This window comes from Phaeovulum veldkampii DSM 11550 (assembly GCF_003034995.1).
GTDB classification, from domain to species: Bacteria; Pseudomonadota; Alphaproteobacteria; order Rhodobacterales; family Rhodobacteraceae; genus Phaeovulum; species Phaeovulum veldkampii.
On sequence record NZ_PZKF01000006.1, the window covers coordinates 1 to 112,593 of the forward strand.

At 65.1% G+C, this 112,593-nt stretch carries 105 protein-coding genes, 1 tRNA gene and 2 pseudogenes (1 of these 108 only partly in view); 71 read left to right on the top strand and 37 right to left on the bottom strand.

The genetic code is table 11. The annotated features are described in order from the left end of the window. The 5 genes from C5F46_RS03710 to C5F46_RS03730 all read left to right on the top strand — a co-directional run. On the top strand, positions 1–651 hold a 651-nt coding region (locus tag C5F46_RS03710), incomplete at its 5' end, for an SPOR domain-containing protein (RefSeq protein ID WP_146160213.1). Further along, complete coding sequence (locus C5F46_RS03715) at positions 648–1,661, top strand: glycoside hydrolase family 3 protein (protein WP_168796829.1); 1,014 nt, start codon at positions 648–650, stop codon at positions 1,659–1,661. The genes C5F46_RS03710 and C5F46_RS03715, both read left to right, overlap by 4 nt. Continuing rightward, positions 1,648–2,430 carry a segregation and condensation protein A gene (locus C5F46_RS03720; protein WP_107324024.1) on the top strand — a complete coding sequence of 261 codons (783 nt, stop codon included), beginning with the start codon at positions 1,648–1,650 and terminating at the stop codon, positions 2,428–2,430. Before C5F46_RS03715 ends, C5F46_RS03720 begins: the two co-directional genes overlap by 14 nt. Beyond that, positions 2,427–3,059, top strand: coding sequence for an SMC-Scp complex subunit ScpB (gene scpB / locus C5F46_RS03725; RefSeq protein ID WP_107324025.1), 633 nt, complete (start codon positions 2,427–2,429; stop codon positions 3,057–3,059). The genes C5F46_RS03720 and scpB overlap by 4 nt, the downstream gene beginning before the upstream one ends. Positions 3,060–3,067: 8 nt before the next feature. Beyond that, positions 3,068–3,280 (top strand): hypothetical protein, encoded by a 213-nt coding sequence (locus C5F46_RS03730; protein ID WP_107324026.1) that lies wholly within the window; start codon positions 3,068–3,070, stop codon positions 3,278–3,280. A gap of 7 nt (positions 3,281–3,287) precedes the next feature. Here C5F46_RS03730 and C5F46_RS03735 read toward each other — a convergent pair whose 3' ends face one another. The 8 genes from C5F46_RS03735 to C5F46_RS03770 form a co-directional block, all read right to left on the bottom strand. Continuing rightward, entirely contained in the window at positions 3,288–4,367 is a 1,080-nt protein-coding gene (locus C5F46_RS03735) for a 2'-deoxycytidine 5'-triphosphate deaminase (RefSeq protein WP_107324027.1), read from the bottom strand. Between the two features lie 58 nt (positions 4,368–4,425). Then, a tRNA-Pro gene (locus C5F46_RS03740) sits at positions 4,426–4,503 on the bottom strand. Between the two features lie 84 nt (positions 4,504–4,587). Further along, positions 4,588–5,232, bottom strand: a complete 645-nt coding sequence (locus C5F46_RS03745; RefSeq protein WP_107324028.1) for a MerR family transcriptional regulator — start codon at positions 5,230–5,232, stop codon at positions 4,588–4,590. A gap of 7 nt (positions 5,233–5,239) precedes the next feature. Then, positions 5,240–5,542 carry an integration host factor subunit alpha gene (gene ihfA, locus C5F46_RS03750; protein WP_107324112.1) on the bottom strand — a complete coding sequence of 101 codons (303 nt, stop codon included), beginning with the start codon at positions 5,540–5,542 and terminating at the stop codon, positions 5,240–5,242. Between the two features lie 93 nt (positions 5,543–5,635). Continuing rightward, positions 5,636–6,610, bottom strand: coding sequence for a beta-ketoacyl-ACP synthase III (locus tag C5F46_RS03755; RefSeq protein WP_107324029.1), 975 nt, complete (start codon positions 6,608–6,610; stop codon positions 5,636–5,638). Then, positions 6,607–7,722: a phosphate acyltransferase PlsX gene (plsX, locus tag C5F46_RS03760; protein WP_107324030.1), complete on the bottom strand. Its 1,116-nt coding sequence runs from the start codon at positions 7,720–7,722 to the stop codon at positions 6,607–6,609. The genes C5F46_RS03755 and plsX overlap by 4 nt, the downstream gene beginning before the upstream one ends. 26 nt (positions 7,723–7,748) lie before the next feature. Continuing rightward, on the bottom strand, positions 7,749–7,955 hold the full coding sequence (rpmF, locus tag C5F46_RS03765) for a 50S ribosomal protein L32 (protein WP_107324031.1): 207 nt from the start codon (positions 7,953–7,955) through the stop codon (positions 7,749–7,751). Between the two features lie 174 nt (positions 7,956–8,129). Continuing rightward, positions 8,130–8,693 carry a YceD family protein gene (locus tag C5F46_RS03770; RefSeq protein ID WP_107324113.1) on the bottom strand — a complete coding sequence of 188 codons (564 nt, stop codon included), beginning with the start codon at positions 8,691–8,693 and terminating at the stop codon, positions 8,130–8,132. A 141-nt stretch (positions 8,694–8,834) separates the two neighbouring features. On the opposite strand from C5F46_RS03770, the gene C5F46_RS03775 reads away from it, so the two are divergent. Continuing rightward, on the top strand, positions 8,835–9,296 hold the full coding sequence (locus C5F46_RS03775; RefSeq protein WP_328588552.1) for an outer membrane protein assembly factor BamE: 462 nt from the start codon (positions 8,835–8,837) through the stop codon (positions 9,294–9,296). Positions 9,297–9,307: 11 nt separating this feature from the next. On the opposite strand, the gene msrB is transcribed toward C5F46_RS03775, so the two are convergent. Continuing rightward, positions 9,308–9,706 carry a peptide-methionine (R)-S-oxide reductase MsrB gene (gene msrB / locus C5F46_RS03780; protein ID WP_107324115.1) on the bottom strand — a complete coding sequence of 133 codons (399 nt, stop codon included), beginning with the start codon at positions 9,704–9,706 and terminating at the stop codon, positions 9,308–9,310. A gap of 107 nt (positions 9,707–9,813) precedes the next feature. Here msrB and C5F46_RS03785 point away from each other — a divergent pair, with 107 nt between their 5' ends. The 10 genes from C5F46_RS03785 to proB all read left to right on the top strand — a co-directional run bounded on the left by C5F46_RS03785 (position 9,814) and on the right by proB (position 19,856). Continuing rightward, positions 9,814–10,569 carry a GNAT family N-acetyltransferase gene (locus C5F46_RS03785; RefSeq protein WP_107324032.1) on the top strand — a complete coding sequence of 252 codons (756 nt, stop codon included), beginning with the start codon at positions 9,814–9,816 and terminating at the stop codon, positions 10,567–10,569. A gap of 143 nt (positions 10,570–10,712) precedes the next feature. Continuing rightward, complete coding sequence (locus tag C5F46_RS03790) at positions 10,713–12,527, top strand: ABC-F family ATP-binding cassette domain-containing protein (protein ID WP_107324033.1); 1,815 nt, start codon at positions 10,713–10,715, stop codon at positions 12,525–12,527. 90 nt (positions 12,528–12,617) lie between these two features. Further along, the gene (locus C5F46_RS03795) at positions 12,618–13,715 is read left to right on the top strand and encodes a CaiB/BaiF CoA transferase family protein (protein ID WP_107324034.1); all 1,098 of its coding nucleotides are present in this window, start codon (positions 12,618–12,620) and stop codon (positions 13,713–13,715) included. A gap of 390 nt (positions 13,716–14,105) precedes the next feature. Beyond that, positions 14,106–14,435, top strand: coding sequence for a cation transporter (locus tag C5F46_RS17040; RefSeq protein ID WP_235820075.1), 330 nt, complete (start codon positions 14,106–14,108; stop codon positions 14,433–14,435). 238 nt (positions 14,436–14,673) lie between these two features. Continuing rightward, the gene (gene rplU / locus C5F46_RS03805; RefSeq protein WP_107324035.1) at positions 14,674–15,126 is read left to right on the top strand and encodes a 50S ribosomal protein L21; all 453 of its coding nucleotides are present in this window, start codon (positions 14,674–14,676) and stop codon (positions 15,124–15,126) included. Between the two features lie 6 nt (positions 15,127–15,132). Beyond that, on the top strand, positions 15,133–15,402 hold the full coding sequence (rpmA, locus tag C5F46_RS03810; RefSeq protein ID WP_107324036.1) for a 50S ribosomal protein L27: 270 nt from the start codon (positions 15,133–15,135) through the stop codon (positions 15,400–15,402). A gap of 165 nt (positions 15,403–15,567) precedes the next feature. After that, positions 15,568–16,107, top strand: coding sequence for a GNAT family N-acetyltransferase (locus C5F46_RS03815; protein WP_107324037.1), 540 nt, complete (start codon positions 15,568–15,570; stop codon positions 16,105–16,107). Between the two features lie 79 nt (positions 16,108–16,186). Next, positions 16,187–17,638, top strand: a complete 1,452-nt coding sequence (creD, locus tag C5F46_RS03820; protein ID WP_107324038.1) for a cell envelope integrity protein CreD — start codon at positions 16,187–16,189, stop codon at positions 17,636–17,638. A gap of 92 nt (positions 17,639–17,730) precedes the next feature. Continuing rightward, positions 17,731–18,756, top strand: coding sequence for a GTPase ObgE (gene obgE, locus C5F46_RS03825; protein WP_107324039.1), 1,026 nt, complete (start codon positions 17,731–17,733; stop codon positions 18,754–18,756). Beyond that, entirely contained in the window at positions 18,744–19,856 is a 1,113-nt protein-coding gene (gene proB, locus C5F46_RS03830) for a glutamate 5-kinase (RefSeq protein WP_107324040.1), read from the top strand. Before obgE ends, proB begins: the two co-directional genes overlap by 13 nt. 139 nt (positions 19,857–19,995) lie before the next feature. Here proB and C5F46_RS03835 read toward each other — a convergent pair whose 3' ends face one another. Then, positions 19,996–21,369 (bottom strand): M20/M25/M40 family metallo-hydrolase, encoded by a 1,374-nt coding sequence (locus tag C5F46_RS03835; RefSeq protein ID WP_107324041.1) that lies wholly within the window; start codon positions 21,367–21,369, stop codon positions 19,996–19,998. Between the two features lie 232 nt (positions 21,370–21,601). On the opposite strand from C5F46_RS03835, the gene hemA reads away from it, so the two are divergent. The 3 genes from hemA (at position 21,602) to ispG (ending at position 25,392) form a co-directional block, all read left to right on the top strand. Beyond that, complete coding sequence (hemA, locus tag C5F46_RS03840) at positions 21,602–22,831, top strand: 5-aminolevulinate synthase (RefSeq protein ID WP_107324042.1); 1,230 nt, start codon at positions 21,602–21,604, stop codon at positions 22,829–22,831. A gap of 111 nt (positions 22,832–22,942) precedes the next feature. Further along, complete coding sequence (locus tag C5F46_RS03845; RefSeq protein WP_107324043.1) at positions 22,943–24,190, top strand: helix-turn-helix domain-containing protein; 1,248 nt, start codon at positions 22,943–22,945, stop codon at positions 24,188–24,190. Between the two features lie 80 nt (positions 24,191–24,270). After that, on the top strand, positions 24,271–25,392 hold the full coding sequence (ispG, locus tag C5F46_RS03850) for a flavodoxin-dependent (E)-4-hydroxy-3-methylbut-2-enyl-diphosphate synthase (RefSeq protein WP_107324044.1): 1,122 nt from the start codon (positions 24,271–24,273) through the stop codon (positions 25,390–25,392). A 55-nt stretch (positions 25,393–25,447) separates the two neighbouring features. Here the strand turns inward: ispG and C5F46_RS03855 are convergent, their stop codons facing one another. After that, the gene (locus C5F46_RS03855) at positions 25,448–26,197 is read right to left on the bottom strand and encodes a DsbA family protein (protein ID WP_107324045.1); all 750 of its coding nucleotides are present in this window, start codon (positions 26,195–26,197) and stop codon (positions 25,448–25,450) included. 128 nt (positions 26,198–26,325) lie between these two features. On the opposite strand from C5F46_RS03855, the gene C5F46_RS03860 reads away from it, so the two are divergent. The 4 genes from C5F46_RS03860 to prfB all read left to right on the top strand — a co-directional run bounded on the left by C5F46_RS03860 (position 26,326) and on the right by prfB (position 32,540). Then, positions 26,326–27,471, top strand: coding sequence for a pyridoxal phosphate-dependent aminotransferase (locus tag C5F46_RS03860; protein ID WP_107324046.1), 1,146 nt, complete (start codon positions 26,326–26,328; stop codon positions 27,469–27,471). Then, positions 27,468–28,688 (top strand): N-acetylmuramoyl-L-alanine amidase, encoded by a 1,221-nt coding sequence (locus C5F46_RS03865; protein WP_107324047.1) that lies wholly within the window; start codon positions 27,468–27,470, stop codon positions 28,686–28,688. Before C5F46_RS03860 ends, C5F46_RS03865 begins: the two co-directional genes overlap by 4 nt. An 86-nt stretch (positions 28,689–28,774) precedes the next feature. Then, positions 28,775–31,321, top strand: coding sequence for a penicillin-binding protein 1A (locus C5F46_RS03870; RefSeq protein WP_107324116.1), 2,547 nt, complete (start codon positions 28,775–28,777; stop codon positions 31,319–31,321). 94 nt (positions 31,322–31,415) lie between these two features. Then, positions 31,416–32,540 (top strand): peptide chain release factor 2, encoded by a 1,125-nt coding sequence (prfB, locus tag C5F46_RS03875; RefSeq protein WP_107324048.1) that lies wholly within the window; start codon positions 31,416–31,418, stop codon positions 32,538–32,540. Positions 32,541–32,622: 82 nt separating this feature from the next. Here prfB and C5F46_RS03880 read toward each other — a convergent pair whose 3' ends face one another. The 3 genes from C5F46_RS03880 to C5F46_RS03890 all read right to left on the bottom strand — a co-directional run bounded on the left by C5F46_RS03880 (position 32,623) and on the right by C5F46_RS03890 (position 35,072). Next, entirely contained in the window at positions 32,623–33,120 is a 498-nt protein-coding gene (locus C5F46_RS03880; protein ID WP_107324049.1) for a bactofilin family protein, read from the bottom strand. Then, on the bottom strand, positions 33,110–34,435 hold the full coding sequence (locus C5F46_RS03885; RefSeq protein WP_107324050.1) for a M23 family metallopeptidase: 1,326 nt from the start codon (positions 34,433–34,435) through the stop codon (positions 33,110–33,112). The genes C5F46_RS03880 and C5F46_RS03885 overlap by 11 nt, the downstream gene beginning before the upstream one ends. 175 nt (positions 34,436–34,610) lie before the next feature. After that, positions 34,611–35,072, bottom strand: coding sequence for a peroxiredoxin (locus C5F46_RS03890; RefSeq protein ID WP_107324051.1), 462 nt, complete (start codon positions 35,070–35,072; stop codon positions 34,611–34,613). Between the two features lie 122 nt (positions 35,073–35,194). Here C5F46_RS03890 and C5F46_RS03895 point away from each other — a divergent pair, with 122 nt between their 5' ends. From C5F46_RS03895 to lpdA, 4 genes are all read left to right on the top strand, one after another. Next, complete coding sequence (locus tag C5F46_RS03895; protein ID WP_107324052.1) at positions 35,195–38,512, top strand: hypothetical protein; 3,318 nt, start codon at positions 35,195–35,197, stop codon at positions 38,510–38,512. Next, positions 38,512–39,561, top strand: a complete 1,050-nt coding sequence (gene queA / locus C5F46_RS03900) for a tRNA preQ1(34) S-adenosylmethionine ribosyltransferase-isomerase QueA (RefSeq protein ID WP_107324053.1) — start codon at positions 38,512–38,514, stop codon at positions 39,559–39,561. Before C5F46_RS03895 ends, queA begins: the two co-directional genes overlap by 1 nt. 70 nt (positions 39,562–39,631) lie before the next feature. Then, on the top strand, positions 39,632–40,915 hold the full coding sequence (locus C5F46_RS03905; RefSeq protein WP_107324054.1) for an MFS transporter: 1,284 nt from the start codon (positions 39,632–39,634) through the stop codon (positions 40,913–40,915). A 34-nt stretch (positions 40,916–40,949) separates the two neighbouring features. Continuing rightward, positions 40,950–42,344, top strand: coding sequence for a dihydrolipoyl dehydrogenase (gene lpdA, locus C5F46_RS03910; RefSeq protein WP_107324055.1), 1,395 nt, complete (start codon positions 40,950–40,952; stop codon positions 42,342–42,344). Positions 42,345–42,411: 67 nt separating this feature from the next. Here lpdA and C5F46_RS03915 read toward each other — a convergent pair whose 3' ends face one another. Beyond that, positions 42,412–42,786 carry a rhodanese-like domain-containing protein gene (locus C5F46_RS03915; RefSeq protein WP_107324117.1) on the bottom strand — a complete coding sequence of 125 codons (375 nt, stop codon included), beginning with the start codon at positions 42,784–42,786 and terminating at the stop codon, positions 42,412–42,414. A 222-nt stretch (positions 42,787–43,008) separates the two neighbouring features. Between C5F46_RS03915 and uvrA the strand changes: the two genes are divergently transcribed. Then, a complete protein-coding gene (uvrA, locus tag C5F46_RS03920; protein ID WP_107324056.1) occupies positions 43,009–45,858 on the top strand; it encodes an excinuclease ABC subunit UvrA in 2,850 nt (949 codons plus the stop codon). Positions 45,859–45,908: 50 nt separating this feature from the next. Here the strand turns inward: uvrA and C5F46_RS03925 are convergent, their stop codons facing one another. The 6 genes from C5F46_RS03925 to C5F46_RS03950 all read right to left on the bottom strand — a co-directional run bounded on the left by C5F46_RS03925 (position 45,909) and on the right by C5F46_RS03950 (position 51,259). Next, positions 45,909–46,106 carry a YgaP family membrane protein gene (locus tag C5F46_RS03925; protein WP_107324057.1) on the bottom strand — a complete coding sequence of 66 codons (198 nt, stop codon included), beginning with the start codon at positions 46,104–46,106 and terminating at the stop codon, positions 45,909–45,911. Positions 46,107–46,270: 164 nt separating this feature from the next. Beyond that, positions 46,271–46,489: a YgaP family membrane protein gene (locus C5F46_RS03930; protein ID WP_107324058.1), complete on the bottom strand. Its 219-nt coding sequence runs from the start codon at positions 46,487–46,489 to the stop codon at positions 46,271–46,273. A gap of 94 nt (positions 46,490–46,583) precedes the next feature. Continuing rightward, positions 46,584–47,456: a 3-hydroxyisobutyrate dehydrogenase gene (mmsB, locus tag C5F46_RS03935; protein ID WP_235820076.1), complete on the bottom strand. Its 873-nt coding sequence runs from the start codon at positions 47,454–47,456 to the stop codon at positions 46,584–46,586. 4 nt (positions 47,457–47,460) lie between these two features. Next, the gene (locus C5F46_RS03940; RefSeq protein WP_107324060.1) at positions 47,461–48,489 is read right to left on the bottom strand and encodes an enoyl-CoA hydratase/isomerase family protein; all 1,029 of its coding nucleotides are present in this window, start codon (positions 48,487–48,489) and stop codon (positions 47,461–47,463) included. Then, the gene (locus C5F46_RS03945) at positions 48,486–49,631 is read right to left on the bottom strand and encodes an acyl-CoA dehydrogenase family protein (protein ID WP_107324061.1); all 1,146 of its coding nucleotides are present in this window, start codon (positions 49,629–49,631) and stop codon (positions 48,486–48,488) included. Before C5F46_RS03945 ends, C5F46_RS03940 begins: the two co-directional genes overlap by 4 nt. Positions 49,632–49,759: 128 nt before the next feature. Continuing rightward, entirely contained in the window at positions 49,760–51,259 is a 1,500-nt protein-coding gene (locus tag C5F46_RS03950; protein ID WP_107324062.1) for a CoA-acylating methylmalonate-semialdehyde dehydrogenase, read from the bottom strand. Positions 51,260–51,361: 102 nt separating this feature from the next. On the opposite strand from C5F46_RS03950, the gene C5F46_RS03955 reads away from it, so the two are divergent. Then, the gene (locus C5F46_RS03955; protein ID WP_107324063.1) at positions 51,362–52,255 is read left to right on the top strand and encodes a LysR family transcriptional regulator; all 894 of its coding nucleotides are present in this window, start codon (positions 51,362–51,364) and stop codon (positions 52,253–52,255) included. Positions 52,256–52,348: 93 nt separating this feature from the next. After that, entirely contained in the window at positions 52,349–52,840 is a 492-nt protein-coding gene (coaD, locus tag C5F46_RS03960) for a pantetheine-phosphate adenylyltransferase (RefSeq protein WP_107324064.1), read from the top strand. Between the two features lie 21 nt (positions 52,841–52,861). On the opposite strand, the gene C5F46_RS16575 is transcribed toward coaD, so the two are convergent. The 4 genes from C5F46_RS16575 to purB form a co-directional block, all read right to left on the bottom strand. After that, positions 52,862–53,005, bottom strand: coding sequence for a hypothetical protein (locus C5F46_RS16575; RefSeq protein WP_168796828.1), 144 nt, complete (start codon positions 53,003–53,005; stop codon positions 52,862–52,864). Between the two features lie 216 nt (positions 53,006–53,221). Continuing rightward, positions 53,222–54,277: a flagellar motor switch protein FliG gene (locus tag C5F46_RS03965; protein WP_168796827.1), complete on the bottom strand. Its 1,056-nt coding sequence runs from the start codon at positions 54,275–54,277 to the stop codon at positions 53,222–53,224. 66 nt (positions 54,278–54,343) lie between these two features. Then, a complete protein-coding gene (locus C5F46_RS16580; protein WP_168796826.1) occupies positions 54,344–54,499 on the bottom strand; it encodes a hypothetical protein in 156 nt (51 codons plus the stop codon). A gap of 75 nt (positions 54,500–54,574) precedes the next feature. Next, positions 54,575–55,879, bottom strand: a complete 1,305-nt coding sequence (gene purB / locus C5F46_RS03970; protein ID WP_107324065.1) for an adenylosuccinate lyase — start codon at positions 55,877–55,879, stop codon at positions 54,575–54,577. Positions 55,880–56,070: 191 nt separating this feature from the next. Here purB and C5F46_RS03975 point away from each other — a divergent pair, with 191 nt between their 5' ends. From C5F46_RS03975 to C5F46_RS04105, 27 genes are all read left to right on the top strand, one after another. Continuing rightward, a complete protein-coding gene (locus tag C5F46_RS03975; protein WP_107324066.1) occupies positions 56,071–57,234 on the top strand; it encodes an isovaleryl-CoA dehydrogenase in 1,164 nt (387 codons plus the stop codon). Between the two features lie 38 nt (positions 57,235–57,272). After that, positions 57,273–57,785 carry a lysozyme inhibitor LprI family protein gene (locus C5F46_RS03980; protein ID WP_168796825.1) on the top strand — a complete coding sequence of 171 codons (513 nt, stop codon included), beginning with the start codon at positions 57,273–57,275 and terminating at the stop codon, positions 57,783–57,785. A gap of 112 nt (positions 57,786–57,897) precedes the next feature. Then, a complete protein-coding gene (locus C5F46_RS03985) occupies positions 57,898–59,502 on the top strand; it encodes a carboxyl transferase domain-containing protein (RefSeq protein WP_107324068.1) in 1,605 nt (534 codons plus the stop codon). A 129-nt stretch (positions 59,503–59,631) separates the two neighbouring features. Further along, complete coding sequence (locus C5F46_RS03990; RefSeq protein WP_107324069.1) at positions 59,632–61,551, top strand: acetyl-CoA carboxylase biotin carboxylase subunit; 1,920 nt, start codon at positions 59,632–59,634, stop codon at positions 61,549–61,551. After that, on the top strand, positions 61,548–62,192 hold the full coding sequence (locus tag C5F46_RS03995) for a glutathione S-transferase family protein (protein ID WP_107324070.1): 645 nt from the start codon (positions 61,548–61,550) through the stop codon (positions 62,190–62,192). Before C5F46_RS03990 ends, C5F46_RS03995 begins: the two co-directional genes overlap by 4 nt. 1 nt (position 62,193) lies before the next feature. Further along, entirely contained in the window at positions 62,194–63,045 is an 852-nt protein-coding gene (locus C5F46_RS04000) for a hydroxymethylglutaryl-CoA lyase (protein WP_107324071.1), read from the top strand. Further along, on the top strand, positions 63,045–63,827 hold the full coding sequence (locus C5F46_RS04005) for a crotonase/enoyl-CoA hydratase family protein (RefSeq protein ID WP_107324119.1): 783 nt from the start codon (positions 63,045–63,047) through the stop codon (positions 63,825–63,827). The genes C5F46_RS04000 and C5F46_RS04005 overlap by 1 nt, the downstream gene beginning before the upstream one ends. Before the next feature lie 241 nt (positions 63,828–64,068). Further along, positions 64,069–64,434, top strand: a complete 366-nt coding sequence (locus C5F46_RS04010) for an NADH-quinone oxidoreductase subunit A (RefSeq protein WP_107324072.1) — start codon at positions 64,069–64,071, stop codon at positions 64,432–64,434. Continuing rightward, positions 64,425–64,958, top strand: coding sequence for a NuoB/complex I 20 kDa subunit family protein (locus tag C5F46_RS04015; protein WP_275955487.1), 534 nt, complete (start codon positions 64,425–64,427; stop codon positions 64,956–64,958). Before C5F46_RS04010 ends, C5F46_RS04015 begins: the two co-directional genes overlap by 10 nt. Positions 64,959–64,970: 12 nt before the next feature. Continuing rightward, the gene (locus C5F46_RS04020; protein ID WP_107324121.1) at positions 64,971–65,570 is read left to right on the top strand and encodes an NADH-quinone oxidoreductase subunit C; all 600 of its coding nucleotides are present in this window, start codon (positions 64,971–64,973) and stop codon (positions 65,568–65,570) included. A 51-nt stretch (positions 65,571–65,621) separates the two neighbouring features. Beyond that, the gene (locus C5F46_RS04025) at positions 65,622–66,830 is read left to right on the top strand and encodes an NADH-quinone oxidoreductase subunit D (RefSeq protein ID WP_107324122.1); all 1,209 of its coding nucleotides are present in this window, start codon (positions 65,622–65,624) and stop codon (positions 66,828–66,830) included. Then, positions 66,830–67,936: an NADH-quinone oxidoreductase subunit NuoE gene (gene nuoE / locus C5F46_RS04030; protein ID WP_107324073.1), complete on the top strand. Its 1,107-nt coding sequence runs from the start codon at positions 66,830–66,832 to the stop codon at positions 67,934–67,936. Before C5F46_RS04025 ends, nuoE begins: the two co-directional genes overlap by 1 nt. Positions 67,937–67,961: 25 nt before the next feature. Beyond that, positions 67,962–68,471 carry a hypothetical protein gene (locus tag C5F46_RS04035; protein WP_107324074.1) on the top strand — a complete coding sequence of 170 codons (510 nt, stop codon included), beginning with the start codon at positions 67,962–67,964 and terminating at the stop codon, positions 68,469–68,471. 250 nt (positions 68,472–68,721) lie between these two features. Continuing rightward, a complete protein-coding gene (nuoF, locus tag C5F46_RS04040; protein WP_107324123.1) occupies positions 68,722–70,017 on the top strand; it encodes an NADH-quinone oxidoreductase subunit NuoF in 1,296 nt (431 codons plus the stop codon). Positions 70,018–70,020: 3 nt separating this feature from the next. Then, positions 70,021–72,045, top strand: coding sequence for an NADH-quinone oxidoreductase subunit NuoG (gene nuoG / locus C5F46_RS04045; RefSeq protein ID WP_107324075.1), 2,025 nt, complete (start codon positions 70,021–70,023; stop codon positions 72,043–72,045). After that, on the top strand, positions 72,042–72,440 hold the full coding sequence (locus C5F46_RS04050; RefSeq protein WP_235820077.1) for a hypothetical protein: 399 nt from the start codon (positions 72,042–72,044) through the stop codon (positions 72,438–72,440). The genes nuoG and C5F46_RS04050 overlap by 4 nt, the downstream gene beginning before the upstream one ends. A 12-nt stretch (positions 72,441–72,452) precedes the next feature. Continuing rightward, complete coding sequence (gene nuoH, locus C5F46_RS04055) at positions 72,453–73,490, top strand: NADH-quinone oxidoreductase subunit NuoH (protein WP_107324077.1); 1,038 nt, start codon at positions 72,453–72,455, stop codon at positions 73,488–73,490. 11 nt (positions 73,491–73,501) lie between these two features. Then, the gene (gene nuoI / locus C5F46_RS04060) at positions 73,502–73,993 is read left to right on the top strand and encodes an NADH-quinone oxidoreductase subunit NuoI (RefSeq protein WP_107324078.1); all 492 of its coding nucleotides are present in this window, start codon (positions 73,502–73,504) and stop codon (positions 73,991–73,993) included. After that, entirely contained in the window at positions 73,990–74,397 is a 408-nt protein-coding gene (locus C5F46_RS04065) for a carboxymuconolactone decarboxylase family protein (protein ID WP_107324079.1), read from the top strand. Before nuoI ends, C5F46_RS04065 begins: the two co-directional genes overlap by 4 nt. Beyond that, positions 74,394–75,002, top strand: coding sequence for an NADH-quinone oxidoreductase subunit J (locus C5F46_RS04070; protein WP_107324080.1), 609 nt, complete (start codon positions 74,394–74,396; stop codon positions 75,000–75,002). The genes C5F46_RS04065 and C5F46_RS04070 overlap by 4 nt, the downstream gene beginning before the upstream one ends. An 85-nt stretch (positions 75,003–75,087) precedes the next feature. Further along, positions 75,088–75,393 (top strand): NADH-quinone oxidoreductase subunit NuoK, encoded by a 306-nt coding sequence (nuoK, locus tag C5F46_RS04075; protein ID WP_107324081.1) that lies wholly within the window; start codon positions 75,088–75,090, stop codon positions 75,391–75,393. A 6-nt stretch (positions 75,394–75,399) separates the two neighbouring features. Further along, positions 75,400–77,508, top strand: a complete 2,109-nt coding sequence (gene nuoL / locus C5F46_RS04080; protein ID WP_107324082.1) for an NADH-quinone oxidoreductase subunit L — start codon at positions 75,400–75,402, stop codon at positions 77,506–77,508. Further along, the gene (locus tag C5F46_RS04085) at positions 77,508–79,043 is read left to right on the top strand and encodes an NADH-quinone oxidoreductase subunit M (RefSeq protein ID WP_107324083.1); all 1,536 of its coding nucleotides are present in this window, start codon (positions 77,508–77,510) and stop codon (positions 79,041–79,043) included. Before nuoL ends, C5F46_RS04085 begins: the two co-directional genes overlap by 1 nt. Before the next feature lie 15 nt (positions 79,044–79,058). Continuing rightward, positions 79,059–80,498, top strand: coding sequence for an NADH-quinone oxidoreductase subunit NuoN (gene nuoN, locus C5F46_RS04090; protein ID WP_107324084.1), 1,440 nt, complete (start codon positions 79,059–79,061; stop codon positions 80,496–80,498). Next, a complete protein-coding gene (locus C5F46_RS04095; protein WP_268935651.1) occupies positions 80,488–81,252 on the top strand; it encodes a biotin--[acetyl-CoA-carboxylase] ligase in 765 nt (254 codons plus the stop codon). Before nuoN ends, C5F46_RS04095 begins: the two co-directional genes overlap by 11 nt. A gap of 14 nt (positions 81,253–81,266) precedes the next feature. Further along, complete coding sequence (locus tag C5F46_RS04100; RefSeq protein ID WP_107324086.1) at positions 81,267–82,046, top strand: type III pantothenate kinase; 780 nt, start codon at positions 81,267–81,269, stop codon at positions 82,044–82,046. Next, a complete protein-coding gene (locus C5F46_RS04105; RefSeq protein WP_107324087.1) occupies positions 82,043–83,719 on the top strand; it encodes a ribonuclease J in 1,677 nt (558 codons plus the stop codon). Before C5F46_RS04100 ends, C5F46_RS04105 begins: the two co-directional genes overlap by 4 nt. Positions 83,720–83,725: 6 nt before the next feature. Here the strand turns inward: C5F46_RS04105 and C5F46_RS04110 are convergent, their stop codons facing one another. Further along, positions 83,726–84,556, bottom strand: a complete 831-nt coding sequence (locus C5F46_RS04110) for an alpha/beta fold hydrolase (protein ID WP_107324124.1) — start codon at positions 84,554–84,556, stop codon at positions 83,726–83,728. A 111-nt stretch (positions 84,557–84,667) separates the two neighbouring features. Between C5F46_RS04110 and C5F46_RS04115 the strand changes: the two genes are divergently transcribed. Next, positions 84,668–85,270: a hypothetical protein gene (locus tag C5F46_RS04115; RefSeq protein ID WP_107324088.1), complete on the top strand. Its 603-nt coding sequence runs from the start codon at positions 84,668–84,670 to the stop codon at positions 85,268–85,270. Between the two features lie 36 nt (positions 85,271–85,306). Here C5F46_RS04115 and C5F46_RS04120 read toward each other — a convergent pair whose 3' ends face one another. From C5F46_RS04120 to fabA, 3 genes are read right to left on the bottom strand one after another with little or no spacing between them, the layout of a single operon-like run. Next, complete coding sequence (locus C5F46_RS04120) at positions 85,307–86,095, bottom strand: enoyl-ACP reductase FabI (protein WP_107324089.1); 789 nt, start codon at positions 86,093–86,095, stop codon at positions 85,307–85,309. A gap of 6 nt (positions 86,096–86,101) precedes the next feature. Beyond that, a complete protein-coding gene (gene fabB / locus C5F46_RS04125; RefSeq protein WP_107324090.1) occupies positions 86,102–87,331 on the bottom strand; it encodes a beta-ketoacyl-ACP synthase I in 1,230 nt (409 codons plus the stop codon). A 23-nt stretch (positions 87,332–87,354) separates the two neighbouring features. Then, positions 87,355–87,864 carry a bifunctional 3-hydroxydecanoyl-ACP dehydratase/trans-2-decenoyl-ACP isomerase gene (gene fabA / locus C5F46_RS04130; protein WP_107324091.1) on the bottom strand — a complete coding sequence of 170 codons (510 nt, stop codon included), beginning with the start codon at positions 87,862–87,864 and terminating at the stop codon, positions 87,355–87,357. Positions 87,865–88,035: 171 nt separating this feature from the next. Between fabA and irrA the strand changes: the two genes are divergently transcribed. Then, positions 88,036–88,455, top strand: a complete 420-nt coding sequence (gene irrA / locus C5F46_RS04135) for an iron response transcriptional regulator IrrA (RefSeq protein ID WP_107324092.1) — start codon at positions 88,036–88,038, stop codon at positions 88,453–88,455. Positions 88,456–88,518: 63 nt separating this feature from the next. Here irrA and C5F46_RS04140 read toward each other — a convergent pair whose 3' ends face one another. Next, on the bottom strand, positions 88,519–89,622 hold the full coding sequence (locus C5F46_RS04140; RefSeq protein WP_107324093.1) for a Hint domain-containing protein: 1,104 nt from the start codon (positions 89,620–89,622) through the stop codon (positions 88,519–88,521). 77 nt (positions 89,623–89,699) lie between these two features. Continuing rightward, a complete protein-coding gene (locus tag C5F46_RS04145) occupies positions 89,700–90,098 on the bottom strand; it encodes a DUF2237 family protein (protein WP_107324094.1) in 399 nt (132 codons plus the stop codon). Between the two features lie 200 nt (positions 90,099–90,298). Here C5F46_RS04145 and C5F46_RS04150 point away from each other — a divergent pair, with 200 nt between their 5' ends. Then, positions 90,299–91,822, top strand: coding sequence for an alpha/beta hydrolase (locus C5F46_RS04150; RefSeq protein WP_107324125.1), 1,524 nt, complete (start codon positions 90,299–90,301; stop codon positions 91,820–91,822). Between the two features lie 21 nt (positions 91,823–91,843). Here C5F46_RS04150 and C5F46_RS04155 read toward each other — a convergent pair whose 3' ends face one another. Then, positions 91,844–92,050 (bottom strand): SlyX family protein, encoded by a 207-nt coding sequence (locus C5F46_RS04155; protein ID WP_235820078.1) that lies wholly within the window; start codon positions 92,048–92,050, stop codon positions 91,844–91,846. Between the two features lie 74 nt (positions 92,051–92,124). Here C5F46_RS04155 and hisS point away from each other — a divergent pair, with 74 nt between their 5' ends. The 3 genes from hisS to hisG are packed head-to-tail and all read left to right on the top strand — an operon-like array spanning position 92,125 to position 95,395. Next, on the top strand, positions 92,125–93,615 hold the full coding sequence (hisS, locus tag C5F46_RS04160; protein ID WP_107324095.1) for a histidine--tRNA ligase: 1,491 nt from the start codon (positions 92,125–92,127) through the stop codon (positions 93,613–93,615). Further along, positions 93,615–94,691: an ATP phosphoribosyltransferase regulatory subunit gene (locus C5F46_RS04165; RefSeq protein ID WP_107324096.1), complete on the top strand. Its 1,077-nt coding sequence runs from the start codon at positions 93,615–93,617 to the stop codon at positions 94,689–94,691. The genes hisS and C5F46_RS04165 overlap by 1 nt, the downstream gene beginning before the upstream one ends. After that, entirely contained in the window at positions 94,688–95,395 is a 708-nt protein-coding gene (gene hisG, locus C5F46_RS04170) for an ATP phosphoribosyltransferase (RefSeq protein ID WP_107324097.1), read from the top strand. The genes C5F46_RS04165 and hisG overlap by 4 nt, the downstream gene beginning before the upstream one ends. Before the next feature lie 48 nt (positions 95,396–95,443). Here hisG and C5F46_RS04175 read toward each other — a convergent pair whose 3' ends face one another. Continuing rightward, entirely contained in the window at positions 95,444–95,866 is a 423-nt protein-coding gene (locus C5F46_RS04175) for a DUF1489 family protein (protein WP_107324098.1), read from the bottom strand. A gap of 101 nt (positions 95,867–95,967) precedes the next feature. On the opposite strand from C5F46_RS04175, the gene C5F46_RS04180 reads away from it, so the two are divergent. Both C5F46_RS04180 and C5F46_RS04185 read left to right on the top strand, forming a co-directional pair. Further along, positions 95,968–98,226 carry an adenosylcobalamin-dependent ribonucleoside-diphosphate reductase gene (locus C5F46_RS04180; RefSeq protein WP_107324099.1) on the top strand — a complete coding sequence of 753 codons (2,259 nt, stop codon included), beginning with the start codon at positions 95,968–95,970 and terminating at the stop codon, positions 98,224–98,226. A gap of 724 nt (positions 98,227–98,950) precedes the next feature. Then, positions 98,951–99,877 (top strand): HEPN domain-containing protein, encoded by a 927-nt coding sequence (locus tag C5F46_RS04185; protein ID WP_168796824.1) that lies wholly within the window; start codon positions 98,951–98,953, stop codon positions 99,875–99,877. A gap of 1,445 nt (positions 99,878–101,322) precedes the next feature. On the opposite strand, the gene C5F46_RS16420 is transcribed toward C5F46_RS04185, so the two are convergent. Further along, on the bottom strand, positions 101,323–101,787 hold the full coding sequence (locus tag C5F46_RS16420; RefSeq protein ID WP_133618382.1) for a hypothetical protein: 465 nt from the start codon (positions 101,785–101,787) through the stop codon (positions 101,323–101,325). Here C5F46_RS16420 and C5F46_RS04190 point away from each other — a divergent pair. Continuing rightward, positions 101,768–102,280, top strand: a complete 513-nt coding sequence (locus C5F46_RS04190; protein WP_328588553.1) for an ATP-binding protein — start codon at positions 101,768–101,770, stop codon at positions 102,278–102,280. The two genes, C5F46_RS16420 and C5F46_RS04190, sit on opposite strands and share 20 nt — an antisense overlap. On the opposite strand, the gene C5F46_RS04195 is transcribed toward C5F46_RS04190, so the two are convergent. Both C5F46_RS04195 and hslO read right to left on the bottom strand, forming a co-directional pair. Then, the gene (locus tag C5F46_RS04195) at positions 102,277–102,924 is read right to left on the bottom strand and encodes an NUDIX hydrolase (RefSeq protein WP_107324101.1); all 648 of its coding nucleotides are present in this window, start codon (positions 102,922–102,924) and stop codon (positions 102,277–102,279) included. The genes C5F46_RS04190 and C5F46_RS04195 overlap by 4 nt on opposite strands. Then, positions 102,917–103,954 (bottom strand): annotated as a pseudogene (gene hslO / locus C5F46_RS04200) (Hsp33 family molecular chaperone HslO). The gene C5F46_RS04195 and the pseudogene hslO overlap by 8 nt, the downstream one beginning before the upstream one ends. 93 nt (positions 103,955–104,047) lie before the next feature. Here hslO and C5F46_RS04205 point away from each other — a divergent pair. The 5 genes and pseudogenes from C5F46_RS04205 to C5F46_RS04225 all read left to right on the top strand — a co-directional run bounded on the left by C5F46_RS04205 (position 104,048) and on the right by C5F46_RS04225 (position 112,319). After that, positions 104,048–104,491: an NUDIX hydrolase gene (locus tag C5F46_RS04205; protein WP_107324102.1), complete on the top strand. Its 444-nt coding sequence runs from the start codon at positions 104,048–104,050 to the stop codon at positions 104,489–104,491. Between the two features lie 309 nt (positions 104,492–104,800). Continuing rightward, complete coding sequence (locus C5F46_RS04210; RefSeq protein WP_107324103.1) at positions 104,801–107,548, top strand: Ig-like domain-containing protein; 2,748 nt, start codon at positions 104,801–104,803, stop codon at positions 107,546–107,548. 11 nt (positions 107,549–107,559) lie between these two features. After that, positions 107,560–108,885, top strand: coding sequence for a TolC family protein (locus C5F46_RS04215; protein WP_107324104.1), 1,326 nt, complete (start codon positions 107,560–107,562; stop codon positions 108,883–108,885). 82 nt (positions 108,886–108,967) lie between these two features. After that, positions 108,968–111,142: pseudogene (locus C5F46_RS04220) on the top strand (ATP-binding cassette domain-containing protein); the annotation flags it as partial. A 4-nt stretch (positions 111,143–111,146) separates the two neighbouring features. Further along, positions 111,147–112,319: an HlyD family type I secretion periplasmic adaptor subunit gene (locus C5F46_RS04225; RefSeq protein WP_107324105.1), complete on the top strand. Its 1,173-nt coding sequence runs from the start codon at positions 111,147–111,149 to the stop codon at positions 112,317–112,319. On the opposite strand, the gene C5F46_RS04230 is transcribed toward C5F46_RS04225, so the two are convergent. Next, positions 112,316–112,593 carry the final stretch of a PP2C family protein-serine/threonine phosphatase gene (locus C5F46_RS04230; protein WP_412779344.1) on the bottom strand. 1,033 nt of this gene lie beyond the right edge of the window, so only the last 278 of its 1,311 coding nucleotides appear in the window; its start codon lies beyond the right edge, outside the window; it ends in the stop codon at positions 112,316–112,318. The two genes, C5F46_RS04225 and C5F46_RS04230, sit on opposite strands and share 4 nt — an antisense overlap.

Genomic DNA, 112,593 nt, shown 5'->3' on the forward strand with positions numbered 1-112,593 from the left:
CCCGCGCCCGAAGCCGTGGCGCCCGCGCCCCTTGATCTGCAACCGCGCCCCGCCGCGCTGCCGGTGCCCGATGCCGCCACCCGCGCCGCCGCCACCGCGGCCCGTCAGGCCGAAGCAACCGCGCTGGCGCTGGCCGAGGCCATGGCCGAAGACCCCGAGCCCGCGCCCGAAGCTGACGAGGAACCGCTTGTCGCGACGCTCGCTCCGGCAGCGGCCGCGCCGGAAACGCCAGCGGCCCCTGCCGCAGGCGTGATCCCGGCCAGCGTGCCGGGCGTCGCGCGCTCGCCGCGCCCGGCGGTCAAACCTGCGGCCCCGCGCATCGTGGCGCAGGCCTCTGCCTCTGCCTCCACTGCCAGTGTCGCGCCGGGCGCGCTGGACCTTGACCCCGACAGCCTGGCGCCCGGCACAAGGCTGGTGCAACTGGGCGCCTTCGACGATCCTGCCACCGCCAAGGCGGAATGGGACCGTGTGGCGGGGCGGTTTGGCGGGCTGATGGCGGGCAAGCGCCGTGTGATTCAGCAGGCGGTTGCGGGCGGTCGCACCTTCTATCGGCTGCGGGTCGAGGGCTTTGCCGATGTCTCTGACGCCCGCGGCTTTTGCGCGGCGCTGCTTGCCGAACAGCAAAGCTGCATCCCCGCGCAGGCGCGGTGATGGCCGCAGGGGCCACGATCCTCGGCTGTGCCGGTGCGGTGCTGACCCCCGATGAGACCGCGTTTTTCCGCGCGGCTGATCCTTGGGGGTTCATCCTCTTTGCCCGCAACGTCGAGACGCCCGATCAGTTGCGGCGTCTGACCGGCGATCTGCGCGCAGGGGTGGGCCGCGCGGCGCCGATCCTGATTGATCAGGAGGGCGGGCGGGTCGCGCGTCTGCGCCCGCCACACTGGCGCGACTGGCTGCCGCCGCTCGATCAGGTCGCCCGCGCCGGAGCCGCGGCTCCGCGCAGCCTGTGGCTGCGTGCGCGCCTGATGGCGGCCGAATTGCGCGCCGTGGGCATCGACGCCAACTGCGCGCCCTGCGCCGATATCGCAGGCCCCCGCACCCACCCGTTTCTGCGCAACCGCTGCCTTGGGGAAACCGCCGCCGAGGTCGCGCGCAATGCCCGCGCGCTGGCCGAGGGGCTGCTGGCGGGGGGCGTGCTGCCGGTGGTCAAGCATATCCCCGGCCATGGCCGGGCCGAGGCCGACAGCCACCTGCACCTGCCCACCGTCACCGCCACGCCCGAGGATCTGAGCGCCACCGACTTTGCCGCCTTTGCGGCGTTGGCCGATCTGCCGCTGGGCATGACCGCCCATATCCGCTTTCCGGCCTTTGACGATGCGCCCGCCACCGCCTCGGCCCGGATGATCGGGTTGATCCGCGATGTGATCGGCTTTCAGGGGCTGCTGATGACCGACGATATCTCGATGCAGGCGCTGGCAGGGCCGGTGGGCACCCGCGCGGCGGCGGCGATCGCGGCGGGCTGCGATCTGGTGCTGCATTGCAACGGCGAGATGCCCGAGATGGCGGCGGTGGTGGCCGCCGCGGGCCGTCTGTCCCCCGCAGCCGAGGCCCGCGCCACCGCGGCGCTGGCCTGCCGCCACGCCCCTGAACCGGCCGACGAATGCGCGCTGACGGCAGAATTGACCGCCCTTCTAGCCGGGGGCGGCGATGGCCGAGCCTGACCTGTTCGAGGCTGCGAGCGTATCAGACCGGCTTCAGGCCGAGGCGCTGATCGTCGATGTGGACGGGTTTGAAGGCCCGCTTGACCTGCTGCTGACGCTGTCGCGCAGCCAGAAGGTCGATCTGCGCCGAATTTCAGTTTTGCAACTGGCCGAGCAGTATTTGCGCTTTGTCGAACAGGCCAAAGCGCTGAGAATCGAACTTGCAGCCGATTATCTGGTGATGGCGGCCTGGCTGGCGTTTCTGAAATCGCGGCTGCTGCTGCCGCCCGATCCGACCGAGGCCGGACCCTCGGCCGAGGACATGGCCGCGCATCTGGCGTTTCAACTGGAGCGGCTTCAGGCCATGCGCGAGGCTGCCGCGCGGCTGATGGCGCGCGACCGGCTGGGGCGCGACATCTTTGCCCGCGGCGTGTCGGAAGAGGTGATGCGGGTGCGCCGCGTGACGTGGACCGCCTCGCTGCTGGATCTGATGCAGGCCTATGCCCGCATCCGCACCCGTGACGAATTTCGCCCCTATGCCTTTGATCGCGTGAACGTCTACACGATGGAACAGGCGCTGGAGCGGTTGCGCGACCTGATCGGCTTTGCCGGCGACTGGTCTGATATCGCCAGCTTTCTGCCCGAGGGCTGGTGCGCCGATCCGGCGCGGCGCCGCTCGGCCACCGCCGCTACCTTTGCGGCGGCCCTGGAACTGGCCAAACAGGGCCAGATCGAATTGCGCCAGTCGGAAACCTTCGCCCCCATCGCTCTGCGCCGGAGAGACGGATGACCGCCGAAAAGTCGCTGTTCGAAGCCCCGCCGATTGCCGAACAGGAACGCATGGTCGAGGCCATTCTGTTTGCCAGCGCCGAGCCGGTGACGGTGGCCCAACTGGCCGAGCGGATGCCGCATGGCTGCGACCCCGCCGAGGCGCTGGCCTATCTGCGCCGCCGCTATGAGGGGCGGGGGGTGCGGCTGGTCAGGGTGGGCGATGCCTGGGCCTTCCGCACCGCGCCCGATCTGGGCTTTTTGATGCAAAAGGAAACGGTCGAGCAGCGCAAACTGTCGCGCGCCGCGATCGAGACGCTGGCGATCGTGGCCTATCACCAGCCGGTGACCCGCGCCGAGATCGAGGAGATTCGCGGTGTGGCGCTGTCGCGCGGCACCATCGACAAGTTGCTGGAGCTGGAGTGGGTCCGCTTTGGCCGCCGCCGGATGACGCCGGGTCGCCCGGTGACCTATGTGGTCACGCAGGCGTTCCTGGATCATTTCGGGCTGGAAAGCGCGCGCGATCTGCCCGGCCTGAAAGACCTGCGCGCGGCGGGTCTGCTGGACAGCCGCCCCTTGCCGGGGGGGCTTGCCGGGGCCGACGAAGAGGGCGAGGATGCGCCCGGACAAACCGAGCTTTTCGAGGATTGAGGGCAGCAATGGACTTGGGCAAACTGTTTTCGCAACTGTTCCGGGTGTTCGGGCGGCGGGCGATGAATGCCGGTATCAACAAGGGCATCGACATGGCCGCAGGCAAGGGCAAGGGCCGCGACCAGATGACCCCCGCCGAACGCCAGGCCGCCCGCACCGCGCGCGAGGCGGTCAAGCGCGCCCGTCAGGCCGCCCGCATCACCCGCCGCATCGGGCGCTGAGGCCGGATCACCCGGCGCGGAAATGCTTGGCCAGTTTCAGGCCCTGGCCCTGATAATTCGAGGCAATCCCCGCGCCGTAAAGCCGCTCGGGCGCGGCGGCCATGCGTTCATAGACCAGCCGCCCCACCACCTGCGCATGTTCCAGCACAAAGGGTGCCTCGTGGCAGCGCACCTCCAGCACCCCGCGCGAGCCGGCGCCGCCCGCCGCGCCATGGCCAAAGCCGGGGTCAAAAAAGCCCGCGTAATGCACCCGGAATTCGCCCACCATCGCCAGATAGGGCGCCATTTCGGCGGCATGATCGGGCGGGATCGTCACCGCCTCGCGGCTGACGAGGATGTAGAAGGCGCCGGGGTCAAGGATGATGCGGCCGTCGCGGGTGTGCAACTCTTCCCAGAACTCCGACGACGGGTAATGCGCGATCCGGTCGAGGTCGATCACGCCGGTATGCGGCTTGGCGCGGTAGCCGACCAGATCGCCCGCCTCGGGGCAAAGATCGACCGAAAAGCCAAGGCCACCGTCGATCACTGCCAGCCCGTCCACCAGTGGTTCCTCGCTGTGCAGGCGCATCAGTTCGGCGTCGGTCAGCACCGCATGGCCCTGCCGGAACCGGATCTGGTTCAGCCGCATCCCCGGCCGCACCAGCACCGAAAACGACCGAGGGCAGATTTCAGCGTAAAGCGGGCCGTCGTACCCTTCGGGAATACGGTCGAATTCGGCGCCGCCATCGGTGATGACACGGGTCAGCAAGTCTAACCGCCCGGTCGAGCTTTTGGCATTGGCCACCGCCGTCACGCCTGCGGGCAGGGCAAGGCGTTCCATCAGCGGCACCAGATAGACGCAGCCCTTTTCCAGCACGGCGCCGTCGGACAGGTCCATCCGGTGCATCTCGAATTCTGCAAGGCGGCTTTCGACGCGGCGTCCCTTGCCTGCCAGAAACGACGCGCGCACCCGGTAGGCCACATGTCCAAGCCGCAGATCGAGGCTGGCGGGCTGCACCTGCTCGGCAGTCACCGGCAGATCGGCGGCAATTGCACCCGCGGCAATCATCGCCCGGATCATGTGGTCGGGAATAACGCCGGTGGTCATCGGGCAAGCTCCGGATAAGCGAACGCCCACCCCCGCGAGGAGGTGGGCGTTTCGGTTTTGGTCGGGCCGGCGAGATTCGAACTCGCGGCCTTCCGCCCCCCAGACGGACGCGCTAACCAGGCTGCGCCACGGCCCGACGAGGGGCATATAGAGCGATTGCGGGGCCGGGGGCAAGCGACAAAACGCATCTTTTTCGCCCTTCTTGCACGGCGCCCGCAGCTTAGCCCTGCCGGGTGGGATCGGCGCTGGCAAGCCGCGCCCGCAGCGCCTGCCCGCGCGCCCGCAGTGCGCGCGCCGCGGGCCGCTGCGCGGTGGCTAACCGCCCGCCCGTGATCAGCCGCACATGAATCGAGGGTGCTGGGGCCGGTGCCCGCGGGAGGGCCACGACGGCGGCCTCGGCCTCGGGCTCGGGGACGACATCCAGCGCCATCGGCGCCTCGGCGTCATCGGGCGGGGCGGCGAACAGGTCAAGCGTTGGTTGCTGCGTTTCGGGCGGAGGCAGGCGGCGGCGGATCACCCGCTGAGGTGCCGGGTCGGGGGCGACGGGGGCCGGGGCTGGATCGGGGGCGGCGGCCTCGGTCTCGGCCAGCAGGCCAAGCCCCGAAATCTCCAGCAATTTCCGCGCACCCTGTTCGCGCAGGATCTTTTGCACGCCGCGAATGGTCATGCCCTGATCGTGCAGCAACTGCTTGATTGCCTGCAACAAAACCACGTCGGCAGGGCGATAGTAGCGTCGCCCGCCCGCCCGCTTGACCGGCTTCACCTGCGGAAACTTGCTTTCCCAGAACCGCAGCACATGAGCCGGGGTTGCCAGAATCTCGGCCACTTCGCTGATCGTGCGGAAGGCGTCGGCCGATTTGGACATCGGCGGATCAGCCTTTGTTGCCCGCGGCCACGCGATCCTTCATCAGATGCGAGGGGCGGAACGACAGCACCCGGCGCGGCGAGATCGGCACCTCCTCGCCGGTTTTCGGATTGCGCCCCATGCGAGAGGACTTTTCGCGCACCGAGAACGTGCCGAAGGATGATATCTTGACCGTCTCACCGCGCACCAGCGCATCAGAGATATGGCCCAGCACCGATTCCACCAGCTGCGCAGATTCATTGCGCGACAACCCCACCTCGCGGAAGACGGCTTCGCTCAGGTCCATACGGGTCAGGGTCTTTTCGCTCATCATCGTCCCCCGGTCATTTTCCGCAGGATGGGCGCTTTGAAATCCCGAGTCAATATCAATGGCTTGCAACGCAAGGATCAGGTCGCAGCACGCCTACCAGCGCAGCACCACCGCGCCCCAGGTCAGGCCGCCGCCGATCGCCTCGGTCACGATCAGATCGCCGGGTTTGATCTGCCCGCGGGCCTTGCCCACCGACAGTGCCAGCGGGATCGAGGCGGCCGAGGTATTGCCATGGTCCTGCACCGTCAGCACGACGTGATCCATCGGCACCTGCATCCGCGCAGCCGTGGCGCTGATGATCCGCAGGTTGGCCTGATGCGGCACCAGCCAATCCACATCGCCACCGGAAAAGCCCACCTTGTCCAGCGCCTTGTGGGCGGTTTCCGTCAGTTTTTCAACGGCTTGACGGAATACGGCATTGCCTTGCATCCGCAATTTCCCGGCGGTGCCGGTGGTCGAGACACCGCCATCGACATAAAGAATGTCGCGTTGGCGCCCGTCGCTGTTCAGATCGGTGGACAGTATGCCGCGGTCGGCATTGGTGCCGGTGCCGCGCGCCGCCTCAAGGATCAGGGCACCCGCACCGTCGCCAAACAGCACACAGGTCCCGCGGTCGGTCCAGTCCATGATGCGACTGAAGGTTTCGGCACCCACCACCATCACCCGTTCGGCCTGCCCCGACAGGATCAGCGCATTGGCATTGGCCAACGCAAAGACAAAGCCCGCGCAGACCGCCTGCACGTCATAGGCAAAGGCGCGGTCGGCCCCGATGCCCGCCTGCACCATCGTTCCGACCGAGGGGAAGGTGTAATCCGGGGTAGAGGTGGCAACGATGATCGCGTCCAGTGCCTCGGGCTCCATCCCGGCGTCAGTCAGCGCAGCCTTTGCCGCGTGAATGGCCAGGTCAGAGGTGGTCTCACCCTCGGCGGCGAAATGTCGCCGTTCGATTCCGCTGCGTGAGCGAATCCATTCGTCGCTGGTGTCGAGGCTGGCCTCAAACTCGGCATTTTCCACGACACGCGTTGGCAGGAAATGACCAACGCCGCGCACCACGGCCCGAAGTGTCATGAATGCGCACCGCCTGCAGTCACATCCTGCACGGTTTCTGCCATGCCCTGAAGCGAGGCGGCCACCCGCGCCGCCAGCCGGTCCCTGAAGCCCGACTGGGCCAACTGCACCGCCAGACCCAGCGCCGCCGCCACCCCGGTGCCGTCCGACGAACCATGCGACTTGACCACGGTGCCGTTCAGCCCAAGGAACACGCCGCCGTTTACGCGGCGCGGGTCCATGCGCTTTTTCAGGCGGTTCAGCGCCCGCACCGAGAAAGCCGCAGCCAACCGTGAGAATATCCCTGCGGAAAATTCTTGCCGCATGAAATCGCCAATCAGTTTTGCCGTGCCTTCGCCGGTTTTCAGCGCGATATTGCCGGTAAAGCCGTCGGTCACGATCACATCGACCCGGTCCGAAGGCAGGTCAGAGCCTTCGACAAAGCCGACATAGTCGAACGACCCGGCCTCGGTCGCCTGTGCGATCATCTCATGCGCGAGCTTCAGTTCGGCCCGGCCCTTGTTTTCTTCGGTGCCCACGTTCAGCAGGCCCACGCGCGGGCGGGTCAACCCCAGCCCGTTGCGGGCATACGAGGCGCCCATCAGCGCGTATTGCACAAGATCGGGGGCATCGGCTTTGACATCGGCGCCCACGTCCAGCATCACGTTGAATCCGGCGGGGTTGCGCGAGGGCCAGAAACAGGCAATCGCCGGGCGGTTCACACCCGGCAGCTTGCGCAGACGGATCATCGACAGGGCCATCAGCGCGCCGGTATTGCCACAAGATACAGCCACCGTGGCCTCGCCCGCACGAACGGCCTCGATCGCCGACCACATCGAGGTGCCAGCGCCATTGCGCATCACCTGGCTGGGTTTGTCATCCATCGTGACAACGCCCGTGGTCGGTCGAATCTCGACCCGGCCTTGCAGGCGATACCGCTCCACCAACCGCTTCAGATCCAGTTCGGACCCATGCACGATGAACCCGATGCCGGGATGCTTTTTCGCCGCGATGGCCACCCCGGCCATGACGGCCGCAGGGCCGCGGTCGCCGCCCATGGCGTCAACCGAAATGACAACACCGGCAGGCCGGGCCTGTGTCGGTGCGGCAGAGATGTATTCCTGTGCGGTCATGATCTGGCCCTGCTGCCGGATGCCGGTCAGGCCGCGTCGTCGTCCAGATCGACTTCGGCGGCCTTGGCCACCACTTCGCGGTCGTCATAGTGACCGCAGGCGCCGCAAACGTGGTGCGGGCGCTTCAGTTCGCCGCAATTGGGGCATTCATTGGGGTTGCCAGCAACAAGAGCGTCATGCGCGCGGCGCATGTTGCGACGGGACCGGGTGACTCGGTTCTGCGGAACGGCCATTTCAAACCTCGGGTTTTGTGGGCCTCGGGCCCTGATTTTCCTGGGGTTTCAGCACTGGCGCCGCGGACCGGACCGGGTGTGAACCCTACTTGTGAACGAGGCCGGGAACATACTGCGATTCTGCCGCGGCGCAAGCCCCTTTGTTGGGGCTATGCGGCGGTTGGACGTTGCGCTTCACCGCTCGGCGCCGCCCTCGTCGTCACGTTTGGTCCCCAGCAGGTCGGCCAGGCCCGCAAAGGGGCGCCGCGCGACATCGGTCAGCGGCTCGGCGCCCGGCGCGGCCACGGCGATCTCGCCCAGTTCGGCACCGGGTGCGCGAGGGTAAAGCGGCAGCGCCAGTTCCAGCGCCTCCAGCAGAACCGCGCCGGGGTCGATCACCTGGCCCAGCGGTTCGATGCTGACATCTTCGGGGATTTCCACTTCGTCGCCCGCAGGCTCCGGCATTTCGGCCAGATAGCGCCGCTCGACCCGTTCGGTGATGCGCGTCGTGACCGGGGCCAGCGTGATGATGCACTCCTGCACGACCTCGGCGCCCAGATCGGCCTCCAGCACCCAGTCGCTACGACCCTTGGGCGTCAGTGTGCCCGCAAGGCTCGCCTCGGGCAGCGTGACGATGCCCAGCCATTCGGCGATGTGCGCCCGCGCCTCGGCGTCGGGCGCAATGCGAAACCGCGTCGGCTTGCGCCCTGCCAGTTCGGCCACGCGGAACGGATGGGTGAAGGGCAGGGTATCGGTCATGGCGGGATCCTTGCGGTCGGGGCGGTGCGCCAAGCGGGCCAAGGCGTGCGGATTTCGCCAACTTGCGTCCTTGAGGGCCGGGCCTGTCTGTTGTAATCGGGATAAAAGGCCAGGGGCCGCAAGGCAAGAGGGGGTTTCGGGGTGAGCATCGGTTCCGTGACGCGGCGCAGCGCGCTGGTTCTTGCGCTGGCCGGTCTGACGTTGGGCAGCGCCTGTTCGTCAGTCTATCGCAACCACGGCTATGTGCCCACCGACGAAGACCTTGCCATGGTCGAGGTCGGCAAGACCGTGCGCGAAGATTTGCCCCAGTTGATCGGGCGCCCCTCGTCGGCCGGTCTGCTGGAAGGCTCGGCCTGGTATTACGTCGGCAGCCGCTGGGAATATTACGGCGCCCGCCCCCCGGTCGAGATCGACCGGCAGGTTGTCGCCGTCAGCTTTGGCGAAACCGGCGTGGTCGAGAATGTCGAACGCTTCGGGCTGGAAAAGGGGCAGGTCGTCGTGCTGTCGCGCCGTGTGACCGATACCTCGATCAAGGGCGTCGGTCTGGTCCGGCAACTTCTGGGCAGCATCGGCCGTGTGACCGCAGGCCAATTGGTCGACTAGATCGCGCCCGGTCAGCCTTGCTCGGGCTCGAACTCCAGCGCCACGCCGTTGATGCAATAGCGCAGCCCGGTTGGCGCCGGGCCATCCTCAAAGACATGGCCCAGATGCGCCTCACATGCAGCGCAGCGCACCTCGGTCCGGCGCATTCCGTGGCTCAGGTCGGCGCGTTCCTCGACTGCCCCGGCCTCCAGCGGCGCGGTGAACGAGGGCCAGCCGCAGCCCGAGTCGAACTTGTGTCCCTTCTCGAACAGCGGCGCGCCGCAGCAGATGCAGCGGAACGTGCCGGGGCCGGAGGCAAAGCCCTCGTGGCTCCAGGGCCGTTCCGTTGCGCCCTGACGGGTCACGGCAAAGGCCAGCGGGTCCAGCCGGGTGCGCCATTCGGCCTCGGTGCGGAAAATCTTTTGTCGCATGGGCAGCTCCGTTTTCATCGTTGCAGTCTTGTCATAGCCTCGCGCTATGCTCGGCCATGCTTCGATATAGCGGAGCCTTCCTCTCGGGCCAGGTGCAGGAGTACGCAATGCTGTCATTGCTGAAAGGCCGCTATGCGGCGCGGTTTGCCGAAACGCCCGAAGATGTGCGGCGCGCGCAACGCCTGCGCTGGCTGGCCTTCGTCGCGGCGCGCGGGCTGGCCGGGCAGGATGCGGGCGAAGATGCCGACGGTTTCGACCCGCTCTGCCGCCATGTGCTGGTGGAAGAGGTGCGCAGCGGTCGGCTGGTCTGCTGCTTCCGGCTGTTGCCGCTGTCCGGCGGGGCCGAGATCGGGCGCAGCTACTCGGCGCAATATTACGAGTTGTCGGGGCTGCAGGGTTATCCCGGCAAGATGGTGGAAATGGGCCGCTTCTGCCTGCATCCCGATGCACACGACCCCGATATCCTCCGCGTGGCCTGGGGCGCGATGACCCGCTTCGTGGATGAGGAAGGTATCGAGATGCTGTTTGGCTGCTCGTCTTTCATGGGCACCGAGGCCGAGGCCTATCTGGATGCCTTCGCCGTGCTGAAGGACCGCCACCTTGCTCCGAAACGCTGGCTGCCCCGCGTCAAGGCGCCCGATGTGTTCCGTTTTGCCCAAAGCCTTGGCCTGTTCAAACCCGACCCGCGCCGCGCGATGGCCGGAATGCCGCCGCTGTTGCGCAGCTATCTGATGATGGGCGGCTGGGTCAGCGATCATGCCGTGGTGGACCGACAGTTGAACACCCTGCACGTCTTTACCGGGCTGGAGATTCGCGCGATCCCGCCCGCCCGCGTCCGCGCGCTGCGCGAGGTGGCGGGCTAGGAGGCGCCCTTTCATCTTGGTGCAAATATCCCCCGCGGAGCGATCTCCGACCCCCGTGGGAGCCTCCGGCGGGGATATTTGCACCAAGATGAAAGGTGATTGCGCCCGTTGACGGGGGCGTGCGGCTTCTCTACCTCGCAAGCATGGCACGCGCACCCCTTCTGCAACTTTCTTCGATCTCGCTGACCTTCGGCGGCAACCCCGTGTTCGACGGGCTCGACCTCGTGGTGCAACCCGGTGACCGGGTGGCGCTGGTGGGGCGCAACGGGTCGGGCAAATCCACGCTGATGAAAGTGATGGCGGGGCTGGTGGAGCCCGATGCGGGCACCCGCATCGTCCCGCCCGGTGTGCAGGTGGGCTACATGGAGCAGGAGCCTGACCTGTCGGCCTTCGCCACCTTGGGTGATTTTGCCGCTTCGGCGTTGAGCGAGGGCGATGCCTACCGGGTGGAAATGGTGGCCGAGGGGCTGAAGTTTCGCCCCGATACCCCGGTTGCCACCGCCTCGGGCGGCGAGCGGCGCCGCGCGGCGCTCGCCAAGCTGCTGGCTGAGGCGCCCGAATTGATGCTGCTGGATGAACCGACGAACCATCTCGACATCAAGGCGATCGGCTGGCTAGAGTCGCAGTTGCGCGACACCCGCACCGCCTTTGTGCTGATCAGCCACGACCGCGCCTTTCTGCGGGCGCTGACGCGCGCCACGCTCTGGATCGACCGCGGGCAGGTGCGGCGGCAGGAAAAGGGCTTTGAGGCCTTCGAGGATTGGCGCGAAACCGTCTGGGCCGAAGAGGACGAGGCGCGCCACAAGCTCGACCGCAAGATCAAGGCCGAGGCGCGATGGGCGGTTGAGGGCATCTCGGCCAGGCGCAAGCGCAATCAGGGCCGGGTCCGGGCCTTGGCCGCGCTGCGCGCCGAACGGTCGTCGATGATCCGCCGTCAGGGTCTTGCGGCGATGGAGCTCGACTCGGGCCAGACCTCGGGCAAGCGGGTGATCGAGGCGCGGGGGTTGACCAAGACCTTCGGCGACAAAGTCATCGTCAAGGATTTCGACCTGCGGGTGCTGCGCGGCGACCGGGTGGCCTTTGTCGGCCCCAATGGCGTGGGCAAGACCACGCTGCTGAAAATGCTGACCGGCGAGATCGCCCCCGATGCGGGCACGGTCAGTCTGGGCACCAACCTTGAGGTGGCGGTGTTCGATCAGGCCCGCGCCACGCTCGATCTGACCATGAGCCTGTGGGATGGGATGGTGAACGACCCCGACATGCGGGTCTCGGGCAGGTCCGATCAGGTGATGGTGCGCGGCGCGCCGAAGCATGTGGTGGCCTACCTCAAGGATTTCCTGTTCGACGAGGCACAGGCCCGCGCGCCGATCGGTTCGCTTTCCGGGGGGGAACGTGCGCGGCTTCTCTTGGCACGGATCATGGCCAAACCCTCGAACCTCTTGATCCTCGACGAGCCGACCAACGATCTTGACGTTGAAACGCTCGACCTGCTGCAAGACCTCTTGGGCGAGTATGACGGGACGGTCCTGCTGGTCAGCCACGACCGCGATTTCATCGACCGCGTGGCCACCACCACCATCGCGATGGAGGGCGACGGCCGCGCCACCGTCTATGCGGGCGGCTGGACCGATTATCAGGCGCAAAAGGCTGGCGCGGCGGCCGAGGTCAGACCCGCCGCCAAATCAGACCCCCGCCCCGAGGCCAGGCCCGCCGCCCGCTCCGAGCGCCGCGGCGGTCTCAGCTTCACCGAGCGTCACCGGCTGGACGCGCTGCCCGGCATCATCGAACGGCTGGAGGCCGAGATCGGCAAGCTGTCCGACCTGCTGTCGGACCCCGCGCTGTTCACGCGCGAACCGGTCAAGTTCCAGAAAGCTTCCGAGGCGCTGATGGAGCGGCAGGACGCGCTCGCCCGCGCCGAGGAGGAATGGCTGATGCTGGAAGACAAGGCCGCCTCTTGAGGCGCGAAAACCGGCTTCCTCCTTCCCGTTGAAGCAAATATCCTCCGGGGGTCCGGGGGTGGAAAACCCCCGGTTCCGACCGGAGCCGCCATGACCAACGCCCCCAAAGGCCCGCTTGCAGGCCTGCGCATCGTCGAAATCTCGGGGCTTGGTCCCACCCCGTTTGCCGCCATGCTTCTGGCTGACATGGGCGCCGATGTGATCCGCATCGCCCGCCCCGGCCAGACCCATGTTCTGGGGCTGGCCCGTGACGTGCTTGACCGCGGCCGCGACGTGTTGGAACTTGATCTGAAATCGCCTGAGGGCCGCGCCATCGCGCGCCGTCTGATCGGTCGCGCCGAGGTGCTGATCGAGGGGATGCGCCCCGGCTCGATGGAGCGGCTGGGGCTGGGCCCCGACGATTTTCCCGATCACCCGGCTCTGGTCTATGGCCGCATGACGGGTTGGGGCCAGTCGGGGCCGCTGGCGCAGTCGGCGGGCCACGACATCACCTATATCGCCATCAGCGGCGTGCTGCATGCCATCGGCACGCCCGGGGCGCCCGCGGTCCCGCTGAACCTGCTGGGCGATTTCGGCGGCGGTGCGATGTATCTGGCGGTCGGGATGCTGGCAGCGCTGCTGCATGCCCGCGCGACAGGGCAGGGGCAGGTCGTCGATGCCGCGATCTGCGACGGCACCGCGCATCTGGCGGCGATGATCCATGGCATGGCCGCGCAGGGGGCCTGGGCCGACCGGCGCGGGGCCAACCTGCTGGATGGCGCGGCGCCCTTTTACGCCACCTACCGCTGCGCCTGCGGCGGACATCTGGCAGTCGGCGCGATTGAGCCGAAATTCTGGGCCGAGTTGCTGGCCCGCCTCGGCATCGACCCGGCCAGCATGCCTGGCCAGCACGACCGCGCCCGCTGGCCCGAAGCTCGTGCGCGCCTTGCCGCAGTCATAGCCACGCGCAGCCGCGATGACTGGGCCGCGGTGCTGGAGGGCACCGATGCCTGCGCCGCCCCGGTGCTGGCTCTGGCCGAGGCCCCGCATCACCCCCACACCATCGCCCGCGGCGGCTTTGTGCAGCACGAGGGCCTGACCCAGCCCGCCCCCGCGCCGCGGTTTTCGGCCACGCCCGGCGCGATCGGGGCGGGCTCGCCCGACACCCGGCTGGATGCCGAAGTCGCGCTGAGGCGCTGGGGCGCGTGACGGGGACTTGCGCCTGATGCGCAAACGCGGTTTTCCGGGGCGGGATCGAGGGCACGCCATGAGCCAGACTATGAAATACCGGGTTCGGGATGGACTGCACCTCTTGCGCGGCCAAGGTGGAAAGGGCCGTGCGCGGGGCGGGGATCGCGGGCTTTCGCGTCTCCATTGCCTCGTCGATCCTGACCCTGCCGCTTGCCCCCGACGATGCCCGATTGCCGGGGATGGAGGCGGCGGTACCTGCCGCAGGCTATCGCATCAAACGGGTTTCGGCCCCGGCTCGCCGTTCGGTCGCCCATGCCCGTGCGCTGGATCTCATCGGCGACGGGCTGATCACGCTACTCGCCGTCATCGCGATTGGCTGGGGTTTGCGCGCGCGCGGCATCGGCGCTGGTGCAGGGAATTTTCCTGCTGTGCCTTGGGCTTTGTGCGCTGGGCGACAGCGCGCGGCAGGCGTTTCATCATTTGCCGACCGAGGCGGGGCTGATGGGCGGCTTTGCGCTGGGCGGGTTGGTGGTCAACCTTGCGTCGGCGCTGGTGTTGATGCCACATCAGACGGGCGATGCCAACATCCGCGCGGTCGGGCTGTTTTCGCGCAACGATGCCATCGGCAATGTGATCGTGGTTGTGGCCGCGGCACTGGTGGCGGTGACGGGCAGTGCCTGGCCCGACCTTGTGGTGCGCTGGCGATGGCAGGGCTGTTTTTGCAGGCGGTTTGGGTGATCATCCGCGATGCGCGCGCCGATCTGGCCCGGCACGAACCCTGAGCAACAGGCGTAACCAACAGGCTTGACTCTGGTGCCCGGTTCCCCGATATGAACGCGATCCGGTGGAAGGTTCGCTTTCCGCCGGTCACTCTTTTTTGAAACTCGCCCCGACCGGGGCGCGCTGTCCGAGGCGGGGCATCCCCCAATAACTCCGCAAGGGGCCACAGGACGCGGCTGATGATGAAGGAAAGACCATGTTCGCGGTCCTCAAGACGGGCGGCAAGCAATACAAGGTTCAGGCGGGCGATGTGCTGCGCGTGGAACTGCTTGCGGCGACTGCTGGCGACAAAGTCCAGTTCAACGACATTCTTATGGTCGGCGGCGATACGCTGACCGTGGGCGCGCCCTTTGTGGCCGGTGCCGCGGTTCAGGCCGAAGTGATCGACACGATCAAGGCCGACAAGGTCATCACCTTCCACAAACGCCGCCGGAAACACTCCTCGCAGCGGACCCGTGGCCACCGTCAGCAACTGACGTTGCTGCGCGTGACCGAGGTTCTGGCCTCGGGCGCCGAAGCCTCGGGCGTGAAGGAAGCCGTGGGCACCGCCCTTGCCCGTCGCGCCGCGCATGGCGCAGCCCCGGTCGCTGCCGAGGCCCCCGCGAAACCGAAGCGCGCTTCGAAAAAAGCCGCTGAAGCTCAGGAGTAATCCCCCATGGCACACAAGAAAGCAGGCGGCTCGTCCCGCAACGGCCGCGACTCGGCCGGTCGTCGCCTTGGCGTGAAACTGTTCGGTGGTCAGGCCGCGGCGCCGGGCTGCATTATCGTGCGCCAGCGCGGCACCCAGTGGTGGCCGGGCGTCGGCGTCGGCATGGGCCGTGACCACACGATCTACGCCGTCACCGAAGGCCGCGTCACCTTCAAGAAGGGGCTCAAGGGCCGCACCTTCATTTCGGTGCTTCCGGTTGCGGAGGCGGCCGAGTAAGCCCGCCAGAACCCGGCAAGACACAAGGGGGATCGGCTGGCAAGCCGGTCCCCCTTTCCGTTTCCGCGGCCCGTAGGAGGGGGCTCGGGTGCGGCTCCGTCATGGGGCTGCCGCATTGGGGTGATAGCGGGCAGACGCCGCCCGCAAGAGCAGTCAGGAGGATGCATGTTTCAGGAACCCATCTCTACCCAGCCCGTCATCACGGCCGAACGGTTCGTGCTGCGCCCCCTGCGCAAATCCGATGCCGGCCTGATTGCGATGTATACTGCGGACAAACGGCTGGCCTGCGGCACCCGGTCGATTCCGCATCCGCTGCCCCCCGGCGCAACCGAGGCCTATGTCGCCCGCGCCATGTCCGAGCATCGCGTTGAGGATGTCTGGGTTCTGGATGGCTCGGCCCATGCTCTGGCCGAAGTGCTGGGTGTGGTGTCGCTGACCCGTCTTGAGGACGGGCAATCCGAGGTCGGCTTCTGGGTCGGCCCCGGCTTCTGGAACACCGGCTTTGCCTCCGAGGCGGTGGCGGCGCTGGTCGCGGCAAACCCGCACAAGGCGCGCACGCTTTTTGCCGAGGTGTTTCAGGACAATCCCGGCTCGGCCCGGGTGCTGAGCCACAACGGCTTTGCCTATCTGGGCGATGCCGAGGCTTGGTCGGTGGCGCGTGGCGCGCATGTGGCGACCTGGACCTATCTGCGCAGGCTGGCCTGATCGCCGCCCCCGGCGAGCCGCCGCTGCGGTTGTCGATCCGGCCTGATGGGGTAGTGTATCCCAAATCGGGAGGGCGGCGATGTTGCGATCTGCGGGGGTCCGGTTTCTGGTCGTGGCTGTGTTGGGTCTGTTGATGCTGATCCCGCTGCTGATGGTGTCTGACGTGGTCAGCAGCCGCCGCACTTACCACACCGATGTGCTGGACCAGGTCGGCGAGGAATGGGGCGGCAAACAGGTGATAGCGGGGCCGATGCTGGTGCTGCCGGTCACCGAAGATGTCGTCGAACAGCGCAAACGCGACGTGATCGACCCGGCCACCGGGCGGGTGATGGTGCACGAGGCCAGCGGCTTGCCGGTGCAGGAAAGCTACGAAGTCACCGTTTCCACCGCGCGCGATCCGGTGGTGCTGTTGCCCGGCCAATTCACGGCGCGGCTGTCCACCCGCACCGAACTGCGCCATCGCGGCATCTTTGACGTGCCGGTCTATCAGGCCACGGTCGAGATGGAGTTCGATTTTCCGCTGTCACAGGCCGAAAAGCTGTTGGTTGGCGCCGAAAAGGTGGACTGGGCCGGGGCGCAGTTGGTGGCGCGGTTGCAAAGCAACCGTGCGCTGCGCGGTGCGGCCAGTCTGAAGGCCGGGAACACCGACTTCGGGCTTGAGCCGCGCAATGACGACGAACCCGGCCTGAGCGTGGCCCTCAACGATCCGCGCGGGCACGACCGCTATGCGCTGCGACTGGACCTGAACGGCGCGGACAGCCTGCGGATTGCGCCGGTGGGGCGCACGACCAAGGTCGAAATGCGGTCTGACTGGCCGCATCCAAGCTTTGACGGGGCCTTTTTGCCCAACACCCACGACATCACCGACACCGGCTTTGTCGCGGAATGGATGATCCCGCATCTGGCGCGCAATCTGGCGCAGGCCAGCCGGATGCCCGCGTCCAGCGCCTCGGACATGCTGCGGCAGGCCAGTTCCGACACCAGTTTCGGCTTTTCCTTTTATCAGCCGAACGATTTTTATCAAAAGGCGTGGCGGGCCAGCAAATACGGGCTGTTGACCGTGGCGCTGACCTTTCTGACGGTATTCCTGATCGAGGGGCGGCGGGAAACGCCGTTGCATCCGGTGCAATACATCCTGATCGGGTTGGCGCAGGCGATCTTTATCCTGCTGATGCTGGCCTATGCCGAACAGATCGGCTTTGGTCCGGCCTATGCGCTGTCGGCGGGGGCGACCACGCTGTTGCTGACCGCCTTCGGGGTATTCGGGTTGCGGCTTGGGCGGCGGGCGGCGGTGCTGGGGCTGATGCTGGGGGTGCTTTATGCGGTGCTGTATCTGATCTTGCAATCGACCGATTACGCGCTGCTGGCGGGGGCCAGTCTGGCGTTCCTTGCTCTGGGCGCGACGATGTATTCGACCCGCAACGAAGAATGGTATGGCCCGACCGGGTCAGCGGGCTGGCTGTTGCGGCAAAAGCCGGTGCCGCCGCCCTTGCCCGATGCTGCCCCGCCGCAAAGCCCGCCGCTGCCATAACCCTTGGCCCGGCAGACCGGGAGGGGCGATCCACCGCTTGCAGATTGACGCGCCCAAGCGTAAACGGACGCCTTGCGAAAGGGGCCTGTCCGATGAAATTCCTTGACCTCGCCAAAGTCTATATCCGCTCCGGCGCGGGCGGCGGCGGCTGCGTGTCGTTCCGGCGCGAGAAATTCATCGAATTCGGCGGCCCCGATGGCGGTGACGGCGGCACCGGCGGTTCGGTCTGGGCCGAGGCGGTGGATGGGCTGAACACCCTGATCGACTTTCGCTATCAGCAGCATTTCTTTGCCAAGAACGGCCAGCACGGCATGGGCAGCCAATGCACCGGCAAGGATGGCGACGATATCGTGCTGAAAGTGCCCGTGGGCACCGAGATCATCGACGAAGACGAGGAAACCCTTGTCGCCGACCTGACGCAGGTCGGCCAGCGCGTGCTGCTGGCGCGCGGTGGAAATGGCGGCTGGGGCAATCTGCGCTTCAAATCGGCTACCAACCGCGCCCCCTCGCGCGCCAATCCGGGGCAGGACGGGGTCGAACGCACGCTTTGGCTGCGACTGAAGCTGATCGCCGATGCGGGGCTTGTGGGCCTGCCCAATGCCGGCAAATCGACCTTCCTCGCCGCAGTGTCGAACGCGCGCCCCAAGATCGCGGATTATCCCTTTACCACGCTGGTGCCCAACCTTGGCGTGGTGGGGGTCGATGGCAAGGAATTCGTGATGGCCGACATTCCGGGCCTGATCGAGGGCGCGTCCGAGGGTCGGGGCCTGGGAGATCAGTTTCTGGGCCATGTCGAGCGCTGTGCGGTGCTGCTGCATCTGGTCGATGGCACCTCGTCCACGATCACCAGGGATTACCGCACGATCATAGCCGAGCTGGAAGCCTATTCCGAAGAGCTCGCCTCCAAGCCGCGCATCACCGCGCTGAACAAGATCGACGCGCTCGACGCCAAGACACTCGGCACCCGCAAACGGGCGCTGGAAAAGGCCACCGGCGGGCCGGTGTTCCTGATGTCGGGTGTGTCGCGCAAGGGCGTTCCCGAGGTGCTGCGCGCGCTCTGGGCGCAGATTCAGGAGCGCCGCGGCACCGCCCAGGAGGATGCGCCGTGGCAACCCTGACGCCTGATGTTGCCGCAGCCCGGCGGCTGGTGGTCAAGATCGGCTCGGCGCTGCTGGTGGGGGCAGGCGGGCTTCGTGTCGATTGGCTCAAGGCGCTGGCCGAAGATGTGGCGGCGGCGCGGTCGCGGGGGGCGGATGTGATCCTTGTTTCCTCCGGCTCGATCGCGCTGGGGCGCCGGGTGTTGGGCCTGCCCGCGGGCCCGCTGTCGCTGGAACAAAGCCAGGCGGCAGCCGCAGTGGGCCAGATCCGGCTGGCCCGCGCCTATGAAGAGGTGCTGGCCCCGCATTCCGTGACCACCGCGCAGATCCTGGTGACGCTCGAAGATACCGAGGACCGCCGCCGCTACCTGAACTCGCGCGCCACGATGGAAACCTTGCTGGGCCTTGGCGTGGTGCCGATCGTGAACGAAAACGACACGGTCGCCACCGACGAAATCCGCTTTGGCGACAACGACCGCCTGGCGGCCCAGATCGCGGTGACAGTGGGGGCCGATCAACTGGTGCTGCTGTCCGATGTCGACGGGCTCTATTCCGCCAACCCCAAGGAAGACCCGACCGCCGAGCGCTTTGCTGTGGTAGATCACATCACCCCCGAAATCGAGGCGATGGCGGGCGATCCGATCTCGGGCCTGTCAAAAGGCGGGATGAAGACCAAGCTGATGGCGGCCAAGACGGCGGTCGCGGGCGGCTGCGCCATGGCGATCATGGAGGGCTCGGTCGAACGCCCGCTGCGGGCGCTGGCCAAAGGGGCCAATTGCACCTGGTTCCTGCCTGAGGCCGACCCGCAACTGGCGCGCAAACGCTGGATCGGCGCGATGAAACCGCGCGGAGAGATCGGCGTGGATGCGGGCGCCGTGGCGGCGCTGGGTCAGGGCAAGTCACTGCTGCCCGCGGGCGTCACTGGCATCTTCGGTGCCTTCGGCCGCGGTGATCCGGTGGCGATTCTTGGTCCCGATGGCGCGGTTCTGGGCAAGGGGCTGGTGCGCTACACCGCCCCCGAGGCGCGCGCGATCGCGGGCCACAAGTCGGGTGAGATCGAGGCGATCCTGGGTTATCCGGGCCGCGCGGCGCTGATCCACCGCGATGATATGGTGATCTGACCGGGCAGGGGGGGCGCTGCCCCCCACGCCCTGCGGGCGTTCCCCCCGGGATATTTGATCCAAGCTGAAAAAAACCGATCCCGCTTCATCTTGGTCGAAATATCCCGGGGGTGCGGGGGCAGCGCCCCCGCGGCTTCGGTCAGCCCGCGATCCGGTCGAGCACGCGCACCCAGCTGCGTATGCCCTTGTGGAAGCATTCGAGGTCGTATTTCTCGTTCGGGGAATGGATCTGGTCGTCATCGCGGCCAAAGCCGATGAGCATCGCATCCATGCCGAGGATCGTCTTGAAATGTCCCGCGATCGGGATCGAGCCGCCGCAGCCCACGAAGGCGGCGAGGCGGCCCCATTCCTCGGTCAGCGCGGCGCGTGCCGCGTCAAAGGCGGGGTCGGAGATTTCCATCAGGCTCGCGCGGCTGGCGCCGTGGCCGTGAAACTCCACCCGGCAATCGGGCGGCAGCAGGCTTTGCACATGGGCGCGGAAGGAGGCGCGGATCGCCAGCGGGTCTTGCCCCGGCACCAGCCGGAAGCTGATCTTGGCATGGGCCTGCGCAGGCAACACCGTCTTGAACCCGTCGCCGGTGTAGCCGCCCCAGATCCCGTTCACCTCGCAGGTCGGGCGCGACCAGATCATTTCCAGCGGTGTGCGGTCCTGTTCGCCCGCGGGCGTCGTAAGGCCAACGTCGCCCAGAAACCGCGCATGGTCGAAGGCCAGCGCCTGCCACTGGGCGCGCACCTGTTCGGGCAATTCCTGCACGCCCTCGTAAAAGCCCGGCAGAGTGATGCGGCCGGTGTCGTCATGCAGGCTGGCGATGATCCGCGCCAGCACCCGGACCGGGTTGATGGCGGCGCCGCCATACATGCCCGAATGCAGGTCTTTCGACGGGCCGGTGATGGTCAGCTCCTCGCCCAGAAGGCCGCGCAGCATGGTCACGATCGCGGGTTGATCATCGGCGAAAAGGCCGGTGTCGCAGATCAGCGCCAGATCGGCGGTCAGTTCGGCCGCGTTTTCCTGCATGAAGGGCACCAGCGAGGGCGAGCCCGATTCCTCTTCGCCTTCAAGAAAAATTGTCAGGTTTCCGGGCAGTTGCCCGTGAACCGATTTCCATGCGCGGCAAGCCTCGATGAAGGTCATGAGCTGCCCCTTGTCATCCGAGGCGCCCCGTGCGCGGATCACTTTTCCGCGAGGCGTGTCCTCGATCTGGGGGGCGAAAGGGTCGCGGTCCCACAGTGACAGCGGGTCCACGGGCTGCACGTCGTAGTGGCCGTAGAACAGGATGTGGCGCCCCGCGCCCGGCGCATGGGCCACCACCATCGGGTGGCCGGACGTGGGCCGCAGCGCGGCGGAAAAACCCAGATCGGTCAGTTCGCGCACCAGCCAGCGGGCTGCTTCGGCACAGCTTTCCCTGTAGGCAGGGTCAGTGGAAATTGACGGAATCCTTAGCAAATCCAGCAGCCTTGCCACTGCGTCGGGCAGGGTTTCGTCGATCCGGGTCAGGACGGTTTCAAGGCTCATCGCGGGCTCCCATTCAGATGCGGGTCGAACCTAACAGCCGGGGCGCGGCTGTCCAGAGGCGGGCCAGTGCGGAGCCGTGCAAGAGCGCGGGTGATCGGCCTTGATCATTGCGGGACGGGTTTCAAGGCCCCGCGTCAATTTATTCTTTCCCAAATCCCGATTTGACTCGTATCAAAGCAGGACTTTGGCGCAGCCTTTAGGGCTGTCCCCAGCGACTAGCGAGGGAAATGACATGGATTTCAACCAGGCACTCGATCGGGCGATTGGACGTCTGCACGAAGAGGGGCGCTACCGCACCTTCATCGACATCGAACGGCAGAAAGGCGCCTTCCCGAAAGCGGTCTGGAGCCGTCCTGACGGCACGACCAAAGACATCACCGTCTGGTGTGGCAACGACTATCTGGGCATGGGCCAGCACCCCACCGTTCTGGCCGCGATGCATGAGGCGCTGGATTCCACCGGCGCCGGTTCGGGCGGCACCCGCAACATTTCGGGCACCACCGTTTACCACAAGCGTCTGGAAGCCGAGATCGCCGACCTGCATCACAAGGAGGCGGCGCTGGTGTTTTCGTCGGCCTATGTGGCCAATGACGCGACGCTGAGCACGCTGCCGCAGATTTTCCCGGGGCTGATCACCTATTCCGACAGCCTCAACCACGCCTCGATGATCGAGGGTATCCGCCGCCACGGCGGCCAGCGGCGGATTTTCCGCCACAATGACGTGGCTCACCTGCGCGAACTGCTGGAAGCTGACGATCCCGAGGCGCCGAAGATGATTGCCTTCGAATCCGTCTATTCGATGGATGGCGATTTCGGCCCGATCTCGGAAATCTGCGACCTGGCCGAGGAATTCGGCGCGCTGACCTATATTGACGAGGTTCATGCCGTGGGCATGTATGGCCCCCGCGGCGCGGGCGTGGCCGAGCGTGACGGGCTGATGGACCGGATCGACATCATCAACGCCACGCTGGGCAAGGCCTTTGGCGTGTTCGGCGGCTATATCGCGGCATCGGCCAAGATGGTTGATGCGGTGCGCAGCTATGCCAAGGGGTTCATCTTCTCGACCTCGCTGCCACCGGCGATTGCGGCCGGGGCGCAGGCCTCGATCGCCTTCCTCAAGACCGCCGAAGGGCAGAAACTGCGCGACGCGCAGCAGTTGCACGCGCGTGTGCTGAAGATGCGGCTGAAGGGGCTGGGGATGCCGATCATCGACCACGGCAGCCATATCGTGCCGGTTCACGTCGGTAACCCGGTTCACTGCAAGGCGCTGTCGGATATGCTGCTGGAAGATTTCGGCATCTATGTGCAGCCGATCAACTTCCCCACCGTGCCGCGCGGAACCGAGCGTCTGCGCTTTACGCCCTCGCCGGTGCACGATCTGGGGCAGATTGATCATCTTGTGCGCGCGATGGATTCGCTTTGGGCCCGCTGTGCGCTGAATCGCGCCGAGAACATCGCCTGAGATGTTTTCTGCCGATGCATCCCTCGCGCTCCTGTGATACCGAAATTACAAGAGGTCGGTATTTAACGGCTCGATTCGTCTATAACTTGGGCATCGAGAAAGAGGCGGGGCATGATCGGGCGGAGGGGTTCACCTTCGGTGCAGCAGGTTGACGGGCCGAAAGGCTTTGACGATTTTGACCTGCGGCTAGGGGATATGATGCGTGGCGAACGCGCCACGCTGGCCAAATCCTTGCTTGATGTGCAGCGCGAGTTGCGCATCAAGGCTGCCTATATCGCCGCTATCGAAAATGGCGATATTGCAGCCTTTGACACCCCCAGCTTTATTGCGGGATATGTCCGGTCTTATGCGCGCTATCTGGGGATGGACCCGGATCGGGCGTTCGAACGCTTTTGCCGCGAGGCGGGCTTTGTGCCGACCCATGGCATGGCCGCGGCCGCGTCCGGCCCCAAACCGCAGCGCCGCCCGGCCGACCCGGCCGAGGCGCTCGCCAACCCCAACGCTGCTTTTGTGCCGCGCGCCGAGCCGTTCTGGTCAAAGATCGAACCGCGCGCCGTCGGGTCGCTGATGGTTCTGGTCGCTCTGGCGGGCGGGTTGGGCTACGGCGGCTGGACCGTTCTGCAAGAGGTGCAGCGCGTGCAACTTGCCCCGGTCGATCAGGCGCCCGGCGTGGTGGCCATGCTCGACCCGCTGGAGGGTGCGCCGATGCTGGCCGAGGCCAGCGATACCGCCCCCGTTCTGCCGGGCGCCGAGGCGCTGGATCGTCTTTACCGCCCGCAGGCTCTGGAAACGCCGGTTCTGGTGGCCCGCGATGGCCCGATCGCCGCGATCGACCCGCGTCAGGCGGGCGTTCTGGCCGCGCCGATGCCCGACAGCGGCCTTGGCCCGGTGATGACCGGCGGCGGTTCGGGGCTGATGTTGGCCGAGACGGACGATCTGTCGGAACAGCCTGCGGTGCGCACCATTGCCGCCGACGCACCCGAGGTGGAGTTGGTCGCGGTGCGCCCGGCCTGGGTGCGGGTGCAGGCACAAGATGGCACCGTGATTCTGGAAAAGGTGCTGGATGCGGGGGAACGCTTTGCACTGCCCAGGCTGGAACAACCGCCGCTGCTGCGCGCGGGTGAATCGGGCGCCGTCTATTTCGCGGTGAACGGCGAAACCTATGGCCCGGCGGGCAAGCGCGGCGAAGTGACCAAGAACATCGAACTGTCGCCCGCGGCGCTGACCGGCAAATATGCGTTGGCAGACCCTGCCGCAGATGCCGATCTGGCCCGCGCGACCAATGTGGCGCAGGCCGCGCCCGCGATGCTGGCGCCCGATCTGCCGCGGCCGGTCAGCCGCCCTGCGCCCAGCGAATAGGTCGCAGCGCGGGCACGGTTGCCCGCGCGCCCGCACTGGCCTATCTGTGGTGCAGACATACTGACCCCGAGGGTTTTCCGATGCACAATCCTGTCCGCCCCTGGCGCAATATCGAACGGCGCAAATCGCGCCAGATCATGGTGGGCAAGGTGCCGGTCGGGGGCGATGCGCCGATTTCGGTGCAGACCATGACCAACACCATCACCTCGGATGTGAGGGCGACGCTGGATCAGGTTCTGCGCGCCGCCGAGGTGGGGGCCGATATCGTCCGCATCTCGACCCCTGACGAAGACTCGACCCGCGCCCTGAAGGAAATCTGCCGCGAAAGCCCTGTGCCGATCGTGGCCGACATCCATTTTCACTACAAGCGCGCGATCGAGGCCGCCGAGGCGGGCGCCGCCTGTCTGCGCATCAACCCCGGCAACATCGGCGATGCGCGCCGCGTCGCCGAGGTGGTGAAGGCCGCCAAGGATCACGGCTGCTCGATCAGGATCGGGGTGAACGCGGGGTCGCTGGAAAAGCATCTGCTGGAAAAATACGGCGAGCCGTGCCCCGAGGCGATGGTGGAAAGCGGTCTGGACCACGTCAAGATTTTGCAAGACCACGATTTCCACGAATTCAAGATCTCGGTGAAGGCGTCGGATGTGTTTCTGGCCGCTGCCGCCTATCAGGCGCTGGCCGAGGCGACCGATGCCCCCCTGCATCTGGGCATTACCGAGGCGGGTGGCCTGATGGCGGGCACGGTGAAATCGGCTGTGGGCCTGGGCAACCTTTTGTGGGCCGGGATCGGCGACACGATCCGGGTCAGCCTGTCGGCCGATCCGGTCGAAGAGGTGAAGGTCGGCTACGAAATCCTGAAGTCGCTGGGTCTGCGCACCCGCGGTGTGCAGATCATTTCCTGCCCGTCTTGCGCGCGGCAGGGGTTTGACGTGATCAAGACGGTCGAGGCGCTGGAAAAGCGGCTGGAACACATCAAGACGCCGATGAGCCTGTCAATCATAGGTTGTGTGGTGAACGGCCCCGGTGAGGCGCTGATGACCGATATCGGCTTTACCGGCGGCGGGTCGGGGTCGGGTATGGTCTATCTTGCGGGCAAGCAGGATCACAAGCTGTCGAACGACAAGATGATTGACCACATCGTGCAACTGGTCGAGGAACGCGCGGCCCGGATCGAAGCCGAACAGGCCGAAGCCGCCGAGTGATTGCCCGGCCGGGGCGGGGCAAGCGCCGGGCATCGCCCGGCGCTTTGGTCTTGGGTCAACCGCGTTCTTCGCCGACCAGCGCCTGCATGCCCTGCAGTGGCAGGTAGCCGCGCAGCAACTGCCCGCCCAGCACAAAGGTCGGCGTGCCTGAAATCCGCATCCGCTCGGCCAGTTGGTGATTGGCGCGCAGCACCGCCGTTACCTCTTCCTCGTTCATCCGTTTCAAGATCGCCGGGGCATCAAGCTTCAGGTCTTCGGCCAGCCGGGTCAGGCTCTCCAGCGTGACGGCGCCGCGGAAGGCAATCAGCCGGTCATGCGCGGTCTTGTAGGCCGCATCCCCCGCCAGTTGCTTGACCGCCACTGCAAACCGCGCCGACAGGTCGGATTCTGCGCCAAGGATCGGAAATTCCTTCATGATCAGGCGGATGTTGCCGTCCGACTTGACCAGTTCGGCGACCTCATCATGCGCCTTGCGGCAGTAGGAACAGCGGTAATCGACAAATTCGACCAGCGTCACATCCCCTGTAAGGTTGCCGCCGACCCAGGAATGGCCATCCTCGAAGATGTCTTTCGCATTGGTCTGGACCAGAACCTTGTCATTCTCGGATTCCGCGGCCTGCTGGCGTTCTTCCAGCACTCCGATCGCCTCGACCAGAACCTGGGGGTTCTCCATCAGATAGGCTTTGACCGCCTCGCCAAAGGCCGCGCGTTCGGTCTCGGTCATGGCGGCGGGGTCGAAGGCGGCGGCCGGGCCGGCCAGAAGGGCCGCCGACAGGGCGAGGGCGGCAAGGGGCGTGCGGGTCATGGGCTGTCCTGTATTTCCGTTCGGGTTGCGCGCAGCATCGCGGTGCGGGAGTGGAATGGCAAGGTGGCATCCTTGACCTTCGCCCCCTGCGCTGGAATACCGGGCCAGTTGCAGCCTAGGAGCAGCCGATGCGATCCTCAACCCGTGGTCAGGTCGATCCCTTCATCGTGATGGATGTGATGGAGGCTGCGCGTGCGGCCGAAGCCGCCGGGCGCCATGTGATCCACATGGAGGTGGGCCAACCCTCGACGCCCGCGCCCGCCGCCGCGCGCGCAGCCCTAGCCCGCGCGCTGGAAACCGACGCGCTGGGCTATACCGTGGCGCTGGGCCTGCCTGCGCTGCGCGAGGGTATCGCGGGGCTGTATCGCCGCTGGTATGGCGTCGATCTGGACCCGGCGCGGGTGATCGTGACGCCGGGGTCGTCGGGGGCGTTCCTGCTGGCCTTTGCGGCCTTGTTCGACGCAGGCGACCGGGTGGCGCTGGGCGAGCCGGGCTATCCGTCGTATCGGCAGATCCTGCGCGCGATGAGCCTGACGCCGGTGGGCATTCAGACCCGCGCCGAGGACCGGTTCCAGCCGCGCCCCGATGATATTCCCGCCGATGTGGCAGGGCTGATCGTGGCCTCGCCCGGCAACCCTTCGGGCACGATGCTGGGGCATGATGCGTTGGGCGCGCTGGTGCGGGCGGCGGCGGATCGGGGCATCGCCTTTGTGTCGGATGAAATCTACCACGGCCTGCATTACGAAGACCGCGCGGTTTCGGCGCTGGAACTGTCGAACGATGTCTATGTGATCAACTCGTTTTCCAAGTATTTCAGCATGACCGGCTGGCGCGTGGGCTGGATGGTGGTGCCCGAAGATCACATCCGCACGGTCGAACGGCTGGCGCAGAACATGTTCATCTGCCCGCCGCACGCCAGCCAGATCGCGGCGCTGGCGGCGCTGGACTGCATCGACGAGCTGGAAGCGAACCGCGCGGTTTACGCCGAAAACCGCCGGCTGATGCTGGAGGGGCTGCCAAAGGCGGGGTTTACAAAGATCGCGCCGCCCGACGGGGCGTTTTACATCTATGCCGATGTGTCGGACCTGACCGATGACAGCCTGCGATTTGCGGCTGAAATTCTTGAAAAGACAGGCGTTGCGGTGACGCCGGGGCTGGATTTCGATCCCCGGCGCGGGGCGCACACGTTGCGGTTTTCCTATGCGCGCGCCACCGCTGACATCCGTGAGGGGCTGGCGCGGCTGGCAACCTATATGGCGGCGCGGGGCCGATGATCTGCTGGGCGCGCTATCTGCTGGCGGCGCTGGTGCTGGGGCTGGCCCTTGTGGGCGGTGCCCCCGCGCAGGACCGTTCTGCGCTGGCGCGGCTGGAGCCGGTGCGCAGCGCTATCGTGGACGAGGGCCGCGGGATCGCCGTTGATCTGGGGCTAAGCCAGCCGGTGCCGTGGCGCGTTTATTTGCTGGATGCGCCGCCCCGGCTGGTGATGGATTTCCGCGAGGTTGATTTCTCGGCCGCCCGGTCCGAGGCGCTGGAACATTCCGACCGTGTCGTGGCGCTGCGCTGGGGGCCGATCCGGCCGGGCTGGTCGCGGCTGGTGGCGGAACTGTCGGGGCCGTTCAACGTGACACTGGCCGAGGCCCGGACCGAAGACGAGGCGCTGGTGCGGGTCCGGCTGGCACCCGCCAGCCCCGAGGATTTTGCCGCGCGGACCGGCGCCCCCGCCTCGGCGCTGTGGGATCTGCCGCAGCCCGCCCCGGTCGATGCGCCGCGTCGCCGCCAGACCGGGGCCGAGGCGCTGAAGATCGTGCTCGACCCCGGCCACGGTGGCATCGACCCCGGCGCCGAGGCCGATGGCGTCAGCGAGGCGGTTCTGGTGCTGACGTTTGCGCGCGATCTGCAAGACCGCCTGCGCCGCGCCGGAATGCGCGTGGTCATGACGCGCGAGGAAAACGTCTTTGTGCCGCTGGAAACCCGCATGTCGGTGGCGCGCGCCGCGGGGGCCGATCTGTTCTTGTCGCTGCATGCCGATGCGCTGGCCGAGGGCGAAGCGGCGGGCGCTACCGTCTATCTGCTGGCCGAAGAGGCCAGCGAGGCCGCCGCGCAACGGCTGGCCGAACGCCACGACCGGGCCGACCTGCTGGCAGGCGTCGATCTGGAGGGCCACGACGACGAGGTGGCGGCGGTGCTGATGGAACTGGCGCGGGCCGAAACCGCGCCGCGTTCGCAACGGCTGGCGCTGGCGCTGGAGGGGGCGATCAAGGGCGCCGGGCTGAAGATGCACAAGCGCGCGATTCAGGCCGCCGAGTTTTCGGTGCTGAAATCGCCCGATATCCCCTCGGTGCTGCTGGAACTGGGCTTCATGTCGTCGGCCGCCGATCGCGCGCGGCTGATCGACCCGGTCTGGCGCGGTCAGATGGCCGATGCGATTGTGGCGGCGATTGCCCTATGGGCGCGCGGCGACGCGGCCGAGGCGCAGATGATCCGCCAATAGGCGGTGCGCCGCCCGGCTGACACCGAGTTGTTTTGACCCTGCCCGCGCGCGGCGGTATAGCGGGGTGTCCGTTTGTGGGGGTGCCCTTGATCCGCTTTTTTCTTTCCGTCTTCGGCAGTCTGTTCAGCTGGATCGTCACGGCGGTGTTTTTTGGCGCGCTGACGCTGGGTGCCATTTTCTGGATGTATGGCCGCAACCTGCCCAGCCACGAGCAGCTTGCCCAATACACGCCCAAGACCATCAGCCGCATCTATTCCGGCGAGGGCCGTCTGATCGACGAATTCGCCGAGGAGCGGCGCCTGTTCGTGCCGATCGCCGAAATCCCCGATGTGGTGAAACAGGCCTTCATCTCGGCCGAGGACAAGAATTTCTATACCCACAAGGGGTATGACGCCCGCGGCATCATTGCCGCCGCGGTCGAGGCGGTGCGCTCGCGCGGGGAAAACGTGCGCGGGGCGTCAACCATCACGCAGCAGGTTATGAAGAACTTTCTGTTGTCGTCCGACCGTTCGGCGGAACGCAAGATCAAGGAACTGATTCTGGCCACGCGGCTGGAGGAAACGCTGTCGAAAGACCGCATTCTGGAATTGTATCTCAACGAGATATTTCTGGGTCAGAACAGCCACGGCGTGGCCGCCGCCGCGCAGACCTATTTCAACAAGACACTGGCCGAACTGGCCCCGCATGAGGCGGCAACGCTCGCCGCGATGCCCGCCGCCCCGTCGCAGTTTCATCCGGTGCGCGCCAAAGACCGCCTGATCAGCCGGCGCAACTATGTGCTGCGCGAGATGTGGCAGAATGGTTATCTTGACGAGGCCACCTATCTGCGCGAACGCGAGGCGTCGCTGAAATCGGTGCAGAACGGCGATTATGAACCGTTCCGCGAAGCGCTGCCGCCGCGCGACTATTTTACCGACGAAATCCGCCGCCAATTGTCCAAGACCTTTGGCGAGGAAGAGTTCTTTGGCGGGGGCCTGACGATCCGTGCCACGGTCAATCCGTCGATGCAGCAGGTGGCTGCTGGCGCGCTGCGCGAGGCGCTTGAGAAATACGACCGCAACATCGGCCTGTGGCGCGGCACGAAAGTGGCCATCGACCCGGCGCGGCTTGGGTCGGAAACCGATTGGCGCGCGGCCCTGGCCGAGGCCAAGGTGCCGCGCGACATCAAGGGCTGGCACCCGGCCGTGGTGCTGGAGGTAGGCGCGCGTGACGCGCGCATCGGCATCGAGGGCGTCAGCGACGATGCCGATGGGCACTGGATTCCGGCCGAAGACGTGACATGGGCGCGCAAACTGATGCCGGGGCGCCAACGCGCGCCGCAGGCCAAGGTGGCGGGTGATCTGGTCGGCGTCGGCGATGTTGTGCTGGTGAAATCGCTGACCGGCAAGGATGGCAATTTCCTGCGCTGGTCGCTGCGGCAGGTGCCCGACATTCAGGGCGGCTTCATGGCGATGGACGTGAACTCGGGCCGGGTGATCGCGATGCAGGGCGGGTTTTCCTACCAGTCATCGGTCTTTAACCGGGCCACGCAGGCGCAGCGTCAGCCGGGGTCTTCGTTCAAGCCCTTCGTCTATGCCGCAGCGCTGGACAGCGGTTTCAGCCCCGCCACTATCGTGATCGACGCGCCCATTGAGGTGAACACGCCGCAGGGGCTGTGGCGGCCCAAGAACGCCTCGAACAAGTTTTACGGCCCCACGCCGGTTCGCACCGGGGTCGAACAATCGCGCAACCTGATGACGGTGCGGATCGCGCAGGAAATCGGGATGGAGACGGTGGCGGCCTATGCCGAACGCTTTGGCGTCTACAGCCCGATGAAGCCGTTTCTGGCCAATGCGCTGGGCAGTCAGGAAACGACGCTGTTCCAGATGGTGGCGGCCTATGCGATGTTTGCCAACGGCGGCGAGCGGGTGGAACCGACGCTGGTTGACCGGGTGCAGGACCGCTGGGGCCGCACCGTCTATCGCCACGATCAGCGCGGCTGCCCCGACTGCGGCGCGCCGCGGCTGGCATCGGGGCAGGCGCCCGCCATCACATCGAACCGGGAACGGGTGATGGATGCGATCACCGCCTATCAACTGACCTCGATGATGGAGGGTGTGGTGCAGCGCGGCACCGCCCGCGGCATCAACCTGCCGGTGCCGATTGCGGGCAAGACCGGCACCACGAATGACGCCAAGGACGTGTGGTTCATCGGCTATTCCTCGAACCTCGTTGCGGGCTGCTATATCGGCTACGATCAGCCGCGTAGCTTGGGCAACGTCTCGGGCGGGGGGTTCTGCGGGCCGGTGTTTGAAAGCTTCATGCGCGAGGCGATCAAGAGCTATGGCGGCACCCGGTTTGCGGTTCCGCCGGGCGGGCATTTCGTCAAGATCAACCGTTTCACCGGCGAGCGCCTGTCGGACGATGCCAGCGGCGAGCATGTAGTGGCTGAATATTTCCGCGACGGCGACGATAGCCTGACCGGGCTTTACGCGGTGATCGATGGCGGCTTTGGCATGGGGGAAAACCTGCCTATGTTCGCGCAGGGCGAGGATGATTTCGGCTCTACAGCCATTACCACCTCGACCGGGCAGCAGAGGGTCATCCCGAAGAAGGCTGATTTCGGCACATTGTCGGCCGGCGGGCTTTACTGACCCCGTCCTGCGGCGCGGCCCCGCTTGCCCGTGCGGGTGCAAGCGGATAAGACCGCCTGCAACGGTCGCGGCCGACCAGGATCACGAGGACAAGATGCGCGCTGAGACGCAAAACACCATTGAGGCGATCCGTAAATCGCTGAAACTGCTGGGCCAGCGGATGGATTGGGAAACTGCCCCGCATCGGCTGGAAGAATTCAACGCGATGATCGAGGATGGCGACCTGTGGTCTGACCCCGATCGCGCGCAAAAGCTGATGCGCGAGCGGCAGGCGTTGATGGATGCGGTGGAGACCTATCGCAGCATCGACCGCGACCTGACCGATAATGTCGAGCTGATCGAACTGGGCGAGATGGAGGGCGACGACGAGATCGTGGCCGAGGCCGAGGCCAGCCTGAAGGCCCTGCGCGAGAAGGCGGCCGCCAAGGAGCTGGAGGCCTTGCTGGACGGCGAGGCCGACGGCAACGACACCTTCCTGGAGATCAACGCGGGCGCGGGCGGCACCGAAAGCTGCGACTGGGCCTCGATGCTGGCTCGGATGTATGTGCGCTGGGCCGAGAAAAAGGGTTACAAGGTCGAATTGCTGGCCGAAACGCCGGGCGACGAGGCGGGCATCCGCTCGGCCGCCTACAAGGTCAGCGGGCACAACGCCTATGGCTGGCTGAAATCGGAAAGCGGCGTGCACCGGCTGGTGCGGATTTCGCCCTATGACAGTGCGGCGCGGCGGCACACCTCGTTTTCATCGGTCTGGGTCTATCCGGTGGTCGATGACAACATCGAGATCGAGATCCCCGATCGTGATATTCGCATCGACACGTTCCGGTCGTCGGGTGCGGGTGGGCAGCACGTCAACACCACCGACTCTGCGGTGCGGATCACCCATATTCCCACCGGGATCGTGGTCACCAGTTCGGAAAAATCGCAGCACCAGAACCGCGCCAACTGTATGGCTGCGCTGAAATCGCGGCTTTATCAACTGGAACTGGACAAGCGCAACGCCGCAATCAACGCCGCCCATGAAAACAAGGGCGATGCGGGCTGGGGCAACCAGATCCGATCCTATGTGTTGCAGCCCTATCAGATGGTGAAGGATCTGCGCACCGGGTATGAAACCTCGGATACCGGCGGGGTTCTGGACGGCGATATTGACGCGTTCATGGCGGCGACGCTGGCCATGGATGTGGCGGGCAAAAGCCGGGCCGAAGCTCAGGGCGAGTGACGGGCGGAGCCTTGGTCGAATGAAAAAGGCGGGGCCATGGCCCCGCCCTTTGCTATCAGCCACGGGCTGTGCCGGGGCCGGATTATTCGGGGATCGAGTTCGGCATCGGCGGCGCCAGTTTCGGCGTGACGCCGGTGGACAGCGGGTCATCCTGACGCTGCACCGAACCTTCGAAATGCGCACCGCTTTCGATGGCGATGGTCTTGTGGATGATGTCACCTTCGACCCGCGCGGTCGAGGTCAGGCGCACCTTGAGGCCGCGCACGCGGCCCACGACGCGGCCGTTGACCACGATGTCATCGGCAACGATCTCGCCCTTGATGGTGGCAGTTTCGCCTACCGTCAGCAGATGGGCGCGGATGTCGCCTTCGACGACGCCTTCCACCTGAATGTCGCCGGTGGTCTTGAGGTTGCCTACCACCGTCAGATCCGACGACAGCACCGAGGCCGCAACCTTGGTGCGCGGTGCGGTCGGCACGAAATCGCCGCCGGGCCGTGTCAGCCCGGTTTCGGGTGCCTTGGGCTTGTCGGCATCTGCCGTTTTGGGGCCGGGTTCGTTGATCTTGCTTTTAGAAAACATCTTTCGCCGCCTTGATGAAGGTCATGGGGTTCACTGGCGCACCACCCACGCGCACCTCATAGTGCAGATGCGGGCCGGTTGACCGTCCGGTGTTGCCCATATCACCAATCCGGTCCCCGCGCGAGACCTTTTGCCCCTCGCTCACGCGCATTTTGGACAGATGGCCGTAAACCGTCGAGGTTCCGAATTCGTGGCGCAGCTTGATCACATAGCCATAGCCGCTTTCCCAGCCTGCTTTGGTGACAACGCCATCGGCGGCGGCGTAGATCGGCGTGCCCACGGGCGCGGCCAGGTCGATGCCCGCATGAAGCCTGCCCCAGCGGTAGCCAAAGGGCGAGGTGAAGCGGTGCGAGGCCTTTACCGGCATGTCGAAGGGCAGTTTTTCGGTGGCGATGCGATACATGTTCATCCGGTCAAGCGCGCCCATGATCTGCTCGGCCCGCGCCTCGTCGGCGCTGATCGCGGGGTTGCCCTTGGAGGAAAACACGATCGGCGACAGCGGCCCGCCCTGGCCCGAATAGCCGCGGCGCACCTGATTGAGAACCGAGTCAGAGTCAAGCCCCGCCGCCTTGAACATCTTGTCGAGCGGCTCCATCGACACTGTGACTGCGTCTTCCAGCGTGGTGAATATCTGGTCGTTGCGCTGTTCCATCAGCCGTTTTTCCAGCGCGATCGTCTCGGCCTCGGCGCGGGCCTCGTCGGCGGCGCGGGCCATGCGGTCGCGTTCGGCGGCGGTCTGGCCCAGGGCCTCGGTCATGATATCCAGCGTGGCAACCACATCTTCGGCCTGATCGGCACCGCTGCGGGCGGCGCCGGTCTGCCCCTGCACCTCGGCCAAGAGGGTTGCGGTCTTGCTGCGGGCTTCGTCACGCTCGGTCATGGTGCGACGCAGAGTGGTCTGGATCACGTCGATGCCGGTTTCCAGTTCGCGCCGCCGTTCTTCGGAATCAAGCAGTGCCGACTGCATCTGCGATACCTGCTCCAGGCCCAGCGCAAAGCGCTTCTGCGCCGCGAGCGCCTCGGCGGCGCGGGCGTCGCGTTCGCGCGACAGGCTGTCAAGGCGCAACTCGAAGGCGATCTGCGCCCGGCGCGCCTGATCGACGGCTGACCCCGAGGCCAGCCCGTCACTGAGCAGGATCGCGGCGGCCAGGATTGACCAGCCGAACATCAGCGCAAACGAGGCCAGCGCCATCGTCTGCGTCAGAGGCTTGAGGCGCACAAAGCGCGTGCTGTCGGTGGATTTCAGAAAAAGGCGTTGTTCGGGCAACCAGCGTTCAAGCGCGGCATTCAGGCGGTTCGTGATACGGTGCGGCAAGGTCCTGTCCCGTCATTCTCGGTTCGGTGTCGGTCGCAGCCCCATGCCGGCCTGATCTGCCCGTGGGGTTGGCGAGAAATAAGCGCGGCTGTAGCAACCGCGCAACAGGTTTTGCCGTCTCAAGGGGGCGATCAGCGGTTTCCCGCCGTTTCGCCCCAGGTCCGCGCGGCAGCGATCACAGTGCGCGCACTGCCTCCAGCACCTCTTCGGCGTGGCCTGCGACCTTTACCTTGGGCCAGACCCGCACCACCTGACCCGCGCCGTTGATCAGCACGGTGGCGCGTTCGATGCCCATGTAGGTTTTGCCATACATATTCTTTTCCACCCAGACGCCATAGCGTTCGCAGGTGTCGGCCTCGGCATCCGATACCAGCGTGATGCCCAGCCCGTGCTTGCGACAGAACTTGTCATGCTTGTCCACAGTGTCTTTCGACAGGCCCAGCACCACGGCGCCCGCCGCCTCGAATTCGGCTGCGAGGCGGGTGAAATCCAGCGCTTCGGTGGTGCAGCCGGGGGTGTCATCCTTGGGGTAGAAATACAGCACCACCGGCTTGGGGCGCAGCCCTGAAAGGGTCAGCGTGCCGCCGCTGCTGCGGGGCAGTGTGAAATCAGGCGCGGTTTCGCCGATACCGATCATGGAAAGCTCCTTCACAAGGGTTTGCGGTTTACGTTTTATGCCGCACGCCGCAAAGTCAAACCGGAACCCGAAACAAGAACGCATGTTCCGGCGGGCGACGCGCAGGCAAAGACAGAGGTAGGATGAACGAGCCGGCAGGCCAGCATGACCCGGTCGCAGGGGCGGTCGCGGCCCGGCCGAAGGCCGTCGCGCCGCGCCCTGGCAGGTTTGGCCTGTGGCTGATCCTGTCGCTGCCGCTGGTGGTGGTGGCGGGGCTGTTCGTGCTGATGGTGCTGACCCAGCGCCCCTTGCCTGCGCCCGACTGGCTGGTGACCCGGATCGAGGCGCGCGCCAATGCCGCCTTTGCCGACGCGGTGCGGCTGCGGCTGTCGGGCGGGGCCGATCTGGTGCTGGATGACCGGCTGGTGCCGCGGGTGCGGCTGCTGGGGGTCGAGGTTCTGCGGCCCTCGGGCCTGCCTTTGGCGGTGTTGCCCGAGGTGCGCACCTCGCTGCATCTGGCGCCGCTGTTGCGCGGGGTGGTGCAGCCACGCACCATCCGCATCCGCGGGGCCGGGCTGGCGCTGCGGCGCACGCCCGAAGGGGCGCTTGATCTGGCGCTGGGGGGGGCGCTGGCGCTGTCGGGGGTGCGGCTTGATGGCGCGACCGCAGCGCTGGCGGCGTTGAAGGCTGCCTTTGCCACGCCCGCGCTGGCCGGGCTGGAACGGATCGAGGCCGAGGCGCTGGAAATCCGGCTGGATGACGCGCGTCTGAACCGGGTCTGGTGGGTGTCGGCAGGCCGCCTGAGCCTGACCCAGACCGAGGCGGCCCTTGCGCTGCGGCTGGGGTTCGACGTGGGTGAAAAAGGCACGGTGCCGTCATCGGTCGCGCTGTCGCTGGAAACCCGCAAGGACACCCCCGAAACCCGGTTGGGCGTTACCGTCACCGCCGTGCCCGCCCGCGATCTGGCGCTGCAATCGCCCGCGCTGGCCTGGCTGTCGCCGCTTGAGGCGCCGATCTCGGGTTCGTTGCGCAGCGGGATTGATGCGACAGGCCGGGTCGGGCGGCTTTCGGCCACGCTGGAGATCGGCGCGGGCGCGCTGGTGCCGGTGCCGGGGGCCGTGCCTGCGCCGTTCGAGGGCGGGCGGGTCGTTCTGTCGTACGACCCCGAGGTGGCGCAGATGACGGTCAGCGAACTGGCGGTTGACAGCCGCGCACTCCGGCTGCGGGCGTCCGGCACGGGCAGCTTGCGCTCCGTCACGGCGGGCTTGCCCGAGGTGCTGCTGGCGCAGGTTGCGATCTCGGATCTGAAGATCGACCCGGAGGGGCTGTTTGCCAGCCCGGTGGTATTTTCGCAGGGCGCCGCTGATCTGCGGCTGCGGTTCGATCCCTTTGAACTCGATCTGGGTCAGGTGCAACTGATCGAGGGCGGGCAGCGGATTTCGGCGCGCGGGCAGGTGGGGGCCGATGCGGCGGGCTGGCGGGCGGCGCTGGATCTGGGCATCGACCGGATCGCCCAAGACCGGCTGCTGCGGCTGTGGCCGGTGCGGGTGGTGCCGCGCACCCGCGAATGGCTGGCCGACAATGTCGCCACCGGCGAGTTGCGCGACGTCAAGGCGGCGCTGCGGTTGGCGCCCGGCGCCGAGCCGCGGCTGGCGCTGAATTATGCCTTCGAGGGCGCCGAGGTCCGCATCATCAAGACCTTGCCGCCGGTGCTGGACGGGGCGGGCTTTGCCACGATCGAGGGCACGCGCCACACGCTGACGGTGGAACGCGGTCATGTCACAGCGCCCGCGGGCGGCGGCATCAATGTTGCGGGCACCGAAATGATCGTGCCCGACATCCGCGAAAAACCCGCGCGCACCGAGGTCCGGTTGCACACCGTCAGCACAATTCCCGCGGCGCTGTCGCTGCTGGATCAGCCGCCGTTCGAGTTTCTGGCAAAGGCGGGCTATCCGACCGACCTTGCCGAGGGCCGGGCCGAGGCGGTTTCGGTGCTCAACTTCCGGCTGGCCAAAAAGCTGCGGCCCGAGGATGTGGATTACACTGTCGCCGCCCGTCTGTTGGGTGTGCGATCAGATCGGGTGGTGCCGGGGCGGCTGCTGGAGGCGCCCGAACTCACGCTGGCGGCCAGCCGGGCGGGGCTGGATCTGTCGGGCGCGGGGCAATTGTCAGGGGTTCCGTTCAGTGCCCGCTGGGTCCAGAAATTCGGCGCCGAAAACCGTGGCCGCTCGCGTCTTGAGGCGCGGGTGGATCTGTCGCCTGAAACGCTTGCGGCCTTTGGCATCCGCTTGCCCGAAGGGCTGATCAGCGGGCAGAGCCGTGGGCAGATCGCGCTGGATCTGACAAAGGGCGCCGCGCCGCGCTTTGCGCTGCGGTCCGATCTGGAGGGGCTGGGAATCGCGATCCGCGAACTGGGCTGGCGCAAGGCAGCCCAGACGCGCGGCGATCTGGCGATCTCGGGGCGGCTGGGTCTGCCGCCCGCGATCGAGGCGCTGGAATTATCGGCACCGGGGCTGGCGCTGAAAGGGGCGATGACGCTGGCGGCCGATGGCGGGCTGGAATTGGCGCGCCTGTCCGACTTGCGGCTGGGCAACTGGTTTGCCGGATCGGTCGATCTGCGCGGGCAGGGCAAGGGCCGCACGCCACAGGTCACGATCACCGGTGGCTGGGCCGATATGCGGCGGATGCCAGCGGGGCAGGGGGCCAGCGGTGGCGGCGGCGCGCCGATCCGGCTGGCGCTGGACCGGGTGACGGTATCCGACAATCTGTCGCTGACCGGGGTTGCGGGCGAACTGGCCCTCGGTGGCGGCCTGTCGGGGCGGATTGTGGGCCGCGTCAACGGCACCGCGCCGGTTGCCGTCACGATGCTGCCTGCGGGCACCACCGGGGGCCGGGCCTTTCGCATCACCGCCGAGGATGCGGGCGCGGTGTTGGCGGCGGCTGGGGTGTTTTCGCGCGCCCGCGGCGGCACGCTTGATCTGACGCTGGTGCCTGCCGCGGCAGCGCGCAGCTATGACGGCCGCCTTGGCATCAAGAACCTGCGGGTGCGTGATGCGCCGGTGCTGGCCGCGATGCTCAGTGCCGCCTCAGGCATCGGCCTGCTGGAGCAGTTGAACGGCGAGGGGCTGCTGTTCACCACCGTCGAGGGCGATTTTCGAACCACCCCCGAGGCGGTGACGGTGCGCTCCGGCTCTGCGGTGGGGGCCTCGCTGGGGGTGTCGATGGCGGGGCGCTATCTGCCCGGCAGCGGCCAGATCGACATGGAGGGCGTGGTGTCGCCGATCTATCTGATCAACGGTATCGGTCAGTTGATCTCGCGCCGGGGCGAGGGGCTGTTCGGTTTCACCTATCGGCTTGCGGGCAGCGCCAAGGCGCCGCAGATATCCATCAACCCGCTGTCGATTCTGACGCCGGGGATGTTTCGGGAAATTTTCCGCAGGGCGCCGCCCAAGGCCGAGTGATGAAACTGAGCGATTTCGACTTTGATCTGCCCGAGGGGCTGATCGCCACGCGCCCCGCGCGTCCGCGCCCCGCCGCGCGGCTGCTGGTGGCTGAGGGCGCCGCGATCCGCGACCTGCATGTGCGCGATCTGGTCGGGCTGCTGCGCCCCGGCGACCGGCTGGTGCTGAACAATACCAAGGTGATCCCCGCCCGTCTGTCGGGCACCCGCCGCCGCGCCACCCCGCAGGGCGAGGCGGTGGCGAAGGTCGAGGTGACGCTGCTGGAGCCCGCGCCGGGCGGCGCCTGGATGGCCCTGGCCAAGCCCCTGCGCAAACTGCGCGTGGGCGAGACGATCAGCTTTGCCAGCCGCCTTTCGGCCGAGGTTCTGGCGATTGTCGAGGGGCAGGCGCAACTGGCCTTCAACCTGACCGGCAACGACTTTGACACGGCCCTTGCCGAGGCCGGCGCCATGCCCTTGCCGCCCTATATCGCCGCCCTGCGCGCCCCCGACGCCGCCGACAAGGACGATTATCAGACCGTCTTCGCCCGCCATTCGGGCGCGGTGGCCGCCCCCACCGCATCGCTGCATTTCGATGCCGATCTGCTGGCGGCGCTGGCAGCAAAGGGCGTGGCCTTTACCGAGGTGACGTTGCACGTGGGCGCCGGCACATTTCTGCCGGTCAAGGTGGAAGACGTCACCACCCATCGGATGCACGCCGAATGGGGCGAGGTCAGCGCACAGGCCGCGGCCGAGATCAACGCCACCCGCGCCGCGGGCGGGCGGATCATCCCGGTAGGCACAACCGCGCTGCGCCTGATCGAAAGTGCCGCGACCCCCGAGGGCCGGGTGCAGCCGTTTCGCGGCACCACCGAGATATTCATTTATCCCGGCTATCGGTTTCGCGTGACCGATGCGCTGATGACCAACTTTCACTTGCCGAAATCGACGCTTTTGATGCTCGTTTCGGCGCTGATGGGCGAGGCATGCATCCGGCGCATTTACGCCCATGCGGTGGCGCAGGGCTATCGCTTCTTTTCTTATGGCGACGCGTCGCTTTTGATCCCATAACGTCGGCCCCGCCCCAGATCGCTGCCCCTGCCGCGTCTAGTCTGGGGAACCGTCCTTGCCGGAGACTGCGATGCTGACCGTCCTGAAAAATTCCTGGCCGCTCCTGTTGGGGGTGATGCTGTTGATGGTCGGCAACGGGATGCAGGGCACGCTGCTGGGTATCCGCGGCGAGATCGAGGGCATCGGCACCTATCAGATGTCGATCGTCATGTCGGCCTATTTCGCGGGCTTTCTGCTGGGGTCGCGGCTGACACCCGTGATGATTCAGCGGGTCGGCCATGTGCGGGTCTTTGCGGCGCTGGGCAGCCTGATTTCGGCGGTTCTGATCCTTTATGCTGCTGCGCCGAACTGGCCCGCCTGGACGGTGATGCGGGTGCTGATCGGGTTTTCCTTTTCCGGTGTCTACATCACCGCCGAAAGCTGGCTGAACGCCTCGGCCACCAATGAAACCCGCGGGCAGGCGCTGTCGGCCTATATGATCGTGCAGATGATCGGCATCATCGCGGCGCAGGGTCTGATGAACGCCGCCGATCCTTCGGGGTGGCTCTTGTTCGTGATCCCGTCGGTTTTGGTGTCTCTGGCTTTCACGCCGATCCTGTTGTCGGCGGTGCCTGCGCCGCGGTTTGAAACCACTCAACGCATGAGCTTTGCGGCGCTGTTTCGCGCCTCGCCGCTGGGCTGCGTCGGCATCTTCCTGATGGGCGGGGTATTCTCTGCGCTGTTCGGGATGGCCTCGGTCTGGGGCTCGCTCGCGGGGCTGAGCGTGGGCGAGATTTCGGCCTTCGTCGCGGCGATCTATGTGGGCGGTCTGGTGTTTCAGTATCCGATCGGCTGGCTGTCAGACCGGATGGACCGGCGCAAGCTGGTGCTGGCGCTGGCGGCACTGGGGGCGATCTCCATGGCGGCGGCCATGGTTCTGCCCGACAGTTTCGCGGTGCTGCTGGTACTGGCGCTGGCCGTGGGGGGCATCGCCAACCCGATCTATTCGCTGCTTCTGGCCCATACCAACGATTATCTGGATGCCGCCGACATGCCCGCAGCTTCGGCGGGACTGTTGTTCATCAACGGGCTGGGCGCCATTGGTGGCCCGCTGCTGACCGGCTGGCTGATGGAGGCCGTGGGGGACAGGGGCTTCTTTCTTTATATCGCGATCCTGATGGCGCTTCTGGCACTTTATGCCGCGTGGCGGATGACGCGCCGCGCGGGCCTGCCTGCTGATCAGACCGGCGCCTTTGCGGTCGTTTCCCCCAGCGCCACCCCCGTCGCCGTCGAAGCGGCGCTGGAGGCCGCGCAAGAGGCCGGCCAGGATCAGGTCGTGCCCCCGGTCTCGCCATTGAATCCGTCGCAAGAATAGTTTAACGCCAAACCAGTTTTTGGCGGAGGCGCGGATGGCATCGGCAAGCTATGACATGGTGGTGATCGGTGCTGGCCCCGGTGGCTATGTAGCCGCGATCCGGGGCGCGCAACTTGGCCTGAAGGTCGCCGTGGTTGAACGTGAAAACCTTGGTGGCATCTGCCTGAACTGGGGCTGCATCCCCACGAAGGCGCTGCTGCGGTCGGCCGAAGTGTTCCACCTGATGCACCGCGCGGCAGAATTCGGGCTGAAGGCCGAAGGGCTGGGCTTTGATCTGGCCAAGGTCGTGGCGCGGTCGCGCGGGGTTGCCAAACAGCTCTCGGGCGGAATCGGGCATCTGCTGAAGAAGAACAAGGTGACGGTGCTGATGGGCACGGCCCGCCTTGCGGCGCCGGGCCAGGTCGAGGTGACGACCGACGCAGGCGCCCAGACCCTTGTCACCCCCGCCATCGTTCTGGCAACCGGCGCACGGGCGCGCGAATTGCCGGGCCTGGAACCTGACGGCAAGCGCGTCTGGTCCTACCGCCACGCGCTGGTGCCGCCACATATGCCGGGCAAGCTGCTGGTCATCGGCTCGGGCGCGATCGGGATCGAATTTGCCAGCTTCTTTAACACGCTTGGCGCCAAAACGACGGTGGTCGAGGTGATGGACAGGGTGCTGCCGGTCGAAGATGCCGAAATCTCGGCTTTTGCCAGAAAGCAGTTCGTCAAACAGGGTATGACGATCCTGGAGGGCGCCACCGTCAAACAGCTCGATCGCGCCGCGGATCAGGTGACAGCGCAGATCGAGACGGGCGGCAAGATGATCAGCGACACCTTCGACACCGTGATTTCGGCGGTGGGCATCGTCGGCAATGTCGAAAACCTGGGGCTTGAATCCTTGGGCGTGCAGATCGACCGCACCCACGTCGTCACCGACGAATTCTGCCGCACGGGCGTGCCAGGCCTTTACGCCATCGGCGATGTGGCGGGCGCGCCCTGGCTCGCGCACAAGGCCAGCCATGAAGGCGTCATGGTCGCCGAACTGATCGCGGGCAGGCATCCGCACCCGATCAAGCCCGGCAGCATCGCGGGCTGCACCTATTGCCATCCGCAGGTGGCCAGCCTTGGCCTGACCGAGGCGAAGGCGAAGGAAAAGGGATACACCGTCCGCGTCGGCCGCTTCCCCTTTGTCGGCAACGGCAAGGCCATTGCCCTGGGCGAACCCGAGGGGCTGGTGAAAACCGTCTTTGACGCTGCGACCGGCGAATTGTTGGGTGCCCACATGGTCGGTGCCGAGGTGACTGAACTGATCCAAGGCTACGTTATCGGCCGCAGCCTGGAAACCACCGAAGAAGACCTGATGCACACGATCTTCCCGCATCCGACCCTGTCGGAGATGATGCACGAATCCGTGCTCGACGCTTGGGGCCGCGCCCTGCACATCTGACGCGCCTTCATCTTGGCGCAAATATCCCGGGGGTCCGGGGGCAGCGCCCCCGGCTTGCCGCGGCCGGTCAGCGCGTGATTGCGCCCCCCGCGGCCTGCCAGTGCATCAGCCCGCCCAGATTGAACACCGGGCCATGACCCATCGTCAGCAGCATCTGCCCCGCCCCTTGTGACCTTGCCCCGGTGGCGCAATAAACCACGATCGGCTTGCCCGTCTTGAATTCGGGCAGGCATTCCGGGCTGGACGGATCGCATTTCATCCTGAGCGCCATCATCGGCACATGCACGGCCCCTGCCGCGCGACCGGTGGCGCGCAATTCGTTCGCGTCGCGCACATCAAGCAGCACCACCTCGCCTGACATGGCGCGGCGGACCGCCTCTTTCGGGTCGATCCGTTCCACATGGGCGCTGCCGGAGCGGGAGGCGCGCAGGAATGAGAACATCGGGAAAACCTTTTTGCTGGGGTCAGTGCCAGATGTGGCAGTTTGTCCGCTGAGGTCAAGATTGCGTGAGAAAAAAATATTCACATAATGGAATGTGATGCCCTGCTGCAACGCAGCGATGCCGGGTAGCCGTCGTGTGCCAAAGTTCCCCTTCCGTTCGCATATTCCGGTTGGAGACTCGGCTGCCATACCCTATCTGGGAAGGCGTATCAGGGGGCAGCCATGGCCGAGCAGAAGTTCATCGAGGTGCGCGGAGCGCGCGAACACAATCTGAAGGGGGTCGATCTCGACATCCCGCGCGATCAGTTCGTGGTGATCACCGGGCTGTCGGGGTCGGGCAAATCCTCGCTCGCCTTCGACACGATCTATGCCGAGGGTCAACGGCGCTATGTCGAAAGCCTTTCGGCCTATGCGCGTCAGTTCCTGGACCAGATGGGCAAGCCGGATGTTGACCATATCTCGGGCCTCAGCCCCGCGATTTCCATCGAACAGAAGACGACCTCTAAAAACCCCCGGTCCACCGTCGGCACGGTGACCGAGATTTACGACTACATGCGGCTTTTGTTTGCCCGCGCGGGCACCCCCTACAGCCCCGCCACCGGCCTGCCGATCGAGGCGCAGCAGGTGCAGGACATGGTGGACCGGGTAATGGCCATGCCCGAGGGCAGCCGCGCCTATCTGCTGGCCCCGATCATCCGCGACCGCAAGGGCGAATACAAAAAGGAATTCATGGAGCTGCGCAAGCAGGGCTTCCAGCGGGTCAAGGTCAACGGCGCCTTTTACGATCTGGACGAGCCACCCACGCTTGACAAGAAGTTCCGCCACAATATCGACGTGGTGGTGGATCGGATCGTGGTGCGCGAGGGGCTGGAGACGCGGCTGGCCGACAGTTTCCGCACCGCGCTCGACTTGGCCGACGGGATCGCGATTCTGGAAACCGTCGTGCCCGAAGATACGGAACCCGAGCGCATCACCTTTTCGGAAAACTTTGCCTGCCCGGTGTCGGGCTTTACCATCCCCGAAATCGAGCCGCGGCTGTTTTCCTTTAACGCGCCATTTGGCGCCTGCCCGGTCTGCGACGGGCTGGGGATGGAGCTGTTCTTTGATGACCGCCTTGTGGTGCCCGACACCTCGCTGACGCTGATGCAAGGCGCGCTGGCGCCCTGGGCGAAATCGAAATCGGCCTATTTCACCCAGACCATCGACGCGCTGGCCCGGCATTATGGCTTTGACAAGCGCAAGCCGTGGAAAGACCTGCCCGAGGCGGTGCAGCGGCTGTTCCTGTTCGGCTCGGGCAAGGAGGAGATCACGTTCCGCTTTGACGAGGGCGGCCGGGTCTATGAGGTCAGCCGCACCTTCGAGGGTGTGATCCCCAACATGGAACGGCGCTACCGCGAAACCGACAGCGCCTGGGTGCGCGAGGAATTCGAGCGGTATCAGAACAACCGCCCCTGTGGCGCCTGCCATGGTTATCGACTGAAACCCGAGGCGCTGGCGGTGAAGATCGGCGATCTGCACATCGGGCAGGTGGTGGAACTGTCGATCAAGGAGGCCTTTGCCCGCATCGAAGAAGTGCCCGCCCATCTGAGCAAACAAAAGGCCGAGATCGCGCGCCCGATCCTCAAGGAAATCCGCGAACGGCTGGGCTTTCTGATCAACGTGGGGCTGGATTACCTGACCCTTTCGCGCGCGGCGGGCACGCTGTCGGGCGGCGAAAGCCAGCGCATCCGGCTGGCCAGCCAGATCGGATCGGGCCTGACCGGGGTGCTTTATGTGCTGGACGAGCCGTCCATCGGCCTGCACCAGCGCGACAACGACCGGCTGCTGACCACGCTCAAGAATCTGCGCGATCAGGGCAATTCCGTGCTGGTGGTGGAACATGACGAAGACGCCATCCGCCATGCCGATTACGTCTTTGACATGGGACCGGGGGCGGGGGTGCATGGCGGCCGCGTGGTGGCGCAGGGAACCCCCGATCAGATCGCGGCCGATCCGGCCAGCCTGACCGGGCAGTATCTCTCGGGCGCACGCGAAATTTCGGTGCCGAAGGAGCGGCGCAAGGGAAATGGCAAGGCGGTGCAGGTGGTGGGCGCCACCGGCAACAACCTGAAAAACATGTCGGTCGAGTTTCCGCTGGGCAAGTTCGTTTGCGTCACCGGGGTTTCGGGCGGGGGCAAATCGACGCTGACGATCGAGACCCTGTTCAAGACGGCCAGCATGCGCCTGAACGGTGCGCGCCAGACGCCCGCGCCCTGCGAAACGATCAAGGGGCTGGAACATCTCGACAAGGTCATCGACATCGACCAGCGCCCGATCGGTCGCACGCCGCGCTCCAACCCCGCCACCTACACCGGCGCCTTCACGCCGATCCGCGACTGGTTCGCGGGCCTGCCCGAGGCGAAAGCGCGCGGCTACAAGCCGGGGCGGTTTTCGTTCAACGTCAAGGGCGGGCGGTGCGAGGCCTGTCAGGGCGATGGCGTGATCAAGATCGAGATGCATTTTCTGCCCGATGTCTATGTGACCTGCGAAACCTGCAAGGGCCACCGCTACAACCGCGAAACGCTGGAAATCCGTTTCAAAGGCAAGAACATAGCCGACGTTCTTGAGATGACGGTCGAAGACGCGCAAGAGTTTTTCAAGGCCGTCCCCGCGATCCGCGAAAAGATGGATGCGCTGGTCGAGGTGGGGCTGGGTTATATCAAGGTGGGTCAGCAGGCCACGACCCTGTCGGGCGGCGAGGCGCAGCGGGTCAAGCTGTCAAAGGAATTGTCCCGCCGCGCCACCGGGCGCACGCTGTATATTCTGGATGAACCCACGACGGGCCTGCACTTCGAGGATGTGAAGAAACTGCTTGAGGTGCTGCACAGCCTGGTTGATCAGGGCAATACGGTGGTGGTGATCGAGCACAACCTTGATGTGGTGAAAACCGCCGACTGGATCATTGACATCGGCCCCGAGGGTGGTGATGGCGGCGGCGAGGTGGTGGCGCTGGGCACCCCCGAGCAGGTGGCCAAGGTCGGGCGCAGCCATACCGGGCACTATCTGGCGCCGATGCTGAAACCGCGCCACTGAAACGACAGGGGCGCCCCAAGGGGCGCCCCGTCAGGTGGCTTGCAAGCAGGTTATTTCTTGCAGGTATTGATGCCCAGAACCTTGTAGAGCAGGCAGGTCTGGAAAATGCCGGTGGCCAGCGGCACGATGCCGATCAGATAGGCCCAGCTGTAGGCCGAGCCGGAATTGAGGAAAAAGCCCGCCAGCAGCGCAAGGCCGATGACGATGCGCAGGATGCGGTCGATGCCGCCGACGTTTTTCTCGAACATGGTGCTCCCCTTTGGTTGTATTCGATGTTTCGAATATATACCTTTTCCCGACAGTTTCCATGGGCTTTGTGGCCCAATTCTACCGTGGGTCATTCCGTCGCGTCTGCACGGCCGAAGGGAGACTTCCCCGGCAGCAGGCCGCCGGGGACCGATCATGGGTCAGATCAGGGTTTGGAGCAGGTGTTGATGCCCAAAACCTTGTAAGCACCGCAGAACTGGAAGGCCGCAGTCGCCAGCGGGATGAAGCCCAGCAGATAAATCCAGGCATAGGGGGCGTTGCTGTCGATGATCGCGGCCAGAATCATTGCAAGGCCAATCACCGCGCGCAGCGCCCGGTCCAGTCCGCCGACGTTCTTCTCGAACTTGATATTCTTGATATCCATCGTTGTTCCTCGGAGCTGAATTCACCTCTCGAGTATAGGCGATTCCCCCCGCGCCACCATGCGCTTTGGGGGCGCATGGTGGCCTGTGGGGCATTCAGTCGCGCCCGCGGCCTTCGATTCGCAGCATCATCGCCGAGAAATCCAGCCCGAAGCCGTCTTCTTCCTCGACGAAAGTTTCATACAGCTCGGCGGCCAGCGTGCCGATCGAGGTGTCGGTGTCGGTGGCAATCGCGGCCTGCTGGGCAAGGCGCAGATCCTTCAGCATCAGTTCCGACGCGAAGCCGGGCAGATAGTCGTTATCCGCCGGGGTTTTCGGGCCGACGCCGGGCACCGGGCAATAGGTGCTCATCGACCAGGAATTGCCGGACGAGGTGGAGACCACATCAAACAGTTTCTGCCGGTCCAGCCCCAGCTTGTCGCCCAGGGCAAACGCCTCGCAGGTGACGATCATCGTGGCGCCAAGGATCATGTTGTTGCACATCTTGGCGGCCTGACCGGCGCCCGCGCCGCCGCAATGCACCGCCTTCTGGCCCATCACGCCGAACAGCGGCTTGACCTTGTCAAAGGCTGCCGCCGGGCCGCCCACCATGAAGGTCAGCGTGCCGTTGGTGGCGCCAACCGTGCCGCCCGAAACCGGCGCATCCAGCGCCATCAACCCGGCCGCTTCGGCATCTTCGGCGACGGTGCGGGTGTTGGCCACGTCCGCGGTGGAGCAGTCGCACAGCACCGCGCCCTTGGCCATTGCCGGGATGATGTCGGTGGCGACGTTGCGCAGGGCCTGGCCGTTCGGCAGCATGGTGAACACCACATCCGCCCCCGCCACGGCGGCCTGTGCGCTGGGGGCGGCGGTCACGCCTGCGGGCATTGCGGCCTTGGGGTCGTAGCCTGTCACCTCATGGCCCGCCTTGACAAGGTTGGCCGCCATCGGGGCGCCCATGTTGCCCAGGCCGATGAATCCGATCTTCATAGTCTTACTCCCATATCGCGGCCTCGCGGCCGAGCGGTTCGAGCATCCGCGCCACCTCGGCGGCGTCAAGCGCCTCGATCCCGGCATGACGCCAGCGGGGCTGGCGGTCCTTGTCGATGATCTGGGCGCGCACTCCTTCGAGAAAGTCGCCCGTCTCGCAGGCGCGCCAGGTAAAGCGGAACTCATGGTCCAACGCATCGCGGATGCTAGCAAGCTTGCGCGCCCCGCGCACGAGATCAATGGTCGCGGCCATCGACAGCGGCGAATTGCGCGCGATCGCCTTGAGGCAATCGGCTGCAAAGGCGGTCCCCGAGGCGGTCAGCCGCGCGACGATTTCGGCCAGCGTGGGGGCTGAAAAGGCCGCGTCGATTTCGGCCTGAAGGCCGGGCAGGCGGGCATCTGGGGCAGGGGTGCGATTGATCTGCGCCGGGTCGGCGGTTTCGATCAGGCGCCCTTTCAGCGCGGGCCAGTCTGCCTCGGGCACGAAGGCATCGGCAAAGCCTGCATAGATCGCGTCCGCCGCCCCGATCCGCGCGCCGGTAACGCCCAGATATTCGCCCACATGCCCCGGCGCCCGCCCCAGAACAAGCGACCCGCCCACATCGGGGATCAGCCCGATCCCGCTTTCGGGCATGGCAATCTGCGTGGTTTCGCCCACCACGCGGTGGCTGGCATGGCCCCCCACGCCCACGCCGCCGCCCATCACAAAGCCCTGCATCAGCGCGACCACAGGCTTGGGGTATTCGGCGATCTTGGCGTTCATGCGGTATTCGTCGCGCCAGAAATCACGCCCGACCGAATAATCGCCCGCCTTGCCGGCGTGATAGACCGCCGCAATATCACCGCCCGCACAAAAGGCGCGCGGGCCCTCGGCGTCAATCAGGATCAGTTGCACCTCCTCGTCCTCGCGCCAGTCATCCAGCGCGGATTCAAGCGTCAGGCTCATCGGATGGCTCAGCGCGTTCAACGCCGCGGGGCGGTTGAAGGTGATATGGCCAACCCGGCCAACCTTGCGGGCGAGCAGGTCCATCAGCCGCGCTCCGCCAGCATCGCGCGGCTGATGATCAGGCGCATGATTTCGTTGGTGCCTTCCAGAATCTGATGCACGCGCAGGTCGCGCACCAGCTTTTCGATCCCGTAATCGGCCAGATAGCCATAGCCGCCATGCAGTTGCAGGCAGGCGTTGGCCACGTCAAAGGCCGCATCGGTCACATACATCTTGGCCATGGCGCAGAACTTGGTCGCGTCCGGTGCGCCGATGTCCAGCTTCCACGCCGCCTGCCGCAGGAAGATGCGGGCCGATTGCAGCCTGACCTCTTGCTCTGCCAGCCGGAATTGCAGCGCCTGAAACTGATCGAGTGTGCGCCCGAAGGCCTTGCGTTCGCCCATATAGGCCAGCGTCAGGTTCAGCGCCTGTTGCGCGCCACCCAGGGCGCTGGCGGCGATGTTCAGCCGCCCGCCATCCAGCCCCGCCATGGCATAGCTGAAACCCTTGCCTTCCTGGCCGATCAGGTTTTTCAGCGGGGTCACGCAATCGTCGAACTGCACCTGCGCGGTGGGCTGGGCGCGCCAGCCCATCTTGTCTTCCAGGCCGCCGAACGACAGCCCCGGCGTGCCCGCCTCGACGATCACGGTGGAAATGCCCTTGGGGCCATCCTCGCCGGTGCGCACCATCACCACATAAACATCGGAATAACCGCCGCCCGAGATGAATGCCTTGGTGCCGTTCAGACGGTAGCCTGCATCGGTGCGTTCTGCCCGCGTGCGCAACGCTGCCGCGTCTGACCCTGACCCCGGTTCGGTCAGGCAGTAGGAAAACACCTTTTCCATGCTGCACAGCGCGGGCAGCCAGCGCGCCTTGACCTCGGGGCTGGCGAATTTGTCGATCATGCCGCCGCACATGTTATGGATGGTCAAGAACGACCCAACTGCGGGGCAGGCCATCGCCAGCGCCTCAAAGATCAGTGTCGCATCCAGCCGCGTCAGGCCCGATCCGCCATACTCTTCCGACACATAGATCCCGCCCAGCCCCAGTTCGGCCAGCTTGGGCCACAGCGCCTTGGGGATGCTGCCCTCGGCCTCCCACTGGCGGGCGAAGGGGGCAATGTGTTCTTGCCCAAAGGCATGTGCCATGTCGAACATGGCCTGCTGTTCCTCGCTCAGCGCGAAATCCATGCGTTCCTCCCCGAACTGAATGAATTGAACGAGTGTTTAGTTTTCATTCCTTGCGACAGTTTTGCAAGGCCCGAGCGGGCGAAGGCGGTTTCGTAGCAAACGCCTTCGCCCGGTGCCGGTTTTCAGTCTCACTCCATCGCGCGGAAGTTGAAGGCCGAGCCTTCCTTGATACCCGAGGGCCAGCGCGAGGTGACGGTTTTGGTGCGGGTGTAGAAGCGGAAGCTGTCCGGCCCGTGCTGGTTCAGGTCACCAAAGCCCGATTTCTTCCAGCCGCCAAAGGTGTGATAGGCCAGCGGAACCGGGATCGGCACGTTGATACCGATCATGCCGATGTTCACCCGGTTGGCAAAATCGCGCGCGGTGTCGCCATCGCGGGTAAAGATCGCCGTGCCGTTGCCGTATTCATGGTCCATCGCATAGGCCAGCGCCTCTTCGTAGCTGTCTGTGCGCACGGTGGACAGAACCGGACCAAAGATTTCCTGCTTGTAGATGTCCATGTCGCGGGTGACGTTGTCAAACAGCGTCGGGCCGACAAAGAAGCCGGTTTCATAGCCCTGCAACTTGAAGTTGCGTCCGTCGCAGACCAGCGTTGCGCCCTGTTCGACGCCCGAGGTGATCAGACCCTTCACCCGCTCCAGTGCGGCGCCGGTGACAAGGGGGCCGTAATCGACATCATTGCCCGCCGTCCAGGGGCCGACCTTCAGCTTTTCGATCCGCGGCACCAGCCGCTCGATCAGCCCGTCGGCGGTGGCCTTGCCCACCGGCACCGCCACCGAAATCGCCATGCAGCGTTCGCCCGCCGCGCCATAGCCGGCGCCAATCAGCGCATCGGCGGCCTGATCCAGATCGGCGTCGGGCATGATGATCATGTGGTTCTTGGCGCCGCCAAAGCACTGCACGCGCTTGCCGTTGGCGCAACCGCGGCCATAGATGTATTGCGCGATCGGGGTGGAGCCGACAAAGCCGATCGCCTGGATCGTGTCATTGTCGATGATCGCATCGACCGATTCCTTGTCGCCGTTGATCACCTGCAACACGCCATCGGGCAGGCCAGCCTCTTGCAGCAGCGCGGCCAGCATCAAAGGCACCGACGGGTCACGTTCCGACGGTTTCAGGATGAAGGCGTTGCCGCAGGCCAGCGCGGGCCCCATTTTCCACAGCGGGATCATGGCGGGGAAGTTGAAGGGCGTGATGCCCGCCGCAACGCCCAGCGGTTGACGCAGCGAATACATGTCGATGCCGGGGCCGGCGCTGTCGGTGAATTCACCCTTCAGTAGATGCGGTGCGCCGGTGCAGAATTCGATCACCTCAAGCCCGCGCTGGACGTCGCCCTTGGCGTCGGGAAAGGTCTTGCCGTGTTCGGACGACAGCGCCTCGGCCAACTTGTCCATGTCGCGATTGATCAGGCGGACGAATTCCATCATCACGCGGGCGCGTTTTTGCGGGTTGGTCGCCCCCCATTTTACCTGCGCCTCGGCGGCATCGGCCACGGCGGCATCCAGTTCGGCCTTGGTGGCCAGTGCCACGCGGGCCTGCACCTCGCCGGTGGCGGGGTTGAACACATCGGCAAAGCGGCCCGAGGTGCCCGCAACCAGCTTGCCGTTGATCCAGTGACCGATCTCTTTCATCTCATCCTCCCGAGTGATGGTTGGCAGCATGTTAGCCTTGCAGAATTGCGCGTGATATAGGAAGTATGGCAAAATAGTTTTGCAATTTCGCAAAGACCGTCGATGCCTGACTGGGATGATCTCAAGGTGTTTCTGGCGGTGGCACGGGCCGAAAGCCTGTCGGGTGCCGGGCGCGGGCTGAAATGCGATGCGGCCACCGTCGGCCGCCGCGTGGCCCGCCTGGAAGAGGCGCTGGGGGCCAAGCTGTTCCTGCGCTCGGCGCAGGGCTATGCGCTGACCGATGCCGGGACGCGGCTTTTGCCCCATGCCGAACGCGCCGAACAGGCGTTGTCGGCGGCGGCCGAGGAACTGGGCGGGGCGGCGGGTGCGCTTAGTGGGCAGTTGCGCATCGGCGCACCCGACGGCTGCGCCAACTATCTGCTGCCGCAGGTCTGTGCTGAATTGTGCGATGCCAATCCGGGGCTGGAAATCCAGATCGTCGCACTGCCGCGGGTGTTCAACCTGTCCAAGCGCGAGGCCGACATGGCCATTGCGGTATCGCCTCCGGCGGCGGGTCGGCTGACGGTGCAAAAGCTGACGGATTATCACCTGCATCTGGCCGCCCATCACGACTATCTGGCCCGCCATGCCCCGATCCGGTGCCGTGCCGATCTGCGTGGGCACCGGATGATCGGCTATATTCCCGACATGATCTTTGACAAGGAACTGGACTATCTGGCCGAAACCGGGGCCGAGACGGTGGCGCTCGCCTCGAACTCGGTTTCGGTGCAGATGCAGGCGGTGCGGGCGGGGGCGGGCTTGGGCATCGTGCATGATTTCGCTATCCCCTTTGCGCCGGGTGTTGTGCGAGTGCTGCCTGCCGACATCGCGCTAAGGCGCAGCTTCTGGCTGATCCGCCATGCCGATGACCGCCGGTCCGACCGACTGACCCGGCTGGCCGAGGCGCTGGGCCAGGGGCTGCGCCGCGAGGTGGCGCGGCTGGAGGCGCAGGTCTGACCAATGCCGCGCCGCGGCACGGCTGGGCTTGCATTTCGGTCCGGCCTATAGTCACAGTCCCGTGACAGCAACAGCGGTTGCGGGAGGACAGACATGCGCATCGGCCTTTACCCCGGCACATTCGACCCGGTGACGCTGGGCCATATCGACATCATCCAGCGTGCTATGGCGCTGGTGGATCGGCTGGTGATCGGCGTGGCGATCAACCATGACAAGGGACCGCTGTTTTCGCTGGAAGAGCGGGTGGCGATGCTTGAGGCCGAGTGCGCCGAAATCGCGGCCCGCTGCGGCGGGCAGATCGTGGTGCATCCGTTCGATAACCTGCTGATCGACTGCGCGCGCGATGTGGGCGCGGGCGTCATCATCCGCGGTCTGCGCGCGGTGGCCGATTTCGAATACGAATTCCAGATGGTCGGCATGAACCGGGCGCTGGATTCCAGCGTCGAGACGGTGTTTCTGATGGCTGATGCGCGGCGGCAGGCCATCGCCTCGAAACTGGTCAAGGAAATCGCCAGGCTGGGGGGCGATGTGTCGAAATTCGTCACCCCCGCGGTGCGTGACGCGCTGGTGGCGCGGTTTGGCTAAGGCCTGCCCGCGCTATTCCCGCTAGCGCCAGAACGCCATCCATTCGACCAGGTCCAGCAGCTTGCGGGCAAGAAACAGCGTGGCCTGCGCCCCGTTCAGCCCCGCATCAACCGCCAACGCTGCGGCGATCAGCAGGCCCAGGCCCAGTGCGATGCGGTTGGTCATCCTGTCTCCGTCGAAAATAGGCCCGCTTTTCGCGGGTGGGTTCGGCTTTGATTTGCGGCTTTGGCGCCGGGTTTCGGCCCGTGCCGGGGGGGCATCCGCCACCGTGCCGGTCTGTGGCCCGTGCACCCGTGCCCGCCGCGGCGCGGGCACGCTGCCCCAAAGCTTCGCAGCCCGCAAGGGCCTGTCGCTACGGGCGGGCACGGCGTGCTGACGCCTTTAGCCGTCTTCTTCTGCGGTGATCAGGGTCAGCTCGCCCGCAGCCTCCATCGTGCGGATCGCGGCCACGACACTGGCCATCGCCTCTTCGGCGTCCTTTTCGCGCACCTTGCCACGGTTTGTCACCTCGTCGCGCAGCCCGGCCGCCAGCCGTTGCGAGATATTGGCCAGAATGAACTCGGCCGTCGCGGCATCGGCCCCCCTTGCCCCGGCCAGCGCGGTGACGACCAGCGCCTGATCAACAGCGCGCAGCACCTTGGGGATGTCGCGCGCTTCGACCCGGTCGGGGATGTTGGCAAAGGTAAAGATCGCGCGGCGCACCTCTTGGGCAAAGGCGGCGTCGTCTTGTTCCAGCCCCTCCAGCACCGAATCGCGCGTGGCGGCAGCGGAAAAATTCAGGATCGCGCCGACCCGTTCCACCGGCCCCGCCTCGAATGCCTTCGGCGGCTCTGCCTCAAGCTGGGTGACCAGCGACTGGCCGATCCGCAGCACCATCTCGGGTGCGACGTTGCCGGTCAGCGACACCGCATAGGCGATGCGCCGCGCCCGGTCGCCGGGAAGGCGGCCCAGCAGATCGGCGGCCTTGGCCACGCCAAGTTTCGACAGCATCACCGCGCCCACCTCGGTGCTTTCCTCTTCCAGAACCGGCACCAGTCGTTCAGCGGGCAGCGCCGCGATTCGGTCCCACGGATCGGTGCGCGCGGCCGCCCCCGCCATCCGCCGCAGTCGGTTGGCGGCTGAGGCTGACAGGTGCCCGTCGAGCAGCCCCAATGCCCCGTCAAGCCCTCCCGGAAAGGCCAGTCCGACCGCCTCCAGGGTGTCACAAAATTCCTCGATCACCGCCGACAATGTGTCACGATCCACCATTTTCATGCTGGCAATCTGTTCGGTCAGCGCTGTCTGCAAATCGTCGGGCAGTTGCGCCAAGGGCAGCTGCGCGCCCTCGGCCAGCAACAGCCGCACGATGATGGCAGCCTTTTGGCGCCGCGTCAGCGGTTGCGCCACAATGGTGACGCCGGGGGTTGCCCCCCCGCGCGCCGGTGCAATCGCGTTCACCTGACCCCCCGTTCTTGCCGATCCTGTCGGATCACTTTGGCGAGGCCGGGTTAAGAGCGCGTTACGTCAGCTGGAATGAACGACGCAGGCCTTGGCGGCCTTGTCCCAGACCTGACCCGTTGGGCAGCTCATCGCCTGACGTTCTTCCCAGCAGCCTTCGGCTTGGGCGGCCAGCGGCGCCAGCGAAAGCACAACAATGGTCGCAAAACGGCCAATAGTCATCACAAGTCTCCCTTCCGCGGTTTTCCCTGCGGAAAGGAGACCACGAATCAGCCGCGATCCGGCATCACGCCTGCGTTACGCGCCAAAGACGCGCCGGAAGATCGTGTCCACATGCTTGGTATGATAGCCCAGATCGAACTTCTCCTCGATCTCGGCGGGGGGCAGGGCTGCCGTCACCTCTGGGTCGGCCAGCAGTTCGGTCTTGAAATCGGCCCCCTGCTCCCAAACCTTCATCGCGTTGCGCTGCACCAGACGATAGGCATCCTCACGCGACACACCCGCCTGCGTCAGCGCCAGCAGCACCCGCTGGCTCATCACCAGACCGCGGAACTTGTTCATGTTGGCCAGCATGTTTTCGGGATAGATCACCAGCTTTTCCACCACCCCGGCCAGCCGGTTCAGCGCGAAATCAAGCGTGATCGTGGCATCGGGCGCGATCCCGCGTTCCACCGACGAATGCGAAATGTCGCGTTCATGCCACAGCGCCACATTCTCCATCGCCGGAATCACCGCCATGCGGACCAGCCGGGCAAGGCCGGTCAGGTTTTCGGTCAGCACCGGGTTGCGCTTGTGCGGCATCGCCGACGATCCCTTTTGGCCGGGGCTGAAGAATTCCTCGGCCTCCAGCACCTCGGTGCGCTGCATGTGGCGAATTTCGATGGCGATATTTTCGATGCTGGAGGCGATCACGCCCAGCGTCGCAAAGAACATCGCGTGCCGGTCGCGCGGAATGACCTGGGTGCTGATCGGCTCGGGCGTCAGGCCGAGCATCTTGCAGACATGCTCTTCGACGGCTGGGTCGATATTGGCAAACGTGCCCACCGCGCCCGAAATTGCCCCGGTCGCCACTTCGGCACGGGCCGCTTGCAGGCGGGTGCGGTTGCGGTCCATCTCGGCGTAAAAGCGGGCGAAGGTCAGGCCCATCGTGGTGGGTTCGGCGTGGATGCCGTGGCTGCGGCCGATGCGGACCGTATCCTTATGTTCATGGGCGCGCTTCTTCAGCGCAGCCAGAACGCGGTCCATGTCGGCCAGCAGAATATCCGCCGCGCGCACCAGTTGGATGTTCAGCGTGGTGTCCAGCACGTCGGAGCTGGTCATGCCCTGATGCACGAAACGCGCATCCTCGGACCCGATGTGTTCGGCCAGATGGGTCAGAAAGGCGATCACGTCATGCTTGGTGACGGCCTCGATCTCGTCGATGCGGGCCACGTCGAACTGCACATCCTTGGCGCGCCAGACCGCTTCGGCATTGGCCTTGGGGATCACGCCAAGGGTGGCCTGCGCGTCGCAGGCGTGGGCCTCGATTTCATACCAGATGCGGAACTTGGTCTCGGGCGACCAGATGGCGACCATTTCGGGGCGGGAATAACGCGGGATCATCGGGGCCTCCGGGGCTTGCAGGGTTGGGGGCGTGATAGCTGCGCGGGGGGGCTGGGGCAAGCCGCTCGTCCGCGCTGACGGGGCTCTTTGGCCGATCTGCGCGCTTGACGCGACTCGGTTTTCGCGCAATTAAATGAACATGCGTTCAATAACGAGCGCCACAGGATGACCGTCAGCGCGGGGAGGCGTCGATGTTTCTGGGCAGCATGAATTTCGATCTGGGCGAGGATGTGAACGCGCTGCGCGACATGGTGCACCGCTGGGCGCAAGAGCGGGTGAAGCCGATTGCCGCCGATGTGGACCGTTCGAACTGCTTCCCCGAGCCGCTTTGGCGCGAGATGGGGGATCTGGGGCTGCTGGGCATCACGGTTTCCGAAGACTATGGCGGTGCCGGGATGGGCTATCTGGCCCATGTGGTCGCCACCGAGGAAATCGCCCGCGCCAGCGCCAGCGTCAGCCTGTCTTATGGCGCGCATTCCAACCTTTGCGTGAACCAGTTGAAGATCAACGGCACCGAGGCGCAGAAACACAAATACCTGCCCGAACTGATTTCGGGCGCCAAGGTCGGTGCGCTTGCGATGAGCGAGACGGGCGCAGGCTCGGATGTGGTCGGGATGAAGCTGCGCGCCGAAAAACGCGACGGCTACTATCTGCTGAACGGTCACAAATACTGGATCACCAACGGCCCCGATGCCGATACGCTGGTGGTCTATGCCAAGACCGATCCCGAAGCGGGGGCCAAGGGCATCACCGCCTTCATCGTCGAGCGCGGCTTCAAGGGCTTCTCGACCTCGCCGCATTTCGACAAGCTGGGGATGCGCGGGTCGAACACCGGCGAACTGATCTTTGAAAACTGCGAAGTGCCCGACGAAAACGTGCTGGGCCAGGAAGGCCGCGGCGTGCGTGTGCTGATGTCGGGGCTGGATTATGAACGTGTGGTGCTGTCGGGCATCGGCACCGGCATCATGGCCGCCTGCCTTGACGAGATCATGCCTTATCTGCGCGACCGCCAGCAATTCGGCCAGCCGATCGGCAGCTTTCAACTGATGCAGGCCAAGATCGCCGACATGTATACCGCAATGAACTCGGCCCGCGCCTACACCTATGCTGTTGCACGGGCTTGTGATCGCGGCGAGGTGACGCGGGCCGACGCTGCCGCCTGCGTTCTTTATGCCAGCGAACAGGCGATGGTGCAGGCCCATCAGGCCGTGCAAGCCATGGGGGGCGCAGGGTTTTTGGCCGACAGCGTGGTCAGTCGGCTGTTCCGCGACGCGAAACTGATGGAGATCGGCGCAGGCACATCCGAAATCCGGCGGATGCTGGTGGGGCGTGAACTCATGAAGGCGATGGAGTAAGCAAAGATACATTCTTCACTCAACAAATGAGGTGTATCATGCGACTGGTCCCGATCATGGCGGCTCTTGCGCTGTGCGTTCCCGGTGTGGCCCTTGCCCAGCAGGCCGTGCCATTCACGCCCGAGGCGACCGAAACCTGCCTGAGCAATGCGCAGGGCGCCTCGGCCAAACGCGATTGCATCGGCGCTTCGGCGCAGGCCTGCCGCAAGGCGATGAAAGACCCCGCCAATACCGACATTGCCGCCTGCATGGGGGCCGAGGCGGAATACTGGACGCTGCGGATGAACACCGCCTACGATCAGATGATGGAAAAGGCCAAGCTGGCCGACGAGAAATTCGCGCAAAACGCCAAATCCAAGGCGATTCCGTTCAAACTGACCGAGGATCTGGAGCTGATGCAGACCGCCTGGGCCGACTGGCGCGAAAAACGCTGCTCGGTCGAGGCGATGATGCGCCGCGGCACGCCCTATACGATGACGGCGGCCTCGAACTGCACGATGAAACTGATTGGCGAACAGGCGCAGTTTCTGGAAAGCGCCGTGGCCTACTAGGCAAACCGTCCGGGCCGCGCGCCCTGCGCCGCCCGGACCCTTGGGGGGAGACAGGGGTGACACACAGACATGACCGGCCACTTGGCCCCACCCGTTCGCGGGAGGGGTGGGCATGAAGCTTCTCTCGCAGGTTCTCCCGAGTTCCGACGCCTTCCGCGCCAATCGCGCGGCGCATTTGGCGATGCTTGATCAGGTGGCCGAGGCTGCGGCCCATGCCGCCGCAGGGGGGGGTGAAAAGGCGCTGGCGCGCCATGTCGGGCGCGGCAAGATGGCGCCGCGCGACCGGGTGGCGGGGCTGCTCGATCCCGGTTCGCCCTACCTCGAAATCGGCGCCACCGCGGCGCATGGGCTGTATCACAATGCTGCCCCCTGCGCAGGTGTGATCGCCGGGATTGGCCGGGTGATGGGCCAAGAGGTGATGGTGGTGGCCAACGACGCCACCGTAAAGGGCGGCACCTATTACCCGATGACGGTGAAAAAACACCTGCGCGCGCAGGAAATCGCCGAGGACTGCGCGCTGCCCTGCATCTATCTGGTCGACTCGGGCGGCGCCAACCTGCCCAATCAGGACGAGGTCTTCCCCGACCGCGACCATTTCGGGCGCATCTTCTACAATCAGGCGCGGATGAGCGCAAAGGGCATTCCCCAGATCGCGGTGGTGATGGGGTCTTGCACCGCGGGCGGCGCCTATGTTCCCGCCATGTCGGATGTCACGATCATCGTGCGCGATCAGGGCACGATCTTCCTCGCCGGCCCCCCCTTGGTCAAGGCGGCGACGGGCGAGGTGGTCTCGGCCGAAGATCTGGGCGGCGGCGATGTGCATACCCGCCTGTCGGGCGTTGCCGACTATCTGGCCGAGGATGACGCGCATGCGCTGGCGCTGGCGCGCCGCGCAGTGGGCAACCTCAACCGCCGCAAGCCCGAAACCGTGGTCTGGGCCACACCCGAAGACCCCGCCTACGACCCCGACGAAATTCTCGGCGCGGTGCCCGCCGACCTGCGCACGCCCTACGATATCCGCGAGGTGATCGCGCGGGTGGTGGACGGATCATACTTCGACGAATTCAAACCGCGCTTTGGCGAAACGCTGGTGACGGGCTTTGCGCATGTGATGGGCTGCCCGGTGGGGATTGTCGCCAACAATGGCGTGCTGTTCTCCGAGGCTGCGGTCAAGGGCGCCCATTTCGTCGAACTGTGCAGCCAGCGTGGTATCCCGCTGGTGTTCTTGCAAAACATCACCGGTTTCATGGTCGGGCGGAAATACGAAAACGAAGGCATCGCGCGCCACGGCGCCAAGATGGTGACGGCGGTGGCCACCACCAATGTGCCGAAAATCACGATGCTGGTGGGCGGCAGCTTTGGCGCGGGCAATTACGGCATGGCAGGGCGGGCCTATTCGCCCCGGTTCCTCTGGACATGGCCCAATTCGCGCATCAGCGTTATGGGCGGCGAGCAGGCCTCGGGCGTGTTGGCCACCGTCAAACGCGAGGGGATCGAGCGCGCGGGCGGCCAGTGGACCGCCGAGGAAGAGGCCGAGTTCAAGCGCCCCACCATCGAGATGTTCGAGCGTCAGAGCCACCCGCTTTATGCCTCGGCCCGGCTTTGGGACGATGGCATCATCGACCCGCGCAAGACGCGCCAGGTGCTCGCGTTGTCGCTGTCGGCGGCCCTTTGCGCGCCGGTCGAACCGACGCGCTTCGGCCTGTTCCGGATGTAACTTTCTTGCCTCCGGCGGGGATATTTCTGCCAAGATGAAGGGGTCACTTCATCTTGGTGCAAATATCCCCGGGGGTGCGGGGGCAGGCAGCCCCCGCCGCGACGGCAGCCAGATGAGGGAAGACAGGAAATGTTCAGAAAGATCCTGATTGCCAACCGCGGCGAGATCGCCTGCCGCGTGATCGAAACGGCCCGACGGATGGGCGTGGCGACGGTGGCCGTCTATTCCGATGCCGACCGGGGCGCGCGTCATGTGGCGCTGGCCGACGAGGCGGTGCATATCGGCGGCCCGGCGCCTGCCGACAGCTATCTGCGCGGCGATGCGATCATTGCGGCGGCGCGTGCCACCGGCGCGCAGGCGATTCATCCGGGCTATGGCTTTCTGTCGGAGAACCCTGGTTTCGTCGATGCGGTGCAGGCGGCGGGGTTGGTGTTCATCGGGCCCTCGGGCGATGCGATCCGGGCGATGGGATTGAAGGACGCCGCCAAGCGCCTGATGGCCGAGGCGGGCGTTCCGGTGGTGCCCGGCTATCACGGCGACAATCAGGACGCCGAGCATCTGGCCGGCGCCGCCGACGCGGTCGGCTATCCAGTGCTGATCAAGGCGGTGGCGGGGGGCGGCGGCAAGGGGATGCGGCGGGTCGATCAGCCGCGCGATTTCGCCGCCGCGCTGGAAAGCGCGCAGGGCGAGGCGCGCACCGCCTTTGGCAACCCCGCCGTGCTGATCGAGAAATACGTCGAAAAGCCCCGCCACATCGAGGTGCAGGTGTTTGGCGATGGCAAGGCCGCGCTGCATCTGTTCGAGCGCGACTGCTCGCTGCAGCGCCGCCACCAGAAGGTGATCGAAGAGGCCCCGGCCCCCGGCATGACCCCCGAGATGCGCGCCGCCATGGGCCAGGCCGCGGTGCGCGCCGCCGAGGCGATCGGCTATTGCGGGGCCGGCACGGTGGAATTCATCGTTGACGCCAGTGACGGGCTGCGCCCCGACCGGTTCTGGTTCATGGAAATGAACACCCGCCTACAGGTCGAACATCCGGTGACCGAGGCGATCACCGGCGTCGATCTGGTCGAATGGCAGTTACGCGTCGCCTCGGGCGAGCCCTTGCCCTGCGCGCAGCAGGATCTGGCGATCCGTGGCCATGCCTTTGAGGCACGGCTTTATGCCGAGGATGTGCCCGCGGGCTTTCTGCCCGCCACGGGGCGGCTGGCGCATTTGCGCTTTTCCGAAGGGTTCCGGGCCGATACCGGGGTTCGGGCGGGCGATACGATCAGCCCGTGGTATGACCCGATGATCGCCAAGATCATCACCCATGGCCCCACCCGCGCCACGGCGCTGGGCCAGTTGGCCCGCGCGCTGGAGGAGACCGAGGTGGCGGGGTCGGTCACCAACCTGGCCTTTCTGAGCGCGCTGGCCCGTCATCCGGGCTTTGCCGCAGGCGATGTGGATACCGGGCTGATCGCCCGCGATCTGGAGGCGCTGGTGGCGCCGCCGGTGGCCTCACCTGCCGTGACCGCGCTTGCGGCGCTGGCCGCACTGGGGCTGGAGGCGGGGCAGGGGGCGGGCTTTACTCTGTGGGCACCGCTGCGCCGTGCGTCCCCGCTGGAGGGGGTGGCTGCGGTGGTGCTGGCCCATGCCCCCGGCCATGCCACGGTCGAACTGGACGGCCAGCCCCATGATTGCCGCCTGCACCCCGATGGCTGGTGGGTGGACGGGGCCAAGACCGGCGCGCGCCTTCTGCGCCATGGTGATCGGGTTACCGTGTTTGCGGGGGCGGCGTTCCAGTTTCGTGTGGTCGATCCGCTGGCGCGGCAGGTGCAGGTGGCGGGCGGCGGGCTGACGCTGGCGCCGATGCCGGGGGTGGTGAAGGCGGTATTCGTGGCGCCGGGGCAGGCGGTGGTGCTGGGCGACCGTCTGGCCGTGCTGGAGGCGATGAAGATGGAACACACGCTGACCGCCGCGCGCGGGGGCGTGGTGGCCGAGGTGCTGGTGCCCCCCGGCACACAGGTCGAGGCCGGGGCCGCGCTGATCCGGCTGGAGGACGAGCCATGATCCGGCTGCACCACGTTCCGCAGGCGCGCAGCTTTCGCATTCTGTGGCTGCTGGAAGAGCTTGGTCTGCCGTTCGAGGTGGCGGAACATTCGTTCTTCGACAAGTCGCTGCGCACCCCCGACTATCTGGCCCTGTCGCCCGCGGGCCGGGTGCCCGCGCTGGAAATCGACGGTCGGCGACTGTTTGAAAGCGGGGCGATCACGCAATATCTGTGCGAGCGTGAAGGCGCCCTGCTGGGTGCACCCGCCGAACGGGCCGACTGGCTGGAATGGCTGCATTTTGCCGAAACCATCGCGGTTCATGTGGCCAACCTGACCCAGCAGCATATCGTGCTGCGCGAGGACTGGATGCGCAGCCCCACGGTGATGCGGCTGGAGGCGGCGCGGCTGGCCAAGACGCTGGAGGTGGTCGAACGCGGCCTGGCGGGGGACCATCTTCTGCCCTCGGGGTTTTCCGCGGTGGATATCGCGGTGAGCTATGGGGCGATGATCGGGCAGCGGTTCGTATCGCTCGATCCGCTGCCGGGGCTGCGCGACTGGCTGGCGCGGCTGTCTGATCGCCCCGCATTTGCCCGCGCAGTGGTGCGTGACGGGGTGGCACAGATCTATACCCGCGACTTCTACCCCGCGCCGGAGGGATGAGATGGCCGAATTCGTCGAAATCTTTGAAATGGCCCCGCGCGACGGCTTGCAGAACGAAAAGCGGCTGATCCCGACGGCGGACAAGATCGCGCTGGTCGATTGCCTGAGCCGCGCGGGGTTCCGGCGGATCGAGGTGACGAGTTTTGTTTCGCCAAAGTGGGTGCCGCAGATGGCCGATGCCGCCGAGGTGCTGGCAGGCATCGCCCGCGCGCCCAGTGTGCGGTATGCCGCGCTGACGCCGAACCTGAAGGGCTATCAGGCTGCCCGCGCCGCCGGTGCCGATGAGGTGGCGATCTTTGCCTCGGCCAGCGAAGGTTTCAGCAGGGCGAACCTGAATTGTTCGATCAACGAGAGCATCGAGCGGTTTTTGCCGATCATCGAGGCTGCAAGGCTCGATCAGGTAAGGGTGCGTGGCTATGTTTCTGTGGTTACCGATTGCCCCTTTGACGGCGCGGTGGCGCCGGGGGCGGTGGCGCGCGTGGTGGCCGCGCTGCGCGATCTGGGCTGCTACGAGGTCAGCCTTGGCGATACGATCGGGCAGGGCAGGCCCGAAACGATCACCGCGATGCTGCGCGCGGTGCTGGACGAGATGCCCGCGCAAAGCCTTGCTGGCCATTACCATGACACGGCGGGCCGGGCGCTGGACAATATCGAAGCCTCGCTGGCGCTGGGCCTGAGAGTGTTTGATGCGGCGGTGGGGGGCTTGGGTGGGTGCCCCTATGCGCCGGGCGCCGCGGGCAATGTGGCGACCGAGGCGGTGGACGCGCGGCTGCGCGCGCTGGGCTATGACACCGGCCTTAAGGCAGCGGTTCTGGCCGAGGCGGCGGCGCTGGCACGGGGGATGAGGGGATGATGTTTCAGACGATCACGGCAGATATCGACGCGCGCGGCGTGGCGCGGCTGACGCTGAACCGGCCTGAAAAGCACAATGCGCTGAATGCCGCGATGATCGCGGAGCTGACACGGGCCGCGCAGGCGCTGGGTGCAGATCCCGCGGTGCGGGTGGTGATCTTGCAAGCCGCGGGAGAGAGTTTCTGTGCCGGCGGCGATCTGGGCTGGATGCGCGATCAGATGGCCGCCGACGGTCCCACCCGCGCGGTCGAGGCCACCAAGCTGGCGCTGATGCTGAACGCGCTGAACATCTGTCCCAAGCCGGTGATCGGGCGCATCCACGGCAATGCCTTTGGCGGCGGGGTGGGGATGATGGCGGTCTGTGATGTGGCCATCGGCGCCACGCCAGCACGTTTCGGGCTGACGGAAACCCGGCTGGGGCTGATCCCCGCCACCATCGGCCCCTATGTTCTGGCGCGGATGGGAGAGGCGCTGGCGCGGCGGGTGTTCATGTCGGCGCGGCTGTTCGGGGCCGACGAGGCGGTGCGATTGCAACTGCTGGCCCGCGCCGTGGAGGTCGCCGATCTTGACGCGGCGATCGAGGCGGAAGTCGCCCCCTATCTGGCCTGCGCGCCGGGGGCCGTAGCCGAGGCCAAGGCGCTGGCCCGCCGTCTCGGTCCGCCCATTGACCAAGGCGTGATCGAGGCGACCATCGCCGCGCTGGTGGCCCGCTGGGAAAGCCCCGAGGCGGCCGAAGGGATCGCGGCCTTTTTCGACCGGCGCAAGCCCGGCTGGGCGCGATAAGGCGGTTACCGAGGGAGAGATTCGCGCGGCGCTTCGTTCCGGGGGGCGCCTTGGCCCCGCGCTGCCCCGAAAACCGGAGAGGCCCCTGCGTCATCTTGTGCACAATCGTATACATTTTGTCGCGACACCCCCGGAAACGAGGGTTTTCGTCCCTGCCTTCGGTTGACCGGAGAATGGTGCATCGTTAAATCACATTCATCCGGCCCGTTGTGGACGGATCGCTCAGGGGAGGGGGCAGCCGATGGACGAGATGTTGCGAGAGTATCTTCCGATCCTCATCTTCCTTGCGCTGGCAACCGGGCTTGCGCTGATCCTGATCCTTGCCGCCGCGCTGATCGCGGTGCGCAACCCCGACCCAGAAAAGGTTTCGGCCTACGAATGCGGCTTCAACGCCTTTGACGACGCGCGGATGAAATTCGACGTGCGCTTTTACCTCGTGTCGATCCTGTTCATCATCTTTGACCTTGAGGTGGCCTTCCTGTTCCCCTGGGCTGTCGCCTTTGGCAGCCTGTCGGATGTGGCCTTCTGGTCGATGATGGTGTTTCTGGGCGTGCTGACCGTGGGCTTTGCCTATGAGTGGAAGAAGGGGGCGCTGGAATGGGCGTGATGACCGGAGCCAATACCGCCGGCCCTGACCGCGAGGTAGCCACAGTCGCGCTGAATGCCGAGTTGCAGGACAAGGGTTTTCTGCTGACCTCGGTCGAGGATGTGATCAACTGGGCGCGCAACGGCAGCCTGCACTGGATGACCTTTGGTCTGGCCTGCTGCGCGGTCGAGATGATGCATACTTCGATGCCGCGCTATGACCTGGAACGCTTTGGCACCGCGCCGCGCGCCAGCCCGCGCCAGTCTGACCTGATGATCGTGGCGGGCACGCTGACCAACAAGATGGCGCCCGCACTTCGCAAGGTCTATGACCAGATGCCCGAGCCGCGCTATGTGATCAGCATGGGGTCTTGTGCGAATGGCGGCGGCTATTATCACTACAGCTATTCGGTGGTGCGCGGCTGCGACCGGGTCGTTCCGGTCGATATCTATGTGCCGGGTTGCCCACCCACGGCCGAGGCGCTGCTGTATGGCATCCTGCAGTTGCAGCGGAAAATCCGCCGCACCGGCACGCTGACGCGCTGAGGAGTGAACGCCATGCCCGAATCCCTGCGCGAACTTGCGGCTCATATCGAAGTGCGGCGCCCCGGCGACGTGCTGGCCACCGAGGTGGCCTTTGGCGAATTGACGGTAACGGTGACGCCTTCGGGCCTTGTCGATTTCGTCGAATTTCTGCGCACCGATGCGACCTGCCGGTTCTCTTCGCTGGTGGATATCACCGCGGTTGACTGGCCGCAGCGCCCGGCGCGGTTCGACGTGGTCTATCATTTCCTGTCGATGTATCAGAACCATCGTATCCGGGTTAAGGCTGCGGTGCGCGATGATGAGTTGGTGCCCTCGATCACCTCGGTTCACCCGTCGGCCAACTGGTTCGAACGCGAAGTGTTCGACATGTTCGGCATCCTGTTTTCAGGCCACCCCGATCTGCGCCGCATCCTGACGGATTACGGCTTTCGCGGTTATCCGCTGCGCAAGGATTTTCCCACCACGGGCCATGTCGAACTGCGCTATGATGAGGCCGAAAAGCGCTGCGTCTACGAACCCGTCAAACTGGTGCAGGACTATCGTCAGTTCGACTTCCTCAGCCCCTGGGAGGGGGCGCATGGCCAGTTGCCCGGCGATGAAAAGAAAGCCTGAGCCCGTTCGGGCGGCCCGCCGCCCGGACAAGCACGGAATGAAGGTGAAATGATGGACGCCAGCTTTGACGACATGCTGACGGGCGAGCAGCAGATCAGGAATTTCAACATCAACTTCGGCCCGCAGCACCCCGCGGCGCACGGGGTGCTTCGTCTGGTGCTGGAGCTTGACGGCGAGATCGTGGAGCGTTGCGATCCGCATATCGGCCTTCTGCACCGCGGCACCGAAAAGCTGATGGAAAGCCGCACCTATCTGCAGAATCTGCCCTATTTTGACCGGCTCGATTACGTTGCCCCGATGAACCAGGAGCATGCCTGGTGTCTTGCTATCGAAAAGTTGACCGGCGTCGAAGTGCCGCGCCGCGCAAGTCTCATCCGTGTGCTTTACTCCGAGATTGGGCGTATCCTGAGCCATCTGCTGAACGTGACGACGCAGGCGATGGATGTGGGTGCGTTGACGCCTCCGCTTTGGGGGTTTGAGGAACGTGAAAAGCTGATGGTGTTTTACGAACGCGCATGTGGGGCCAGGCTGCACGCCGCCTACTTCCGCCCCGGCGGGGTCCATCAGGATCTTCCGCCTGCGCTGCTTGATGACATCGAAGCCTGGGCCGAGGCCTTCCCCAAGGTGCTTGATGATATCGACGGCCTGCTGACGGAAAACCGCATCTTCAAGCAGCGCAACGTCGATATCGGCGTGATCACCGAAGACGAGATCCTGCAATGGGGCTATTCGGGGGTGATGGTGCGCGGTTCGGGCCCTGCGTGGGATCTGCGCCGCAGCCAGCCCTATGAATGCTATGACGAATTCGACTTTCAGATACCGGTGGGCAAGAACGGCGACTGCTACGATCGTTATCTGTGCCGGATGGAGGAGATGCGGCAATCGACCCGCATCATTCAGCAGGCGATTGCCAAGCTGCGCGTGGCCACCGGCGATGTTTTGGCGCGCGGCAAGCTGACGCCGCCGAAACGGGCCGAGATGAAGCGCGACATGGAGGCGCTGATCCACCACTTCAAACTTTATACCGAGGGCTTCCACGTTCCCGCTGGCGAGGTTTACGCCGCGGTCGAGGCGCCCAAGGGTGAATTTGGCGTCTATCTGGTGTCGGATGGCACCAACAAGCCCTATCGCGCCAAGATACGGGCGCCCGGATATCTGCATCTGCAATCCATGGACCATGTGGCCCGCGGCCACCAACTGGCCGATGTGGCCGCCATCATCGGTACGATGGATGTCGTTTTCGGGGAGATCGACCGCTGATGCTGCGCCGCCTTCACCATGATCAGCCTGAAAGCTTTGTCTTTACCCCGGCCAACGAGGCATGGGCCCGCGCGCAGATCACCAAATACCCCGAGGGTCGTCAGGCCAGCGCGATCATTCCGCTGTTGTGGCGCGCGCAGGAACAGGAAGGCTGGCTGACCCGCCCGGCTATTGAACATGTCGCTGACATGCTGGGGATGCCCTATATCCGCGCGCTTGAAGTGGCGACCTTCTACTTCATGTTCCAGTTGCAGCCGGTCGGCTCAGTCGCGCATGTGCAGGTCTGCGGCACCACCTCGTGCCTTGTCTGCGGCGCCGAGGATCTGATCGGCGTTTGCAAGTCGAAGATCGCCAACAGCGCCCATACGCTGTCGGCAGATGGCAAATTCAGCTGGGAAGAGGTCGAATGCCTTGGCGCCTGCTCGAATGCGCCGATGGCGCAGATCGGCAAGGATTACTATGAGGATCTGACGGCCGAAAGCCTTGCGCATATTCTGGACGAACTGGCGGCGGGCCGTGTGCCGCAGCCTGGTTCGCAGAAAGGCCGCTATGCCGCCGAGCCTGCCTCGGGTCTGACCAGCCTTGCCGATTATGCGGCGGGGCGGGCCAAATATAATGCAAGCGTGGAACTGGCGATGGCGCTGGGCGATACCGTCAAGCGGATCGACGGCAGCGAAGCCCCGGTTCTGACACCCTGGCTGGGCGGCACTGCCCGGTCTGCTCCCCCATCGCAGGGTCAACCTGCGCAGGCCGAGGCCCCTGCGGCCGCGGCGAAAACCGCGGCGACCGAGCGATTGGTCGAGGCCCCCGCTGGGTATCTCTCCCGACCCGAACCGCTGGCCGCTGCGCGCGGCGGCGTTGCGGATGATCTCAAGAAGATCAAGGGCGTCGGGCCCGCACTCGAGGTGTTGCTCAACAGCCTCGGCATCTTCCACTTCGATCAGGTGGCCTCGTGGACCGGGGCTGAACTTGCCTGGATCGATGACAATCTTGAGGGCTTCAAGGGCCGCGCCAGTCGCGACGACTGGGTGGCGCAGGCGAAACTTCTCGCTTCGGGTGGTGAAACCGAATTCTCGAAGCGGGTCGACAAGGGCGATGTCTATTGAGCTAACTCTGATGGAGGACTAGTCGATGACGAAAGAATGGCACGATATGGACGGCACGACGCGCAATTGGATGATTGCGATCGGCGTGGGCGTTGCGACGATGGTGCTGACGGTGGGTCTCGGGGACAAGTCGCCGACGGCTGGCGTGACGGCCGGGCTGGTGGCGATCGTGTTTTTCGGGTTTTTCCTCGAATGGGCGTTTGGCGGCAAGGATGCCAATACCCAGATGCAAAATCTGATGGCGGCTCTGACGCCGACCAAACTGCCGACCAACGAAGAAGTGGTTGGTGGCCAGCCCCAGTTTGACGTGAAAGCGCTGAAACTGGACGGTCTGATTGATTGGCTGACCCCGAAAAAACTGATCTCGAACGACGATCTGGCGAAGGTGACTGGCGTCCGTCTGGACGACATGTCGCTGGAAAAAGTCGGCATGGCCGGGATCGTTCAGACGGCGGCTGGTGAGAAGCCTGCGGCGAAACCCGCCGTTGTGGCTGAAAAACCGGCGGTGAAGGCGAAAGCCAAAACCGAAGGCTAAGCGAAGAAAGCTCGCAAGAGCTGTCTCCCGCTCACATCAGGGGGCTGGCGATCCAGGGTAGGTTGGCAACTTTCGGTTGCCTTCGGATCGCCGCGGCCCCGTGAGAGGGAGGGTGTCTGTCCGGGTGCAGGGATGGGACGGCTTTTCAAGCCGGTCTTTCCGTTCGCCCGCCCTTTGGGCGGCGCCAGTTTGGGTGCCGTTCACCGTGCCAGAAATTCTGGTGCAAGGTCAGGAAAATGAGGAAGAGCGCATGCTGAAAGACCAGGACCGAATTTTCACCAACCTTTACGGGATGCATGATCGCAGCCTTGCGGGCGCGCGCAAGCGTGGTCATTGGGACGGGACGGCGGGCTTTCTGGCGCAGGGCCGCGACTGGCTGGTGGAACAGGTCAAGGCCTCGGGCCTGCGGGGCCGGGGCGGAGCGGGCTTTCCGACCGGCTTGAAATGGTCATTCATGCCCAAGCAGTCTGATGGTCGGCCCTGTTATCTGGTCATCAATGCCGACGAATCCGAACCCGGCACCTGCAAAGACCGCGAAATCATGCGCCACGATCCGCACACGCTGATCGAGGGCGCGCTGATCGCCGCTTTTGCGATGGGGGCGAATGCGGCCTACATCTATATCCGTGGCGAATACATCCGTGAACGCGAGGCGCTTCAGGCCGCCATCGACGAGGCCTATGACGCGGGCCTGATCGGCAAGAACGCCTGCAAGTCGGGTTATGACTTTGACCTGTATCTGCACCATGGCGCCGGCGCCTATATCTGCGGCGAGGAAACTGCGCTGCTGGAAAGCCTTGAGGGCAAGAAGGGCATGCCGCGGATGAAGCCGCCGTTCCCCGCCGGATCGGGGCTTTACGGCTGCCCGACCACGGTAAACAATGTGGAATCCATCGCTGTCGTGCCTACCATCCTGCGCCGCGGCGCAAGCTGGTTTGCGGGCATCGGTCGCCCGAACAATGCGGGGACCAAGCTGTTTGCGATCTCGGGCCACGTCAACAACCCCTGCGTCGTCGAAGAGGCAATGTCGATCCCGCTGCGCGAACTGCTGGAGCGTCACTGTGGCGGGGTGCGCGGCGGCTGGGGCAACCTCAAGGCGGTGATCCCCGGCGGGTCGTCGGTGCCGATGCTGAACGCGGCCCAATGCGACGAGGCGCTGATGGATTTCGACTGGCTGCGCGAGCAGCGCAGTGGCCTTGGCACCGCTGCGGTGATCGTGATGGATCAGTCTACCGACATCATCAAGGCGATCTGGCGGCTGTCGAAATTCTACAAGCACGAAAGTTGCGGCCAGTGCACGCCCTGCCGCGAGGGCACCGGCTGGATGATGCGCATCATGGACCGTCTGGTTCGCGGCGAGGCCGAAATCGAGGAAATCGACATGCTGATGAGCGTGACGAAGCAGGTCGAGGGCCACACGATCTGCGCCCTTGGCGACGCGGCGGCCTGGCCCATTCAGGGCCTGATCCGGCAGTTCCGGGACGAGATCGAAGACCGCATCAAGGCCCGCAAGACGGGTCGCACAGGTGCGATGGCGGCGGAGTAAGCGATGACCAACCTGCGTAAACTCATCATCGACGGGCATGAGGTCGAGGTCGATCCGGCGCTGACCATCATTCAGGCCTGCGAACAGGCGGGCATCGAGGTGCCGCGGTTTTGCTATCACGAACGTCTGACCATCGCGGGCAACTGCCGGATGTGCCTTGTCGAGGTGGTGGGCGGCCCGCCGAAACCCACTGCGTCCTGCGCAATGCAGGTCAAAGACCTGCGCCCCGGCCCGAACGGCGAGCCCCCGGTGGTCAAGACCAACAGCCCCATGGTGCGCAAGGCGCGCGAGGGGGTGATGGAGTTCCTGCTGATCAACCACCCGCTGGATTGCCCGATCTGCGATCAGGGCGGCGAATGCGATCTGCAAGATCAGGCCATGGCTTACGGGGTGGACTTCAGCCGCTACCGCGAGGCCAAGCGTGCCAGCGAAGACCTTGATCTGGGCCCGCTGGTGGCCACCACGATGACGCGCTGCATTTCCTGCACCCGCTGCGTGCGCTTTACCACCGAGGTGGCGGGCATCACCCAGATGGGCCAGACCGGCCGGGGCGAGGATGCCGAGATCACCTCGTATCTGGGCATGACGCTGGAATCGAACCTGCAAGGAAACATCATCGACCTGTGCCCTGTGGGCGCGCTGACATCGAAACCCTATGCCTTCACCGCCCGCCCGTGGGAGCTGACCAAGACCGAAACCATCGACGTGATGGACGGGTTGGGCGCCAATATCCGCGTCGATACCAAGGGCCGCGAAGTAATGCGCATTTTGCCGCGCAACCATGACGGCGTGAACGAGGAGTGGATTTCCGACAAGACCCGCTTTGTCTGGGACGGTCTGCGCCGGCAACGGCTGGATGTGCCCTATATCCGCGAAAACGGCCGTCTGCGGAAGGCCGGCTGGCCCGAGGCGCTTGCCGCCGCCGCCCGCGCGATGACCGGCAAGAAGGTGCTGGGGCTGGTGGGCGATCTGGCCCCGGTCGAGGCGGCCTTTGCGTTGAGGCAACTGATCGAGGGGCTGGGTGGCACGGTCGAATGCCGCACTGACGGCGCACGGTTGCCGATCGGGAACCGGTCGGCCTATGTCGGCACCGCCCGGATCGAGGAGATCGACACCGCAGGTGACATCTGGCTGATCGGAACCAACCCGCGCGAGGAAAGCCCGGTGCTGAACGCGCGCATCCGCAAGGCTTGGGCTGCGGGCGCCGATGTCACGCTGATCGGGCAGGCTGCCGATCTGACCTATGACTATCGCCATCTTGGCACCGACCGCGCCGCCTTGGTTGCCGCTGCCGCCGCCGCCGGTGCCGCGGGTAAGCCTGCGCTGGTGATCGTGGGGCAGGGCGCGCTGAACGAGGCCGATGGCGAGGCGGTTCTGGCCCATGCGATGGCGCTGACCAAGGCGTTGGGCGGCAAGATGCTGGTGTTGCACACCGCCGCCGCCCGCGTTGGCGCGATGGATGTGGGCGCCGTAACCGAGGGCGGGCTGCTGGCTGCGGTTGAGGGTGTGGAGGTGATCTACAACCTCGGCGCCGACGAGGTGGAGATCGCGCCCGCCGCCGAGGGCGGGCCGTTCGTGATCTATCAGGGCAGCCACGGCGACCGGGGCGCGAACCGCGCCGATGTGATCCTGCCCGCCGCGGCCTACACCGAGGAAAACGCGCTGTTCGTGAACACCGAGGGCCGGCCGCAGCTTGCCTTCCGCGCGGGTTTTGCCCCTGGCGAGGCCAATGAAAACTGGGCGATCCTGCGCGCGCTGTCGGCCGACCTGGGACGCATCCAGCCGTGGAACGATCTGGCCGGTCTACGCCGGGCGCTGGTGGCGGCGCATCCGCATCTGGGCGCGGTCGATACGGTGGCCGACAACGGCTGGCATCCGCTGCCGCTGCGTGACCCCGGCCGGGCCGATTTCCGCCCGGCGATCCGCGATTTCTATCTGACCAACCCGATCGCGCGCGCCTCGACCCTGATGGCCGAATTGTCGGCGCAGGCGCGGGCGCGGGCTGTGCGACCGATGGCTGCGGAATGACGATGGCGGCTCCGGGCACCTTCGCGCGTCTTGCGCCGGGTCTTCTGGCCGGGTTGGCGGCCTGTTCGGCGCAGGGGGCCGCAGGCCCGGCGGCGCCCGGCTGGCACGGCGCCAAGGCCGAGATGCTGGCCGATGACCTGATGGTCGTGCGCGCCGGGGCGGCCGGGGGGGCGCAGGTGGCGACCGATTACGCCACCTGTGCCGCCGCGCAGGCGGCACAGGCGCGCGGGCAGGGCTATCTGCGCCACCTGCGCACCAATATTGACGAACGGGGCGGCGTCTGGCGGGCCGATGCGGCCTATCTGGTTTCGCCCGAACCGCCGCGGGGCCTTCGGGTCATCGCGGCAGAGGCGGCGCTGGCCGATTGCGCGGCCCGCAGCATACCGACGGTCTGAGGAACAGGATAAATGGCAGAATTTCTCATCACCCCACTGGGAACCTTCCTTCTGATCGCGGTTCAGGGGCTGGGCGTGATCGCCTTCGTGATGATCTCGCTGCTGTTTCTGGTGTATGGCGACCGCAAGATCTGGGCGGCGGTGCAGATGCGCAAAGGCCCCAACGTGGTGGGCGCATTTGGCCTGCTGCAAACCGTGGCCGACGCGCTGAAATATGTGGTCAAGGAAATCGTCGTGCCTGCCGGGTCCGACAAGTTCGTGTTCTTCCTTGCACCGATGTTGTCGATGGTGCTGGCGATCCTTGCCTGGGCGGTGATTCCGTTCAACGAAACCTGGGTTCTGGCCGATATCAACGTGGCGATCCTGTTCGTCTTTGCCGTCTCCAGCCTTGAGGTTTACGGCGTGATCATGGGCGGCTGGGCCTCGAACTCCAAATATCCGTTTCTGGGCAGCCTGCGGTCGGCTGCGCAGATGATTTCCTACGAGGTGTCGCTGGGGCTGATCATCGTGGGCATCATCCTGTCGACTGGCAGCATGAATTTTGGCGATATCGTTGCGGCGCAGGATGGAAATCTGGGGCTGTTCAACTGGTATTGGCTGCCGCATCTGCCAATGGTGGTGCTGTTCTTCATCTCGGCGCTGGCCGAAACCAACCGCCCGCCGTTCGACCTGCCCGAGGCAGAGTCGGAACTGGTGGCGGGGTTCATGGTCGAATATTCCTCCACGCCCTACCTGCTGTTCATGGCGGGTGAATATATCGCCATTTTCCTGATGTGCGCGCTGATGAGCCTGCTGTTCTTTGGCGGCTGGCTGTCGCCTATTCCCGGCCTGCCCGATGGCGCGCTGTGGATGGTGGCGAAGATGAGCGTGATGTTCTTCATGTTCGCCATGGTGAAGGCGATCGTGCCGCGCTACCGCTATGACCAGTTGATGCGGATCGGCTGGAAGGTGTTCCTGCCGCTGTCGCTGGGTTGGGTCGTGCTGGTGGCGTTTCTGGCGAAATTCGAAATTCTCGGCGGCTTTTGGGCGCGCTGGCCGGTTGCAGGCTGAGGGAGGGGCGCATGGCACTCGATTACACCCGCGCGGCGAAGTATTTTCTGCTGGTTGACTTCATCAAGGGCTTCCAGTTGGGGATGAAGTATTTCTTCGCCCCCAAGGCCACGCTGAACTACCCGCATGAAAAAGGCCCGCTGTCGCCCCGGTTCCGGGGCGAGCATGCGCTGCGCCGCTATCCCAATGGCGAGGAACGCTGCATCGCCTGCAAACTGTGCGAGGCGGTCTGCCCGGCGCAGGCCATCACCATCGACGCCGAACCGCGCGAGGACGGTTCGCGCCGCACCACGCGCTATGACATCGACATGACCAAATGCATCTACTGCGGCTTCTGCCAGGAGGCTTGCCCCGTCGATGCCATCGTCGAAGGCCCGAACTTTGAATATGCGACCGAAACCCGCGAGGAGCTGTTCTACGACAAGGCCAAGCTTCTGGACAACGGCGCCCGCTGGGAAGCCGAGATCGCCCGCAACCTCGAGATGGACGCGCCCTACAGATGACCGAAGAATTTACCAAGCTGTTCAAGGCGATGATGGAGCAGGGCCAGGAAATGGCCCGCGCCTTCAACCCCGCGCTGGAAACCTTCAACCCCAAGGCTTTCGAGAAATTCTTTCCCACCATGTCCAAGGACATGATGGAGATGTGGTTCGGCAAGACCTTCAACCGTGAGGGGCTGGATGCGAAAACCCGGCTGCTCGTAACGCTGGCGGCGCTGGTGGTGCTGGGTGCGCAGGCCGAGCCGCAACTGCGGCTGACGATCCGTCACGCGCTGGAAGCAGGCGCCACCCAGCGCGAAATCGCGGAAGTCATCTTTCAGATGAGCATGTTCGGCGGCGTGCCCGCCATGACCAAGGCGCTGGAGATCTCTCAGGGCGTCTTTGGCGAAATGGAGGGCAAGGCATGACGGCATTTGCATTCACCTTTTACCTCTTCGGGGTGACGGCGGTGATTGCCGGGCTGATGGTGGTTCTGGCGCGCAACCCGGTGCATTCGGTGTTGTGGCTGATCCTGGCCTTCATTTCCTCGGCGGGGCTGTTCGTGCTGATGGGGGCCGAATTCGTCGCGATGCTGCTGATGATCGTCTATGTCGGGGCGGTGGCGGTGCTGTTCCTGTTCGTGGTGATGATGCTCGACATCGACTTTGCCGAGTTGAAAGAGGATCTGCTGCGCCACAAGCTGCTGGGCTTTCTGATCGGCGGGGTGATCCTGGGGCAGTTGGGCTTTGGCTTTGCCACCTGGCGCACCGCCGATGCGGCGGGCGGGCTGCGGATGGCCCCGATCGAGCCGGGCGTCACCAACACCCATGCGCTGGGGATGCTGCTTTATGACAAGTATCTGCTGCTGTTTCAGGTCTCGGGGCTGGTGCTGCTGGTGGCGATGATCGGGGCGATCTTGCTGACGATACGGCACCGGCGGGATGTCAAGCGGCAGGATGTGCTGGCGCAGATGTATCGCGATCCGGCGCAGGCGATGGAACTGAAGGATGTGAAGCCGGGGCAGGGCCTGTGACAGGCCCGCACCGTGACGGCCCGGTCAGGGGGACCGGGGCAGGGACCGAAGCGAAGATGACGGGGAAACGCCCGGAGGGACGGACATGATCGGATTGACACATTACCTCGGCGTGGCCGCCGCGCTTTTCGTGACGGGCATCTTCGGCATCTTCGTGAACCGCAAGAACGTCATCGTCATTTTGATGTCGATCGAATTGATGCTGCTGGCCGTCAATATCAACCTCGTGGCGTTTTCGGCGCATCTGGGTGATCTTGTCGGGCAGGTGTTCACCATGTTCGTGCTGACGGTCGCCGCCGCCGAAGCCGCCATCGGGCTGGCGATCCTCGTCGTGTTCTACCGCGCCCGCGGCAGTATCGACGTGGAAAAAGTCAACGTGATGAAGGGGTAAGGGCAAATGGAACAAATCATTCTCCTTGCCCCTCTGCTGGGGGCCGTGATCGGTGGCTTTGGCTGGCGCGTGATCGGTGAAAAGGGCGCCATGGGCGTGACCACGGGGCTTTTGTTCCTGTCGTGCCTGTTGTCGTGGATCGTGTTTCTGGGCCATGACGGTGTGACCGAACAGATCCCGCTGTTCGACTTCATCCGCTCGGGCAGCCTTGAGGCGAGCTGGGCGATCCGGGTTGACCGGCTGACGGCGATCATGCTGATCGTGGTCACCACGGTGTCGGCCTTTGTGCATCTTTATAGCTACGGCTACATGGCGCATGATGACAATTGGGGCCATTCCGAGGCCTACAAGGCGCGGTTTTTTGCCTATCTGTCGTTCTTTACCTTTGCCATGCTTGCGCTGGTCACCGCCGACAACCTTGTGCAGTTGTTCTTCGGCTGGGAAGGGGTGGGTGTCGCCTCGTATCTGCTGATCGGGTTCTATTACAAGAAAGCCTCGGCCAATGCCGCGGCGATCAAGGCCTTTATCGTGAACCGGGTGGGAGATTTCGGCTTCCTGCTGGGCATCGGTGCACTGTTCTTCCTGGTGGATTCGATCCGCATGGATGACATCTTTGCCGCCGCCCCGTCGCTTGCCGAAACGCAGCTTTCGTTCCTCGGCGGCAGTTGGAGTGCCGCCAATGTGGTCGGCGTTCTGCTGTTCATCGGCGCGATGGGCAAATCGGCGCAACTGTTCTTGCACACCTGGCTGCCCGATGCGATGGAAGGCCCGACGCCGGTTTCGGCGCTGATCCATGCCGCAACCATGGTGACGGCTGGGGTGTTTCTGGTCTGCCGCATGTCGCCGGTGTTCGAATACGCCCCCGACGCCAAGATGATGATCGTCTATGTCGGCGCGGCGACGGCATTTTTCGCCGCCACCGTTGGCCTTGTGCAAAACGACATCAAGCGCGTGATCGCCTATTCGACCTGCTCGCAACTGGGTTACATGTTCGTGGCGGCGGGCGTGGGCGTCTATTCGGTGGCGATGTTCCACCTGCTGACCCACGCGTTTTTCAAGGCGATGCTGTTTCTGGCGGCGGGCTCGGTCATTCATGCGATGCACCACGAACAGGACATGCGCCGCTACGGCGGGCTGAAAGACAAGATCCCGTTGACCTTCTATGCGATGCTGATCGGCACGCTGGCGATCACCGGCGTGGGCATTCCGTTGACCCATATCGGCTTTGCGGGCTTCCTGTCGAAGGATGCTATCATCGAAAGCGCCTGGGCGGGCGGGCCTGCCTTTGCCTTCTGGGCGCTCGTGGTTGCTGCGGCCTTTACCGCCTTTTATTCCTGGCGGCTGATGTTCATGACCTTCTGGGGCAAGCCGCGGGGCGATCATCACGCGCATGACCACGCCCATGAAAGCCCGCTGTCAATGCTGGTGCCGCTGGGCGCGCTGGCGATCGGTGCGGTGTTCTCGGGCATGGTCTGGTATGGCAGTTTCTTTGGCGACCATGACAAGGTTGCGCGCTTCTTCGGGATGCCGGTTCACGCAACCGCCGCCGAGGGGCATTCCGAGGCAACCGCCGAGGCCGGGCACAGCCCGAGCGCGATGGCGCAAGAGCGCGCCGACCTGATTGCGGAAGACGCCGCCTCTGCCATCCCGGCCCCTGCCGCCCCGCAAGGCGCGATCTTCATTGCCGCCGACAATCATGTGATGGACGATGCCCACCACGCCCCGCAATGGGTCAAGGCGGCGCCGTTCCTTGCGATGCTGTCGGGGCTGTCGGTGGCGGTGCTGTTCTACATCCTGATGCCGCAACTGCCCGGGCAACTGGCCCGCGCGCTGCCGTGGCTTTACCAGTTCCTGCTCAACAAATGGTATTTCGACGAAATCTATGAGGTCGTCTTTGTCCGCCCGGCGCGTGCGATTGGCCGCGGTCTGTGGAAGGTGGGCGATGGCGGTGCGATCGACGGGCTGATCAACGGCATCGCGCTGGGTGTGATCCCGTGGTTGACGCGGTTCGCCGGGCGGGTCCAGTCGGGCTATCTCTATCACTATGCCTTTGCGATGGTCGTGGGCATCGTCGCGCTGATGCTCTGGGTCGTGCTGCAGGGGGGCGCGCAGTAATGGATAACCTGCTTTCCATCGTCACCTTCCTGCCGCTGGTTGCGGCTCTGATTCTGGCCGTGTTCCTGCGTGGCGACGATCCGGCGGCGCAGCGCAACGCCAAGCGTCTGGCGCTGACCGCGACCTCGGCCACCTTCCTTGTGTCGCTGTTCATCCTGACCGGGTTCGACCCTGCCGACACCGGCTTTCAGTTTGTCGAAGAGGGCAAGTGGATCCTTGGCCTGAACTACAAGCTGGGGGTTGACGGGATCTCGGTCCTGTTCGTGATGCTGACGACCTTCATCATGCCCTTGACGATCTATGCCTGCTGGGGCGTCACGACGCGGGTCAAGGAATACATGATCGCCTTCCTCGTGCTGGAAACGCTGATGCTGGGCGTTTTCGTGGCGCTGGATCTGGTGCTGTTCTACCTGTTCTTCGAGGGTGGCCTGATCCCGATGTTCCTGATCATCGGCATCTGGGGTGGCAAGGAGCGCATCTACGCCAGCTTCAAGTTCTTTCTCTACACCTTCCTCGGCTCGGTGCTGATGCTGGTTGCGATGATCGCGATGTATATGGATGCGGGCACCACCGATATCGCGGTGCTTCTGGGCCATCAGTTCGGGTCGGAAACGATGCGGTTTGGCGGCCTTACGCTGCTGGGCGGGATGCAGTCGCTGCTGTTCCTGGCCTTCCTTGCCTCGTTCGCGGTCAAGATGCCGATGTGGCCGGTTCACACCTGGCTGCCCGATGCACACGTTCAGGCGCCCACCGCGGGTTCGGTCGTGCTGGCGGCGATCATGCTGAAGATGGGTGGCTACGGCTTCCTGCGGTTTTCGTTGCCAATGTTCCCGGTTGCCTCTGACATTTGGGCGCCGCTGATCTGGGGCATGAGCGCGATTGCCATCATCTACACCTCGCTGGTGGCGCTGGCGCAGACCGACATGAAAAAGCTGATCGCCTATTCCTCGGTTGCGCATATGGGCTTTGTGACGATGGGGATTTTCGCGGCGAACCAGCAGGGGCTGGATGGCGCGATCTTCCAGATGCTCAGCCACGGCTTCATTTCGGGCGCGCTGTTCCTGATCGTGGGGGTCATCTATGACCGGATGCACACCCGCGAGATTGACGCCTATGGCGGGCTGGTAAACCGGATGCCGGCCTTTGCGCTGGTGTTCATGTTCTTCACCATGGCCAATGTGGGCCTGCCAGGCACCAGCGGGTTCGTGGGCGAATTCCTGACGATCGTCGGCATCTTTCAGGTGTCCACCTGGACGGCGGCGCTGGCGGCGACGGGGGTGATCCTGTCGGCGGCCTATGCGCTGTGGCTCTATCGCCGGGTGGTTTTTGGCGAGTTGATCAAGGAAAGCCTGCGCACGATTGCCGACATGGACCGCCGCGAAAAACTGATCTTTGCACCGCTGGTTACCATGACCCTGATTTTGGGCGTCTATCCCAGCCTTGTGACCGATATCATCGGGCCTTCGGTTGCCGCCCTTGTCACCGACTATAACGCCAGCCTGCCCGCCAAAGTCGCGGCGCTTGCCGCGCATTGAGGGAGAAACACGACGATGACCTCTGCGGATTTCTCCATCATCCTGCCGGAACTGCTGCTGGCGCTCTTTGCAATGATCGCGCTATTGGCCGGGGTCTGGACCGGCAAGGACAAGGTCGCGCGGCCGATCTTGTGGGCCACGGTCGCGGTGATGCTGGTGCTGGCGGCGCTTATTGCGGTGGCGGGTGGCGCCTCGCGCACGGCCTTTGGGGGGCTGTTCCTTGACGATGCCTTCGCGCGTTTTGCCAAGGTGGCGGTGCTGTTGTCCGCCGCTGCCGTTCTGGCGATGAGCGTCGATTACCTGACCCGCCGTGGCCTGTTGCGGTTTGAATATCCGATCCTGATCGCGCTTGCGGTCGTGGGTATGATGATGATGGTTTCGGCGGGCGACCTGATGTCGCTTTATCTGGGGCTGGAGCTGCAATCGCTGGCACTTTATATTGTGGCCGCGCTGCGCCGTGACAGTGTGAAATCGACCGAGGCGGGGCTGAAATACTTTGTCTTGGGCGCGCTGTCGTCGGGGCTTCTGCTTTATGGCGCTTCGCTGACCTATGGTTTTGCGGGGACGACCGAATTTGCCGGCATCCTGAGTGTGGTGCGTGAAGGCGAGATGCCGCTGGGTCTGATGTTCGGGCTGGTGTTCCTGATCACGGGGCTGGCGTTCAAGGTCTCTGCCGTGCCGTTCCACATGTGGACGCCCGATGTCTACGAAGGCTCGCCCACGCCGGTGACCGCCTTCTTTGCCACCGCGCCCAAGATCGCGGCGATGGCGCTGTTCGCGCGGTTGGTGCATGACGCCTTCGGCACTGTGCCGGGCGACTGGGGGCAGGTTGTGGCGGCGCTGGCCGTGGCCTCGATGTTTCTGGGTGCGATCGCGGCGATCGGGCAAAAGAACATCAAGCGTCTGATGGCCTATTCCTCGATCTCGCACATGGGCTTTGCGCTGGTGGGGCTGGCGGCGGGGTCGGCGCTGGGGGTCCAGGCAATGCTGATCTATGTGGCGATCTATGTCGCCATGAACATCGGCACCTTTGCCTTCATCCTGTCGATGGAACGCGACGGTCAGCCGGTGACCGATATTTCGGCGCTGAATTATTATGCCCGGCGTGAACCGCTGAAGGCGCTGGCGTTGCTGGTGCTGCTGTTCAGCCTTGCTGGCGTGCCGCCGATGCTGGGCTTTTTCGGCAAGTTCGCGGTGCTGTCGGCGGCGGTCAAGGCGGGCTATGTGTGGCTTGCGGTGCTGGGCGTGATCGCTTCGGTGATCGGGGCCTTTTACTATATACGCATCGTCTACTTCATGTATTTCGGCACCGAAACCGACCCGTTGGACCGGCGCATGCCTGCGGTGCAATGGGTGCTGTTCATGGGATCGGCGGTGGTGATGCTGGTGGGGATCGTCAACCTCTTCGGGATCGAAGGTGCAGCCGGGACGGCGGCAGCAGCGCTTGTCCGCTAAGCCGCCGGTCTGGCCCGCGGGGGTTGCTTGCACGGTTCTGGCCGAGGTTGACAGCACCATGGCCGAGGCCGCGCGCCGCGCGCCTGCGCTGGCGGGGCCGGAATGGGTGCTGGCACTGCGCCAGACTGCGGGGCGTGGTCGTCGCGGGCGCGAATGGCGCGATCCGCCGGGCAATTTCGCCGCCACGCTGATCTTGCGGCCTGCGGGCGGGCCGGCGGCGGCGGCGCTTTATTCCTTTGTTGCGGCGCTGGCGCTGCATGATGCGCTGGCGGCGGTGGCGGGGCCTGCCGTGCCCTTGGCGATCAAATGGCCCAATGACGTGCTGCTGAACGGCGGCAAGGTGGCGGGTATCCTGCTGGAAAGCACCGGCGCCGGCACCGGCGCGCTCAGCCATCTGGCGGTGGGCATCGGCGTTAACCTGCGCCACGCCCCCGCGCCCGAGGTGCTGGAACCGGGCGCCATGCTGCCCGTCAGCCTGTGCGGTGAAACCGGCGTCGAGGTGACGCCGGAGGATTTCCTGGCGTATCTGGGTCCAGCCTTTGCGCGGTTTCAGGCGCAATATGAAACCTTCGGCTTTGCCCCGATCCGCACCGCGTGGTTGGCGCGGGCCGCCCGGCTGGGCCAGACCGTGACCGCCCGCACCCGCGCCGAGGTGAGTGTCGGCACATTCGAGACCATTGACGAAACCGGCGCCTTGGTCTTGAAGACCGCGCAAGGCCGCCGGGCGATTGCTGCGGCGGATGTGTTTTTCTGAAAGGGGCAGCCCCCATGCTTTTGTGCATCGACTGCGGCAATACCAATACGGTGTTTTCGATCTGGGACGGCAGCAGCTTTCGCGCGACATGGCGCATTGCGACCGATCACCGCCGCACGGCGGACGAATATTTCGTCTGGCTGTCCAGCCTGATGATGCTGACCAAGGTAGAGGCGCAGATCAGCGATGCGATCATCTCGTCCACGGTGCCGCGGGTGGTGTTCAACCTTCGTGTGCTGTGCAACCGCTATTTCGATTGTCGCCCGCTAGTGGTGGGCAAGCCCGATTGCGCGCTGCCGGTCGCGCCCCGCGTCGATCAGGGCACCACGGTCGGCCCCGACCGGCTGGTGAACACCGTGGCGGGCTTTGACCGCCACGGCGGCGATCTGATCGTGGTCGATTTCGGCACCGCTACCACCTTTGACGTGATCGACCATGACGGTGCCTATATCGGCGGCGTGATCGCGCCCGGCGTGAACCTGAGCCTTGAGGCGCTGCACATGGCCGCCGCTGCGCTGCCGCATGTGGACATCACCAAGCCGCAGGCGGCGATCGGCACGAACACGGTCACGTGTATCCAGTCGGGGGTTTACTTTGGCTATATCGGCCTTGTGGAAGGCATCGTGCGCCAGATAAGGATCGAACGCGACCGACCCATGAAGGTGATCGCCACCGGCGGGTTGGCGGCGCTGTTCGATCAGGGGTTCGATCTGTTCGCCTCTGTCGAGGACGATCTGACGATGCATGGGCTGGTGCTGATCCACCGGTTCAACCACAAAGGGCAAGTGGCATGAAAAAAGACCGGCTGATCTACCTTCCGCTTGGCGGTGCCGGGGAAATCGGGATGAACGCCTATGTCTATGGCTACGGTCCCGCCGGGAAGGAGCGGCTGATCCTGGTCGATCTGGGTGTGACCTTTCCCGACATGGATACCTCGCCCGGCGTTGACCTGATCCTGCCCGACATCAGCTGGCTGGAGGAAAACGCTGACCGGCTGGAGGCGATCTTTATCACCCATGCCCACGAAGACCATGTTGGCGCGCTGGCGCATCTGTGGCCGGGGCTGAAGGTGCCGGTTCATGCCCGCCGCTTTACCGCCCGCATCGCCGAGATGAAGATGGACGAGGCCGGGCTTCCGACCGATGTGATCCATGTTCACGCTCCGCGCCACCCGATCGAGGCCGGGCCGTTCCGGGTGCAGTTCGTGCCGGTCAGCCATTCCATCCCCGAAAGCAGCGCGCTGGTAATCGACACGCCCGCGGGCCGTATCGTGCATTCGGGCGACTTCAAGCTGGACGGCAACCCGGTGGTGGGCGAGGCCTTCGATCCGGTGATGTGGCACGAGATCGCGCGCGAAGGGCAGGGGGTGCGCATCCTCGCCTGTGACAGCACCAACATCTTTTCGACCCATCCGGGCCGGTCCGAGGCGACGCTGGCCGGGCCGCTGACCGAATTCATCGCCGCGCAGGATGGAATGGTGGTTGCGACCACATTCGCCTCGAACGTGGCGCGGCTGAAAACGCTGGCCGAGGCGGGCCGCGCTGCCGGGCGCTCGATCTGCATGTTGGGCCGGGCGATGAAGAAAATGATCACCGCCGCCGCCGAAACCGGCGTGCTGACCGAGTTTCCCGGCGTCGTGTCGCCCGAGGAGGCCCAGCATATCCCGCGCGAAAACCTGATGCTGATCGTCACCGGCAGCCAGGGCGAACGCCGCGCCGCCAGTGCGCAGCTCAGCCGCGGCAAATATCTGGGGCTGGAGATGCGCGAGGGCGATACCTTTCTGTTTTCGTCGAAAACCATTCCCGGCAACGAACGTGGCGTAATCCGCATCATGAATGCGATGTCGGAAATGGGGGTCGAGGTTGTCGATGACCGCGGCGGCCTTTACCACGTTTCGGGCCATGCCAACCGCCCCGATCTTGAGGCTGTGCATGATCTGTTGTCGCCCGCCATCCTGATTCCGATGCATGGCGAACACCGCCACCTGCGCGAACATGCGCGGCTGGCGCAGTCCAAGGGCATCGCCTCGGAGGTTGTGACCAACGGCATGATGATCGACCTGACCGGCCCCGCCCCGAAGGTGGTGGAGCATATCGAGGCCGGGCGGCGCTATCTGGATGGCAACGTGCTGATCGGGGCGCTGGATGGCATCGTGCGCGACCGTATCCGCATGGCGCTGAACGGCCATGTATTGATCACCGTGATCGTGGACGAAGACGATCTGCCCTTGGGCGATGCCTGGGTGGAACTGATGGGGCTGGCGGGCCGGGGCCGTTCGGGCGCCGCGCTGGCCGATCAGCTTGAGGCGGAACTGGCCGAGTTTCTGGAACGCGCCAGCGCCAAGGTGATCGCCTCGGATGACAAGATCGACGAGGCGATCCGGCGCATCGTGCGGCAGGTCTGCATGGAAGAGATCGGCAAGAAGCCCGAAGTGACGGTGGTCGTGTCGCGGCTGGTGGCCGAATAGGCCCGCTCAGGCACCGCAGGCCCGCAACCACAGGCTGATCGCGGCCAGCGCCTCGGCTTCGTCCAGAAACGGGATATGCGCGCGCCCTGGCACCTCGGCAAAGATCATGTCGGGGCGGCGGCGGCGCATTTCGGTCGTGGCCTCAGGTGACAGCAGATCGGAATTTGCCCCCCGGATCAGCGCCAGCGGCAGGCCCGCGCAGGCATCGAACAGGGGCCACAGATCGGTCGGCGGGCCGTCGAAGGCCGCCAGAAACGCCTCGCGCAGGGACGGGTCATAGCGGATGCGCAGCCCGTCGGGCGTTTCGGCATAGTGATGCGCCACCTCGGCCGCCCAACGCTCGGGCGGGACACCCTCGAAGCCCGGCATCAGGCCGGGCATCCGCGCCACCAGATCGGCCGCGTTGCGTGCCCGCGGGTTGCGCCCGACATAATCGAAGATCCGCTCCAGCCCGGCGCGCTCGATCACCGGGCCGACATCGTTCAGGCACAGCCCCGCCAGCCGACCCGGTGCCGTTGCGGCCAGAAACATCCCGATCAGCCCCCCGCGCGAGGTGCCGATGATCGCCGCCCGCGCGATCCCCAGATGGTCCATCAGCGCCAGAACGTCGCGCGCCTCGGTTGGGACGGTATAGGTGGCGGCCCCGGTCCAGCTCGACCCGCCGCGGCCGCGGTAATCGGGCCGGATCAGCCGGACGCCGGGCAGATGCGGCGCCAGATAGTTGAAATCGCGCCCGTCGCGCGTCAGCCCCGCCAGCGCAATCACCGGCAGCCCGGCACCCGTGTCACGGTAGGCAAGGCGCGCGCCATCGGGCGCGGTGAAATGGGTCTGGGGCATCGGTTCCTCCGGCAGGCTTTGTGCCACGTTGGCACAGCGCGGCAGTGCGGGGAAGGGGGCTGGCTGGTTGCGGGGAAACATGATCTGATTGCCCGATCAGGGGAGACGGCGATGGCCACACCGATTGACGATATTCTGCAACGCCTGCGCGCCCTTCAGGACGAGATCGAGGACGAGATCGACACCCGCCGCGCCGCGCTGAGTTATCGGGTCGAGCAGGGGCGCATCACCTTTGAGGCCGAGGTGCGCGCCCGCCACCGTGCCGCGCAGATTCGGCTGGGCACGTTCCTGCGCAACACGCCGGTTCTGGTGATACTGACCGTCCCGGTCATTTATGCGCTGCTGATCCCGTTCGTGCTGCTGGATCTGTTTGTGACCGTCTATCAGGCGGTCTGCTTTCCGATCTATGGCATCGCCAAGGTGCGCCGACGCGATTATATCGCGATTGACCGGCACCAACTGGCCTATCTGAACGCGGTGCAAAAGGTGAACTGCGTTTATTGCGGATATTGCAACGGCCTGATCGCCTATGTTCGCGAAATTGCCGGACGGACCGAGCAATACTGGTGTCCGATCAAGCACGCGCGCCGGGTCAAGGGCACGCATGACCACTATGCGCGGTTTCCCGATTACGGCGATGCCGAGACCTATCAGGCCCGGTTACAGGCGCTGCGCGATGCCCTGCGCGACCTGGAGACGCGGCGAGACGGGTAAGCCCAAGATTTTTCGTCGAAAAATCTTGGGGCGACGTCAGATGTTGTCGGGCTGCGGCATGCCCAGAACGTGATAGCCGCTGTCCACCATCACGATGTCGCCGGTCGTGCAGGCGCCCAGGTCCGAGCACAGGAACACCGCCGCCCCGCCCACCGCTTCCAGCGTCGCGTTGTGGCGCAGCGGTGCGTTGGCCTCGGCATGGCGAAAGGTCTTGCGCGCGCCGCCGATCGCGGCCCCGGCCAGCGTCTTCATCGGGCCGGGGCTGACGGCGTTTACGCGGATGCCGTCGGGGCCCAGATCATTGGCCAGATAGCGCACGGCACTTTCCAGCGCCGCCTTGGCCACGCCCATCACGTTGTAATAGGGCGTCACCCGGTTGGACCCGGCGAAAGTCACCGTCAGCAAGCTGCCGCCATCGGGCATCAGGTCGGCGGCGCGGCGCGCCACGTCGATGAAGCTGAAGCAGGAAATCGCCAGACTGTTCTTGAAATTGTCGCGGCTGGTGTGGATGAAGCGGCCCGCCAGTTCGGCCTTGTCGGAATAGGCGATGGCGTGGATCAGAAAATCCATCGTGCCCCATTCCGCCTTCAGCCGCGCAAAGGCGGCGTCAAGGCTGGCGTCGTCGTTCACATCGACATCGACCAGCAGGCTGGACCCTACCGAGGCCGCCAGCGGTTCCACCCGCTTGCCAAAGGCCTCGCCCTGATAGGAAAAGGCAAGCTCGGCCCCTTCGGCAGCCAGCGCCGCCGCGATGCCCCAGGCGATGGAGCGTTCGTTGGCGACGCCCATTACCAGGCCCCGCTTGCCCTTCATCAGATCGGCCATGTCACATCACCCGAGATATTTGCTCATCACCAGCGTGGCATTGGTGCCGCCAAAGCCGAAGCTGTTGGACAAGACGCTGTCGAATTCGACCCCGTCGCGGCGGGTGGTCGTCACCTCGTCGGGGCGGATCGCCGGGTCAAGCTCGGTGATATTGGCCGATGCGGCGATGAAGCCGTGTTGCATCATCAGCAGCGAATAGATCGCCTCTTGCGCGCCGGTGGCACCAAGGCTGTGCCCGGTCAGCGATTTGGTCGAAGACATGGCGGGCACCTGACCCTCGCCAAAGACCCGGCGCACGGCCTGCACCTCGGTCACGTCGCCCGCCACGGTCGAGGTGCCGTGGGCATTGATATAGGTGATCTTGCGGTCTTCGGGCAGGGTAGCCATCGCCACCCGCATCGAGCGTTCGCCACCCTCGCCCGAGGGCGCCACCATGTCGTACCCATCCGAGGTGGCGCCATAGCCGGTGACCTCGGCATAGATTTTCGCGCCACGCGCCAGCGCGTGCGACAATTCCTCCAGCACCACCACGCCGCCGCCACCCGCGATCACGAACCCGTCGCGGGTCGCGTCAAAGGCGCGAGAGGCAGTCGCGGGGGTGTCGTTGTATTTCGACGACAGCGCACCCATCGCGTCAAACAGGCACGACAGCGTCCAGTCGAGTTCTTCGCCGCCACCGGCAAAGACCACGTCCTGCTTGCCCATCTGGATCAGTTCCACGCCGTTGCCGATGCAATGCGCGCTGGTCGAGCAGGCCGAGGTGATCGAATAGTTCACGCCCTTGATCTTGAACGGCGTGGCAAGGCAGGCCGAGTTGGTCGATGACATGCAGCGCGTCACCATGAAGGGGCCCATGCGTTTGGGCGCGCCCTTTTCCAGCACGATCTGATGCGCCTCGAAAAAGTTCGAGGTGGACGGCCCGCCCGATCCCATGATCAGCCCGGTGCGCGGGTTGGAGATATCGCTCTCCTCCAGCCCGCTGTCGCGGATCGCCTGTTCCATCGACAGAAAGTTGTAGGCGGCGCCGCGGCCCATGAAACGCAGGTTGCGCTTGTCGATGTGGTCTTCCAGAACGATGTTCAGATCGCCCTTGACCTGGCTGCGAAAGCCGCGCTCGGCATAATCGGGCGCGGCCACGATGCCCGAGCGGCCCTCGCGCAGCGACTGGGTGACTTCGTCGGCGTTGTTGCCGATGGGCGAGATGATCCCGATCCCGGTGATGACGACGCGGCGCATGGGCAGCCTCCTGTGTGTTGAGATCAGCTCGCCGAGAGAGCGACCTTCATGTCCTTGACCAGATAGATGGTTTCGCCGTCCGCCTCGACCCGGCCGTCGGCCACGCCCATGGTCAGTCGGCGGGTCTGCACCGCCTTGGTGAAGTCGACGAAATAGCGGATCATCTTGCGCTCGGGGCGGACCATGCCGGTCAGCTTGACCTCGCCCACGCCCAGCGCATAACCGCGCCCTTCCCAGCCGCGCCAGCCCAGATTGAAGCCGGTCAACTGCCACAGCCCGTCAAGGCCGAGGCAGCCGGGCATGATCGGGTTGCCGGGGAAGTGGCACGAAAAGAACCACAGATCGGGGTGAATGTCGAATTCGGCCACCACATGGCCCTTGCCATGTTCGCCGCCGTCGGCCGAAATTTCGGTGATGCGGTCCATCATCAGCATCGGCGGCTCGGGCAGTTGGGCATTGCCCGCCCCGAACAATTCGCCGCGGGCGCATTTCAGCAGGGCGTCCTTGTCAAAATAAGTCGGATAGTCGGCCATCGGACGCCGGTCCCCCCTTGGTGTCACGTTTCGTTCAACCCTCTATCACCCGCGCCAGAACCCGCGCAAGGCCCGCAAGCCGCGGCCTGCGCGCGCAGCGGCAGCAAAGACCATTGAAATTGCTGGCCCGGAGGCTCATACTGGAATTCGTCCAAAACCAAAGTTGAGATCATGTCACACAGTGTTCAAGATCGCGGACAGCAATGGCTGGCGGGGGCCGGGTTGCGCCCGACGCGCCAGCGCCTGTCCCTTGCCACGCTTCTCGTGGGTGACGGTCACAACCGCCACGTCACCGCCGAGGGTCTGCACGCCGCTGCCCGTGCCGCGGGGCAGGCGGTGTCGCTGGCCACTGTCTATAACACGTTGCGCGCGTTTTGTGATGCCGGCTTGATGCACGAGATTACGGTTGATGGCGCCCGGTCCTATTTCGACACGCGGATGGATGACCACCCGCATTACTTTTGGGAAGACGGGTCCGAACTGACCGATGCACCGACCGAAGATCTGGAAATCGCGCGCCTGCCCTCGGCCCCGCCGGGCGCCGAGATCACCCGCGTCGATGTGGTAATCCGGCTGCGCCGCACCGCCTGAGGCTATCGTTCAGATGAAGAAAAGGCCGGGCTTGCCCGGCCTTTGGTGTGTTTGGGGGCCGGGTCAGGCGGCGGGCGCCATCCGGTTCATGGCGTGGCGGTGCGCAAGGCTGCGGCCCTGACGGCCATTGACCAGCGGGCGGGCGCTGGGGCGAATGTCGGGCGTTTGCGCCAGTTCGGGGAACAGCGTCAGAATTTCGGCCCGCGCCTCGGGCGACAGCGCCTTCATCGCCTCGGGGCCGGTGAACAGCGATTCGGTGCGCGCGCCTTCGGAAAACACCACCTCGTGCCGGTCGAGCAGAAAGTGCCAGTAGTCCACGCCACTGGCGCCCTCGATCTGGTCGATGCCGTCAAGTTCGGTCAGGTGCTTGGCCGCAACCAGCACCTCGGGCGCGCCGAACATCCGTTCGGCCACCTTTGATCGCACCAGCACCCGGTGCTGCGGCGACACGGTCAGATCCCGCAAGGGCAGGCCCGCCCCCAGCGCCCCCGCGCGGATGCGCACCGGGCACAGATGCGGGGCGGCGGCCAGTTCGGCTGCCGACAGGCTGCGCGCGCCGATCCAGCGCAGGGGCTGCACGCCGTGATCGAGCGTGCGCACAAGATCGCCGGGGCGCAGCATCTCGACCGGAACCGCGCCGCGGTCGGTCTCGATCCGGGTGCCGCGGGTGAAGCAGAGGAAGTCGAGCAGGGGGCGGTCTGCCGTCATCCCTGCGCCGCCGCTTGACACGATGTTCCCCAACGTGATCGACTGAATTGCCTGATCGTCCAGCAGGTCGTTAACCGAACCGTTCAGGCTGGGCACAACGAACAACTCCCCTGTCGTCATCTGAACGACAACCAGTTGAGTGTTCACGGTCGAGCCATCCTTGTAGGTAATCGTGGTGTTATAAGTCGCGCCACCGTCAAAGATCAGGTCAACCTCACCATTGCCGTAGTTGATGAAGGCGTGGTCATTTGATGCGAAGTTGTTTTGTTCTAGATAGCCATTATTATTTCGGTCATCGGTGCGAAACGACACGATGTGATCAAAGAGGCCGTCGGAACTGCTGCCAAAAGTCCTGTTTCGCAACTGATCAGCGTTTTCTGAACTTTGATTTATCTTGCGCTCGGTCGGGTCGATATCGTCAAAGGTGCCCAGATAAAAGGCGTTGAATGTCGTGGGCATCGGGGCCTCGGACTGGGGCGCAAGGGGCGCGATGGCTGAGAAACTTGGGTCAGACTAGCGTTTTTCGGGGTCTTGTGTCAAACGCCGCGGGGGTCAGGGTGGCCTGTCTCGTAACGCTGCAACACCTCCAGCGGCACCACCTCCAGCGCGCGTTCGTTTGTGGCGGCCAGCCGGACCTGCGGCGCGCAGCCTTCTTCATGCGCCTGCAAGAAACGACCCGCACACAGGCACCAGTGATCGCCGGGCTTCAGGCCCGCAAAGCGGAATTCGGGGCGCGGGGTTGACAGGTCATTGCCCACATATTTCGACCATGCCAGAAACTCGGCCGTCATCACCGCGCAGACGGTGTGGCTGCCGCGGTCTTCGTCGCAGGTGCGGCAATGGCCGTCGCGGAAAAACCCGGTCACCGGCGCGGAGGAGCAGGGTTGCAGCGTGCCGCCAAGCACGTTGGTTTGCAGCAAGGGGGGCTGGGTCATGCGGGCCTCATGTCTTTGCCTGCGATCTAGCGCCGCTGTGCGGGAAATCCATGGCTCGCCGGCGGCTGCGCGATTGTGGCAGCGCGGGGTGATCCGATAGGCTGGGTCGGACGCATAAGATGCAGGGCAACACGAAATGCTGGGCAACACGGGGGGGCGGGGCGCAGATGACCGGGCAAGGCGCAGGGGAACGGGGCGGCATGACAGCCCGGACGGTGGCTCAGGCTGTGGTGGCGGTGCTGGCCATCGGGCTGTCGCTGTGGATGCTGGCCGCGGCCGAGCGTGGGGTGCGGGTGACGCCGATCACCGTGGGCACCACGCCCGCCACGCTGTTCCGCCCGGCCAGTGACGCGCCCGCGCCGGTGCTGGTCATCGCGCATGGCTTTGCCGGGTCGCAGCAACTGATGCAGTCGTTCGGGCTGGCTGCGGCGCGCAACGGTTATGTGGCGGTCAGCTATGATCTGGCCGGACACGGGCGCAACCCGTTGCCGCTGACCGGCTCGCTGACCGAGATCGACGGCGCCACCGTGACGCTGGTGACCGAGTTGACCCGCGTGGCCGAGGCGGCGCGGGCCTATGGCGACGGGCGGCTGGCGGTGCTGGGCCATTCGATGGCCTCCGACATTGTCGTGCGCTTTGCCCAAAGCGCGCCCGATGTGCGCGCGACCATCGCGGTGTCGATGTTTTCGCCGGTGGTCACCGAGGCGGAGCCCGCCAATCTGCTGGTGGTTGTCGGCGACTGGGAAACCGGGCTGAAGGCCGAGGCGCTGCGCGTCGTGGGGCTTGCCACCGCGCCCCAAGAACCGCAGGCGGGCGTCACCTATGGCGACCCGGCGCAGGGCACCGGGCGGCGTGCGGCCTTCAGCCCGCATACCGAACATGCCAGTGTGCTGTTCAGTCAGGCCACGATGCGCGAGATGGTGCAGTGGCTGGATGCCACCTTTGGCATTGCGCGCCCCGACGCGCCGGTGCTGGAGCCGCGGGGGCCGTGGATCATGCTGCTGCTGGCGGGTGGCGTGGCGTTGGCATGGCCCGCGGCGCGGCTGTTGCCGGTGGTGGCGCGGCCTGCGGCGGGGGCGGGGCTGGGCTGGCGGCGGCTGTGGCTGCCGCTGGTCGTGCCGATGATCGCCACGCCCTTGCTGCTGCGCGTGCTGCCCACGCAATTTCTGCCGGTCGTGGTGGGCGATTATCTGGCGGTGCATTTCGGTGCCTATGGCCTGATCACGGCGGCCTGCCTGCTTTGGCTGGGCCGCGGGCGGGCGCCTGCGCGGGCGCAGGTTTCGTGGCCCGCGCTGGGGCTGGCGGCGCTGGCGGTCACCGGCTTTGGCTTTGCCGTGCTGATCTGGCCGATCGACCAGTTCCTGACGAATTTCGTGCCCGGCCCCGAACGGCTGGCGCTGGTGGCGGCGATGCTGGTGGGAACACTCAGCTATTTTCTGGCCGCCGAATGGATGACGCGCGGACCGGGGGCGGCGCGGGGGGGCTATGCGGCGTCCAAGCTGGCCTTCCTGATCTCGCTCGGCCTTGCCGTGGCGCTTGATTTCGAGCGGCTGTTCTTCCTGCTGATCATCGTGCCGGTGATCGTGATCTATTTTGTGGTCTATGGTCTGTTCAGCGATTGGGCCTACCGCCGCACCGGGCACCCCTTTGTGGCTGGCATTGCCAATGCGGTGGCCTTTGCCTGGGGCATCGGGGTCACGTTTCCGTTCCTCGCCCTGGTGTGATCCGCGCCGCGGCGGCGGCGGCTACCAGTGCGGCGGGCGCTGATCGGCCAGCGGCACCGAGCCGCCCGCATCCAGTTCGCGTTCCGCCTCGCGCTGCAACAACAGCGCCACCCGCCGCGTCAGCGCCGCAACCTCGGTCGTCTGCCGGGTGACGATATCGGACAAATCCTCGACCACGCGCGTCAGATGCGCGATCTGTTCTTCGGCCCGTTCGATCCTGTCGCTCACTGCTACCCCCTGCCGCTTGTCGGCCCGCGCCCCATCCGCTACACCGCGCGCGTAACCTAAGCGAGGCAGAAGCGATGGCCAAGGACAAGTCCCCCCGCAGACCGCGCGCCGAAACCCCCAAGGGGTTCCGCGACTATTTCGGCGCGGATGTGACGGAACGCAAGGCGATGCTCGACACGATCGCCGAGGTCTATCATCGCTACGGGTTTGACCCGCTGGAAACGTCGGCGGTGGAAACGGTCGAGGCGCTGGGCAAATACCTGCCCGACGTGGACCGCCCGAACGAGGGCGTCTTTGCCTGGCAGGACGAAGACGCCGACTGGCTGGCGCTGCGCTATGACCTGACGGCGCCCCTGGCCCGCGTGGCGGCGCAGTATCGCAACGACTTGCCCAGTCCCTACCGGCGCTATGCGATGGGTCCGGTCTGGCGCAACGAAAAGCCGGGGCCGGGGCGGTTTCGGCAGTTCTATCAATGCGATGCCGATACGGTGGGCGCGCCCTCGGTGGCTGCGGATGCCGAAATCTGCGCGATGCTGTCGGATGCGCTGGAGGCCGTGGGCATCCCCCGCGGCGATTATCTGGTGCGGGTCAACAACCGCAAGGTTCTGAACGGCGTGATGGAGGTGGCGGGCGTGCTGAACACCGCCGACCCCGACCACATGGCCCATGAACGCGGCATCGTGCTGCGCGCCATCGACAAGTTCGACCGGCTGGGCGATGCGGGCGTGCGCGCGCTGCTGGGGGCGGGGCGGCTGGACGAGAGCGGCGATTTCACCACGGGCGCGGGGCTGTCGGATGACCAGGCCGATATCGTGATGGGTTTCATGGCCGCCAGGCGTGCCACGGGGGCGGCCACGGTGGCGCGACTGCGCGAGCTGGTCAGCGGCTCGCCCCTGGGACTGGAGGGCGTGGTGGAGCTGGAGACCATCGCCGGGCTGCTGGATGCGCAGGGCTATGGCCCCGACCGCATCGAGATCGACCCCTCGGTGGTGCGGGGCCTGGGCTATTACACCGGCCCGGTGTTCGAGGCCGAGCTGACCTTTGAAATTCTGGATGAAAAGGGCCGCAAGCGGCAGTTCGGCTCGGTTTCGGGCGGCGGGCGCTATGACGGGCTGGTCGAGCGGTTCACCGGGCAGAAGGTGCCGGCGACCGGCGTTTCGATCGGGGTGGATCGCCTGCTGGCGGCGCTGCGCGCCAAGGGTCGCGTGGGGGGCGTGGCGCCGGGACCGGTGGTGGTGACGGTGATGGACCGTGACCGGATGGCCGACTATCAGGCGATGGCGTCGGAGTTGCGCCGCGCGGGCATTCGCGCCGAGGTCTATCTGGGCAATCCCAAGCAGTTCGGAAACCAGTTGAAATACGCCGACAAGCGCGCCGCGCCCATTGCCGTGATCCGGGGGGGGGACGAGGCTGCGCGTGGCGCGGTGGTGCTCAAAGACCTCGTTCTGGGGGCCAGGATCGCCGCCGAAGCCTCGGTCGAGGAATGGAAATCCCAGCCCGCGCAGGTCGAGGTGGCGCGCGCCGATCTCGTCGCTGCGGTCCGGCGGATGCTGGGGCAGGGCTGATGGCAGACAAGGCCGCCGCCCGCGCCACTGGTGCCCGCCTGCTGGCGGCCTTCCGCGAGGCGGGGGCGGTCGAGGTCGAGGCCGATATCCTGCAACCCGCCGAGGCGCTGCTCGACCTGTATGGCGAGGATATCCGCGCCCGCGCCTACGTCACCGCCGACCCTTTGCGCGGCGAGATGATGCTGCGCCCCGATTTCACCGTGCCGGTGGTGCAGGCCCATATGGCCGAGGGGGCAGAGCCTGCGCGCTATTGCTACCTGGGCGAGGTGTTCCGCAAGCAGGAGCACCGCGGCCCGCGCGTGGCCGAGTATTTTCAGGCCGGGTTCGAGGTGTTCGACCGCGCCGACCCCGAGGCCGCCGACGCCGAGGTGTTCGCGCTGTTCGCGCGTCTTCTGGCGCCGCTGCGGTTGCGCGCGGCGATGGGCGACATCGGGCTGCTGATGGATGCCGTGCGGGGGCTGGATACGCTGCCCGCGCGCAAGGCGGCGCTGTTGCGCCACATCTGGCGCCCGCACCGCTTTCATGCGCTGCTGGAACGCTATGCGGGCCTGACCCCGGTGCCGCCCGCCCGTGCTGCGTTGCTGACGGGTGCCGGGCAGCCCGAGGCGCCCTGGATCGGCCTGCGTGACCCTGCCGAGATGGCGGCCCGCATCGCCGCGCTGCGGGCTGATGCCGCGGCGGCGCCGCTTGCGGCCGAGGCGGTTGCGCAGCTTGACGCGCTGTTTGCTGTCAACGCGCCCGCGCCGCAGGCGCTGGCGCAGTTGCGTGCGCTGGCGTCCGACATGCCCGCCATCGCGGGTGCGGTTGATCGGCTGGCCCGGCGACTGGCGGCGCTGGCCGCGCGCGGTGTCGATCTGGACAGCGTCCGGTTCGAGGCGAGCCACGGTCGCGCCACGATGGAATATTATGATGGCTTTGTCTTTTCCTTCACCGCCGCAGGGCCGGGTCTGCCGCCTGTCGCCTCGGGTGGGCGCTATGATGCGCTGACGGCGGTGCTGGGGCAGGGCCGGTCGATTCCGGCGGTGGGCGGCGTGATCAGGCCCGGTCTGGTTGCCGATCTGGAGGGGCGGGCATGACGCTGAAACTGGGCGTGCCCTCCAAGGGGCGGCTGATGGAGCAAACCTTCGACTGGTTCGCTGCGCGCGGCCTTGTGCTGCGCCGCACCGGGTCTGACCGCGAATATGCCGCCGCCGTTGAGGGCGCCGACGGGGTGGAACTGGTGCTTCTGTCGGCGGGCGAGATCCCGCGCGAACTGGCGGCGGGGCGCATCCATCTGGGGGTCACCGGGTCGGATCTCGTGCGCGAAAAGCTGGCCGACTGGGAAACCCAGGTGGCCGAACTGACGCCAATGGGGTTTGGTCATGCCGACCTGATTTTGGCCGTGCCCGCCTGCTGGGCCGATGTGGACACGCTCGAAGACCTTGACGCTGCCGCCGCCGCCTTTCGCCGCGCGCATGGGTTCCGGCTGCGGATCGCCACGAAATACCATCGCCTTGTGCGCGATTTCCTGCGCGGGGCGGGGGTGGCCGATTATCAACTGGTGGACAGTCAGGGCGCGACCGAGGGCACGGTGAAAAACCTGACCGCCGAAGCGGTGGCCGACATCACCTCATCGGGCGAGACGCTACGCGCCAACCACCTGAAGATCCTGTCGGACGGGCTGATCCATCAAAGCCAGGCCACGCTGTTAGCCGCCCGCGGCGCCGATTGGGGCAACGGCGCGGGCGGCACGCTGGACGGGCTGTGCGCCATGATGGGCATTGACCGCCCCGTGGTCTGAGCCCGGCGGTCTGAATCGGCAGCATTCGCGCAACACCTTGGCCTCGCCTCAGCGCAGGCCGATTTCGGCCAGCGCCGCCAGCAGGTCGCGTGGCAAGGGATCTTCGCGTTCGCGCCCCGGCAGCAGATCGCGCGGCGCGTCGGCGGGGGCAAGATAGCGCCAGCCCTGAAACGGGCGGCGGGGCAGGGGTTCGGTGCGGATCAGTTCGGGGTCAAGCACGATGGCGCAGCGGCTGATCCCGTCGCCGCCCGTGACCTGTTCCAGCGCAGTGATGCGCTGGCGCCCCAGCACCATGCCCTTGAACACCCAATAGAGCGATCCGCCCGCCAGCACGTCGTCGGCGCGCTTGGGCCACATCCGCGTGACATGCACGGGCGGGCGCGCGCCAAAATGGCTGCGCTGCCAGGCCAGCAGATCCTCTGGGCCTTCTGCTCCGACACATAACTTTATGATATGAACTAGATCGGCCACAGCACCCTCCGTTGTGATCTATATACTGCGCCTCGGGCGATTGACCAGAGCGGCGGGGGCCGGTATCTTGACCGCCCTTTCCCAGACCGCACGAGGACCAGATGAGCCGCTTTGCCGCCCCGATTGCCGAACAGATCTGGGATATGAAATACCGGCTCAAGGCCGCCGATGGCGTGGCTGTGGATGCCACCGTCGAAGATAGTTGGCGCCGGATCGCCCGCGCGCTGGCCGAGGTTGAGGCCGATTCCGCGCTGTGGGAAGGGCGGTTCTATTCCGCGCTGGAGGATTTCAAGTTCCTGCCCGCAGGCCGGATCACCGCGGGGGCGGGCACGGCGCGGTCGGTGACGCTGTTCAACTGTTTTGTCATGGGCACGATCCCCGACAGCATGGGCGGCATCTTTGACATGCTGAAAGAGGCCGCGCTGACCATGCAGCAGGGCGGCGGCATCGGCTATGACTTTTCCACGATCCGCCCGCGCGGGGCCGAGGTGAAGGGCGTGGCGGCAGATGCCTCGGGGCCGCTGTCGTTCATGGATGTGTGGGATGCGATGTGCCGCACGATCATGTCGGCGGGCTCGCGCCGGGGCGCGATGATGGCCACGATGCGCTGCGACCACCCCGATATCGAAGCCTTCATCGCCGCCAAACAGGATGCCGCGCGACTGCGCATGTTCAACCTGTCGGTTCTGGTGACCGATCCGTTCATGGCCGCGGTCAAGGCCGATGGCCCGTGGGAGCTGACCTTTGGAGGCCGCGTCTATCACACGGTCCAGGCGCGCGATCTGTGGAACAAGATCATGCGTGCCACCTATGATTATGCCGAACCCGGCGTGATCTTTATCGACCGCATCAATGCGATGAACAACCTCGGTTACTGCGAACAGATCGCGGCCACCAACCCCTGCGGCGAACAGCCCCTGCCGCCCTATGGCGCCTGCCTGCTGGGGTCTGTGAACCTGGCGCGGCTGGTCACGGCGCCCTTCACCCCCGACGCGGCGCTTGATCCTGCGGCACTGGATGATCTGGTGCGGCTGGCCGTGCGGATGATGGATAACGTGGTGGATGCCAGCCGCTTCCCGCTGCCGCAGCAAGAGGCCGAGGCGCGGGCCAAGCGTCGCATCGGCCTGGGTGTTACCGGGCTGGCCGATGCGCTGTTGATGCTGGGGCTGCGCTATGGTGATGCCCATGCCGCCGCCCAGACAGAGGCCTGGATGAAACAGATCGCCCGCGCGGCCTATCTGGCCTCGGTCGATCTTGCGCGTGAAAAGGGGCCGTTCCCGCTGTTTGAGGCCGAAAAATATCTGGCCACCGGCTTCATGCAGACGATGGATGCCGATGTGCGCGAGGCGATCCGCACCCACGGCATCCGCAACAGCCACCTGACCAGCGTGGCGCCCACCGGCACGATCAGCCTGTATGCGGGCAACGTCTCTTCGGGGATCGAGCCGGTCTTTGCCTATGCCTACAGGCGCAAGGTGCTGCAACCCGACGGCTCGCGCAGCGAGGAAGAGGTGGTGGATTACGCCGTGCAGATGTGGCGCGACCGCTTCGGCGAGGCGCCTTTGCCGGATTATTTCGTCAACGCCCAGACGCTGGCCCCGCTCGACCATGTGCGGATGCAGGCGGCAGCCCAGAAATGGGTGGACTCGTCGATCTCCAAAACGATCAACTGCCCCGAAGACATCAGTTTTGATGACTTTCAGGAGGTTTACCTTGCCGCCTATGATACTGGCTGCAAGGGCTGCACCACCTACCGGCCCAATGCGGTGACGGGGTCGGTGCTGACCGTCTCGGAAACCACCGAAAAGGCCCCCGAACAGGACAAGGGCGCCGAGGTCGTCTATCTGACCGAGCCGCTCGACCGCCCCGCGGCGCTGGAGGGTGCGACCTACAAGCTGAAATGGCCAGGGTCGGAACACGCAATCTACATTACCATCAATGACATTGTGCAGGGTGGCCACCGCCGCCCGTTCGAGGTGTTCATCAACTCCAAGAACATGGAACATTTCGCCTGGACGGTGGCGCTGACGCGGATGGTGTCAGCCGTGTTCCGCCGCGGTGGCGATGTCAGCTTTGTGGTCGAGGAACTGAAGGCGGTCTTTGACCCCCGCGGCGGGGCGTGGATCGAGGGCCGCTATATCCCGTCGATTCTGGCTGCGATCGGTGGCGTGATCGAGCGGCACCTTGTCACCACCGGCTTCATCGCGGGCGAGGGGCAGGGGCTGAAGACCGACCCCCACGCAATGGCCATGGGCGACATTCCCCGCGCCCCGGCCTGCCCGTCGTGCGGCGCCTATGCGATGCGGATGGTCGAAGGCTGCATGACCTGCGCCGACTGCGGCCATTCGAAATGCGGCTGAGGGGTATCCGCGGTTTTTCTTGAAAAATCCCGGAATTTTTTGCCATTCCGGGCAAAAATGGTTCCACCTTACCAGTCTTTTTCTTCCACCCCCGCGCAACCATTTGATTTTCCTATGAACGGGCGGCGGCCTAACTGGGCCGCCGCTGGAACTGATAGGGCCTGCCAGATGAGGCTGGTTTCGGGCGGAGCGCTCTGATCTGACGGTCCTTTTCGTTCCGCTTGATCCGATTCATTCAGGCCGATGAGGTCTGGCGCTACCCTGAAATCAAGCGGTTTCGGAAAGGACGATGCCTGAGCTCATTCCCGGTGTTCCACTTGACCAGCACCGCACCGGGGACGGCCCACGCCTTCTGCCGGCCCGGCGCCTGGAAACGGGGCCTAGACAAGCGCGCCTGGTGAAAGGACCATCTCGAAATCTGGAAGTGCACACCGATCCGGGGACCGTATCAGCCCGCTGACGCGTCATCCCCGTCGAAATACCTCTGCCCCACTGTCGACTTCGAAATTTTCTAGCGGAACCGGGTCCGGATCATGTGATGGATTTTAGGTCTATCGGGACTTGGGCGACCGCTTTGCGGACCTTGCGGCCGTTCGGTGCAAGTGCAACTTAGAATGATCTGACTGTCGGCAGTGCGCAGAAAGCGGGGTTTGCAAAGTTTGAACTGTTTCCCTAGAGCGGCCGCTCGTGTAGCATGATGTTAACTTGGGTTCGGGGACAACGTATGAGTGTTTTGCCGGTGGATCTGGACAAGATCATCGAAACTGCGGATCGGGAACTTCAGGCGGAAGGTGTGCCGCCACATGCGCGGCCGATTCATGCTGTTATGAAGGTTGGAAGTGCTTTGACCCTTCCCAGACTACCGCTCATTCCCCTTAACGAGCACGATCCTGAAAAGGATAGCTTTCCTGATTTGATTACACAGAGAATCTCATCATGGTATCGAGAGTTATATGGTGATCGCCTCAAATTTGATCCATCTGCAAATGCTCGTGTGGCGATCATTGCAGATGGCGATATTTGGGAAGGAAATCTGCCAATCATTTTTGGCGGCTTAGTGGCTCCTAGCCGCGAATTGCCAGACACCACAACTAAAGGTCAGAACGCTCCAGAAATATACAACCCATGTGCCCATTTGACGGGCATTACTCAAGCCCGGCTCGACCGCTTCACACACGCTGACATCAATGAGGTGGTTGAGTTATATAACTTAGGGCACAATGCAAGAGACGCATTCAAACGGTTCAGGGAGTATAATCCGCTGTTCGCAAGAGCAGAAGCGGATTGGGCAGCAGCAACGTTGCATTTGACCACTCAGAGGCCTGACTACGGCCAATCCTTATACTCATCTTATCAGGTCACTGAAAAATTCATGAAGGGACTTTATGCGGTAATCACACACGAGAAAGCGCCTCATGTCCATGGATTGGTAGGGTTATTCAAGGAGTTGAAAACTAAATGCCAAGTCAGAGGCTTAGATGTTCTGGAACCTGTGCTGGAAAAGATACCATATAATTCGTCTGCTCGATATGAAGCACGGATTTCTCGCTCTGTAGCCTATACAGCTTATAAATCTAGCCTCGAGCTTGTCGGTCAGCTCGGCACTGTTGGCTATTCCAGCTATCATCAAACTAACAAGCAAGCAGAGTAGAAAAAACGCTGGAGATAATAGGTGCTCCGTCAGCATCTATTTTGCTGCTACTGTTGATGTTCCTCTTTATAATGTGAGAACATCCAAGATACGGTTTCTGCTCTGGGTTCTTTTAAACCAAAGGCATTTTATGGATAAGTCCGATGTAGCCCTGTTACTTTCTGCGGTGAGTGCAGTGACAGCGGTAGGCAGTTTAATATACGCTCGCCGTATCGCGCTAAATGATAGTGCTCGAATGAAGCGTAAACAGCTTGTATTTGAAACAAGTTCGACGCCGTGCAAAGAATACCCAGACTGGCACTCTGTTACTGTTATCATTAGGAACTTCGAGCCAGTTAGTGCAACTGTGTTGCGGGTTAAATCAAAGCGACATGGCGCATGGTGGAGTGCGAGGGCTAGACTTCTGTCAAACGATTGCCGATATGAAATGACCGAGAGCGGCCCGAATCCTTGGTCAGCACAAGTCGAAAGATTGCCAGATCACCTAGCAAAGCATGACCTTGAAATGAACCGTTGGGTTCCTGAGACCGGCGTCGATAACGGCGTGGTAAGTGTGTCATTCTTCACGACCAAGAAGGTCATGTCCAGTGACTTGCTGCTTTATTGGGAGTGGAACGACGGCACTTCTCCCTAGAGTTCGGAAAGCCTCTGGCCGTCGGCTGTGGGCTCCTTTCATCTCGCCCGCCGCTGAACCACCGATCATTGTTCTGACTTCGCGATCTGACCGTGGGACCCAAATTCCCCGAGGTTCCCTACTTCGATCCCAACCGCCCCTGTCCCTACAGCCCGAGCCCTAGGGGTGAATCTGGTCCAAAAGGTAACATAAGGCCAGCCCAACTGAACCCATAATTTACTCTACTCATACCCGGAAGACGTATCCCTCCCGATGTGAATACCCTGTCCCCCGCGCGGCACGAAATCTCCGAGCTATGCGCGCAGACCCGACTCCGGGAACAGCGCTTACCTGTTCCGTATCTGGGACCATCTTTACACAGGGATACCCGGCCGCCCGGGCCGGGGGACATTACCCTAGGAAATGACAACACCGCCCTAGCGGACGGTGCTTCCATCTGGACAATCTGGACGATCACACTGATCGGGGGTCCGGATCAGCCCAGTTACGCGTCATCCCCGCCAAAATCCGTCCCCCCCCTCACCGACCCCGAAGTTATCGAGCGCCGCGAGGTCCGGCACCCCCGTCCGGGCGCTGAAGGTTGCTCGGGATATAAGGGCCATCATACCCCAGAACCGGGTGGCCATCGCGGGGCTTTACCTCGCCCATCGCCTCCTGCGCGAGGAAGACATAATCCGCCAGGCACTAGACCCCGGAGAATGGGACCGAGCGTTCCCGCTCTGACAGGGTGACCACTGGGGTTGCGGAAAGGCAGTCAAGTTTCATCAGAGAACTAAGAAAAAACATTCTTCCGAATGAAACTGTCCGAAGACTATGAATCCGGATGTCCCGTTCGATGATCAGGGGTTATCGGATTTTTCGCGAATTTCTCACGACGCAACCTCCTTCCCGTTTCCGGTCCGGAGGCTATTTCACGACCCGGAGCCGGGGTGGTTTCGGGTCCAGCGCGAGGTAACGGGCCCAGAGCGGCGTGATCATAGACCCGGTCGGCGATCTTCCGGCCACCCGTCATGTCCTCGGATAAAAGCCCGGACCAGACCAGCGGTTTGAGAATCCCGCCATACAGGTCCCCCACCCGGGGATCGTAAACCTGTCCCGGATCCGATGGACCGTAGAAAACCTCGGTCAGCGCCCGCGCGGTGATCCCGCCCCGGGCTTCATAGTCAATCACGTTCAACCAGACATCCCAGTTTCCGAGGAGATTGCGGTTTTTTCGAGGGTGACGGAATTCATCCGCAGTGAACAGGAGCGTCCGGGTGACCGCATCAACGGGCAAAACTCACGTCCTGTGTGCCATCGGGCATGCCCTTGTCGAAGCCGGCAGGCGCGTCCTCTACACCAGCACGACCGACATGGTGCAGAAGCTCCAGGCCGCCCGCCGCGACCTCGCCCTCGAGGCCGCCCTCGCCAAGCTCGACAAGTTCGATCTCATCATCCTCGATGACATCACCTATGCCCAGAAGGATCAGGCCGAGAGCTCCGTGCTCTTCGAACTGATCGCCCGGCGCTACGAGACCAGAAGCCTCGCCATCGCGGCCAACCAGCCCTTCAGCGCCTGGGACAAGATCTTCCCCGACCAGGCTGTAACCGTCGCCGCGATCGACCGCCTCGTTCACCACGCCACCATCCTCGAGATGAACGGCGACAGCTATCGCAGGCGTGCCGCGGCCGGACGGCGATCAGCCAATCTTGACGCCGGAGCAACAACCTCCAGCGACAACCTCGAAGCCAAAACCACCGACAACATCATGGAGGACACAACAACCTAACCAATCCGATCGCAGCGGTCAGAACCGGCCAACTTGGTTGTCGGCGCAGGACAAGGAGGTTGACGCTCTACAGCGCGCAGCATGCGGGCGGTGGCGCCCCAGATGTAATAGGGCCCATAGGGGGCGACGTAATAGGCCCGCATCCGGCCGCGCCAGCGCCGCTGTTCGATGCGAAAACTGGCGCCAGTGGCGATATGCGCGAAGGGAACGGTGAACACCTCGTCCACCTCGCCACGTTCGGGGCGGGGCGTGAACGGCGCGGTAACCCGGGCCAGAACCGGGGTGACGAGGAAACCCGTCACCGTCTCGTGCGGCGCCAGGGCACCCAATACCTGAACGTTGCCGCGCGGCAGGCCGATTTCTTCCTCGGCTTCGCGCAGCGCCGCCGCAATCGAGCCATCCTCGCCCGGGTCGACCTTTCCGCCCGGCAAGGCGATCTGCCCCGGATGATGGCGCAGGTGCGAGGCGCGTTTTGTCAGGTAAAGCCGAAGGCCCCCGGGCGTTGCCTCGAACGCCATCAGCACCCCTGCCGGCCGCAGCACGCGGTTTTCGGGCGGCGGCATTTCCGGGTTGAGGTCGTAATCCGACGAGGGCCGCCCCGGTCTTGCCAAGGCGGCAAGCAGAGGGGCGAAACCTTCAGGCATCGGTTGCCCCTTTCGGGCTGCCGTCGGGGGCCTTGCGCGCCTCAAAGCCAAGCGTCAGCGGATCGAACACGTAATGCGCGCCGCAAAACTGGCAATCGGCGGTCACCGTACCCTCGGGGGTGGTCATATGGCCGATGTCGCGCGCCGAATAGATCGACAGGCTGGTGCGGACGCGATCCTCGGAACAGGTGCAGCCGAACTCCACCTTTTGCGGATCGAACACGCGTGGCAATTCTTCGTTGAAGAGACGCAGCAACAGGGTCGTCAGCCCAACCGAGGGGCCGGTCAGTTCCATTTCCTCGACGGTGTCGAGCAGCACGTTCACCCGGGTCCAGTCTTCGTCCGTTTCCCCCGCGAGAATGCCGGCATGCCGCGCCGGCCCCGCCCCGGCCAAACCCCCGGCCAAACCCCCGCCCACACCCTCGAGCGGCGCATCGGGCGCGGTCGGCATCATTTGCAGCATCACGCCACCCGCCCGCCATCGCGCCGCCTGACCGGGTTCGCTTGAACGGCCATAGGCAAGCTGGAACCGTGTCGGCAATTGCTCGGACTTGGCAAAATAGGCCTCGGCGCAGGTGGCAAGCGTGCCTCCCGCCAAGGGCGTGAAACCCTGATAGGGCAGGGTCCCCTCGCCCTGATCGATCATCACCGCAAGATACCCCTCGCCGATCTGGCCGAAGGGATCGGCTTTCTCGTCAAGGCGTTCGGCGTCATAGCTGGCCTAGGCCCGGACCCGCGCCGGGGCGCCATCTTGCGCGGGCGCATAGTAATCGGCGGCCAGAATCCGGATCGGCCCCTTGCCGCGCACCTGCAACGACAGTTTCCAGCGCAGCTTCATCGTTTGCCCGATCAGGGCGGTGAGCAATGCGATCTCTGCCACCAACCCTTCGACGATGGCGGGGTATCGGTGCTGTTGCAGCACATCCGCAAGCACGCCATCAAGGCGCGCGATGCGACCGCGCACATCGGTGCGGTCAAGCTGGAATGGCAGGACGGTATCGTCCCAGGCGAGTTGCGAAAGCGTGGTCATCTGGATCCCGGGGGTTTTCGATCAGCCCTTGGGCTGGCATACCGTGCCAATATAGTGGGGGCAACCGTTCCCCCAAGGGGCCAGGAGACGAAAATGCGACGTTTCGGTGAGAGGTTGGTGCGGGGGCAGCATTACCGGCCACGTCCGGGCGCCTATGCGGTGCTGGTGCGCGGCGGGCAGTTCCTGATCACCCATCAGGCCGAACCGACGCCCGAATTTCAGCTTCCTGGGGGCGGCATCGACCCGGGCGAGGGGCCGTTGACGGCGCTCCACCGCGAGGTTTTCGAAGAAACCGGCTGGAGCATCACGGCGGCGCGGCGGTTGGGGGCCTATCGGCGCTTTACCTACATGCCCGAATACGATCGCTGGGCGGAAAAGATCTGCCACATCTATCTTGCGCGGCCGGCGCTGCGGCTTTCCCCCCCGAGCGAGGCCGGGCACGAAGCCTGTTGGGTGACCGGCGCCGACGCGATGCGCTTGCTTGCGAATGCGGGGGATCGGCATTTTCTGGGGCTGATCTTGCGCCAACTGCGCTGATGCGACGCCTGTGGCCATCAAGATATAGACCACTCACCCGTATTTTTACCAATAAGTGCAACAAATCACTAGCCTTAGGGCTGGTTTTGTTATAATCTGAAGGATAGCAGTAGACCATCTGGCCACAAGAGCTGGAACCAATCGAGGCGGAGCAGTAATATGGTAAAGTCGGTGGACTTTGCCGTCCGGGATTCCATGGGCGGCATCACGCGCGGGCTCGTTACGGGTGAAGGCGCAAGTGATTTCATTCAGGTCGGAGCAGGGGACGAAGTCTCCCTCAACCTGAGGAAAACAAGTATTTTCAAGTATATGCGTGAGGGAGATGATCTCCAGATCATGCTGGCCGATGGCCGCACCATCACGCTGTCGGGCTATTATGATGCCCATGCAAGGCTCTATATCTCCTCGGATGGCGAACTGACCCCGGTCACGCTGGAAGACGGCGGCAACGGGGTGATCTATGCCGATTACGGGCAAGTCGAAGTGATCGGCAAATGGAGCCCGAACGATCAGCTTGCCTTCCTGGGCGGCGATGAGATTCTTTCTCCGGCAGGCGACGACACGACGGGAATGGCCATGTTTGCGCCAGCGATGCTGGGCATGGGCGGGCTTGGCGCGGCGGGCGCGGGCTTGGCCGGGCTTGGTCTGCTGGGTCTTGGCGGCGGCGGTTCCAAGGGTGGCGGCGACGACACCACGCCCGGTGGCGGCGAGGTCGATCCGATCGTTCCGACGGTGGATACCCCCGATGCGCAAACGACGCTGACGACCAACACCGAAGATCCCGCAGCCACCGTTTCGGGCACCGGCGAACCCGGCTCGACGGTCGAGGTTGTCCTGGGCGATCAAACGCTCGAGACCACCATCGACGAGGATGGCACCTGGTCGGTGACCTTCGAAGACGACACCTTCCCCTCGGATGGCGACCTGACCTCGACGGTCGATGTGACGGCCCCCGATGGCACCGAATACACCCTCGACGGCCCCGATTTCCTCATCGACATGACGCCGCCCGCAGTGGTCATCACGGAAGGGGCGCTTTCAACCGGAGACGTTGAAAACCTTTCGGAATATCAAGACGGTATCACCGTTCGCGGCACCGGCGAGGCAGGCGCGGCGATTGTTGTGGCGGTGGCCGGGCACGCGCAAGCCACCACTGTGGCGGCCGATGGGTCGTGGTCGGTGACCTTCACCACCGAGCAGATGCCGGCGGGAACCTACAGCGAGGCGATGACGGTCACAGCCACCGATGCGGTTGGCAACGTGACCACGCTCAACGACACGCTGGTGGTCGATACCGAGGCCTCGGTGGCGTTTTCTTCGGCTTCGGTGACGGGTGACAACATCGTCAACGCCGATGAGGCGCAAACGGGCTTTGCGCTGTCGGGCACCTCCGAGCCGGGCTCGGTTTCGGTGCGGATCGAGCTTGGCGGCACCAGTTATTCCGCCACGCCGGCGGCCGATGGCACATGGAGCATCGCCTTGCAGGACGTGGCGCTTGCAACGGGCGTTCACACCGCAACGGTCACCGCCACCGATGCCAACGGCAACACCGCCTCGGCAACGCGCGCAATCAGCTTTGACACCGACACCTCGGTGAGCTTTGACAGTGCCCAGGCGGGTGGCAACAATCTGCTCAACGCCGCCGAACGCTCCGCGGGCCTCGTGCTGACCGGGACCGCCGAACCGGGCGCGACGGTGGTGGTTGCCTTCGAGCAGGGCAGCCATACGGTGACGGCGGGTGCCGACGGCCATTGGTCGGCCAGCTTCGCGGCAAGCGAGGTGCGCACCGGCACCTACAGCTCCACCGCCACCGTGACCGCAACCGACATCGCGGGCAACGTGGCCACGGCAAGCCATACGATCAACGTCGATACCGAGGTGCAGAACTTTACCCACACCTCGCCCACCGCGAATGCCATCGTGGCCGATGACATCGTCAACGCCCGCGAGGCCGCAGGCGGCCTTGTGGTCACCGGCACGGTCGAGCCGGGCGCGACGGTCACCGTGCAACTGGCTTCGGGGAGCGTGATCCCGGCGATCAATCTTGGCAACGGAAGCTGGACAGCCACCATCCCGGCGGCGCAACTGCCCGCGGTTGAAACCGACAACGTCACGCTGACGGTGCGCGCGACCGACGTGAACGGCAACACCGCCACGCAGACCAGCAGCATCGACTTCGACCCGGTGGTGCGCAACTTCGCGCCCAATGCCACGGTTGCGGGCGATGGCATCGTGAACGCGCAAGAGGGGGCGGACGGGTTCGTCATCTCCGGCGCGGTCGAGCCGGGGTCGCGTGTTGCGGTCACCTTGGCCAGCGGCGCGGTGGAAACGGTGACTGCCGGAGCCAACGGGCAATGGTCGGTGATGTTCCACTCCGACGATCTTGGCACCACGGGCAGCGGCACGATGGGCTATCAGATCGCGGCGACCGACCCGGTGGGCAACTCCGCCACCGCCAGCGGCAGCTTCGGCTACGATCTTGTCGCCCCCGAAAGCCCCGACATCATCGCCTTCACCCGCGATGCCGGGTCGCTTCTGGGCATTCGCACCGATCTGGGCGAGAACACCTATGAAATCGCGGCGGTCGATGCGGCGGGCAGGGTGACCGGCGTGCCAAACGACGCCTCGGTCAGCACCCATGGCGGTTACGGCACCTACGATTTCTATTCCTCGGTGCCGAACGGCTCTTACCTCGTGGTGAGCGATCACGACACCGCTGGCAACGAAACCTCGACACTGCTCGTGGTCGACAACACGTCTGCGGTCACCGTCGATCTGGCGCGCAGCGGGTTGGGCGATTTCGACTTTGGCACCATCGACCTCACCTTTGCGCCCGAGGCGCAACTGACGATCACCGAAGCGCAGCTGGTGGCGCTGACCGGGCCCGATCATGCCTTGGTCATTCAGGGCGACTCGGCCGATCATGTGACGGCGCTGGGGGCCGAGGACAGCGGCCAGAACACCGTGATCGGCGGGCACACCTACAGCGTCTATACCTTGGGCGACGATGGGGCGAGCCTGATCATCGACGACCAAATCACCCACCTCACCATCTGACGGGGGGCGTGATGACCCGGAAAAGCAGCGCAAAGCCGCTTCTCCGGGCCTCGATGATGGCCCGGATATCGGCGGCGGCCCTGGTCGCGGCCGGGCTGAGCGGATGCATGCAGGGAACGCCGTTTCCCTTCAACCCTTCGACAAGCGGCATCGTTCCGGGCAGGCCCGGCACCACGGCGCAAACCTCGCAGATCATCGCGGGGCTGAGCGGTCGGGTCTCGGCGCTGCCTGCATCGGGGCCCTATGCGCAGGTGGCGCATTCGGTTCTGGTCGATGCCAAGGGCTCTGCCAAGGCCGAGTTGCGGGTGGCGCGGTTGAGTGCGCAGGCGAAATCGAAGAACTGGCTGCCGCAGGTGGGGCCAAGCCTCAGCCTGACCTCGCTGGGCGAGCTTGCAGCGCGCATTCTGGTCGAGCAGGTGCTGTGGGACAATGGTACCAAGCGGGCCGAACGCGATTATGCCGCCGCCGATGTCGAGGTGGCTGCGGCAAGCCTTTCCGCCGAGATGAACGACACCGTGGCCGAGGGGCTCAAGGCCTATATCACCGCGCGCAAGGCCGCCGAACAGGCCGCTGTGGCGGAGCGTTCTGCGGCAAGGATCGGCGAGTACGACCACATCATGCGCCAGCGCGTGGAAGGCGGATTGTCGGATGGGTCCGAGGCGCGGGTGTTGGCGCAAAAGCTCGCCGAAATACGCGCCACGGCACAGGCAGACCGCGATGCCTCTGCCACCGCGATGGCGCAGTTGCAGGCGATGACGGCAAAGCCGGTCGAGGCGATCTCGGGGTTGAGCGATCTGGCCCTGCCCGACGCGCTGCCCGATGCGCTTGGCGTGGCGAAGGCGCAGGCCGAGGCGGGGCGCATTGCGGCCGAGGCCAAGATGGCGCGGGCAGGGCATCTGCCAAAGCTTGCGGCGCAGGCCAGCACCGGCAAGGGCGGCCCCGACATCGGGCTGACGCTGGGGGTGGAGCAGATGCTTGGCTTTGGCACCGCCGACACGCTGGCCGCGCTCGAGGCTTCGAACGAGGCGGCAAAGGCCCGGATCGACAAGGCCCGGCAGGACGATGCCCAGGAAGTCGCCTCGTTGCGCGCGAAGCTTTCGGCGCTGGAGGCCAAGGCCGCGCGGGATGGTGCGGTGGTGGCGCAAAGCGGCGCAAGCCTTGAGATGTTCACCGAGCAGTATCGCATGGGCCGCCGAACCTTGATGGAGTTGGTGAGCCAGTACGAGAGCTATGCGCAGATGGCCCGCGCCCAGGCCGGGCTGAAATACGACATCGCGCTGATTAAGCTGGAAATCGCGCGTCAACACGGGATATTGGTGGACGGAAGCAGTATCTGACAAGGTGTAGTAGGTTTTGGCTGACCGCTTCATAGCGTTCGACATCAACGCGGGCCGTGTCAGCGGGGCGGCAGATGGGGCCATGCCAAAACCTGTGCCCGCGCATGCCACCGCGCCGCGCGCCCCGAAACGCGCCAAAGCCCGGGCCGAACTTGCCGCCGCCTATGCCGGGCTTCTGGGCGCGCAGGTGCCCGCGGCCGACATCCTCGAACAGATGCTGCTGGCGGTGGGCGAGGCCACTGCCGCGGTGACGGGGGCGACCAGCGACGAGGTGCAGCCCGACCATGTCGCCGCCGTCTTGCGGGTGGCCGGCATGACCGCCACCGTCGAAGACATCGACCGCCTCTCGCCCGGGCAATGGCCAGCGCTGGCGCAGATGACCTTGGGCCAACTGGTGCTGGTGATCGCGCAGGACCGCGAAACGCTGTTTCTCTATGACAAGACCTGCGCCGATCAGCGCGCCGAAGTGCCGCTGGCCGATTTTGCGCCGTTCTTCTCGGGGCGGATCATCCGGGCCCGCACGTCGCTGCGCCAGCTTGAACAACGCCACGCCCCCGACACCACGCCGGAACACTGGTTCTGGGGGGCGTTCCGGGCGCAACGCCGCGCCTTTGTCGAGGTGGCCGTCGGCTCGCTTTTTGCCAATATCCTTGCCGTCTCGGTCGCGATGTTCTCGATGCAGGTCTACGACCGGGTCATTCCGCACAAATCCGAGGCGACGCTTTGGGTGCTGGCCTTGGGCGCGATGCTGGCGCTGATGCTGGAGATGGCGCTGAAACTGGCGCGCTCGGGGCTGATGGATCTTGCCGGCCGCAAGATCGAGATGACCGTGCAGAGCCTGCTGATGGACCGCCTTCTGGGCATGAAAGCCGCACCGGGCCGTCGCTCGCCCAGCCAGTTGTTCTCGGCAATGCGCGAGTTTTCCTCGGTGCGGGAGTTCTTCACCGCCTCGACCATTGGCACCTTGGCCGATATTCCCTTCATCTTCATCTTTCTGGCGCTCGTGGCCAGCATCGGCGGCAACCTGGTGTGGGTGCTGGCGCTGGGCGCGGTGCTGATGGTCGCACCGGGCTTCTTCATGCAAAAGAAGATGATGCAGATCACCAAATCGACACAGGGCGCCTCGGCACGGGCGGCCAAACTGTTGCACGAGGCGATCTATGAACATGAAACCGTCGCCACCCAGCGCGGCAGCGACCGGTTCAAGCGGATCTGGGAAGAACTTACCACGCTTTCGGCGGTCAAATCCTCCGAAAGCCGCAAGATTTCCTCGGCGCTGACCTACTGGGCGCAGATGGTGCAGCAGGGCACCTACCTTTCGGCGGTGATGGTGGGCACCTACATGGTGTTTGCGGGGGAATTCACGGTGGGCGCGATCATCGCCATCGGCATCCTCACCTCGCGCACCCTGGCACCGCTGACGCAACTGGCGGGCACCTTGGCGCGCTGGGCGAATGTGAAGGCCGCGCTGGATGGGCTGGATGCGATTGCCGGGGCCGATCAGGTGCAGGCGACCAGCCGCAGTTACTTGCGGGCGGAGGCGATCGAGGGCGAGTTCGAACTGCGCGGCCTCGAGTTCAAGTACGATCCCGAAGGGGCAAGCACCGTCGACATTCCCGCGCTGCGCATTCCGGCCGGGCAGCGCGTTGCCGTGCTGGGCGCGAACGGGTCGGGCAAATCGACGCTGCTCAAGCTGCTGGCGGGCCTGTACGAACCCTCGGGCGGGCGCATCCTGCTTGATGGGGTCGACATCGGCCAGTTGCATCCGCGCGATCTGCGCCGTTCGGTGGGCTATCTTTCCCAGGATGTGCGGCTGTTCTCGGGTACGCTGCGCGACAACCTCAACCTGACGCAACTGGAGCGCGACGAAGAGCGGCTTTACAAGGCGCTTGATTTTGCCGGGCTTGGGCCGTTTCTGCGCGGCCATCCCAAGGGGCTCGACCTCGAGATCCGCGATGGCGGCGAGGGGCTTTCGGTGGGGCAGCGCCAGTCGATCGGCTGGGCGCGGCTGTGGCTGCAAGACCCCTCGGTGGTGATTCTCGACGAGCCGACCGCGGCGCTGGATACCACGCTTGAAACCACGCTGGTCAGTCGGCTGGATACCTGGCTTGCGGGTCGCACCGCGATCATTGCCACGCATCGGGTGCCGATCCTGGCGCTGACGGCGCGCACGTTGATCTTGCAAAACGGGCGCATGGCGGTGGATGGGCCGCGCGATGCGGTGCTGGCGCATCTGACCAAATCCAGGACGGGGGGCAGGCATGACCACGGTCGACCCCAGCGCCGTGCACCTCGCCGCGCGCCGGATGAGCCTGACCATCTGGCTCGTCGCGCTGACCATCGTGGTGTTTCTTGGCTGGGCCGCCATCGCCTCGGTCGATCAGATCGTGCGGGGGCCGGGGGAAATCGTTTCGTCGTCGAAGCCGCAGATCATCCAGAACCTCGAAGGCGGCATTCTGGCCGAGTTGAACGTGTCCGAAGGCGACGAGGTGGCGCCCGGCACGGTTCTGGGGCGGCTCCACGACACGTCTTACAAGGCGCAGGTCGATGATTTGCGCGCCCAGATTGCCGCGTTGGAAATTCGTCAGTTGCGGCTTGAGGCCGAGATGAACGGGCTGGACGCCTTCGAGGCCAGCGAGGAACAAGAACGCCTTGTGCCCGAGATCGTGCAATCGGAAACCGCGCTGCTGGTGGCGCGGCTGAGCGATTTCACTTCGCGCAAGGCGGGGGCGAAGGCCGTGCTCCATCAGGCCCGCGCCGAGCGGGACCTGCTGGAGAACATGTATGAAAAGGACATTGCGCCGCTGATCGAGGTGACCAAGGCGCGCAAGAACTTTTCCGATGCCGAGGCGCAGTACAACGACATCGTCACCAAGGCCGAACTGGAGCGCGCGGCAGAATATTCCGAAGCGCAGGACAAGCTGGGCACGCTGCGCCAGCAGTTGAAATTGTCCGAAGACCAGTTGGCGCGCACCATGCTCCTGTCGCCCATGCGCGGGGTGGTGAACAAGCTGTCGGTCACCACCATTGGCGGTGTGGTGCGGCCGGGCGAGGAAATCCTGCAAATCATCCCGCTGGACGAAGAACTGTTCATCGACGCGCGGATTGCCCCGAAGGACATTGCCAACGTGACCCTGGGCCAGCCCGCAACCATCAAGCTCTCGGCCTATGACTACACCGTTTACGGCAGCCTCGAGGGCGCGGTGCATTTCGTCTCGGCCGATACGTTCAAGGAAGAACGCCAGCCCGAGGCCGAGCCGTGGTACAAGGTGACGCTGCGCGTGGACCTGTTGCATCTGACCGAACGGCAGCGCAGCCTGGAAATTCGGCCCGGCATGCAGGCGACGGTGGAACTGCACACCGGAGAAAAGACCATTCTGCACTATCTGCTGAAACCGATCTACAAGTCGCGCGAAGCGCTGCGCGAGCCTTAACCGTCGTTTTCCTTTGCGCCGTCGAATTCAAAGAGCACCGCCGAGACATCGTCGACCAGGGCCTCGCCGGACAGCCGCTGCAATTCCCAGTAAAGCGCATCGAGCAATGCCTGGCCGCGCATCCCGTTCAGCGCGGCAAGCATCTCTGTCAGCCCCTCTTCGGCCAGTTGCCGGCCATCGGGCAGCACGATCTCGGTGATGCCGTCAGAGCCAAGAAACAGCCTGTCACCGGGGAAAAGCCGGGTGGTCACGGTCTCGTATGTGGCGGCAGCGA

What these genes read in the sequence shown, in the direction of transcription:
- C5F46_RS03720 (WP_107324024.1), top strand. Translation starts at nt 1,648, where the DNA reads ATGGCCGAGCCTGACCTGTTCGAGGCTGCGAGCGTATCAGACCGGCTT.
- scpB (WP_107324025.1), top strand. Translation starts at nt 2,427, where the DNA reads ATGACCGCCGAAAAGTCGCTGTTCGAAGCCCCGCCGATTGCCGAACAG.
- C5F46_RS03730 (WP_107324026.1), top strand. Translation starts at nt 3,068, where the DNA reads ATGGACTTGGGCAAACTGTTTTCGCAACTGTTCCGGGTGTTCGGGCGG.
- C5F46_RS03735 (WP_107324027.1), bottom strand. Translation starts at nt 4,367, where the DNA reads ATGACCACCGGCGTTATTCCCGACCACATGATCCGGGCGATGATTGCC.
- C5F46_RS03745 (WP_107324028.1), bottom strand. Translation starts at nt 5,232, where the DNA reads ATGTCCAAATCGGCCGACGCCTTCCGCACGATCAGCGAAGTGGCCGAG.
- ihfA (WP_107324112.1), bottom strand. Translation starts at nt 5,542, where the DNA reads ATGAGCGAAAAGACCCTGACCCGTATGGACCTGAGCGAAGCCGTCTTC.
- C5F46_RS03755 (WP_107324029.1), bottom strand. Translation starts at nt 6,610, where the DNA reads ATGACACTTCGGGCCGTGGTGCGCGGCGTTGGTCATTTCCTGCCAACG.
- plsX (WP_107324030.1), bottom strand. Translation starts at nt 7,722, where the DNA reads ATGACCGCACAGGAATACATCTCTGCCGCACCGACACAGGCCCGGCCT.
- rpmF (WP_107324031.1), bottom strand. Translation starts at nt 7,955, where the DNA reads ATGGCCGTTCCGCAGAACCGAGTCACCCGGTCCCGTCGCAACATGCGC.
- C5F46_RS03770 (WP_107324113.1), bottom strand. Translation starts at nt 8,693, where the DNA reads ATGACCGATACCCTGCCCTTCACCCATCCGTTCCGCGTGGCCGAACTG.
- msrB (WP_107324115.1), bottom strand. Translation starts at nt 9,706, where the DNA reads ATGCGACAAAAGATTTTCCGCACCGAGGCCGAATGGCGCACCCGGCTG.
- C5F46_RS03785 (WP_107324032.1), top strand. Translation starts at nt 9,814, where the DNA reads ATGCTGTCATTGCTGAAAGGCCGCTATGCGGCGCGGTTTGCCGAAACG.
- C5F46_RS03790 (WP_107324033.1), top strand. Translation starts at nt 10,713, where the DNA reads ATGGCACGCGCACCCCTTCTGCAACTTTCTTCGATCTCGCTGACCTTC.
- C5F46_RS03795 (WP_107324034.1), top strand. Translation starts at nt 12,618, where the DNA reads ATGACCAACGCCCCCAAAGGCCCGCTTGCAGGCCTGCGCATCGTCGAA.
- rplU (WP_107324035.1), top strand. Translation starts at nt 14,674, where the DNA reads ATGTTCGCGGTCCTCAAGACGGGCGGCAAGCAATACAAGGTTCAGGCG.
- rpmA (WP_107324036.1), top strand. Translation starts at nt 15,133, where the DNA reads ATGGCACACAAGAAAGCAGGCGGCTCGTCCCGCAACGGCCGCGACTCG.
- C5F46_RS03815 (WP_107324037.1), top strand. Translation starts at nt 15,568, where the DNA reads ATGTTTCAGGAACCCATCTCTACCCAGCCCGTCATCACGGCCGAACGG.
- creD (WP_107324038.1), top strand. Translation starts at nt 16,187, where the DNA reads ATGTTGCGATCTGCGGGGGTCCGGTTTCTGGTCGTGGCTGTGTTGGGT.
- obgE (WP_107324039.1), top strand. Translation starts at nt 17,731, where the DNA reads ATGAAATTCCTTGACCTCGCCAAAGTCTATATCCGCTCCGGCGCGGGC.
- C5F46_RS03835 (WP_107324041.1), bottom strand. Translation starts at nt 21,369, where the DNA reads ATGAGCCTTGAAACCGTCCTGACCCGGATCGACGAAACCCTGCCCGAC.
- hemA (WP_107324042.1), top strand. Translation starts at nt 21,602, where the DNA reads ATGGATTTCAACCAGGCACTCGATCGGGCGATTGGACGTCTGCACGAA.
- C5F46_RS03845 (WP_107324043.1), top strand. Translation starts at nt 22,943, where the DNA reads ATGATCGGGCGGAGGGGTTCACCTTCGGTGCAGCAGGTTGACGGGCCG.
- ispG (WP_107324044.1), top strand. Translation starts at nt 24,271, where the DNA reads ATGCACAATCCTGTCCGCCCCTGGCGCAATATCGAACGGCGCAAATCG.
- C5F46_RS03855 (WP_107324045.1), bottom strand. Translation starts at nt 26,197, where the DNA reads ATGACCCGCACGCCCCTTGCCGCCCTCGCCCTGTCGGCGGCCCTTCTG.
- C5F46_RS03860 (WP_107324046.1), top strand. Translation starts at nt 26,326, where the DNA reads ATGCGATCCTCAACCCGTGGTCAGGTCGATCCCTTCATCGTGATGGAT.
- C5F46_RS03865 (WP_107324047.1), top strand. Translation starts at nt 27,468, where the DNA reads ATGATCTGCTGGGCGCGCTATCTGCTGGCGGCGCTGGTGCTGGGGCTG.
- prfB (WP_107324048.1), top strand. Translation starts at nt 31,416, where the DNA reads ATGCGCGCTGAGACGCAAAACACCATTGAGGCGATCCGTAAATCGCTG.
- C5F46_RS03880 (WP_107324049.1), bottom strand. Translation starts at nt 33,120, where the DNA reads ATGTTTTCTAAAAGCAAGATCAACGAACCCGGCCCCAAAACGGCAGAT.
- C5F46_RS03890 (WP_107324051.1), bottom strand. Translation starts at nt 35,072, where the DNA reads ATGATCGGTATCGGCGAAACCGCGCCTGATTTCACACTGCCCCGCAGC.
- C5F46_RS03895 (WP_107324052.1), top strand. Translation starts at nt 35,195, where the DNA reads ATGAACGAGCCGGCAGGCCAGCATGACCCGGTCGCAGGGGCGGTCGCG.
- queA (WP_107324053.1), top strand. Translation starts at nt 38,512, where the DNA reads ATGAAACTGAGCGATTTCGACTTTGATCTGCCCGAGGGGCTGATCGCC.
- C5F46_RS03905 (WP_107324054.1), top strand. Translation starts at nt 39,632, where the DNA reads ATGCTGACCGTCCTGAAAAATTCCTGGCCGCTCCTGTTGGGGGTGATG.
- lpdA (WP_107324055.1), top strand. Translation starts at nt 40,950, where the DNA reads ATGGCATCGGCAAGCTATGACATGGTGGTGATCGGTGCTGGCCCCGGT.
- C5F46_RS03915 (WP_107324117.1), bottom strand. Translation starts at nt 42,786, where the DNA reads ATGTTCTCATTCCTGCGCGCCTCCCGCTCCGGCAGCGCCCATGTGGAA.
- uvrA (WP_107324056.1), top strand. Translation starts at nt 43,009, where the DNA reads ATGGCCGAGCAGAAGTTCATCGAGGTGCGCGGAGCGCGCGAACACAAT.
- C5F46_RS03925 (WP_107324057.1), bottom strand. Translation starts at nt 46,106, where the DNA reads ATGTTCGAGAAAAACGTCGGCGGCATCGACCGCATCCTGCGCATCGTC.
- C5F46_RS03930 (WP_107324058.1), bottom strand. Translation starts at nt 46,489, where the DNA reads ATGGATATCAAGAATATCAAGTTCGAGAAGAACGTCGGCGGACTGGAC.
- mmsB (WP_235820076.1), bottom strand. Translation starts at nt 47,456, where the DNA reads ATGAAGATCGGATTCATCGGCCTGGGCAACATGGGCGCCCCGATGGCG.
- C5F46_RS03945 (WP_107324061.1), bottom strand. Translation starts at nt 49,631, where the DNA reads ATGGATTTCGCGCTGAGCGAGGAACAGCAGGCCATGTTCGACATGGCA.
- C5F46_RS03950 (WP_107324062.1), bottom strand. Translation starts at nt 51,259, where the DNA reads ATGAAAGAGATCGGTCACTGGATCAACGGCAAGCTGGTTGCGGGCACC.
- C5F46_RS03955 (WP_107324063.1), top strand. Translation starts at nt 51,362, where the DNA reads ATGCCTGACTGGGATGATCTCAAGGTGTTTCTGGCGGTGGCACGGGCC.
- coaD (WP_107324064.1), top strand. Translation starts at nt 52,349, where the DNA reads ATGCGCATCGGCCTTTACCCCGGCACATTCGACCCGGTGACGCTGGGC.
- C5F46_RS16575 (WP_168796828.1), bottom strand. Translation starts at nt 53,005, where the DNA reads ATGACCAACCGCATCGCACTGGGCCTGGGCCTGCTGATCGCCGCAGCG.
- C5F46_RS16580 (WP_168796826.1), bottom strand. Translation starts at nt 54,499, where the DNA reads ATGACTATTGGCCGTTTTGCGACCATTGTTGTGCTTTCGCTGGCGCCG.
- purB (WP_107324065.1), bottom strand. Translation starts at nt 55,879, where the DNA reads ATGATCCCGCGTTATTCCCGCCCCGAAATGGTCGCCATCTGGTCGCCC.
- C5F46_RS03975 (WP_107324066.1), top strand. Translation starts at nt 56,071, where the DNA reads ATGTTTCTGGGCAGCATGAATTTCGATCTGGGCGAGGATGTGAACGCG.
- C5F46_RS03980 (WP_168796825.1), top strand. Translation starts at nt 57,273, where the DNA reads ATGCGACTGGTCCCGATCATGGCGGCTCTTGCGCTGTGCGTTCCCGGT.
- C5F46_RS03985 (WP_107324068.1), top strand. Translation starts at nt 57,898, where the DNA reads ATGAAGCTTCTCTCGCAGGTTCTCCCGAGTTCCGACGCCTTCCGCGCC.
- C5F46_RS03990 (WP_107324069.1), top strand. Translation starts at nt 59,632, where the DNA reads ATGTTCAGAAAGATCCTGATTGCCAACCGCGGCGAGATCGCCTGCCGC.
- C5F46_RS03995 (WP_107324070.1), top strand. Translation starts at nt 61,548, where the DNA reads ATGATCCGGCTGCACCACGTTCCGCAGGCGCGCAGCTTTCGCATTCTG.
- C5F46_RS04000 (WP_107324071.1), top strand. Translation starts at nt 62,194, where the DNA reads ATGGCCGAATTCGTCGAAATCTTTGAAATGGCCCCGCGCGACGGCTTG.
- C5F46_RS04005 (WP_107324119.1), top strand. Translation starts at nt 63,045, where the DNA reads ATGTTTCAGACGATCACGGCAGATATCGACGCGCGCGGCGTGGCGCGG.
- C5F46_RS04010 (WP_107324072.1), top strand. Translation starts at nt 64,069, where the DNA reads ATGGACGAGATGTTGCGAGAGTATCTTCCGATCCTCATCTTCCTTGCG.
- C5F46_RS04015 (WP_275955487.1), top strand. Translation starts at nt 64,425, where the DNA reads ATGGGCGTGATGACCGGAGCCAATACCGCCGGCCCTGACCGCGAGGTA.
- C5F46_RS04020 (WP_107324121.1), top strand. Translation starts at nt 64,971, where the DNA reads ATGCCCGAATCCCTGCGCGAACTTGCGGCTCATATCGAAGTGCGGCGC.
- C5F46_RS04025 (WP_107324122.1), top strand. Translation starts at nt 65,622, where the DNA reads ATGGACGCCAGCTTTGACGACATGCTGACGGGCGAGCAGCAGATCAGG.
- nuoE (WP_107324073.1), top strand. Translation starts at nt 66,830, where the DNA reads ATGCTGCGCCGCCTTCACCATGATCAGCCTGAAAGCTTTGTCTTTACC.
- C5F46_RS04035 (WP_107324074.1), top strand. Translation starts at nt 67,962, where the DNA reads ATGACGAAAGAATGGCACGATATGGACGGCACGACGCGCAATTGGATG.
- nuoF (WP_107324123.1), top strand. Translation starts at nt 68,722, where the DNA reads ATGCTGAAAGACCAGGACCGAATTTTCACCAACCTTTACGGGATGCAT.
- nuoG (WP_107324075.1), top strand. Translation starts at nt 70,021, where the DNA reads ATGACCAACCTGCGTAAACTCATCATCGACGGGCATGAGGTCGAGGTC.
- C5F46_RS04050 (WP_235820077.1), top strand. Translation starts at nt 72,042, where the DNA reads ATGACGATGGCGGCTCCGGGCACCTTCGCGCGTCTTGCGCCGGGTCTT.
- nuoH (WP_107324077.1), top strand. Translation starts at nt 72,453, where the DNA reads ATGGCAGAATTTCTCATCACCCCACTGGGAACCTTCCTTCTGATCGCG.
- nuoI (WP_107324078.1), top strand. Translation starts at nt 73,502, where the DNA reads ATGGCACTCGATTACACCCGCGCGGCGAAGTATTTTCTGCTGGTTGAC.
- C5F46_RS04065 (WP_107324079.1), top strand. Translation starts at nt 73,990, where the DNA reads ATGACCGAAGAATTTACCAAGCTGTTCAAGGCGATGATGGAGCAGGGC.
- C5F46_RS04070 (WP_107324080.1), top strand. Translation starts at nt 74,394, where the DNA reads ATGACGGCATTTGCATTCACCTTTTACCTCTTCGGGGTGACGGCGGTG.
- nuoK (WP_107324081.1), top strand. Translation starts at nt 75,088, where the DNA reads ATGATCGGATTGACACATTACCTCGGCGTGGCCGCCGCGCTTTTCGTG.
- nuoL (WP_107324082.1), top strand. Translation starts at nt 75,400, where the DNA reads ATGGAACAAATCATTCTCCTTGCCCCTCTGCTGGGGGCCGTGATCGGT.
- C5F46_RS04085 (WP_107324083.1), top strand. Translation starts at nt 77,508, where the DNA reads ATGGATAACCTGCTTTCCATCGTCACCTTCCTGCCGCTGGTTGCGGCT.
- nuoN (WP_107324084.1), top strand. Translation starts at nt 79,059, where the DNA reads ATGACCTCTGCGGATTTCTCCATCATCCTGCCGGAACTGCTGCTGGCG.
- C5F46_RS04100 (WP_107324086.1), top strand. Translation starts at nt 81,267, where the DNA reads ATGCTTTTGTGCATCGACTGCGGCAATACCAATACGGTGTTTTCGATC.
- C5F46_RS04105 (WP_107324087.1), top strand. Translation starts at nt 82,043, where the DNA reads ATGAAAAAAGACCGGCTGATCTACCTTCCGCTTGGCGGTGCCGGGGAA.
- C5F46_RS04110 (WP_107324124.1), bottom strand. Translation starts at nt 84,556, where the DNA reads ATGCCCCAGACCCATTTCACCGCGCCCGATGGCGCGCGCCTTGCCTAC.
- C5F46_RS04115 (WP_107324088.1), top strand. Translation starts at nt 84,668, where the DNA reads ATGGCCACACCGATTGACGATATTCTGCAACGCCTGCGCGCCCTTCAG.
- C5F46_RS04120 (WP_107324089.1), bottom strand. Translation starts at nt 86,095, where the DNA reads ATGGCCGATCTGATGAAGGGCAAGCGGGGCCTGGTAATGGGCGTCGCC.
- fabB (WP_107324090.1), bottom strand. Translation starts at nt 87,331, where the DNA reads ATGCGCCGCGTCGTCATCACCGGGATCGGGATCATCTCGCCCATCGGC.
- fabA (WP_107324091.1), bottom strand. Translation starts at nt 87,864, where the DNA reads ATGGCCGACTATCCGACTTATTTTGACAAGGACGCCCTGCTGAAATGC.
- irrA (WP_107324092.1), top strand. Translation starts at nt 88,036, where the DNA reads ATGTCACACAGTGTTCAAGATCGCGGACAGCAATGGCTGGCGGGGGCC.
- C5F46_RS04140 (WP_107324093.1), bottom strand. Translation starts at nt 89,622, where the DNA reads ATGCCCACGACATTCAACGCCTTTTATCTGGGCACCTTTGACGATATC.
- C5F46_RS04145 (WP_107324094.1), bottom strand. Translation starts at nt 90,098, where the DNA reads ATGACCCAGCCCCCCTTGCTGCAAACCAACGTGCTTGGCGGCACGCTG.
- C5F46_RS04150 (WP_107324125.1), top strand. Translation starts at nt 90,299, where the DNA reads ATGACAGCCCGGACGGTGGCTCAGGCTGTGGTGGCGGTGCTGGCCATC.
- hisS (WP_107324095.1), top strand. Translation starts at nt 92,125, where the DNA reads ATGGCCAAGGACAAGTCCCCCCGCAGACCGCGCGCCGAAACCCCCAAG.
- C5F46_RS04165 (WP_107324096.1), top strand. Translation starts at nt 93,615, where the DNA reads ATGGCAGACAAGGCCGCCGCCCGCGCCACTGGTGCCCGCCTGCTGGCG.
- hisG (WP_107324097.1), top strand. Translation starts at nt 94,688, where the DNA reads ATGACGCTGAAACTGGGCGTGCCCTCCAAGGGGCGGCTGATGGAGCAA.
- C5F46_RS04180 (WP_107324099.1), top strand. Translation starts at nt 95,968, where the DNA reads ATGAGCCGCTTTGCCGCCCCGATTGCCGAACAGATCTGGGATATGAAA.
- C5F46_RS04185 (WP_168796824.1), top strand. Translation starts at nt 98,951, where the DNA reads ATGAGTGTTTTGCCGGTGGATCTGGACAAGATCATCGAAACTGCGGAT.
- C5F46_RS04195 (WP_107324101.1), bottom strand. Translation starts at nt 102,924, where the DNA reads ATGCCTGAAGGTTTCGCCCCTCTGCTTGCCGCCTTGGCAAGACCGGGG.
- C5F46_RS04205 (WP_107324102.1), top strand. Translation starts at nt 104,048, where the DNA reads ATGCGACGTTTCGGTGAGAGGTTGGTGCGGGGGCAGCATTACCGGCCA.
- C5F46_RS04210 (WP_107324103.1), top strand. Translation starts at nt 104,801, where the DNA reads ATGCGTGAGGGAGATGATCTCCAGATCATGCTGGCCGATGGCCGCACC.
- C5F46_RS04215 (WP_107324104.1), top strand. Translation starts at nt 107,560, where the DNA reads ATGACCCGGAAAAGCAGCGCAAAGCCGCTTCTCCGGGCCTCGATGATG.
- C5F46_RS04225 (WP_107324105.1), top strand. Translation starts at nt 111,147, where the DNA reads ATGACCACGGTCGACCCCAGCGCCGTGCACCTCGCCGCGCGCCGGATG.